This window comes from Pseudomonas sp. N-1-13, assembly GCF_057787095.1.
This window is the reverse complement of sequence record NZ_JBYNRI010000001.1, coordinates 1,159,756-1,273,676: the sequence shown is the minus strand read 5'-3', so window position 1 is coordinate 1,273,676 and position 113,921 is coordinate 1,159,756. Positions and strand designations below refer to the sequence as shown.

Below are 113,921 nucleotides of genomic sequence, written 5' to 3'. Positions count from 1 at the left end.
AATCCAGCGTTCATCCAGCGCGGTACGATAAAACCCAGGCAAAAAAAACGGCGCGCCGACCAAGCGCACCGTAAAACCGTAGAACACCCAACGAAGGTTCGGTAAGACAATCAGTCCAGCAGCGCCAGCGCCTCGGCGGTGCACTCCTGGATGCGGGCCCAGTCGCCGTTCTTGATCCACTCGGGATCAAGCATCCAGCTACCGCCCACGCACATCACGTTTTTCAACGCCATGTAGCTCTTGATATTGGCCGGGCTTACGCCGCCGGTCGGGCAGAATTTCACTTCGCCGAACGGGCCGCCCAGGGCCTTGATGGCCGCGACACCGCCGCTGACTTCCGCCGGGAACAGTTTGAAGCGGCGATAACCCAGGCCGTAGCCTTCCATGATGCCGGAGGCGTTGCTGATGCCCGGCAGCAACGGGATCGGGCTGTCGACGCTGGCTTCCAGCAGATCACGGGTGATGCCTGGGGTGACGATGAACTGCGAACCGGCAGCCTCGGCAGCGGCCAGCATATGGCGGTCCAGCACCGTACCGGCCCCGGTCACCAGTTCCGGACGTTGCTCGCGCAGCACCTGGATGGCCTTGAGGCCGTATTGGGAACGCAAGGTCACTTCCAGCGCCGTCAGGCCGCCGGCGGCCAGGGCATCGGCCAGCGGCAGGATGTCCTGCTCACGGGCGATGGTGATCACCGGCAGGATCCGCGCCTTGGCGCAGAGGCTGTCGATCAGGGTAACTTTGTCCGCCATGGAAACGGTCGGGGATGGGTTTGTCATAGCGGCTGATCCTTGGTTCATGGGCACCAGTAAATCTCTAACGTAGGTTGCAAAAACGCGCGGATCGGCATTTCGGCGACATTGTCACCGGCCACCGCAGCGTTCAGGGTGGTCAATTTCGACTGACCGGAAATCGACAGCACTTTGTGTTTCGCCGAGGCCAGCAAAGCGCGACTCATGGTCAGGCGCTGGTGCGGCACGGTGGGCGCCAGCATCGGCCAGCAGCGGCGAGCACCATTGGCATCCAAGGCTTGAGCCAGGTTCGGACTGTCGGGGAACAGCGAGGCGGTGTGCCCGTCATCGCCCATGCCCAATATCAGTACGTCGATGGGCGGCAGCTCGGCCAGCAAACGATCGGCCTGCTCGGCTGCGGCTTCCAGGTCGACGCTGGCGCTGTAGAGGCTCAGGAACTGGGCCTTCGCCGCCGCACCTTGGAGCAGGTAACGCTTGAGCAGACCGGCGTTGCTGTCAGCGTGCTCAACCGGCACCCAGCGCTCATCGGCCAGGCTCACCACCACGCTCGACCAGTCCAGCGCCTGTTTGGCCAGGCTCTGGAAAAACGCCACGGGGCTGCGACCACCGGAGACCACCAGGGTCGCCGTGCCGCGCGCCTCGATGGCCTCGCGTAATTGCTCGGCCACCTTCAACGCCAAGCCCTCGGCCAGCAGCACCGGGGTTTTGAATTCGTGGGCGCTGACGCCCTGCGGTAGTTTCACTTCAGATATCGCCATACCATGACCTCCCGTCCCGCGTGATCAGTGCAATGGAGCTCATTGGCCCCCAGGACCCGGCCGCATACGGCTTGGGCGCATCGCCGGATTTCTTCCATCCGGCAATCAACTGGTCACACCACGTCCACGCGGCTTCAATTTCATCTTTACGGACAAACAGGTTCTGATTGCCGTTCATGACTTCCAGCAACAACCGCTCGTAGGCATCGGGAATCCGCGCGCTGCGATAGGTGTCGGAAAAGTTGAGTTGCAACGGACCGCTGCGCAATTGCATGCCCTTGTCCAGGCCTTGCTCCTTGGTCATCACTCGCAAGGAAATCCCTTCGTCCGGCTGCAGGCGGATGATCAGTTTGTTGCTGATCTGCAAGCGCTGCTCGGGGGCGAAGATGTAGTGGGACGGTTCCTTGAAGTGAATGACGATCTGCGACAGTTTCTGCGGCATACGCTTGCCGGTGCGCAGGTAAAACGGAACCCCGGCCCAGCGCCAGTTGCGAATGTCGGCGCGCAGGGCCACGAAGGTTTCGGTATCGCTCTGGGTGTTGGAGTTGGGCTCTTCCAGGTAACCCGGCACCGACTTGCCCTCGCTGTGGCCGGCGATGTACTGGCCGCGCACCACCTGAGTGGTCAGGCCTTCCGGGCTGATGGGGGCCAGGGCCTTGAGCACTTTGACCTTCTCGTCACGGATGCTGTCGGCGGACAGGTCGGCCGGCGGGTCCATGGCAATCAGGCAGAGCAACTGCAACAGGTGATTCTGGATCATGTCGCGCAGTTGGCCGGCTTTGTCGAAATAGCCCCAGCGGCCTTCGATGCCGACCTTCTCGGCGACGGTGATTTCCACATGGGAAATGTAATTCTGGTTCCACTGGGTTTCGAACAGGCTGTTGGCGAACCGCAGGGCGATCAGGTTCTGGACCGTCTCTTTACCCAGGTAGTGGTCGATACGGTAGGTGCGGTTTTCCGGGAAGAACTGCGCCACGGCGTCGTTGACCTTGCGCGACGATTCCAGGTCCGAGCCGATGGGTTTTTCCAGCACGACGCGGGTGTTTTCGCACAAGCCGACCTTCGCCAGGTTCTCGCAGATCGCTCCATACACCGCCGCTGGGGTGGCAAAATAGGCAATGACTTGCTGGGCTGAACCGGCCTGCTCGGCCAGGGCGACATAGTCCTCGGCCTTGAGGAAATCCACGTGCAGATAAGTCAGGCGCCCCAGGAAGCGTTCAACCACGGTCTCGTTCAGATCCTTGTCGCCCACGTAACGGCGCAACTCCGCGGCGATGAACGCCAGGTGTTGCTGTTCGCTACCCGGCTCCCGGGCCAGGGCAATGATCCGCGTGTCCTCGTGCAACAGGTCCGCGCCATCGAGCTGATAAAGGGCAGGAAACAGCTTGCGCAAGGCCAGGTCGCCCAACGCGCCGAACAAGGCGAAGGTGCACGGTTCAACCGTAATCGAATGCATGATGTTTGTTCTTTTATCAAGTTAAGCTACAAATACCTTTTTTCAAGGCATCACTCAAGGAAAAATGTAGTAATAACCACAACATTTTTCGAAAATACCGATTCCGAGTGGTGGTACACCGGAGCCATCAGTAGGATAGGCCACCGCAAAGGGTCGTATCAAAGACCCGTCTTTCTAGGAATCTTGTATGGACCGCGTGCGAAATTTACTGGAACAGATCCAGAGTCGCCTTGAAGACCTGAACAAGGCAGAACGCAAAGTGGCCGAAGTGATCCTGCTCAACCCACAGCAGGCCACCCGCTTCAGCATCGCCGCCCTCGCCCAGGCCGCTTCGGTCAGCGAACCCACCGTCAACCGCTTCTGCCGCTCATTCGGCGTCAGCGGCTACCCGGAACTCAAGCTGCAACTGGCCCAAAGCCTGGCCAGCGGCGCCGCTTACGTCAGTCGCGCAGTGGAGGCCGATGACAACCCGGAAGCCTACACCCGGAAAATCTTTGGCAGTGCCATTGCCTCATTGGACAGCGCCTGCCAGGCCCTTGATCCCAATTTGATCAGTCGTGCCGTGGATCTGCTGATCCAGGCCCGGCAGATTCACTTCTTCGGCCTCGGCGCCTCGGCACCGGTGGCGCTGGATGCCCAACACAAGTTCTTCCGCTTCAACCTGGCGGTGACCGCCCACGCCGATGTGCTGATGCAGCGGATGATCGCGTCAGTGGCCCACACGGGCGAGCTGTTCGTGATCATTTCCTACACCGGCCGTACCCGCGAGCTGGTGGAAGTCGCGCGCATCGCCCGGGAGAACGGCGCATCGGTACTGGGGCTGACCGCCGAAGGCTCGCCCCTGGCCAAGGCCAGCACCCTGAGCCTGAATATCCCGCTGCCCGAAGACACCGACATCTACATGCCGATGACCTCGCGGATCATCCAGCTCACTGTGCTGGACGTGCTCGCCACCGGCATGACCTTGCGCCGCGGTGTGGACTTCCAGCCGCATCTGCGCAAGATCAAGGAAAGCCTCAATGCCAGCCGGTATCCGGTGGGGGATGAGTTCAACTGAACTGGCTTGGGTAATTGAGCGCCTGACAGGCCGTCATCGCGAGCAGGCTCGCTCCCACAGTGGATCTTTATTGACCGCAGATCCATTGTGGGAGCGAGCCTGCTCGCGATGGGGCCAACAGCTGCCCCCCTTGATCAAGCCCCCACCCGCGCCTGCAAACTCAAATGCGCCCGCTCCCCCGGCGCCAGGCACAGGCTGTCAGTGCCACCGCTGGCCGCTTCGACGCAGACGAACTCCGACACCTCATCCCAGCTCACCCCCAGCAAAGGCCGGGCACCGGGATGCCACACCACGGTATCGGCACTGGCGCCGGTGTCGATGCACAGCTCACGCTGCCAGGCGTGGTCTTTAAGCTGCAGTTCACCCTCATGCTGGAACACCCGCTGACAACCGCCCTCGACCCGCAAATCGCCTTCCTGCTGGCAGGCTGCACGGTTCAACTGGTCGTAGCCCAGCGCGCCTTCAAGCCCAGACAGCGCTATCTCACCCACGTCACCAATACGCCAATAGGCGTGCAGAGCCTGGCTCAATTGGCACGGCAGGCTGTCTTGATGCTCGGTGCTCAAGCGTAATTCCATGCGTTCGCCCAGATCGGCGTACAGATCGACCTGCCAGTCGCACAACTGGAGCTGCCAGTGCAGGTGCACACCGTATTCATCGCTGCGGCTGTCGAGCAGTTTCCAGTCGATCAACCGTGCCCAGCCATGGGACGGCCAGGCATTTTCGCTGGGATGACGGCCATACCACGGCCAGCACACCGGCACACCGCCGCGGATCGCACCGACTTGTGGCCACCTGGCCGCACACCACAACCAGGGTTTCTGCCCCCGCGGCTGAAAGTGCAATAGCTGCGCGCCCTGGCGACTGAACACCGCCTGGCACAGAGGATGATCGATCACCAACACATCACGTTGCTGATAGCGCTCCCACGCAAACACCGGGCGCTCGCGCAAGGATCTGAAAAAGCGTTGTAGCGGATGCTCATGCATGAGCTGCGGTCCTGGAAATCATTGAACTGGATTGATGCGACAGCTTTTTGTGGCGAGGGGATTTATCCCCGCAGGCCTGTAGGCCTCACAAAAAAAAGCGGACAGCCTTGGCCATCCGCAAATATGCGCACATAGAGAGGAGCTTATCGCAACAGCGTTAGAACACCGACTGAATTTTCAGACCGGCGACCAGCGCGTCGTCGACTTCATTCACACCACCCGGATGAGTGATGTATTGCAGGTTAGGGCGTACGGTCAGCCAGTTGGTCACGTGGAAACCGTAGTTGATTTCGTAGTTGTATTCGGTGCCACGCAATGGCGAGAACAACGGATCGTCGTAGTCGCTGACACCATTGGCCGCGTTGACCAGCTCGGCGTTTTTCTTCACATCTTCGTTGACATGGATGCGGGAAAAACCAATCCCGACGTCATCTTTAGGACGCGCATTGAACGGCCCCTTGTACACGAACATCAGCGACTGGTAGTTGTCGACGACGTTGGTTTCCTTGTCATGGAAGGTGGCGTTGGCCGCAATGTTCAGACCGCGCGATGCATCACCGTTGTGGGTGGTGAGCTGTTGCTGCACCACGAACCAGTAGCCATCCTTGCTGCTGTGGCTGCGGTACGCGTTACCGGTTGTCGCGGCATCCTGGCCATTGTCGTCTTCGCGCACGTCATCAGCCTTGGCCGTACTTTTGTAGTAACCGATACGATATTCGCCTGGCAGGCCATTGAGCTTGGGCGACCAGACCAACTCGACAGGAATGAGCGTGCCCTTGGTGCCACTGCCGCTGAGCTTGTAGCGGTTTCCGTTTTCCAGCTGCGAAGGGTTCTGGTTGTAAGCACCGATCTGCGCATAGAGTTCGGGCGTGAGGTTGTACTTGACGCGAATCGCCGCCTGCATGATCGGCCAATTGTACCAGATGCCGGTTGCCCAGTTACCCGCTTGCGAACCGCAGAACGCCAGGTTCTGGAACTCGCACGGGAAACTGTTGAAATCTTCACCGACCCCGTAATAACCGGCTTTGACATCCAGCTTACTGTCGAAATACTGCTGCTTGATCCACAACTGCGTCAGACGGGTGGTTTGCCCACGGCCCCAGACTTCCTGGGAAGAGCTGAGGGTGCCGGCACGGGGATCACCGATACGGTCGTTGGAGATGTTGCGACCGTCACGGCGAGTGAATTGAATCTTGGCCGTGGTATCACCCCAACCTGCCAGTTTCTCCAGGTCGAGGGCTACACCCAAGCCAAACTGCTGGGACCAACGCGCAGTCTTGTCATCGTTGTAACCGCCGTCGAGATTGGCCCCCATCTCACCGACGAAATCAGCCTTGATATCGATACCTTGCTCGATCAGCCTGGTCCGCTCGCCACCCCAGTCGCCCGTCATCCACTGCGAATCGGCGCTGAAAGCCTCGGCCGCGTGCGCACTACCGGCCAGCATCATCGCCGCAACAGCGGACAATTGGCAGACACGCCGGGCGTTGTTGTTCTTCTTCATCCCTACATCCTCGTCTTTATTGTTATTAACTGTTTTTATCTAACGCGGTTTACAACGATTGCGGCGAATGGTCCCCCACTCACCGCATACTCCCTGGTGGGAGAGAGCTTGTTTGGGAGCAAAGCCCCCTCCCCCATTTGTTCTTCATCGGCCTTTGAACTGCGCTACGTTTGCGGTCCGGGCATCTGTCTGCACTTGGCCGGCCACGCCCAGGCGTTCGCCGGACTTGGCGTCGAACAGCAGCACTTTCGAAGGATCGAATTGCAGCGTCAGGGTCTCCCCCACCTGCGGCGCCACGTCCGGCGCCAGGCGGCAGCAGACCTTGGTGTCGTTCAGGTTGACGAACACCAGCGTGTCCGGTCCGGTGGGTTCGGTGACCTGGACTTCGGCGCGAATGGTCGGCAAACCATTGGGCTCGTTGCCCGCCAGCATGATCTGTTCCGGGCGCAGGCCGAGGATCACTTCACGGTCTTCCAGACCCGCATCCTGCATGCCCATCGGCAGCTCACAACGAGCCTGGCCGCTGTCGAGCAAGGCCAGCAGACGGCCGTCCTTGCGTTGCAGGCGCAGGGGGATGAAGTTCATCGGTGGCGAACCGATGAAGCTCGCCACGAACAGGTTGGCCGGGTTGGTGTAGATGTCTTTCGGCGTGCCGAACTGCTGGATGATGCCGTCCTTCATCACCGCCACTTTGTCGCCCAGGGTCATGGCTTCGATCTGGTCGTGGGTGACGTAGACCGTGGTGGTCTTCAGGCGCTGGTGCATCAGTTTCATTTCGGTGCGCATCTCGACCCGCAGCTTGGCGTCGAGGTTGGACAGCGGTTCGTCGAACAGGTAGATCTTCGGCCGCCGCGCCAGCGCCCGGCCCATGGCCACGCGCTGTTGCTGGCCGCCGGAAAGCTGGCCGGGCTTGCGGTTGAGCAGGTGTTCGATCTGCAACAGCTTGGCCACGCGGGTGACTTCTTCGTCGATGGCCGGCTGGCTCATCTTGCGAATCTTCAGACCGAACTCGATGTTCTCCCGCACGCTCATGGTCGGGTACAGCGCGTAGGACTGGAACACCATGGCGATGTCGCGATCCTTCGGACTCATGCCGCTGACATCCTGGTCACCGATCATGATCGCGCCGCCGGTAATGGTTTCAAGGCCGGCGATGCAGTTCATCAGCGTCGACTTGCCGCAGCCCGAAGGGCCGACGAGGATCAGGAACTCACCGTCCTTGATCGACAACTCGATGTTCTTCAGGGTGTCCGGCAGGCCGGCACCATAGGTCTTGTTTACATTGCGAAGTTCGAGCGTTGCCATGATTACCCCTTGACTGCGCCGGCCGTCAGACCGCGCACGAAATACTTGCCTGCCACTACATAGACCAGCAGGGTCGGCAGCCCGGCGATCATCGCCGCCGCCATATCAACGTTGTATTCCTTGGCCCCGGTACTGGTGTTGACCAAGTTGTTCAGCGCCACCGTGATGGGCTGCGAATCGCCGCTGGAGAACACCACGCCAAACAGGAAGTCGTTCCAGATCTGGGTGAACTGCCAGATCAGGCAGACCATGATGATCGGGGTGGACATCGGCAGGATGATCCGCCGGAAGATGGTGAAGAAACCCGCACCGTCCAGTCGCGCCGCTTTCACCAGCGCATCGGGAATGCTCACGTAGTAGTTACGGAAAAACAGCGTGGTGAACGCCAGGCCGTAGACCACATGTATGAACACCAGCCCCGTGGTGGTACTGGCCAGGCCCATCTTGCCGAGCGTGAACGAAGCCGGCAGCAGGACGGTCTGGAACGGCAGGAAGCAGCCGAACAGCAGCAGGCCGAAGAACAACTGCGAACCGCGAAAGCGCCACATCGACAACACGTAGCCGTTCAATGCACCGATCGCGGTGGAGATCAGCACCGCCGGGACGGTGATCTTGATCGAGTTCCAGAAATACCCGTCAACCGTGGCCCAGGCCTTGACCCAGCCGATGCCGGTGACCACGGTCGGCCAGCTCAGCAGGTTGCCGGTGCTGATGTCTTCCGGGGTCTTGAAGCTGGTCAACAGCATGACTACCAGCGGCACCAGGTAAAGCAATACGGCAAGGATCAGTACCGCGTAGATCGCGATGCGACTCAGGCTGATGGAAGGTTTCGCAGCGAGACTAGTCATGACGCTTGGTCCTCAGCTCGGAGTACAGGTAAGGCACGATGATTGCGAGAATCGCACCGAGCATCAGAATCGCACTGGCCGAGCCCATGCCCATCTGGCCGCGACTGAATGTGAAGGAGTACATGAACATGGCAGGCAGGTCAGAGGAGTAACCCGGGCCGCCGGCTGTCATCGCCGCCACCAGGTCAAAGCTCTTGATCGCGATGTGCGCCAGGATCATTACGGCGCTGAAGAACACCGGACGCAGGCTCGGCAGCACCACTTTCCAGTAGATGCGCGGCATGCTCGCGCCATCGATCTGCGCAGCCCGGATGATCGATTGATCCACCCCACGCAGGCCGGCCAGGAACATCGCCATGATGAAACCCGAGGCCTGCCACACTGCGGCGATCACCAGGCAATACACCACACGGTCCGGGTCGATCAGCCAGTCCAGGCGAAAACCTTCCCAGCCCCAGTCACGCAACAATTTATCCAGGCCCATGCCCGGGTTGAGCAACCACTTCCAGGCCGTACCGGTGACGATCATCGAGAGCGCCATCGGATACAGGTAAATGGTGCGGATGAAACCTTCACGACGAATGCGCTGGTCAAGAAACACCGCCAGCAGCACGCCGATCACCAGGGTGATGCCGATGAACATGCCGCCAAAGAGCGCCAGGTTCTTGCTCGCCACCCACCAGCGGTCGTTGTCCCACAGCCGCGCGTATTGCGCCAGGCCCGCCCACTTGTAGTTCGGCAGAAAGGTCGAGGTGGTGAACGACAGAACAAACGTCCACAAGATATAACCGTAGAAGCCCACCAGAACGATGAACATGCTCGGCGCCAGCACCAGTTTTGGGAGCCAGCGCTGCAATGCATCGAACGGCGAGGCCTTGCTGAACACAGCAACAGAACTCATGGGAAGATCCAGTACTTGAGAAAAAGACTACTCGCATCCCTTGTGGGAGCGGGCTTGTGTGGGAGCTGAGCTTGCTCGCGATGAAAGCGCTACGGTCTTTCGAATGACCGCGTTATCGTTCATCGCGAGCAAGCTTTGCTCCCACAGGCTCGCTCCCACAGGGGGTCGCGGTGCTAACGGTTACTTGGCAGACTGAACCGCTGCGCCAAGCTTCTTGGCGGCGTCGGCTGGGTCGGCTTTCGGGTCGTTGATGAAGTTGGTCACCACGTCAAAGAACGCGCCCTGTACTGCCAACGTGGTCGCCATGTTGTGCGCCATGCTCGGCTGCAGGCCGCCGGACTTGGCGTCCGCCAGGAAGTCCTTGGCAGCGGTCTGGGCGCAGGAATCGAAACCGTACTTGGCCATGTCGGCCAGCATGTCGTTGCGCACCGGGATCGAACCCTTGTTGATGCTGAAGACTTTCTGGAAGTTCTCACCCAGCACGACCTTGGCGATGTCCTTCTGACCGGCCGCGGTGCCTTCGTCTTTCTGCTTGAACACCGCCAGGGAGTCGATGTTGTAGGTGAAGGCCTTGTCGGTCCCCGGGAAAGCTACGCACTCGTAGTCCTTGCCGGCGACTTTCTTCGCGGCGGTCCATTCGCTCTTGGCCCAGTCACCCATGATCTGCATGCCGGCCTTGCCGTTGATGACCTTGGCCGCTTCCAGGTTCCAGTCCTGCCCCTTGCCGTCCACGTCCATGTAGGTCGCGACTTTCTTGAGCTCGGTCAACGCCTTGACCATGTCCGGACCGGTCAGGGCTTTGTTGTCCAGATCGACCAGGGCTTTCTTGTAGCCATCGACGCCCATGACCGAGAGCACCACGGCTTCGAACACCGTGCTGTCCTGCCAAGGCTGGCCGCCGTGGGCCAGCGCAATGAAGCCTGCTGCCTTGAGCTTGTCGCCGGCGGCGTAGAATTCTTCGAGGGTGGTGGGGTTTTTGGTGATGCCGGCTTTCTTGAAGACTTCCGGGTTGATCCACAGCCAGTTGACGCGGTGGATGTTCACCGGCACGGCAACGTAGTCACCTTCGTACTTCACGGTATCGGAGACTTTCTTGTCGAGCAGGCTGTCCCACTTCTCTTCTTTGGCAACGTCTTTCAGGACGTCGGTGTCGAGCAGTCCGGTAGACGCCCACTCCTGGATGTCCGGGCCTTTGATCTGGGCCACACCCGGTGGGTTACCGGCCACGGCACGACTCTTGAGCACGGTCATGGCAGTTGAGCCGCCACCACCGGCAACAGCGCCATCCTTCCAGGTAAAGCCGTCTTTCTCTACCTGGGCCTTGAGCACATCGACCGCGGCTTTTTCGCCACCGGACGTCCACCAGTGAACGACTTCCACGCTGCCTTTGGATTCGGCGGCAAGGGCGCTGACAGGGAATGCTGCGACGGGAAGCAGGGAAGCAAGAGAAATGACAGTAGCGAGGCGAGAAATCGCATTCATCTAGAAGTACCTTTCTTGTTGTTATGCATGCAAGTCTGGTGCTTGCGCTGCATGGATTCTAAACAGGGGAAATCCCTTCGCAGGTAACGAAGGGACGCGTAAATGTCACGGCATGGTTACACAGGCGCGGGACTGGAGAGTTTCGCCAACGCCGTCGCCATGCTGGGGGCGAGGGGCAAACGCGGGATCAGCACGGCCTGCCAGGCGTGATACAGGTCCGGCTTGCCCGGCCAGATGTCGGCGCTGGGGCGGTTTTGCGGATCGAGCTCGTGGTACCAGCTGCCGTTGCAACGGTCGATGAAATGTTTGTCACAGAACTCCCAGAACCGCCGGTACCAGGCTTCGTATTGCGCCTCGTCGGTGCGTTTGAGCAAGGCACTGGCGGCGGCCGCTGCTTCGGCATGCACCCAATGCAGGCGATGGCGAACTACCGCGCGATTGTCCCAGTCCAGGGTGTAGACAAGGCCTGGGGCGCCGTCGACCTCCCAACCGTGGCGGCAGTTCTGGTCAAAAAGTTTCTGCGCATCCTGGGCCAGCCAGCCCGGGGTCAACATGCCAATCTGCACCCGTGCAGCCTCAAGGTGCAACAGCAGCCGCGCCCATTCGAAACCATGGCCGGGCGTGGTGCCGTAAGGGCGAAAACCGTCGGCGGGGTTGTCGTGGTTGTACTCGCGCAGCGGCTGCCAGTGACGATCGAAATGCTCCACCACCAGGTAGTCATTGGCGGCGGCGTGGCCGTGGATTACCCGCTCAACGATACGCAGCGCGCGGACCAGCCAGCGGGGCTCGTCCGTGGCATCGGCCAGGGCCAGGAAGGCTTCGGTGGCGTGCATGTTGCTGTTGGCGCCGCGATAGGCTTCTTCGTCGCTCCAGTCGCGGTTGAAGGACTCGCGCAGGGCGCCCTCCTCTTCGCTCCAGAAGTGCGTATCGATCACCCGCACGGCTTCATCCAGCAACGCCTGGGCGCCAGGACGTTGGGCCACCACCGCGGAACTGGCCGCCAAGGCGACAAATGCGTGCAGGTAGGCGGCCTTGCCGGTGTCGTTTTCATGGGGTTGCGCCGTGGCGAACCAGCCGCCGTGCTCGGCGTCCCGCAGAGGGCCGCTGAGGGCCTGGACACCGTGGTCCACCAGCTCGGAGAACCCCGGCAGCCCCTGGATATGGGCCATGGCGAAGCTATGGGTCATGCGTGCGGTGTTCATGGTTTCAGCCCGGGCATCGTCCGGCAGGCGACCCTGCTCGTCCAGGTTGCCAAAGCCGTCCGGCAGCTTCGAAGCCTTGGCGAACGCCAGCAGACGCAAGCCTTCGGCGGCAAGCCATTGCTGGTGGGCAGGCGCATTCAGCCAACTGCTGAAGGTCGGTTGGAAGGTGTCCATGGGAGTACCTTTTTTTGTTGTTTTGACGCAGGGAGTCTAAACAAGGGATGGCGGGTGGCAGGTAACGAAAGGGGCGAGTTATGTCACCGACTTGTGACATTACTTGGGCGATGCGCTGAAGCTGACGGCGTCATCGCGAGCAGGCTCGCTCCCACATTGGCGCCAGGGAATAAACAATTTTTGTGGTCACCACCGAGCCCTGTGGGAGCGAGCCTGCTCGCGATCAACGAGAACGCGGTCCGACTAATCCACACTGCGAGGCAACTGCAATGTCACCCGCAACCCACCCTCGCGCAGGTTCTGCAGGCTGACTTCGCCGCCATGGCTATGGGCGATGTTGCGGGCGATGCCCAGGCCCAGGCCATAGCCCTGCTGCTGCCCGGCCAGGCGAAAGTGCGGTTCGAAGACTTGCTCCAGACGTTGCTCCGGCACACCTGGCCCCTCGTCGTCGACGTGCAGGATGAACGCGGTGTCATCGTCATCGATGTGCAGGTGGGCGTTTTGCCCGTACTTCAGCGCATTGTCGATCAGGTTACCGATGCAGCGCTTGAGGGCCAGCGGCTTGCCGGGATACGGCGCCAACGCGCGGCCATCCTGGGTTACCCGGCCATTGCCGTTGGGCGCCAGGTACGGTTCGACCAGGCAATCGAGCACATGGTTGAGGTCCACCGGCTCGATGTTTTCGTGAATGTCGGTGTCCTTGACGCATTGCAACGCACCTTTGACCAATAACTCCAGCTCGTCCAGGTCGCGGCCGAACTTGGCCTGCAGGTTTTCGTCCTCCAGCAGTTCGACCCGCAAGCGCAGCCGCGTGATCGGCGTGCGCAAGTCATGGGAAATCGCGCTGAACAATTGGCTGCGTTCGGTCAGGTAACGGCTGATGCGTTCACGCATGGCATTGAATGCCCTGCCCACTTCCACCACTTCGCTGCCGCCGCCTTCAGCTACCGGTTCCACTTCGGCGCCCAGGGACATGTCGCGTGCCGCGCGGGCCAGGCGTTTGAGGGGCCGGCTCTGCCAATGCACCAGCAAACCGATGAACAGCAACAACAGGCTGCTGGTCAGCACGATAAAGCCAACCTGCTGCGTCGGCAGGCTCTGCTCTTCAAGACTGGTGTAGGGCTCTGGGAGCAGCGAAGCGATGTACAGCCATTCGCCCGGCGCCATCTGGATTTGCGTGACCAGCACCGGCGGGTTCACCGGTTCCAGGGTCAAGGCGTAGTGGGCCCAGGAGCGCGGCAATTCATCAAGCTTCAGGCCGCCGTTGAAAATCCGCAGGTCTTCGGGGCTGACAAACTTCACCGAGATGTCGGCGCTGTTGCCCAGGGATTTTCGCAGTACGTCATCCACCGCCTTGAGCACCGCCAGCTTGCGCGGCGTAACCGGCAGCACGTCCATGCCCAGGGGTTTGTCGTTGAGCGTGACGACAAACCGCGTGCCGCCCATGCTGCGCAATTGATCCAGCACCAATGGCCGGTAAGCCACCGGCAACGAGCGCAGATAGCTGACACTGGCGGTCATCGAATGGGCCAGGCTACGGGCGCTGGTGACCAGGCCTTCGAGCTGGGTGGCGCGCAGTTGCGAGACCCAGATCAGGCTGGACAAGGTCTGGGCGAACAGCACCACCAGCAGGGTCAGCAGCAGCATTCTTCCAAGCAACGAACGCGGCACCGGCACCCGGCGGGCTATTTTCTTGATCCAATCAATGACCATTGCTGGCAATCACACTGGCCGCCAGTTGATAACCACTGCCGCGCACCGTGCGGATCAACCGTGGTGGCTTGTCGGTGTCACGCAGGCGCTGGCGCAGACGACTGACCGCCATGTCGACGATTCGGTCCAGGGGCATCAACTCCCGACCGCGAGTGGCGTTGCCAATGGTGTCGCGGTCGAGGATTTCCTGGGGATGGTCAAGAAACAGCTTGAGCAAGGCGAAATCGGCGCCGGAGAGGATCACTTCTTCGCCGTCGGTGTGGAACAGTCGATGGCTGACCATGTCCAGCCGCCACTCGTCGAAGGCCAACACTTCGCCGCCGGAGCGTTCCTGGCCAAACTGCGCACGACGCAACAGCGCCTTGATGCGCGCCTGGAGTTCACGCGGACTGAAAGGTTTGCCCAGATAATCATCGGCCCCCAGCTCAAGGCCGATAACCCGGTCGGCCTCGTCGGAACTGGCCGTGAGCATGATGATTGGTACGTGGGCCTGGCGCGGGTGCTGGCGAACCCAGCGGCAAAGGCTGAAGCCGTCCTCGTCGGGCAACATCACGTCGAGGATCACCAGATCGCTGGCTGCTTCGTTAAGTGCCTGGCGAAACCCGGCGCCATCAGGGGTAGTACGTACCTGAAAACCCGCGCGACTGAGGTAAGTGTCCAGCAGTTCGCGAATCTCCTGGTCGTCGTCGACCAACAAAATCGATTTGTTCACTGAACTCACGGGGCCTCGTCCTTGTTGTTTGGGTTGGGGCGATTATGCCTGATGGATGAGGACTACAAACACACTACAAAACCCCTGTGGGAGCGAGCTTGCTCGCGATAGCGGTGTATCAGTCAACATCAATGGCGACTGACACTCCGTCATCGCGAGCAAGCTCGCTCCCACAGGGGATCACATTTCAAACTGGAGTCGATTGCTCCAACGCCACACCCGCGCCCATCAGCCCGGAATACGGCGCCGTCACCAGCCAGACTGGAATACCCTTGAAATAATCGCTCATGCAGCCCTTGTCGGCGAAGCAACGGGCGAAACCACTTTCAAGGAAAAAATCGGCGAATCGCGGGACCACCCCGCCGACGATGTATACACCGCCACGCCCACCCACCGTCAGCACATTGTTACCGGCCACCCGCCCCAGCCAGCGGCAGAATTGCTCGAGCACTTCCAGGGCAATGGGGTCTCCGGCCAGGCCGGCGGCGGTGATGGATTCGGGCGTGTCGAGCACCGGCGTATGGCCATCCACCGCGCAGATGGCGCGGTACACCCGAGGTAACCCGCTGCCGCTCAGGGCGGTTTCGGCACTGACATGACCGATCTCGTTGTAGATGTGCTGCCACAGCTGGGTTTCCCGCGGGCTGCTCATGGGCAGGTCGACATGGCCACCCTCCCCCGGCAATGCCGCAAAACGACCGCCGCCCAAATCCAGCAACGTGCCCACACCCAGCCCGGTGCCAGGACCGATCACCACCGCCGGACGCAACGGCTCCGGCGTGCCCTCGCAGACAACCCGGTATTCATCGGGACGCAAGCACGTCATGCCCAGGGCCATGGCCGAAAAGTCATTGACCAGCAGCAGCTTCTCGACCTCAAGGGTCTTGCAAAAGGCCAGATTGCTCAGGCGCCAGTGATTGTTGGTGAAGCGAAACTCATCGCCGCTGACCGGCCCCGCCACGGACAGGCAAACCGAACCGATCGAACCCGGCTTCAGGCCTACGCCGCTCAGGTAAACCTTGATGGCATCTTCGGGGCAGGCGTAATCCGCGGTCGCCAGCACCTGGATATTTTCCAGGTTGTGGTTCTTCCACAAGGCGAACCGGGCGTTGGTCCCACCGATGTCACCGACCAAAGCCAGTTTCAATTAAGCGTCTCCAGGGCAGAAGTGAAGGCGCTGGCGCCCTGCTCTGCCGAGCTGAATGCCATGCGCATGAAACCAAACAGCTCGCGACCGGTGCCAATGTTGTTGCCCAACAAGCCCTTGGCCGGTGTGCGTGCGGCGAATTCCTCGGCGTCCACCTTCAACTCCAAGGTGCCTTTGACGCCATCGACGCGGATGATATCGCCCTCCTGCACGCGGGCCAATGCGCCGCCAACGTAGGCTTCGGGGCTGACGTGGATAGCCGCCGGAATTTTCCCCGACGCGCCGGACATGCGTCCGTCCGTCACCAACGCCACTTTGAAACCGCGATCCTGCAATACGCCGAGGAACGGTGTCATCTTGTGCAGCTCCGGCATGCCATTGGAGCGCGGGCCCTGGAAGCGCATCACCGCGACAAAATCTTTCTCCAGCAGGCCGGCCTTGAACGCATCGGCCAGGTCCTGTTGATCCTGAAAGACCATGGCCGGGGCTTCGACGACCTGGTTTTCCAGGGCCACCGCCGAGACTTTCATCACGCCGCGCCCCAGGTTGCCTTCCATCACCCGCAACCCGCCCTCGGCCGAGAACGCGCGGGCCACCGGGCGCAGGATGTTTTCATCGAGGCTTTCGATCGGGCCTTCGCGCCATACCAGTTCGCCGTCTTCGAGAAACGGTTCCTGGGTGTAGCGGCTCAGGCCGTGACCCAGCACGGTGTTGACGTTTTCGTGGAGCAAGCCGGCTTCCAGCAATTCGCGGATCAGGAACGACATGCCGCCCGCCGCCTGGAAGTGGTTGATGTCGGCCTTGCCGTTCGGATAGACGTGACTCAGGGTCGGCACCACCTCGGAGAGGTCGGCCATGTCCTGCCAGGTCAGCTGGATGCCTGCGGCCATGGCAATGGCTGGCATGTGCAAGGTGTGATTGGTGGAACCGCCGGTGGCGTGCAGCGCGACAACGGAATTGACCAGCGACCGCTCGTCGACGATTTCGCCGATGGGCATGAAGTTGCCGCTCTGCTTGGTCAGGCGCGTGACCTGGAACGCCGCTTCGCGAGTCAGCGCATCACGCAACGGCGTGTTCGGATTGACGAACGAGGCACCCGGCAAGTGCAGGCCCATTACCTCCATCAACAACTGGTTGGTGTTGGCCGTGCCGTAGAAGGTGCAGGTGCCGGGGCTGTGGTAGGACTTCATCTCCGACTCCAGCAGCTCTTCGCGGGTGGCCTTGCCCTCGGCATAGCGCTGACGCACGTCGGCTTTCTGCTTGTTGGAAATGCCTGAGACCATGGGCCCGCCTGGCACGAAAATCGTCGGCAAATGACCGAAACGCAGCGCGCCCATCATCAGGCCTGGCACGATCTTGTCGCAGATGCCGAGCATCAGTGCGCCGTCGAACATGTTGTGGGACAACGCCACCGCCGTCGACAGTGCGATCACTTCGCGGCTCGGCAGGCTCAGTTCCATCCCCGCCTCACCTTGGGTCACGCCATCGCACATGGCCGGCGTGCCACCGGCAAACTGGCCGACCGAGCCGATCTCGCGCAAGGCTTTCTTGATCTGTTCCGGGAAGGTTTCGTAGGGCTGGTGGGCCGAGAGCATGTCGTTGTAGGAAGACACGATGGCGATGTTGGCGGCGTTCATCATCCGCAGGTGATGCTTGTCTTCGGTGCCGCAACCGGCCACGCCGTGGGCGAAGTTGGCGCATTGCAACTTACCGCGCATCGGACCGTCGCTGGCTGCACCGCGGATCAATGCAAGGTAAGCCTGACGCGTGGCGCGGCTGCGGGCGATAAGCCGTTCGGTGACCTCAAGTACGCGGGGATGCATGTGTAGAACTCCAGGCTAACGGGTGTGGCGACCTGATTGTCTATGCTGGTCAAAACCCCGCCACGCATTGGGCGACAGCGGATTTCTTGACCATTCGGACCAGTTGATTCAGGTCACTCGTTGTAGATAAAACAAAATATTGCCACTAAAAAGGCTTGTTTTCTATTTTTATGCGAATAATCTTGTAATTCCAACAACAAATCGACGGCGGCGCAGTTAATGACTCTTCGAATCGCAATCAATGGTTTTGGCCGCATCGGCCGCAACGTCCTCCGTGCACTGTATACCCAAGGTTATCGTCGCGACTTGCAGATCGTCGCCATCAACGACCTGGGCGACAGCGCAATCAATGCTCATCTGCTCAAGTTCGACACGGTTCACGGCACCTTCGATGCCGAGGTGCAGCACGATCACGAAAGCCTGACGGTCAATGGTGACCGTATCTCGGTCAGCGCCATCCGCAACCCGGCCGAACTGCCCTGGGCCGCCGAAAAAATCGACGTCGTGTTCGAATGCACCGGTTTGTTCACCGACCGCGCCAAGGCCGCCGCCCATATCAGCGCCGGCGCCCGCAAGGTGATCATTTCGGCCCCGGCCAAGGGTGCCGACGCCACCGTGGTGTACGGCGTGAACCACGATATTTTGCGCCAGTCCCACCAGATCATCTCCAACGCTTCGTGCACCACCAACTGCCTGGCCCCGGTGGCCCAGGTGCTGCACCGCGAACTGGGCATCGAAAGCGGCCTGATGACCACGATCCATGCCTACACCAATGATCAGAACCTGACCGACGTCTACCACAGCGACCCATACCGCGCCCGTTCGGCCACACAGAATATGATCCCGAGCAAGACCGGCGCCGCCGAGGCCGTGGGCCTGGTGCTGCCGGAACTGGCGGGCAAGCTGACCGGTATGGCCGTGCGCGTGCCGGTGATCAACGTGTCGCTGGTGGATTTGACCGTGCAGCTCAAGCGTGAAGCGTCGGCCGAAGAAGTCAACGAACTGCTGCGCCAGGCCAGCCAGCATTCGAAGATTCTCGGCTACAACACCCTGCCGCTGGTCTCCAGCGATTTCAACCACAACCCGCTGTCGTCGATCTTCGACGCCAACCACACCAAGGCCAGCGGCAAGCTGCTCAAGGTACTGGCCTGGTATGACAACGAATGGGGCTTCTCCAACCGCATGCTGGATAACTGCCTGGCGTTGTGTAACGCCGAGTAACTCACCGCGCAGCCGGTAATGTGGGAGCAAGCTTTGCTCCCACAGGTTTGCTTCCACAGGCCTGCTTCCCAGGCTTGCTCCCCACATGGAATCGGGGTGGTGAAATGAGGGCTTGACCCATCAACTAGATGATAAGCATTATCATCTAGTCAAATCGAATCGGGCCCTACCGTGAGTCAATCGCGCTTTCATCACGTCTTCCTTGCCCAGCGCACGCCACTGCTGCGCACCCTCCAGCGCATGGTCAACAACCCCAGCACCGCCGAAGACCTGCTTCAGGAAACCTACCTGCGTGTCACTCGCGCCTTGGGCGAGCGCACGGTCGAGCACCTCGAACCCTTCGTTTTCCAGACCGCCCGCAACCTGGCGCTGGACCACTTGCGTGCGCGGCGTATTCAGTCCCGGACCCTGCTGGACGACGTGCCGCAGGAAGTTGTCCACAACGTGGTCGCCCCCCAAAGCAGCGCCGAAGACGCGGCCCATGCCGAGCAGATGCTCGAACGCCTCAATCTCCGCCTGCAAGCGCTGAGCCCGCGACAGCAGCAGATTTTTATCCTCAGCCGGCTGCACGGTCACAGTTACCAGGACATCGCTAAACGGCTGGACGTGTCGCTGAGCACCGTGCAGAAGGAACTGAAGCTGATCATGGCGATCTGTGTGGGCGTGGCCGAACGCCTTGGTGGCGACTGAACCTGTAAGGATTTTCTCTAAGAGGCCGTCGCCGATTGCGCTGGCCTGCGACCCTGCTAGGCTTGGTCGCTGACGCTAAATAGCCGTGCAAAAGACACTGCGAGGAACCACCGTGACAGACAAACAACGTGCCCCTGAGCACGCTGCGGCGCAGGACACCGCCCATGCCATGGAACAGGCGCTGGACTGGCTCATTCTGCTGGATAACCCCAGCGAGGAGCAGACCCGGCAGTTCCAGGCCTGGCTGGCGGCCGATCCGCGCCATGGTCAGGCATTCAAGCGGGCCCAGGCGATCTGGAACGGCCCGCAAGTGATGCAAAGCGCCCGGCAACTCAAAGGCCGCCCCCAAGCCAGTGCACTGTCACGCTTGCGCGCCCATTGGAAACCCTTGGCCACCGCTGCCGTGCTGTTTCTGGGCCTGTTCAACTTCAGCGACCTGCCCCTGCGTCTGCAGGCCGATCACCTGACCGTGGTCGGTGAACGCCAGCGCCTGCAACTGGAGGATGGCTCCAAGGTCCTGCTCAACACCGACTCGGCCTTTTCCAGCACGTTCAACGACCAACGGCACATAGCTCGGTTGTACAAAGGCGAGGCGTTTTTCGAAGTCCCGGACACACGCACCCTGCCTCTGCAAATCGACGCCGGGCCGGTCATCGCCAGCGTCAGCAACACCACCTTCGCGGTGCGCTACCTCGATGGCGTGACGCAAGTGCAGGTGCAGCGCGGTGATGTGGATTTGCGGGCCACGCGTTATGACGCCCATGTCAGGCTGTCGGCCGGGGAAAGCATCCGCATCGGCCCCAACGGCTTCGACCGCCCTGCCCGGATGGATGCCAGCACCGATCTGGCGTGGGTCCAGGGACGACTGGTGTTCGAGAATCGACCGCTGAACCAGGTACTGGCCGAGCTGCGACGCTACTACCCTGGCTGGATCATCAACAACAACGAACAGTTGGCCCAGGTCGCAGTGACCGGCAATTATCGCCTCGACCAGCCGCTGGACGTGGTCCGTTCTCTGGCCCACATCACCTCTGCGCGCCTCCAGGAATTCCCGGCGCTGGTGATCCTGAACTAAATGAGAATTATTTTTACTCGATAGGCTTCGCTGGTTCGTCTCGTTATAGCCAATGCAATTGATTCGCATCCAGCGACATCATCTGCACCTATAACAGATGCGACACGGAGCGCTATCGATGTCCTCTCGCCTTACCCGCCGGTCCCTTGCCCCTGCGTGCACGCTGTCATTGCTGACCGCCGCCATCCTGATCGCCGGCACCGCGCCGACCGCCCTCGCCGCCACCACCGTGCAGCCGCCTGCGCGCAATCTTGGTGATTACACTTTTGCCATTGCCCAGCAACCGCTGGTCTCGGCACTGAATGCGTTCACCGCCGTCACGGGCTGGCAGGTCGGCTTGCCCGCAGAACTGGCCGAAGGCGTCGCGTCGCCTGGCGTCAACGGCTCGCTGCCAGCGGAAAAAGCCCTGGAGCGCCTGTTGGTGGGGACCAACCTGAGCTACCGCAAACTGGGCAACACCAGCATTGTTCTGCAAAAGCACAGCACCAGCAGCGTACTGAACCTGCAGCAGGTGACGATCAGCGCCACCCGCCAGGAACAGGACATCGTCAGCGTACCCAGCAGCGTCAGCGTCCACGACCGGCAGGAACTGGACCGCAACAACGTCAACACCCTCAAGGATCTGGTGCGCTATGAACCCGGCGTTTTAGTGGGTGGGGCAGGCCAGCGCGGCGGCATCAGCGGCTACAACATTCGCGGAATCGACGGCAACCGGGTGCTGACGCAGGTCGACGGTGTGGAAATTCCCGGGGGTTTCTTCAACGGCCCGTACGCCAAGATCCAGCGCAATTACGTGGACCCGGAAATCGTCAAGCGCGTGGAGATCCTCCGCGGCCCGGCCTCGGTGCTGTACGGCAGCAATGCCATCGGCGGCGCTGTCAGCTATTTCACCCTTGATCCGGACGACATCATCAAACCGGGTAACGACGTCGGCGCCCGCCTGAAGACCGGCTACAGCTCCGCCGACGAAAGCTGGCTCAAATCCGCCACCCTCGCAGGTCGCAGTGGGCCGTTCGACGGCCTGTTGCATTACAGCCAGCGCGACGGTCATGAAACCCAATCCTACGGCAATAACAACGGCACCGGCCTGGACCGCACCGCGGCCAACCCTGAGGACGTGCGCACCCACAATGTGCTGGCCAAGCTCGGCTGGAACTACAACGATGATTCGCGCCTGGGCCTGGTCTACGAGAAGTACAAGGATGACCGGGACACCGATCTGAGAAGTGCCTATGGCGGCCCCTACTCCGACGGCCAGCCGGCAATTCCTGACTTTGTATTGCCCGGCGGCATGTATCAGTGGCGCACCGGTAACGACACCATCAGCCGCGAACGCTTCGGCCTGGAGCACAGCTTCGCCCTCGACAGCCTGCTCGCCGACCACGTGAAGTGGAGCCTGAACCACCAGATCGCCAAGACCGACCAGAGCACCGCCGAGTTTTACTTCCCCATCACCCGCCAGGTGCTACGCACACGAGAGACCCTCTACGAAGAAAAACAGTGGGTTCTCGACGCCCAGTTGGACAAGGCCTTCAGCCTCGCCGACACCGATCACGCGCTGACCTACGGCACCACGATCAAGCAGCAGAAAGTCACCGGTTCGCGCAGTGGCAATGGCGTCTGTCTGGCCGTCGGCGTGGGTTGCTCAGCCGTCGGTGCCATCAGCACCCGGGACGTGCTGGAAAAAGCCAGCGACTTCCCGGACCCGACCATCAACACCTACAGCCTGTTCGCCCAGGATCAGATCCGTTGGAACCGATGGACTTTCACGCCGGCCCTGCGTTACGACTACACGCGGCTCAAGCCGCACCTGACCGAGGCATTCCTCAACACCGTGGACCCCACCAGCGGCGGTCAAGTCAGCGACAAGAACAAGACCTGGCATCGCGTCTCGCCCAAATTCGGCCTGACCTACGCCCTGAGCGACCAGTACACCTGGTACGGCCAGTACGCCGAAGGCTTCCGCACGCCAACCGCCAAGGCGCTGTATGGTCGCTTTGACAATCCCGGCGCCGGCTACAGCGTGGAACCCAACCCCGATCTGGAACCGGAAAAAAGCAAAAGCTATGAGACTGGCCTGCGGGGCCGTTTCGACTCCGGTTCGTTCGATGTGGCGGTGTTCTACAACAAGTATCGCGACTTCATCAACGAAGATGCGATCACGCCCGGGGCCGATGCGCTGACCTTCCAGAGCAACAACATCAAGCACGCCACCATCAAGGGCGCCGAGGTCAAGGGACGCCTGAACCTGGATCTGTTCGGCGCACCGCAAGGCCTGTACACCCAAGGCTCGGTGGCCTATGCCTACGGTCGCAATAACGACACAGGCGAGCCGATCAACAGCGTCAACCCGCTCACCGGCGTGTTCGGCCTGGGTTACGAGCAGGACCGGTTCGGCACGTTGCTCAACTGGACCCTGGTCAAGAAAAAAGACCGCGTCGACGACAGCAACTTCAACTCGCCCGATGGCGTCAGCAGCCAGTTCAAGACCCCGGGCTTCGGCATCCTCGACCTGACCGGTTTCTACAAGGTGACCCACGACGTCACCGTCAGCGGTGGTCTCTACAACCTCACCGACAAGAAGTACTGGCTGTGGGATGACGTGCGTGGCTACGACAGCGTTGGCGAAGCAGCGGTGCTGAGCCCCGCCAACCTCGACCGTCTGACCCAGCCCGGGCGTAATTTCGCGGTCAATCTGATCTGGGATATCTGACTCGGTTGCCAGGCAAAACAAATACCTGTGGCGAGGAGCGTCATGTGGGAGCAAGGCTTGCCCGCGATGAAGGTGATGCGGTCTTCCAGGAATCGAGGCGCCTGTTCGCGAGCAAGCTTTGCTCCCACAGCCTCTCGCCACAATGTGCTCATTCGAAGGAGTTTTTCATGACTACCCAACACCCCGTTTTACGCTCCCAACGCTTGAACCAGATCACCCACGAGCCCCACAGCAGGCTCGATGCACTGGTCAAGGCCCACGCCCCGTTCGAAACCAAGGCCAACTTCGCCCGCTTCGTCGTGGCCCAGTACCTGTTCCAATCGGAACTGGTGGCGCTGTACAACGACGCCGAACTGTCCAGCCTGATCCCCGACCTGCCGGCCCGTTGCCGGGCAGAAGCGGCCAAGGCAGATCTTGCGGACCTGGACACCGACGTCCCCGCGCCAGTAGCCGGCGCGGTAAAAAATCCGACCCAGGCCGAGGCCCTGGGTTGGCTGTTTGTCTCCGAAGGCTCCAAGCTCGGTGCTGCATTTTTGATCAAGCGCGCCGTCGGCCTGGGCCTGAGCGAAACCTTCGGCGCTCGGCACCTGGCAGAACCTGCCGGCGGTCGTGCTGAAGGCTGGAAAACCTTCATCCGCACCCTCGACGGCCTGGCCTTCACTGAACAGCAGGAAGCCGAAGCGGACAAAGGCGCGCTGGATGCCTTCAATCGGTTTACGGTGTTGCTCGAGCACGCCTATGAAGCTGAACTGGCCTGAAATTCACCACCACTGCCTGTGGGGGCGAGCCTGCTCGCGATTGCGGTGTGTCAGCCTCCAATGATGGCGCCTGGCACACAGCTATCGCGAGCAGGCTCGCTCCCACAAGGAAATGCGTAGGCCTGAAAGAAGTTCATGAACTGTCCAGCCTCGAAAACCGCCCAACTACTCTTCGCCCTGCTCGCCTACACCAGCCTGGCCATCGGCCTGGTCGCCATCGTCGTGCCCGGCCTGCCGACCACCGAGTTCATCCTGTTGGCAGCCTGGGCCGCCACCCGCAGTTCACCGCGACTGAGCGCCTGGCTGGAAAGTCACCGGCTGTTCGGGCCGATGCTGCACAACTGGCGCAACGGCAAGGTCATCCCGCGCCGGACCAAGGTCGGTGCCACCGCCAGCATGCTGTTCTGCGCCGGGCTGATGCTGGTGATGCTCGACCACGGCTGGCCGGTGTATCTGGCCTTGGCCGGCATGGTCCTGGGTAACCTGTGGATCTGGTTCCGCCCGGAACAAGTGCGGGAGCTTGCTCCCGCTGGGCCGCAAAGCGGCCCCCAACGCGATTTTGAACTATGATCGCCCTCTCGTTCCGGAGGGCTTTCGATGTCAGATCTGCTCACGTCCATGCAAGCCGCGCTTGGTTTGCCCACGACCCCGATCACCTTCACCGGCGTCGGTGCCCTGCCGTCGGCGTTCGCCGTCACGGAGCTGGCCTGCGCCAGTATTGCCGCAGCCGGCCAAGCCGCCGCCGAGCTCATCCACCAGCAAACCGGCCGTCTGCCGGCCCTGGAGGTCGACCGACGGCTGGCGTCGTTCTGGTTCTCCACCTCCCTGCGCCCCATCGGCTGGAGCGTACCGCCGATGTGGGATCCGGTAGCCGGCGACTACCCAACCACCGACGGCTGGATTCGCCTGCACACCAATGCGCCGCATCATCGCCTTGCCGCGGAAAAAGTCCTCGGCACCTGCACCGACCGCGCCGACATGGCGGCCAGGGTGGCTCGCTGGAACAAGGCCGAGCTGGAGCAGGCGGTGGTCGAGGCGGGCGGTTGCGCCGCCGAGATGCGTTCATGGCAAGCGTGGCAAACCCACCCTCAAGGCTTGGCAGTCAATGCCGAGCCGCTGGTGCACCTGAGTGAAACGACTGGAGAGCAGCGCAAGCCCTGGCTCGGCTCCGTGACCCAGCCACTGGCGGGCCTCAAGGTACTGGACCTGACCCGCGTCCTGGCAGGCCCCATCGCCAGCCGGTTCCTCGCAGGCCTGGGAGCCGACGTGCTGCGCATCGACCCACCGAGCTGGAACGAGCCCGGCGTGGTGCCGGAAGTCACCCTCGGCAAACGCTGCGCCCGCCTGGATTTGCACCGAGCTGAAGATCGCGTGGCTTTCGAGGCTCTGCTCAAGGACACCGACATCCTCCTGCATGGCTACCGCGCCGACGCCCTGGAACGTTTGGGCTACGGTGCCGAACAACGCCAGCGAATCGCCCCTGGTCTGATCGATGTCAGCCTCAACGCCTACGGCTGGAGCGGCCCCTGGCAGAACCGGCGCGGCTTCGACAGCCTGGTGCAAATGAGCAGCGGCATCGCCGAAGCCGGCATGGGCTGGAAACACACAGACAAGCCAACCCCGCTGCCGGTGCAGGCCCTGGACCACGGCACCGGATACCTGATGGCCGCCAGCGCGATTGTGTTGCTGTCCCGACGATTGATGAGCGGCCAGGGCGGCTCGGCACGCTTGTCACTGGCGCGCACGGCGAAGCTGTTGATCGAACGTGGCGCGGGGGATCCGACCTCATTGCGGGCCGAGGCCGAGGATGATCAGGGACTGGTGGTCGAACAGACGCCGTGGGGACCGGCCCATCGCCTGCAGGTGCCCTTGAAAATCACCGGAACACCACTGCAATGGACCTTGCCGGCGGCGGAGTTGGGCGCGCATCGGGCCCGGTGGTGACGACCGTCCGTTGTGGCGAGGGGATTTATGTGGGAGCAAGACTTGCTCCCACATAAATCCCTCAACGCCCCCAAAAAGCTGACCTTCGCCTCAAAGCGCCAAAAACCCACTGTACAACCCATAAGCCGCCATGCCCGCCCCGGCCATCACACAGGCAAAGACCCCCTTCTCAACGTGAGTGAACAAGGGCTGCCCCTGCTCTCGCTTGGCCTGGGCGAACAGGATCACCCCGGGCGCATACAACAGCGCCGACAACAGCAGGTATTTCACGCCACCGGCATACAACAACCACACCGCGTAGCACAGGGCAACGCCACCGATGCACAGGTCTTTCATGCGCCGAGCCGAGGCCTGTTCATAGGTTTCCCCACGGGCGCACAGCAGCACCGCATAGGCCGCCGACCACAGATACGGCACCAGAATCATCGACGAGGCGAGATAGATCAGGCTGGTGTAGGTACCGGCGGAAAACAGCGTGATCAACAAAAACAGCTGGATCATGCCATTGGTCAGCCACAGCGCATTGACCGGCGCATGGTTGGCGTTTTCCCTGGTCAGGAATGCCGGCATGGTCTTGTCCCGGGCGGTGGCGTAAAGAATTTCCGCGCACAACAACGCCCAGGACAGCAGCGCGCCGAGCAGTGACACCGCCAGTCCCACACTGATCAGCAACGCGCCCCACGGCCCGACGATATGCTCCAGGACGCCGGCCAAGGATGGGTTCTGCAACTGCGCCAGTTCAGGCTGGCTCATGACCCCCAGGGACAGCACATTCACCAGCACCAGCAACGCCAACACCCCGAGGAATCCGATCACTGTCGCACGCCCTACGTCCGCGCGTTTTTCTGCCCGCGCCGAATACACACTGGCGCCTTCGATACCGATGAACACGAACACCGTGACCAGCATCATGTGCCGCACCTGGTCCATCACACTGCCCAGGTCCGGGCTCAGTGTGCCCCAGATATCGCGGGTGAAAATCTCGGCCTCGAAGGCCACCCCGGCCATTACAACGAACATCAACAGAGGCACGATCTTGGCCACGGTGGTCACCAGGTTGATGAACGCCGCTTCTCTGATGCCCCGCAGCACCAGGAAATGCACCGCCCACAGCAGCAACGATGCACAGCCGATGGCCACCGGCGTATTGCCTTGGCCGAACACCGGGAAGAAATAGCCCAAGGTACTGAACAGCAGCACGAAGTAACCGACGTTGCCCATCCAGGCGCTGATCCAGTACCCCCAGGCGGACGAAAAACCCATGTAGTCACCGAACCCGGCCTTGGCATAGGCATACACGCCCGAGTCCAGTTCCGGCTTGCGATTGGCCAGGGTCTGGAACACAAAGGCCAGGGTCAGCATGCCGACGGCGGTAATGGCCCAGCCAATGAGCACCGCTCCGACATCCGCCCGAGCCGCCATGTTTTGCGGCAGGGAAAAGATCCCTCCACCGATCATCGACCCCACCACCAATGCGATCAGGGCGCCGAGGGGTAACTTTTCGATGGGCTGCGGCATGTTCTCTCACTATTTAAATAAGTAAATAAAGCGACATAACGTTTTTGAATAACGCCATCCACGAAAATTCCAAATACTTATGGACCGACCATTGTCCAATGGCATCAATTAAAAAGTCCATGTGGCAAGATTATTTTTGTCATGTCAGCAGCCTACAAAATAGTTGCGACTCATTGAAAATCAACTAGCGTGAATAATCCCGAGGGAAGGAAACTTTATATTCCCCTGCCGAACGCCCCATAGAGTGGGCCTTTCGCACAACTACAGACGCCTACGGACGCCGTTAACGCCTTCATTAACAATGGAATGTTGTCATGCACTGATCCAGATCAGCTATTCAACTTTCAAATCGACTTAGTCTGTTGATTCTCTTCTCCTGCGCTGGAGTCTCGCAAATGTCTGATACCCCCGCAAAACTTCGATTGGGTGCACTGGTCGCCCTGGTCGTCGGTTCGATGATCGGCGGCGGAATCTTTTCCTTGCCGCAAAATATGGCGGCCAGTGCCGATGTCGGCGCCGTGCTCATCGGCTGGGCCATTACCGCCGTCGGCATGCTGACCCTGGCTTTCGTATTCCAGACCCTGGCCAACCGTAAACCCGATCTGGACGGCGGTGTATATGCCTATGCCAAGGCCGGGTTCGGTGACTACATGGGCTTCTCGTCGGCCTGGGGTTACTGGATCAGCGCCTGGCTGGGCAACGTCGGTTACTTCGTGCTGTTGTTCAGCACCCTGGGCTACTTCTTCCCGGTGTTTGGCGAGGGTAATACCGTCGCGGCGGTGATCGGTGCATCAGTGCTGCTCTGGGCGGTGCATTGGCTGGTCCTGCGGGGCATCAGAGAAGCGGCGTTCATCAACTTGGTGACCACCATCGCCAAGGTGGTGCCGCTGTTGCTGTTCGTGCTGATCGCGGTGTTCGCCTTCAGGCTCGATATCTTCACCGCCGATATCTGGGGCTTGAAGAACCCGGACCTGGGCAGCGTGATGAATCAGGTGCGCAACATGATGCTGGTCACCGTGTGGGTGTTCATCGGCATTGAAGGGGCAAGCATATTTTCCGCCCGTGCCGAGAAACGCACAGACGTAGGCAAGGCGACCGTGATCGGTTTCATCACCGTGCTGCTGTTCCTGGTACTGGTGAACGTGCTGTCCCTGGGCATCATGACCCAGCCTGAACTTGCAAAGTTGCAGAACCCGTCCATGGCCGCCGTGCTGGAGCACGTCGTCGGCCATTGGGGCGCGGTACTGATCAGCGTCGGCCTGATCATCTCGCTGCTCGGTGCCCTGCTGTCCTGGGTGCTGCTGTGCGCCGAGATCATGTTCGCCGCGGCCAAGGACCACACCATGCCCGAGTTCCTGCGCCGGGAGAACGCCAACCACGTACCGGCCAACGCCCTGTGGCTGACCAATGCGATGGTCCAGCTGTTCCTGATCATCACTTTGTTCTCGGCCAGCACTTACCTGTCACTGATCTACCTCGCCACCTCGATGATCCTGGTGCCCTACCTGTGGTCGGCGGCTTACGCCGTGCTGTTGGCGGTACGCGGCGAGACCTACGAAAACGCCCTGGCCGACCGCCGCAAGGATCTGACCGTGGCGGCTATCGCCCTGATCTACGCGGTGTGGCTGCTGTATGCCGGCGGGATCAAATACCTGCTGCTCTCAGCCCTGCTCTACGCCCCCGGCGCGATCCTGTTCGCCAAGGCCAAGCGCGAGCTGGGCAAACCGATTTTCACCTCTGTCGAGAAGCTGATTTTCGCCGCAGTGATCGCAGGCGCCCTGGTGGCCGCCTATGGGCTCTACGACGGCTTCCTGACCTTGTAGCTGGCTGATTGTCTTAACTGGAGGATTTGTAATGACCACGGAAAAAGTGAAATACGGCGTTCATTCCGAAGCCGGTAAATTACGTAAAGTCATGGTGTGTTCCCCAGGCCTGGCCCATCAGCGGCTGACCCCGAACAACTGCGACGAGCTGCTTTTCGACGACGTGATCTGGGTCAACCAGGCCAAGCGCGATCATTTCGATTTCGTCACCAAGATGCGCGAGCGTGACATCGACGTGCTGGAAATGCACAACCTGCTGACCGACATCGTCGCCATCCCCGAAGCCCTGGACTGGATCCTGCAGCGCAAGATCACCGCCAACTCGGTGGGCCTGGGCCTGGTGAATGAAGTCGGTTCCTGGCTGCGCAGCCTGGAGCCACGCCATATCGCCGAATTCCTGATCGGCGGCGTCTCGGCCGATGACCTGCCGGACAGCTTCGGCGGCAAAACCATCCAGATGTTCCGCGACTTTCTCGGGCACTCAAGTTTCATCCTGCCGCCGCTGCCCAACACCCAGTTCACCCGCGACACCACTTGCTGGATCTACGGCGGCGTGACCCTGAACCCGATGTACTGGCCGGCACGCCGCCAGGAAACCCTGCTGGCGAGCGCCATCTACAAGTTCCACCCGGAGTTCACCCAGGCTGACTTCCAGATCTGGTACGGCGACCCGGACCAGGATCACGGCAACGCGACCCTCGAAGGCGGCGACGTGATGCCCATTGGCAACGGCGTCGTGCTGATTGGCATGGGCGAACGCTCGTCGCGCCAGGCCATCGGTCAACTGGCGCTGAACCTGTTCAAGCACAAGGCCGTGGAACGGGTGATCGTCGCCGGCTTGCCGAAATCCCGCGCCGCCATGCACCTGGACACCGTGTTCAGCTTCTGCGATCGCGACCTGGTGACGGTTTTCCCGGAAGTGGTGAGCCAGATCGTCGCCTTCTCCCTGCGCCCAGACGAGAGCAAGCCCGGCGGCATCGATATACGTCGCGAAGAAGGCAGCTTCCTCGACACCGTCGCCACGGCCCTCAAGCTGCCGGCGCTGCGGGTGGTGGAAACCGGCGGCAACAGCTTTGCCGCCGAACGCGAACAATGGGACGACGGCAATAACGTGGTGGCCCTGGAACCGGGCGTGGTGATCGGCTACGACCGCAACACCTACACCAACACCCTGCTGCGCAAGGCCGGGGTGGAAGTCATTACCATCAGCGCCAGCGAACTGGGCCGCGGCCGGGGCGGTGGTCACTGCATGACCTGCCCGATCATTCGCGACCCGATCGACTACTGACCTTTGAGCCTGGGCCGGTATTTACCCAATACCGGCCCAGGGGATAACCGAAACCCAAGGAGATCCAAATCATGGCTTTCAACATGCGCAACCGCAGCCTGCTGAGCTTGATGCACCACACCAACCGCGAACTGCACTATCTGCTGGACCTGTCCCGCGACCTCAAGCGTGCCAAGTACACCGGCACCGAACAACCGCACCTCAAGGGCAAGAACATCGCGCTGATCTTCGAGAAAACCTCGACCCGCACCCGCTGCGCCTTCGAAGTCGCGGCCCATGACCAGGGTGCCCACGTCACCTACATCGACCCGGTGTCGTCGCAGATCGGCCACAAGGAAAGCATGAAAGACACCGCCCGGGTGCTGGGACGGATGTTCGACGCCATCGAGTATCGCGGCTTCGAGCAGGAGATCGTCGAGGAGCTGGCCAAATTCGCCGGCGTGCCGGTGTTCAACGGCCTGACCGCTGAATTCCACCCCACTCAAATGATCGCCGACACCCTGACCATGCGCGAGCACAGCGACAAGCCGCTGCACGACATCAGTTACGCCTACTTGGGCGATGCCCGCTATAACATGGGCAATTCGCTGCTGATGATCGGCGCCAAACTGGGCATGGACGTACGCATCGGTGCGCCAAAGGCCCTGTGGCCGCACCAGGATTTCATCGACCAGTGCCAGGCCTTCGCCGCCGAAAGCGGCGCACGCATCACCATCACCGAGGACCCGAAGGAAGCCGTCAAGGGTGTGGACTTCATCCACACTGACATCTGGGTCTCCATGGGCGAGCCGGTGGAAGCCTGGGACGAGCGCATCGAGCAACTGCTGCCCTACCAGGTCAACGCGCAAATGATGAAGGCCTCGGGCAACCCGCGGGTGAAATTCATGCACTGCCTGCCGGCGTTCCATAACAGCGAAACCAAGGTCGGCAAGGACATCGCCGCGCGCTATCCGAACCTGGCCAATGGCGTGGAAGTGACCGAGGAGGTGTTCGAATCCCCGGCCAACATCGCCTTCGAGCAAGCAGAAAACCGCATGCATACCATCAAGGCGATCCTGGTGTCGGCGCTGGCGGATATCTAGAACCTCAGGCAACTCGCGCGTTCTGGAGCAGAACTGTGGGAGCAAGGCTTGCCCGCGATGCAGACACCTGGGTGTAGCTGATGGACCAGGCGATGCCATCGCGGGCAAGCCATGCTCCCACAGGCCAGCTCCCACAAGGGGGCCGAGTCGTCCATTATTTCTCTGTCAGAGGACAGCATTATGCGCATCGTCGTAGCCCTGGGCGGCAACGCCCTTCTGCGTCGGGGTGAACCCATGACCGCCGACAATCAACGCAGCAACATCCGCACGGCGACCGAACAGATCGCCAAAATCCACCCCGGCAACGAGCTGGTCATCGCCCACGGCAATGGCCCCCAGGTCGGCCTGTTGTCGCTGCAGGCCGCGGCCTACACCTCGGTCTCGCCGTATCCGCTGGACGTGCTCGGCGCCGAGACCGAGGGCATGATCGGTTACATCATCGAACAGGAACTGGGCAACCTGCTGGACTTCGAAGTGCCGTTCGCCACGTTGTTGACCCAGGTCGAAGTGGACGCCAACGACCCAGGCTTCCAGAACCCCACCAAGCCCATTGGCCCGGTCTACACAAAGGCTGAGGCGGAAAAACTCGCGGCTGAAAAAGGCTGGTCCATCGCCCCGGATGGTGACAAGTTCCGCCGCGTGGTCGCCAGCCCTCGCCCCAAGCGCATCTTCGAAATCCGCCCGATCAAGTGGCTGCTGGAAAAAGGCAGCATCGTGATCTGCGCTGGCGGGGGTGGTATCCCGACGATGTACGACGCCGACGGCAAGCTACGGGGCGTGGAAGCGGTGATCGACAAAGACTTGTGCTCGGCGCTGCTGGCTGAACAACTGGAAAGCGATCTGTTGGTGATTGCCACCGATGTCAACGCCGCGTTCGTCGATTTCGGCAAGCCGACCCAGAAAGCCATTGCCCAGGCCCACCCCGATGAAATGGACAAGCTGGGGTTCGCCGCCGGTTCCATGGGGCCGAAAGTCCAGGCCGCCTGCGAATTTGCCCGCAACACTGGCAAGGTCGCGGTGATCGGCTCACTCTCGGACATCGAAGCGATCGTCCAAGGCACCGCCGGCACCCGCATCAGCACGGCCCAACTTGGCATCGCTTATCGATAACAGGAAACTTGCGGGGCAGATTCACGGTCTGCCCTACACCCACGCCTTCGAAGGAGAGTCGTTTATGGCCATGTTCGAACCCGGTCACCTGCACATGGAACGCCATGCACTGAACAAGGATGATTTCAGCTATAACCTGTGCATCGACTATAAGGTCGACCAGAACAAAAAAGAGGGCACGGGCATGTCGTTCCGGGTGCATGGCACCGTTGAAGACAAGCCCGTGGACGAAGAATTTTTCCTGGCCAAGGACCAAGCCTTCGACTTCGCCCGCCATGCCACGCGCATCGCCCAGAAATACGGCCTGCCCAAGACCGCCAGCATCGGCTCGATGCACAAGTACTACGACGAGATGTTCGAAGACGTGCGCAAGCAACTGGACGTCAAGCCGGGCGACCCGATGAAGCCTGAACACCTGGAGTAACCTGGTTCAAAGCCCCCAATTCCCTGTGGGAGCGAGTCTGCTCGCGATAGCGGTGCAACAGTCAACATCAATGGGGGCTGACCCACCGCATTCGCGAGCAAGCCCGCTCCCCACAAAGGGTTATCAGCGTCCTGAATATCGGTTACATCAAACCACTGACTGGCTGGCAACCCGCTACGGCTGACCTATGCTGAAAGTAGTACCCCCGGGTATTCGTTCAAAGGTCATCGCCATGAACATTAAAACAAGAAGACGCCTCGCCATTTTTATCACCTGCACCGCCACGCTTGCGCTGTATGGCACGGCGGCCTATCGGGTCGAACAGACCAGGCAGTTGCCGCGTGAATACGCCAGTTGCAACTTCGAACGCTGCATTCCTCACACCGCGACCCTGAACGCCTTGCGCTGAGGCGTGTTCAGTCGTCCGGTTGATCGGTCTTGAGCCGGTCCCGGAATGCCTTGGGAGAGATGCCAACTCGCCGGCGAAACAACCGGGTGAAATTGGTCGGGTCGGAAAAGCCGAGCATTTCAGAGATCTCGTAGATCGTCATGCCGGTGTACGTCAGCAGCCGTTTGGCCTCCAGCAGTTGGCGCTCATGCATGATCTGCAGGGCCGGCTGCCCCGCCAGTTCCCGACAGGTGCCGTTGAGGTGCGACACGGAGATGCCCAGACGATGGGCCAGGTCTTCGACCTTGACATGCTGGCGATAGGTTTCTTCCACCAACTGAATGAACCCGTTGAGGTACTCCCGCGCGCGTTGTGGGCGCTGGGCCTGCGTACGCCGCTGCATCACCTGACGACTGACCCAGACCATGATCACGCTGACCAAGGCATGCATCAGCATTTCCCGGGCCGGCTGATGCCCACCGTATTCAGCCTGCAGGGCGCTGAACAGGCTATTGAGGTACTCGGCATCTTCCAGGGCCGGGTAGCTTTCGGCCTGGGCCAGCACGTTGACCGAATGACCCAGCTGCGCTTGCAGGTGCGTCACCAGCGGTGCGGCCAGGGTCACCACGTAACCCTGCACATCCTCGGAAAAACGGAAGCCATGCACCGACAACGGCGGCAGGATCTGCACCGCCGGCTCGTCGAGCTGTGTGCGCTGGCCTTCGATTTCCAGCTCCGCCTGGCCCTTGAAGACAAACAACAACTGACAGAGATCGGCGTGCCGATGGGGTTTGATCTCCCATTGGTGCTCTCGGCTGCGCTTGGAAATGGTTTCACAGTGCAGCAGGTCCGGGGTCGGCCAATCCTGGCTCTCGCCGTAGAGCTTGAATACCGGGATTGAAGGCAGGTCTGTTTTTTTCATCACGAGGATCGGCCTGGGTTGCGGGCGATAATCGCACCGATTGGTAGAAAGTACAGGTATCGGCTCAGTTTTCCCCTTCAATTGACAGGTCCGCAAGCGAAAAATGCAAGCACCCCAATCAACACCGACCCTGGTCAGGTGCTTCGTGCGAGTCATAACAACAATGAAAACCCTCAAGACCCAAGTTGCCATTATCGGTGCCGGCCCTTCTGGGCTGCTGCTCGGCCAGTTGTTGCACAACGCTGGAATTGACACGGTGATCCTCGAACGCCAGACCCCGGACTATGTGCTGAGCCGCATCCGCGCCGGTGTGCTGGAGCAAGGCATGGCCCAACTGCTGCGCCAGGCCGGCGTCGGCCAGCGCATGGACGCCGAGGGACTGCCCCATGACGGCTTTGAGCTGGCGCTCAACGGCCGTCGGGTGCACATCGACCTGAAGGGGCTGACTGGCGGTAAAAACGTCATGATCTACGGCCAGACTGAAGTCACCCGCGACCTGATGGCCGCCCGAGAAGCCGCCGGCGCCCGCACGCTTTATCAGGTCGGCAATGCCCAGCCCCACGACATGCAAACCGAGAGCCCCTTCGTGACCTTCGAGCACCAAGGGCAAACCTGGCGCCTGGACTGCGATTACATTGCCGGTTGTGACGGTTTCCATGGTGTGGCGCGCCAGTCGATCCCCGCGGAAAAACTCAAGGTTTTCGAGCGGGTCTACCCGTTTGGCTGGCTCGGCATCCTGGCCGACACCCCACCGGTTCACGAGGAGTTGGTCTACGCCCGTCACGAACGTGGTTTTGCCCTGTGCAGCATGCGTTCCAAGACGCGCACCCGTTATTACCTGCAAGTGCCCGCCGAGGAGCAAGTGGCCGATTGGCCGGACGAGCGCTTCTGGTCTGAACTGAAAAACCGCCTGCCAGCCGACCTGGCCCAAGCCCTGGTGACAGGTCCCTCCATCGAGAAAAGCATCGCGCCGCTGCGCAGCTTCGTGGTCGAGCCAATGCAGTATGGACGGATGTTCCTGGTGGGGGACGCGGCCCACATCGTTCCGCCCACCGGCGCCAAGGGGCTGAACCTGGCCGCCAGCGACGTCAGCACGCTGTTCAACATTCTGCTCAAGGTCTATCGCGACGGCCGTACGGACTTGCTGGAAAAGTATTCCGCCATTTGCCTGCGGCGGGTGTGGAAAGCCGAGCGTTTCTCCTGGTGGATGACGTCCATGCTGCACCGCTTCGACGACGACGCCTTCAACCAGCGCATCAGCGAAGCGGAGCTGGAATATTTCGTCGACTCCGAGGCGGGTCGAAAAACCATCGCGGAAAACTACGTCGGACTTCCTTACGAGGCTATCGAATAGCCGGCTATCGACTTAAACTGCGGGCTCAGTCCTATTCGCCCCCCAGGCGTGATGCCCGCAGGTTCTGCCTTGACTCAACTCCATACCTCCCACGCCCCACAGCCTGCCATCCGTAGTGTGCTGGTGGCCCTGATGCTGGCGATTTTTCTCGGCGCACTGGATCAAACCATCGTTGCCGTCTCGATGCCGGCCATTTCCGCCCAATTGGGTGATGTCGGCCTGCTGGCCTGGGTGATTTCCGGCTACATGGTCGCCATGACCGTGGCGGTGCCGATCTACGGCAAGCTCGGTGACCTCTACGGTCGGCGGCCGTTGATGCTGTTCGGCATGGGGCTGTTCACCCTCGCCTCACTGTTCTGCGGGCTGGCGCAAAACATGGAGCAACTGGTGCTGGCGCGCATTTTCCAGGGCATCGGCGCCGGCGGGATGATCTCGGTGAGCCAGGCGATCATCGGCGACATCGTGCCGCCCCGCGAACGTGGCCGTTATCAGGGCTATTTCAGCAGCATGTATGCGCTGGCCAGTGTGGCGGGGCCGGTATTGGGCGGCTACATGACCGAGTACCTGTCGTGGCGCTGGGTGTTCCTGATCAACCTGCCCTTGGGCCTGGGGGCCTGGCTGATTGCCCGGCGCACCCTCGTCGGGTTGCCGGTGCCGCACCGTAAGCCAATCATCGATTACCTGGGCACCGTGCTGTTGATCATCGGCCTGACCGCGCTGCTGCTGGGCATCACCGAGGTTGGCCAGGGCCACGCCTGGCACAGCAGAGAGGTACTGGGGCTGCTGGGTTGCGCCGTGGTGGCATTGTCAGTGTTCATCTGGCAGGAGCGCCGGGCTCGGGAACCGTTGTTACCGATGCACCTGTTCGTCAACCGCAACGCCGTGTTGTGCTGGTGCACGGTGTTTTTCACAAGTTTCCAGGCGATTTCCCTGACCGTGCTGGTGCCGTTGCGCTATCAGAGCGTGACCGGGGCTGGCGCCGACAGCGCAGCGTTGCACTTGTTGCCGCTGGCGATGGGGTTGCCCATAGGTGCTTATTTCGCCGGACGCCGTACCTCGATCACTGGCCACTACCAACCGATGATCCTCAGCGGCGCCCTGCTCTTCCCGTTTGCGATCCTCGGCATGGCCTTCACCCCGCCCGACGCGTTCTGGCTCAGCAGCCTGTTCATGCTGCTCAGCGGTATCGCTTCCGGCATGCAGTTCCCGACTTCGCTGGTGGGGTCGCAAAACTCGGTGCAACAGCAGGACATCGGGGTCGCCACCAGCACCACCAATCTGTTCCGCTCCCTCGGCGGCGCCGTGGGCGTGGCGCTGATGTCGGCGTTGCTGCTGGCTTTGCTGCAGGACTCAAGCGTTGCCCAACTCGCCGGTTCGTCGCCGTTGGGTGAAGGGCATTCCGGCAATGTTTTGCTGGATGGCTTGAACGCTGCCCCCGGCGAAGCACAACACGCCTTGCGTCAGCAATTGCAGACGACGTTCCGGCATTTGTTGCTGATCAGCGCCGCGGTGTCGTTGTTGGGGCTGGCGGCGGCAGTGGCGATGCCCAATCGCGTGTTGCGTGGGCGGGATGACAAGGCGCGCTAGTCAGAATGCACAAATAACCTGTGGTGGGAGATCTGTGGGAGCAAAGCTTGCTCGCGAAACAGGCGCCTCGGTTTTCTGAACGACCGCATCGCCTTCATCGCGGGCAAGCCTTGCTCCCACACAAGCCTTGCTCCCGCAGATGCTATCAAGCCGGCGCCACTACTCCCTCCAGCGGCGCCACCGCGCTCATCCCATCCTTCATCCGCTTGGCATCGCGCACGAAACAGCGCGACGCCAGGAACAGGAACACCATGGTCAGGAACAGCGCCACCGGAATCAGGAACATCGCGTCATGCAAGCCAATGGCCTTGAACGCCTCGGTCATCTGCGAGGCGCCGGTCGCGGCCATGGCCGCATGGGCAAAGTAGTCAGACAAGCCACCTACCACCACCGGCCCCATGCCTCCGCCCAACAGATACAACCCGGCAAAGAACAACGCCATCGCCGTGGCCCGCAGACGCGGTTCGACTACGTCCTGGATCGCCGTGTACACGCACGTATAAAAGGTATAGGCAAACAACCAGCCGACACTGAACACCGCAACGAACACACCAATTTCAATCCGTCCGGCATACAACGCCCAAGCGGTGGTGGCCGTGGAGATCACCAGGCTGAACGCGGCGAATAGCAGGCGTCCGTTGGGCACCCGTTGATGAATCTTGTCGGCAATCCAGCCGCCCAGGGTCAAGCCGAACAGCCCGGTCACGCCCACCATGATCCCGGTGGCAACCGCCGCGTCGTGCAGCGGCATCAGGAAATAGCGCTGTAACATGGGTACCAGGAACGAGTTGCAGGCATAGGTGGCGAAGTTGAAACACAGCCCCGCCAACACCAGCCACAGAAAAGTAGGAATCGCCAGCACCCGACGGATTGGCTTGTCGATTTTTTCCTGGGAGATCTGCACCGCTTCCGCCGCGCCGCGCTTGGGCTCCTTGATGAAAAACATGAACACCGCCAGCACCAACCCCGGCACCGCCGCGATAAAGAACGGCGCGCGCCAGCTGTCGAAGGCCTTGACCATCGCCCCGATGGTGAAGAACGCCAGCAGCAGACCGATCGGCAGGCCGAGCATGAAGATGCCCATGGCCCGCGCCCGACGGTGGGCCGGAAACAGGTCGCCGATCAGCGAGTTGGCCGCTGGCGCGTAACTGGCTTCGCCGATCCCCACGCCCATGCGTACCACCAGAAACGCCCAGAAACTGCCCACCAAGCCATTGACCGCCGTCAGCCCGCTCCAGGTCGCCAGGCCCCAGCCCATCAACTTGCTGCGCGAACCGGTATCGGCCATGCGCCCCAGCGGCAGCCCGGCGATGGCGTAAACGATGGTGAAGGCGGTGCCGATGATGCCGATCTGGAAGTCGCTGAGGCTCCACTCCATACGGATCGGCTCGATGATGATCGCCGGGATGGTGCGGTCAAAGAAGTTGAACAGGTTGGCCAGGAACAGCAGGAACAGAATGCGCCAGGCATTCGCCGCTTGGGTCGAGTTCTGCATGGGTCCGTCTCTTTATTGTTATGGGGCACGGCGAGGCATCCGAACCCGGAGTCTGCAATCTAGACAGCGGCGCGCAGGCTGTCTCCAATCATTCGCATGACTGATACCCGGCCATGGCGGGCGGCGTGTTTAGTGACTATGGTCAATTCCCTGAAGCAATTGACATCATTTTGCCTTATTTCGACTAAAGATCGCCTTCTGATGGCCGATTCAACCTATCAGGAAAGATTTTCCCGAGCGCTGCTCAGGCTGCCCCCCCTGAACGCTTGGGCCGACCTTCGCGCCGTCAAGGACGCGAGCTCCCATCCGCGATGGTTTGATGACAGTGGTCATCGAACCGACCAGTTCAGGCATATGGCGCACAATGACCTCTAAAAAAACAGCCACTGCAGTATCCGATCTTACGTTGAGCCCGGCCGCCAACGGTCCTGAAACCCCGAAGCCGCCGAGGCGCTCACGTTCCCTGTCGACTCAGCAGTATCTGTATTTCACCGAAACCAACACCGACCGCATCCTCGACAACCTCGACGGCCTGCGTGACAGCGTGTTCCCGCGCCCGCCGCACCTGGTGGACGACGAAAGCGAACGCGATCAGCAGGAGTTCCCGTCCGTATGCCTGATCGGCCTGGGTCGCTGTGGCTCCAACATCGCCCTGGACGTAGCCGAGCTGGTGTACAACGCCCGCAAGTTCTACCTCAACGAGTTCAATGCCGAAGACAAGGGCTACAGCGACAAGGGTTACAGCCCGGCGCAGTGGATCCGCAACAATTTGCGCCTGGGCACCAGCAAGGTGAGCAAGCCGGTGTTTTTGGTCGAGCCGTTGGTGATGCTCGGCGACCTGGACAAGGACATCGCCGGACGCATCCGTTTTTCGCGCAAAGGCGAAAAAAGCGGCTTTTTGCGCGACTACAGCAAAATGAAAATCATGGACCTGTCGGAAGTCCATGCCGGCGGCGCCGGTAACGCGCCGATCCTGGGCCAGTACCTGGCCAAGATCATCCTGAACAAGGACACCCAGCGTTTCTCCAGCCCCGACTGGAAAATGATCCACTCGTACCTGATCGACAGCTGCGGCATCAAGGCCAACCAGTCGCGCCTGTACTTCTCGATCTTCAGTGCCGGTGGCGGTACCGGTTCGGGCATGGCCTCGGAGTTCGGCCTGGCTCAGCAGTACTCGTACATGAACAAGACGTTCGACACCAAGCCGATGGACGAACACGACAGCAAGAGCGGTCATTCCTTCGTCTTCGAGCCGATCTTCACCAGCGGCATTTGCGTACTGCCGAATATTTCCGATCACCGCAGCGAAATGTCCGAGGCGCTGCACATCAACGCCGGACGCCTGCTGTGCAAGTACCTGTCGGAAGAATGGGATTTCTCGTACAACTTCGCCAACGAAGACAGCAGCGAAGCCAGCGTGATGGGCCGCATCCGCCCCTGGAACGCGATGATGCTGATCTCCAACGACATCATGCGCTACGCCGAAGAGAGCGATGACGGCAACATCCAGAACATCGATGTCAATGCCATGGAGAAGCACGCCAACCAGTACATCTCCCAGCAGATCTTCAACATCCTGACCGCCCAGGCGGTGACCACCGACTACGACCAGAACTACTTCCGTCGTGCCGGCATCGACATTGGCGAAACCATTCGCCTGGACGCCAACGACCTGTTCATGAGCCTGGCCGGCCCGGTGGCGATTGCCTACGCCGAGTCCGTCGTTCCGGAAACCCCAGCGCCCAGCGGCGACAAGTTCAAGGTGTTCGAGAAGGAGCCGCCGCGCCTGAACATCGACGACCTGTTCTTCCGCTCCATCGACCTGCCGCACTTCAACAAAGTCACCCAGGCCATCGAAGGCATCAGCCTGTTGCCGATCGAATCCAAGCGCTACCGCGCCTCGCTGGAGCAGTACAAGAATTCCGGCTACGACGCCGCGGCCCTGCATGACCTGCACTTCTTCAAGAACTGCTCGTCGGTGGTGTCGATCGTCTCGTTGCCCAAGGACTACAAGCTGTCCTACATGGACCTGAACCGGCTCAAGACCCACCTCAACAGCCTGTTCCCCAACACCACCCTCAAGCGTTACGCGCTGGTGATCGGTGCCTCGGCCAACCTGTCGCTGACCACCCTGATCGCCAAGAGCCCCTGCCTGTCGGATGACTTCCTGACCCTGATCGTGGCGTTCATCAAGCGCTGTTTTGCCCGCACCCCGTATCGCTTCGATGACACCCTGGACAACTCGATCCTGGACTTCATCATCAACGAAGACTTCGACGAAGAGCGCATCGACGATCTGCTCAACGAGTTCGAAAACCCGGCGAAGATCCTCGACACCAACTGGTACGCGATCAAGCCGATGTACGAGAAGAAATACCGCGAGCTGATCAGCGACAAAGACAAGTTTGTCTCGATCAATGACATCCGCCTGTCCCGCGACTGCGTGAAAAAGGCGATCAAGTATTTGCGTGAGATCTACCGTCACCGCATCGGCAAGACCAAGGTTATTTCCCTGAATAACCATACGGGCAAGACTTATTGAGGCAGGCGCAGGACCGCGTCGCGCCAATCGCGAGCAGGCTCGCTCCCACATTAATCGCGTTCTTTCTGAGAAACGCGGTTCACTGTGGGAGCGAGCCTGCTCGCGATTGGCGGCCTTACCACAACACAAAATCAACATTCAGAAACAATTAAGCAGCCCAACGGCTGCCCAATAAACTGTTCCCGTTACGTATACGTCACCCTCCGCTGTGGCGTTTCACCACGGCAGGATGCCATCACGCTACTCACCTACACACTTTTACTCCGCAGAAAATACGAACCAACTTGGTGCAGACATCAAACCGATGCCCTTTCCTGGACCATAATCCACGGTGAAACCACCACCGCCCATAGCTGCGGATCGCGTTCGAAAAAGTCCAGCGCCCGCGTTTCAGACAGCTTGGCCACCTGGTCGGCAGCCAGCCAGGCGGCGACTTTGGTACCTTCGTCCTGGGCAACGGCCTCGGCCGCGGCGATCAGATCCAGGGCCGGGTCGACCCACAATAGGGCACCCTTGGCAAAGAACGGCTCCAGCTCCTTCCAGGTGATGGATGCGGTTTCACCAAGCAGTTTGGCATAGAGGGTGCTAGGTTCTTGATTCATGGGAGCTGTCCGGAAAAGAAATCGGCGCGAATGATAACGTCGGTGGTCTGGCAGAAAAACCCGGTAGCAATTGGAGTACCGATTGGAAAGCGCAGGAAAGCCAGGGATTGCCGATTTGTCCGGACGAACCCCGCCGCCATTCTGTCTTTTTCTTTCAATTAAGCGACACCCTCAGGTTTTGCCCCCAAGCGCCAGCTTCCCTTGCCAACAATCGGCGCTCTACACTGTACCGGTACAGTTGCCGGGGGCATTTTCCGCGAGGATATCGAAGATATCTGACCCGGTTCTGCTGCTTCGGCGCCAGGACTATAAAAACTACAACAGCATGAGTGGAGCACTATGACTAAGGCTACTAAGCAGATTTCCAAACTGTTTGCCGCTATGGTTCTGGCCGGGGTTGCCAGCCATTCGTTCGCCGCCGACACCATCAAGATCGGCATCGCCGGCCCAAAGACCGGCCCCGTAGCCCAATACGGCGACATGCAATTCAGTGGCTCCAAAATGGCCATCGAGCAGATCAACGCCAAGGGCGGCGTCAACGGCAAGCAACTGGTTGCCGTTGAATACGATGACGCCTGTGATCCAAAACAAGCGGTCGCGGTGGCGAACAAAGTCGTCAACGACGGCGTCAAGTTCGTGGTCGGCCACCTGTGCTCCAGCTCCACCCAACCGGCTTCGGACATCTATGAAGACGAAGGCGTGATCATGATCACGCCAGCCGCTACCAGCCCGGACATCACCGCTCGCGGCTACAAGATGATCTTCCGCACCATCGGCCTGGACAGCGCCCAGGGCCCTGCCGCCGGTAACTACATTGCCGACCACGTCAAGCCGAAAGTCGTTGCGGTCCTGCACGACAAGCAGCAATACGGCGAAGGTATCGCCAGTGCCGTGAAAACGACCCTTGAGAAGAAAGGCGTGAAAGTCGCCGTGTTCGAAGGCGTGAACGCCGGCGACAAAGACTTCTCCTCGATGATCGCCAAGCTTAAGCAAGCCAACGTCGACTTCGTCTACTACGGCGGCTACCACCCGGAGCTGGGCCTGATCCTGCGTCAATCCCAGGAAAAAGGCCTGAACGCCAAGTTCATGGGTCCGGAAGGCGTGGGTAACGACTCGATCTCGCAGATCGCCAAGGAAGCTTCCGAAGGTTTGCTGGTGACCCTGCCGAAATCCTTCGACCAGGATCCGGCCAACATCGCCCTGGCTGACGCGTTCAAAGCCAAGAAGGAAGACCCGAGCGGTCCGTTCGTGTTCCCGTCCTACTCGGCCGTTCAAGTGATTGCCCAGGCCATCACCGAAACCAAGAGCGAAGACCCGGAAAAAGTGGCTGAAGCCATCCACGCCGGTACTTTCAAGACTCCGACCGGTGACCTGAGCTTCGACGACAAGGGCGACCTGAAGGACTTCAAGTTTGTGGTTTACCAGTGGCATTTCGGCAAACCTAAAACCGAAGCTTCGCCTCAGTAAGGCCTGGCCTGACTGACTGCCAATAAAGCCCACGGCGTGCCGTGGGCTTTGTTTTAAATGTATTGGGCCGCGCTGGCGTGATCCGCCAGTCTCCCCACCTGAAAATCTCAAAACCGTCATCAGCGGTTCGCTGGCAAACCTCGTGCTCGAAGTGGATGCAGATCCACGGGGCCGGGCGGGAAAATGACTCCACCAGTGAAATGCGTATCAGGTTTTTAGGAGCGCTGTAATGCCTGACATCTATCACTTCTTCCAACAGCTGGTTAACGGCCTGACCGTTGGCAGCACGTATGCCCTGATCGCCATCGGCTATACGATGGTTTACGGCATCATTGGAATGATCAACTTCGCCCACGGCGAGGTGTACATGATCGGCTCCTACGTGGCGTTCATCGCCATCGCCGGGCTGGCCATGATGGGACTCGACAGTGTCCCGCTGTTAATGACCGCGGCGTTCATCGCGAGCATCGTGGTGACCAGTTCCTATGGCTACAGCATCGAACGGATCGCCTACCGCCCCTTGCGCGGCAGCAACCGTCTGATCCCGCTGATTTCGGCCATCGGCATGTCGATCTTCCTGCAGAACACCGTTCTGCTGTCGCAAGACTCCAAGGACAAATCCATTCCCAACCTGATTCCGGGTAACTTTACCTTCGGACCAGGGGGGGCACAGGAAGTGCTGATTTCCTACATGCAAATCGTTGTGTTCGTGGTGACCCTGGTCGCCATGCTCGGCCTGACGCTGTTCATCTCCCGTTCCCGCCTGGGCCGCGCCTGCCGTGCCTGCGCCGAGGACATCAAGATGGCCAACCTGCTGGGCATCAACACCAACAACATCATTGCCCTGACCTTCGTCATCGGCGCGGCCCTGGCGGCCATCGCCGCCGTGCTGCTGAGCATGCAATACGGTGTGATCAACCCCAACGCCGGTTTCCTCGTGGGCCTGAAGGCCTTCACCGCCGCGGTACTGGGCGGCATCGGCAGCATCCCCGGAGCCATGCTCGGCGGGCTGGTGCTGGGCGTGGCGGAAGCCTTTGGTGCCGACATCTTCGGCGATCAATACAAGGACGTCGTGGCGTTCGGCTTGTTGGTTCTGGTGCTGCTGTTCCGGCCGACCGGCATCCTGGGCCGTCCGGAGGTTGAGAAGGTATGACTAAACATCTTAAATCGGCGCTCTTCAGCGCGCTGTTGGTCTGGGCGGTCGCGTACCCGGTACTCGGCCTGAAACTGACCATCGTGGGCATCGATCTTGAAGTGCACGGCACCAGCCCCGCCATCCTGGCGACCATCGCCGCGTGTTCGGTGCTGATGTTCCTGCGGGTGCTGTTCAGCACGCAGATCAGCGCCGCCTGGAAGGCCTCGCCCGGCCTGCCGATAGTCCCGGCCAAGGCCAGCAACTTCCTGACCCTGCCGACTACCCAGCGCTGGATCATCCTGGCCCTGATCGTCATCGCGTTGGTCTGGCCGTTTTTCGGCTCTCGCGGTGCGGTGGACATCGCCACCCTGATCCTGATCTACGTGATGCTGGGCCTGGGCCTGAACATCGTGGTAGGGCTGGCCGGTCTGCTGGACCTGGGTTACGTCGGCTTCTATGCCGTCGGCGCCTACAGCTACGCGCTGCTGTCCCATTACTTCGGCTTGAGCTTCTGGATCTGCCTGCCAATTGCCGGGATGATGGCCGCCACCTTCGGTTTCCTGCTGGGTTTCCCGGTGCTGCGCTTGCGCGGTGACTACCTGGCAATCGTGACCCTGGGTTTCGGCGAGATCATCCGTCTGTTCCTGCGCAACCTGACCGACATCACCGGCGGCCCGAACGGCATCAGCAATATCGAGAAGCCGACGTTCTTCGGCCTGACCTTCGAACGCAAAGCCGCCGAAGGTCTGCAGACCTTCCACGAGTACTTCGGACTGCCCTACAACTCGATCAACAAGGTGATTTTCCTCTACCTGGTTGCGCTGTTGCTGGCCCTGGCTGCGCTGTTCGTCATCAACCGCCTGCTGCGCATGCCTATCGGCCGTGCGTGGGAAGCGCTGCGTGAAGACGAGATCGCCTGCCGTGCCCTGGGTCTGAACCCGACCGTGATCAAGCTTTCGGCTTTCACCCTCGGTGCCGCCTTCGCCGGTTTCGCCGGTAGCTTCTTTGCTGCCCGTCAGGGCCTGGTGACGCCGGAATCCTTCACCTTCATCGAGTCGGCGATCATCCTCGCCATCGTGGTGCTGGGTGGGATGGGCTCGCAGCTGGGTGTGATCCTGGCGGCAATCGTGATGATCCTGTTGCCTGAAATGATGCGTGAATTCAGCGAATACCGCATGTTGATGTTCGGCGCCTTGATGGTGCTGATGATGATCTGGCGTCCTCAAGGTCTGCTGCCTATGCAACGCCCGCACATGGAGCTGCGCAAATGAGCCGCGAGATCCTGAAAGTCGAAAACTTGAGCATGCGCTTCGGCGGCTTGCTGGCGGTCAATGGCGTGGCCCTGACCGTGAAAGAGAAACAGGTCGTTGCATTGATCGGGCCGAACGGCGCGGGCAAGACCACCGTGTTCAACTGCCTGACCGGCTTCTATCAGCCTACCGGCGGCACCATCCTGCTGGACGGCGAGCCGATCCAGGGCCTGCCTGGTCACCACATCGCCCGCAAGGGTGTGGTGCGCACCTTCCAGAACGTGCGGCTGTTCAAGGACATGACGGCGGTCGAGAACCTGTTGATCGCCCAGCATCGTCACCTGAACACCAACTTCTTTGCCGGTCTGTTCAAGACCCCGGCGTTCCGCAAGAGCGAACGCGAGGCCATGGAGTTCGCCGAGTACTGGCTGGAGAAGGTCAATCTCAAGGAGTTCGCCAACCGTACCGCCGGCACCCTGGCCTACGGCCAGCAACGGCGCCTGGAAATCGCCCGCTGCATGATGACCCGCCCGCGGATCCTCATGCTCGACGAACCGGCCGCCGGCCTGAACCCGAAGGAAACCGAAGACCTCAAAGCGCTGATCGGCGTGCTGCGCGAGGAGCACGATGTCACCGTGTTGCTGATCGAGCACGACATGAAGCTGGTCATGAGCATTTCCGACCATATCGTCGTGATCAACCAGGGCACGCCGCTGGCCGACGGTTCGCCGGAACAGATCCGCGACAATCCTGAAGTGATCAAAGCCTACCTGGGGGAAGCGTAAATGCTGCAGTTCGAAAACGTTTCCACCTTCTATGGCAAGATCCAGGCCCTGCACAGCGTCAACGTCGAAGTCCGCCAGGGCGAAATCGTGACGCTGATCGGTGCCAACGGTGCCGGCAAATCCACCCTGCTGATGACGCTCTGCGGTTCGCCCCAGGCCCACAGTGGCAGCATCCGCTACATGGGTGAGGAACTGGTGGGCCAGGACTCTTCGCAGATCATGCGCAAGAGCATCGCCGTGGTGCCGGAGGGCCGTCGGGTATTTGCCCGACTGACCGTGGAAGAAAACCTCGCCATGGGCGGTTTTTTCACCGAAAAGGGTGATTTTCAGGAGCAGATGGACAAGGTGCTGCACCTTTTCCCCCGCCTGAAAGAACGCTTTAGCCAGCGCGGCGGCACCATGTCCGGCGGCGAACAGCAAATGCTCGCCATCGGCCGTGCGCTGATGAGCAAGCCCAAGTTGTTGCTGCTCGACGAACCGTCCCTGGGCCTGGCGCCGATCATCATCCAGCAGATCTTCGACATCATCGAACAACTGCGCAAGGATGGCGTGACGGTATTCCTGGTGGAGCAGAACGCCAACCAGGCGCTGAAAATCGCTGACCGGGCGTACGTGCTGGAGAACGGCCGCGTGGTGATGCAAGGCACGGGTGAAGCGCTGTTGACCGACCCGAAAGTACGCGAGGCGTATCTGGGCGGTTGAGTCTGTTGCTGCATGAGAAAACGGCCTTCGGGCCGTTTTTTTGCCCAGTTCTCAGGTGAATGCTGTTGTGGCGAGGGGATTTATCCCCGCTGGGCTGCGAAGCAGCCCCTAAGGCAGGCAACTCAATCTTCCTGACTCACTGTGGAGCTGGTTTTAGGACTGCTTCGCAGCCCAACGGGGCGGTGCGACGTTTCGCTAAATCCCCTCGCCACAATGGATTTCGAAACAAACAAAAAAAATCGAGAACCTGCTGTAACGCATTCCTCCACCCCCTCTCTAGTTCAACAGACCGGCGCTAACGCCGGTTCATTTCCTGAAACTGGAGAATCATCATGACTGCTTCGACCCGCACCCTGTCCGCCGCCGCCCTGGCCCTGGCACTTGGCTCTGCCTTGAGCATGACAGGCGTCTCGACTGTCCATGCCGCCGACGACACCATGGAAAAATGCTTCGGTGTCGCCCTCAAAGGCAAGAACGACTGCGCCGCCGGCGCTGGCACCACCTGTGCCGGCACCGCGAAAATGGACTATCAGGCCAACGCCTGGAAATCGGTCCCCAAGGGCACCTGCACCACCCTCAAAAGCGAAACCTCGCCCACCGGCTTCGGCCAGCTTGAAGCCTATAAAGCCAAGTCCTGATCGCACCGCCTGAGGCCTGCCGCCATGTCGAACACCGCTTCCCTCGCCTTCGATACCCGGCTACCGCCGCGGGCGGGGCTGGGGCTCAAGACCGAGCATTTTCGTGAAGTGCTCCAGACCCGACCGGATCTGGGTTTCTTCGAAGTGCACGCGGAAAACTACATGGTGGCCGGCGGGCCGTTTCATCACTTCCTGGGGCGGATACGCGAACAGTATCCGCTGTCACTGCACGGCGTCGGCCTGTCGATCGGTGGAGAGGGGCCGCTGGATGTTGCGCATTTGCAGCGCCTGGCCACACTGATCGAACGCTATCAGCCCCAGTCTTTTTCCGAACACCTGGCCTGGTCCAGCCATGGCCCGGTGTTTCTCAACGATCTGCTGCCCCTGGCCTACGATGAAACGACGCTCAGGCGCGTCTGCGAACACGTCGATCAGGTCCAGTCCAGCCTCAAATGCACACTGCTGCTGGAAAACCCGGCCACTTATCTGGCGTTCGAGGACTCGACCCTCGACGAGCCTGACTTCATCAGTGAAGTCATCCGTCGCACCGGCTGCGGACTGCTGCTGGATGTGAACAACGTCTACGTTTCGTGCATCAACCATTGCCGTGATCCCCAGGCTTACCTCGACGCACTGCCCCTGCAGGCCACCGGCGAAATTCATCTGGCCGGGTTTGCCGAAGACTCCGACAGCCTGGGCGAGCGTTTGCTGATCGATGACCACGGTGCGCCAATCGATAACGAGGTCTGGCGCTTGTATCGCACGGTACTGGCGCGGACCGGGCCAGTCGCCACGCTGATCGAGCGCGACAACCGCATCCCGGCGTTGGCAGTGCTGTTGGCCGAAGCCGGTCAGGCCGACCAACTATTAAACGCCGCCAGGGTCCAGCCATGAGCCGCTACAGCGAATTCGCCGCCGCCCTGCTCGACCCGCGCAAAGCTTGTCCGCAGGGTTTGACCTGCGCCACCGGCGCCGATCCAGAGAGCCGGTTCGCGGTGTATCGCAACAACGTGCTCAGCTCATTGATCAACGCCCTGGCCGACAACTATCCGGTGGTGGCACAACTGGTGGGCGAGGAGTTCTTCGGCGCGATGGCCGGAATGTACGCCCAGTGCGCCGCACCGCGAAGCCCAGTCATGAGTGACTACGGTGCTGACTTTGCCGGGTTCATCGAACATTTCGAACCCGCCGCCAGCGTGCCGTATCTGGCGGATGTCGCCCGACTGGAGCGCCTGCAGGTGCAAGCCTGGCACGCCGCCGACGCCCGGCCCATGGATGCAGAACAGGTCATGCAAGTGCTGTCATCGCCGGCATCCCATGATCATCTGAGGGTCGGTCTTCACCCGTCACTGCACCTGTTGCAATCGCCCTTCGCCGTGGTGGCGATCTGGGCCGCCCATCAGCAAGAGCCCGTCATGCCGGTCGACCCCTTCACGCCGCAATGCGCCCTGGTGCTGCGCAACAATCTGGACGTGGAGGTGTTTGCGATCAGTCCCAGCGCCCATGATTTCATCAAGGACCTGCTGCAAGGTTGTTTCCTGGGCGCGGCCATTGATGCTGCAACCAGGCGCGACAGCGATCTGGAACTGGAGCACACCCTGGCGCAGCTCATCAGCCATCAAGCCGTCACCCATCTGTTAGCCGAGCAGGTATTGCCATGAACGCCCTGATCACTCGCTCCATTGAATGGCTGGATAAAATCCCTCACAGCCTGATCGCCTTCGTTGGGCGCTTTTGCATCGCGGCGGTGTTCTGGAAATCCGGCCAGACCAAAATCGAAGGCCTGGCCATAGACCTGATCGACGGCACCTTCCAGCTCGGCCTGCCGCGACTGGCCGATTCGACCATTCCCCTGTTCAAAAGCGAATACGCCTTGCCGCTGTTGTCGCCAGAACTGGCAGCGCATCTGGCGGCAGCGGCCGAGCATGTGTTCCCGACCCTGATCCTGTTTGGCCTGGCGACACGCTTCTCGGCCCTGGCCCTGCTGGGCATGACCTTGACCATTCAACTGTTCGTCTACCCCGACGCCTATCCGACCCATGGCACCTGGGCGGCGGTACTGCTTTATCTGATGGCGCGCGGGCCGGGCAAGCTGTCGCTCGACCACCTGATCGCCAGGCACTACGCTCGCTGATCAAGATCGGGACTCCTGTGGGAGCGAGCCTGCTCGCGATAGCAGTGTCAGCTTCAGCACAATTGTTGCCTGACCCACCGCTATCGCGAGCAGGCTCGCTCCCACAAGGTTCGTGTGATGCCTTGCTATCGCTGAAGCCGATCCAGCGCCTCGCCACTGCGCTTGAACCAGTCGATCAGATAATCGGCCAGCACCTGGGTGCGCTTGGGCAAGCCGCCCTGGTACGGGTGCACGAGGTACATCGGCATGCGACGGGTCTGAAAATCCCTGAGTAACCAGCGCAAACGTCCGTCAGCCAATTCCTCATGCAACAGATAGGACGGCAACCGGGCGATCCCGGCGTTGGCCAGGGCGGCTTTTTTCAGCAGGCTGTAGTGATTGCTGGCGAACGGTCCCGATACCCGCACCCGCAACAATTCGTGTTGCTGGTGATAGAGCCATTCTTCGCGGCCGCTGTAATGACTGTTGAGCAGGCAACGATGTTCGACCAGGCCCTGGGGCGTCAGGGGTTCGCCGTAGTGTTCGAGGTAGGCCGGGCTGGCGCAGGTCAGCTCATGCCAGGCCAGCAGCGGACGCGCCACCAGGCGCTCATCGAGGGTAGCGTCGGAGCGGATCGCCAGGTCGAAACCATCACGGGACAGATCCCGGTAGCCATTGTTGAGTTCCAGTTCAATCTGCACGTCGGGGTAGCGCTGGGCGAACTCCGTCAGCAAACCCTCAAAGAAGGTTTCGCCCAACGACACCGGAACCGTCATACGCACCGGCCCGGAAATGTCATCCTTCAGGCGAGCCAGGGCCTGACGCGCCCTTTGCACCTGCACCAACAACGCCTGGGCCTGGGGCAATAACGCCGCCCCCGCTGCCGTGAGACTCAAGCGTCGCGTGGTGCGCTGTAGCAACACCACCGAAAACCGACTCTCCAGCAGGCTGATGCGCTTGGACAACTGGCCCTTGCTGCAGCCCAATTGCTGGGCCGCCAGGGTGAAACTACCGGCCTCGATCAACACGGCGAACGCCGCCAGGTCGTCCATTTCGCTCATCGGATTGTTTCCAATTGAAAACCAAAGGTTGCCTATTACCACGATTATCAAGAGAAAGAACCTCTCTAGACTGCAATCTCATCCAGCCCATTGAGGAACAGCTAATGAAAATCCTGTTGATCGGCGCCAGCGGCACCATCGGTTCGGCCATTGATAAAGAACTGTCGCCGCGTCACGAGATTGTCCGCATCGGCCGTCACAGCGGCGACCTGCACGTGGATATCAGTGACAGCTCTTCGATCCGTGCCCTGTTCGAGAAAACCGGTCGCTTCGATGCACTGGTCTGCGCCGCGGGCAACGTCACCTTTGCGCCCTTGGACGAGATGACGCAGGACAGCTTCGCCCTGGGTTTGAAAGACAAACTGATGGGCCAGGTCAACCTGCTGCTGATCGGCCGCGAATTCGCCAATGACGGTGCGTCCTTCACCTTCACCACTGGCGTGCTCAGCCACGATCCGATCAGAAGCGGTGCGTCGGCGGCGCTGGTCAACGGTGCCCTGGACAGTTTCGTGCGTGCCGCGGCAATCGAATTGCCCCGGGGCTTGCGGGTCAACTCGGTGAGTCCGAACGTGCTGCTCGAAGCCATGGACAACTATGCCCCGTACTTCCGTGGCTATAAGCCGGTACCAGCCGCCGATGTCGCATTGGCCTACGCCAAGAGTGTCGAAGGCCTGCAGACTGGCCAGACCTTTCACGTCGGTTGACCTCTTGTGATGCAGGATCAGTCTGCGTAACGTGGCGGCACTTGTCTGGAGACTCAATGATGCGTGCCGCCCGTTCCCTGCTGTTTGTCGCCCTCCTGCCGCTTTTCGCCGGCTGCCAGTTGCTCGACGCTCCACCCCAGAGCGTTTCCCATGCCGGCCAGATGCGCATGCAGGGCGAACTTACGGCGGCCGATGGCAAGCTGGTGTTCCAGCCCTGCCAGGAGCAGCGTCGCTACATCGTCAACGACAGCGGCGGCACCAGCGTACTGCAACAGGCCGCCAGCCTGGCCGATGATCAGGGCAGACTGTTTGCCGATGTGCGCGGCCATATCGTCACCAGCGCAGCGGCCGGTACCGACAGCCAGTTGAATCTTGAGCAGCTGTATCGCCTGGAGCGTTCGGGCAGCGCTTGCGACGACGCCGACTTCAAGCGGCTGCTCCTGCGCGCCACCGGCCATGGCCCCGAGTGGAATCTGAACGCCAGCGGCAAAGGCCTGGTGCTCGAACGTGAGGGCCAGCCGCCTCTGGCAGTGCCTTTCGTTGAAGAACAACTGGGCGATGGCCGCTTCAATCTCGGCACCGAAGCCAACGGCCAGAAGGTCGAGCTTTGGGTCACTCCCCAGCGCTGCGTCGACAGCGTGACCGGCAGCGTGCAGCACATGAGTGCCGAGCTGCGGGTCAACGGTCAGGTCCAGCGCGGATGCGCTTACTTCGGCGGTGCGCGTAACGACTGATTCGAAGTTTTTTGGCTTATAATCGCCGGCTCACGCCCTGGCGCAGTTGTGCGTCCCGCGAACCGGATCCTGTCATGTTACGAATCACCGAACTCAAGCTGCCGATCGACCATCCCGAAGAAGACCTGCGCCCAGCCATCGTGCAGCGCCTGGGCATCGCCAGCGATGACCTGCTCGACTTCACCCTGTTCAAACGCAGCTACGACGCGCGTAAGAAGTCCTCCGAACTGTGCTTCATCTACACCATCGACCTGACGGTGCGCGATGAAGCCGGCTTGCTGCGCAAGTTCGCCGATGACCGTAACGTCAACCAGGCGCCGGATGTCAGTTATAAAGTGGTGGGCCAGGCACCGGCTGACCTGAGCGAACGGCCGATCGTGGTCGGCTTCGGCCCGTGTGGGATCTTCGCCGCCATGTTGCTGGCACAGATGGGCTTCAAACCGATCATCCTCGAGCGCGGCCCCGAAGTGCGGCAGCGCACCAAGGACACCTGGGGCCTGTGGCGCAAAAGCGTGCTCAACCCCGAATCCAACGTGCAGTTCGGCGAAGGCGGTGCGGGGACGTTCTCCGACGGCAAGCTCTACAGCCAGATCAAGGATCCCAAGTTCCTGGGTCGCAAAGTCCTGCACGAATTCGTCAAGGCCGGCGCGCCGGAAGAAATCCTCTACGTCAGCAAGCCGCACATCGGTACGTTCCGTCTGACAGGCGTCGTGGAAAACATGCGTGAGCAGATTCGCGCCCTGGGCGGCGAAGTTCGCTTCCAGCAGCGGGTCACGGATGTGTTGATCGAGGACGGCCAGTTGGTCGGTGTTGAACTGGCCAGTGGCGAACGTATTCATTCAAAACATGTGATTCTGGCCCTGGGCCACAGCGCCCGGGACACGTTCCGCATGCTCCACGGCCGCGGCGTGTACATGGAAGCCAAGCCGTTCTCGGTGGGTTTCCGCATCGAACACCCGCAATCGCTGATCGACAGCGCGCGCCTGGGCAAATATGCCGGCCACCCGAAGCTTGGCGCCGCCGATTACAAACTGGTGCACCACGCCAAGAACGGTCGCTCGGTGTACAGCTTCTGCATGTGCCCGGGCGGCACCGTAGTGGCGGCCACCTCCGAGCCGAACCGCGTCGTGACCAACGGCATGAGCCAGTATTCACGTAACGAGCGCAACGCCAACTCCGGCATCGTGGTGGGCATTACGCCTGAAGTGGATTACCCGGGCGGCCCCTTGGCGGGCATCGAATTGCAGGAGCGTCTGGAATCCCACGCTTTCGTGCTCGGTGGCAGCAACTACGAAGCCCCGGCACAACTGGTGGGCGATTTCATTGCCGGCAAACCGTCTACGGCGCTGGGCAGCGTCGAGCCGTCCTACAAACCGGGAGTGTCTTTGGGCGACCTGGCCTTGGCCCTGCCCGACTTCGCCATCGAAGCCATCCGTGAAGCCCTGCCGGCGTTCGAAAAGCAGATTCGCGGCTACTCGCTGCATGACGCCGTGCTGACCGGCATTGAAACCCGCACCTCGTCGCCGCTGCGCATCACCCGCGACGAAACGTTGCAAAGCCTGAACGTCAAGGGCTTGTTCCCGGCTGGTGAAGGCGCCGGCTACGCGGGCGGGATTCTCTCGGCGGGCGTGGACGGAATCCGGATTGCCGAGGCGGTGGCGCGGGATATCCTGGGCCTCAAGGCCTGACCCCTACCCACTGCGGGAGAAGCTTTGTGGGAGCTGGGCTTGCCCGCGATGCAGGCAGCTCGGTCTATCAGGTGAACCGAGGTGATGCTATCGCGGGCAAGCCCAGCTCCCACACAAGCTCGCTGCCACAAGGAAATTCAGTGTTTTCCAGTGTTCAGATATTGGCTCGGAGCACACTTTCCGGCAGCGCCTCACCCCGCTCCACACTCGCCGCCACGGCGTCCATCAATCCACTCAGCTCATAGCCCTGGGCCTTGAGCCACGCCGGATCGTAATAGGTCGTGGCATAGCGCTCACCGCCGTCACACAAGATTGCCACGATCGAGCCCGTCTCACCTGCTTGCACCATCTGCCTGGCGGCGATCAGCGCGCCGATCAGGTTGGTGCCGCTGGATCCGCCGACCCGTCGGCCCAATCGCTGGGCCAGGTAGTGCATGGCCGCCAGCGACAGGGCATCCGGCACTTTGACCATCGCATCGATCACCTTGGGCAAAAACGACGCTTCGACCCTTGGCCGGCCGATACCTTCGATCCGCGAACCACAATCCAGGCGCAGGCTCGCATCGCCGCTGCGGTAATAGTCGAAAAACACCGAACGCTCGGCGTCGGCACACAGCACACGGGTACAGTGCTGGCGGTAGCGTACGTAACGACCCAGGGTCGCGGTGGTGCCGCCGGTGCCGGGGCTGGAAATCAGCCAGCTCGGCTCCGGATGCCGCTCGAAACGCATCTGCTGGAAGATCGATTCGGCAATGTTGTTATTGGCGCGCCAGTCCGTGGCGCGCTCGGCGTAGGTGAACTGGTCGATGAAGTGGCCGTCATGCTCACGGGCCAAACGCTCGGACTCGGCGTAGATCTGCGTAGGATCGTCCACCAGGTGACTCTGGCCACCATAGAAGGCGATCTGTGCGATTTTTTCCCGGGAGGTGGTCGCCGGCATCACCGCAATAAAGGGCAAGCCCAAAAGCCTCGCGAAGTAAGCCTCGGAAATAGCCGTCGATCCGCTTGAAGCCTCGATCACCGGGGCGCCAGGCTTGAGCCAGCCATTACACAGCGCGTAGAGAAACAGCGAGCGGGCGAGTCGATGCTTGAGGCTGCCGGTGGGGTGGCTGGACTCATCCTTGAAGTACAACTCGATACCCGGCAGCCCTGGCAGCGCCAGTGGAATCAGATGGGTGTCGGCGCTGCGCTGGAAGTCAGCCTCGATGATACGGATCGCTTCACGCGCCCACTGGCGGTGGTCATTCATGATGTCTTCTCACTGGATCAATGCGACGCGAGGAACCTGACGTACAGGCAGGCACGACTTGTCTCGGAAAAACCAGTCGCAAGCTTAGGAAAAAACCGACATCGCGCACAGGTACAGCTAAGGTCCAATATGGCCTGTCACTGCCTGACCACGCGTTGCATGCGTTGTAACGACATATAACAAAAAAGAATATAACTTTTGTTTTAACAACTAACAGTACCGGTTAGGGTGGACCATCTTTTTGATTTGATCCATGGAGAGCAACCGTGCCTCTACGTAATACTTTGACCCGTTTCCTTCAGTTGGAAGCTGCCAGCGGCCTGCTATTGATCGCCGCCGCCGTGCTGGCCCTGATACTCAATAACTCACCGCTGTCGTGGCTCTATACGGACTTTCTGGACACCCCTGTGGTGGCCCAGATCGGGGCGCTGAAAATCGCCAAACCGGCGTTGTTGTGGATCAACGACGGCCTGATGGCCATGTTCTTTCTGCTCATCGGCCTCGAAGTCAAACGTGAGGTTCTCGACGGGCAGCTGTCGAAACCCTCGCAGATCGTCTTGCCGGGTGCGGCAGCGATCGGTGGCATGGTCGTCCCCGCCCTGATCTACTGGTTCCTCAACCGCGACAATCCGGCCGCCCTCGCAGGCTGGGCGATTCCAACGGCCACCGACATCGCCTTCGCCCTTGGCGTGCTGGCCCTACTGGGCAAACGGGTACCCGTGTCGCTCAAGCTGTTTTTGATGACCCTGGCGATCATCGACGACCTGGGCGCCATTATCATCATTGCCATCTTCTACTCGGGCGCCCTGTCGACCTTGTCACTGGTATTGGCAGCCGCCTGCATCGCCGCGCTGGTGGCGATGAACCGCGCGGGAGTGGTCAAGCTCGGCCCCTACATGGTTGTCGGCCTGATTCTCTGGGTCTGCGTACTCAAGAGCGGTGTCCATGCCACCCTGGCCGGTGTGACCCTGGCGTTCTGCATTCCGCTGCGCACAAAAAATGCCGAGACCTCGCCGCTGCTGACCCTGGAACATGCCCTGCACCCCTGGGTGGCCTATGGCATCCTGCCGCTCTTCGCCTTCGCCAACGCCGGCTTGTCCCTGAGCGGCGTCACCGTCGAGAGCTTCACCCATCACGTGCCGATGGGCATCGCCATCGGCCTGTTGCTGGGCAAGACCGTCGGCGTTTTCGGCCTGACCTGGCTGGCGGTCAAGATCGGTATCGCCAGCCTGCCCGCCGGCGCCAACTGGGGGCAGATACTGGGCGTGGCAATCCTGTGCGGCATCGGCTTCACCATGAGCCTGTTCGTCGGCTCCCTGGCGTTCGCGCCCGGTACCAGTGAGTATGCCGGTATGGACCGGATGGGTATTCTCACTGGCTCGATCCTGGCGGCGTTGCTGGGTTATGCGGTGACAGCGGCGGCTAGTCGTAAGCAGACAGCATTTAAAGCCAACTAAAATTACCTGATCGGGGTGATGTTTGTTGTGTGTTTATTGGTGTGTATTGGTGTGCACATCCGTTTCTTCGGTGACGGCCACTGGCGGTTCCGCCCTTACGGCGGGTCACTTTTGAACAGCGCAAAAGTAACCAAAACGCTTCTGCCCCACCACTCGGCACCTCGCTTAGGCTCGGTGTACCCTCACTCCGGCATTGCTCCGTGGGCCCGCCGCGAAGGGCCATCCATGGCCCAGCGCGGCTATCCCGGCATCCATGCCGGGATGCCCACTCCACAATGCCTGCGTTCGGCCAGCGTGGTTAACGGGGCGTCCGAGATCAACATCCTCCGCGAGGCGGCCTGACAGCCGGCCTGATTCTTGGTGGGACCGCGTTTCTCCTGTGGGAGCGGGCTTGCTCACGAAAGCGGTATCACAGTCGATGATGATGTTGGGTGTGTTGGCCTTTTCGCGAACAAGCCCGCTCCCTCAGTGGTTCTGTGTTGGATATAAATTTGTGCTCACTGAAAGATCGAATGTGGGAGCGAGCCTGCTCGCGATGACGGCAGCCAATTCAATCGCTATGTAACTGAACTATCGCAGGGCTGAAAAGGCGGCTACACAGTTGACGAAGAGGTTGCATGTGTCGACCTCTTCGCGAGCAGGCTCGCTCCCACAGGAAAAACGCGATCATCAGAAAACCAGGCCGGCTGTCAGGCCGCCTCGCGGTGGACGTTGATCTTGGACGCCCCGTTAACCACGCTGGCTGAACGAAGGTATTGCGCAGTGGGCAACCCGGCATGGATGCCGGGTTAGCCGCGCTGGGCCATGGATGGCCCTTCGCGGCGGCCCACGGAGCAATGCCTTCGTTCAGGCACACCGAGCCTAAGCGAGGTGCCGAGTGGTGGGGCAGAAGCGTTTTGCTTACTTTTGCGCTCTTCAAAAGTGAGCCGCTGTAAGAGCGGAACCATAAGCAGCCATTACCGAAGAAACGGATATACACGCCGCGCGCCCCCCGAAACGAAGCCATAAAAAAAATCGCGCCTCCCCGTTCAGGAAAAAGCGCGATTTTCTCTTAGCGATTCCAGCTTAGTGCGATACGCGGCTCGTACCATCCACAGTGGAAATACGAACCCGCTCACCCACACGGAACACTTCGTTTTCCTGAACCTGCTGCACATAGGCGCGCATGCTGCCGTCGTCTTCACGAACGGTGATTTCCACACCCTGGGTACGGGTCAGGCCTTCTTCGGTCGCGGAGCCGATCAGGCCGCCGGCCACGGCGCCGATCACGGCAGCAACGATACTGCCACGGCCACCGCCGATGGCGCTGCCACCCACACCACCTACCACCGCACCCGCCGCGCCGCCGATCGGGGTCTTGGTGCCTTCGATCTTGACCGGACGCAAGGCTTCAATGGTCCCCATGCGAATCGTCTGCACGCGACGCGCTTCGTCACGGGAATAGGAGTCACCGGTCAGGCTCGACTGACAGCCAGTGAGCAACATCGCCATCGTGGAAAAGGAAGCAACCAGCAAAACAGACTTACGCATAGCATCAAACTCCAAAAGACAGGTATTCATTAAACTCCGCAGCTTGACGCCTGTCACGGCCTCGCCGGGATAAAATTGTTTTCATTCAGGTGGGATACAGACTCGCCCGAAAAATTCACCCAAACAGTAGCGCCAATTTCCGCTATCCGCGTCACTGGCCTGAGGATTTCTCATGGATTATTTCATCATAGCCGCTACCACCGTCGCCGGTTTGTACTTTCATTGGTGGCTGTACGTGCGGATCAAACGCTGGATGGACCGCGATCTGGCGCTGTCTTTGGCGGGGCAGGATGAGCTGAAAAAAACTTACATGCTGCAACAATTGGCCCACGCCCAGAAGCAAGGGATCAAGCGGCGCGACCTGCCGCAATGGCTTCAGGCCGCGGCGGCAGGGTATACCCAGGGCTAAGGCGCCAGACGCTCGCGGATCCAGCTCGCCTCTTGCAGGCGGTAGTTGAGGCGATCATGCAGACGGCTGGCCCGTCCCTGCCAGAATTCGATACGCTCGGGCAGCAGACGATAGCCCCCCCAATGCTCCGGGCAGTGAGGCTGGCTGTCACTGAAGCGTTGTTCGGTGGCCTTGAGCAAGTCTTCCAGCTCACCTCGACCCGCAATCACCCGGCTTTGAGGTGAAGCCCAGGCCCCGAGGCGACTGCCCAATGGCCGTACCTGATAATAGGCGTCCGACTCTTGCGCCGTGACCTTCTGCACCTTGCCTTCGATACGCACCTGACGCTCCAGCGTCGGCCAGAAAAATGTCATGGCCGCGAACGGGTTCGCGGCCAGTTGCTGACCCTTGGCGCTCTCGTAGTTGGTGAAGAACGTGAAGCCTTGGGCATCAAGCCCCTTGAGCAGCAGGATCCGGCAGTGCGGGCGCCCATCGGCATCCACGGTCGCCAAGGTCATGGCGTTGGCCTCCACCGGCGCCTGTTCGGTTTTCACCGCGTCGGCGAACCACTGGTGGAACAGCGCGAACGGCTCGGCCGGGGCCTGCGCCTCGGTCAGGCCATCGCGGGTGTAGTCGCGGCGCATATCAGCCAGCGTCTGGGTCATGGCGCGTTCCTTGTAGTTAGCCCATCACTGCTTGGATGCATCGGCAGCCGCGACTTTCTTGGCATCGGTAGCGGCTTTGGTCGGTTGCGGCTTCTTCGCCACCGGCGCTTTCTTGGCCGGGGCTTTTTTGGCAGGAGCCTTGGCGACAGCCTTCTTGGCCGGCGCTTTTTTGCTGGCAACAGCCTTGGACTTGTTAGCCGCCGGCGCGGGCGCTGGCGCCAAAGCCGCAGGTTTCACGTCCTGGACCGCCACCAACCTTACTGGTGCCGGGGCCGGCATGTTGTACTTGCTCAGCAGCGCAACCATGGTGTTTTGCGGCGTGACCAGCAGCTCGACACGACGATTCAAAGCGCGACCTTCAACGCTGTCATTGGCGGCACGGGGCGCAACCGAACCCATGCCACGCAGCATCAGGCGATCACGCTGCAAGCCGCTGAGACGGAAAATCGCCGCCACGGATTGGGCGCGTTCCTGGCTGAGCTTCAGGTTGACCGGCGCGGCGCCCGACGTGTCGGCGTGGCCGAGGATCAGCACGGCTGTTTTCGGATCAGCTTCCAGAATTTTCGCAACGCGGGTGAACGGGCCGAGGCTCACCGGCAGCAGCATGGCCGGACGATCCGGGTTGAAGGAGCCGTCCACCGGTGCGGTGACCACCAGCACGTCGTCGCGGCGTTCAAGTTCGAGCTTGCTGTCCTTGATGGCCGTGCGCAATTTTGGCTCGTAGTCGTCGAGCCAAGCCTGGGTGACTTTCGGATCCGGCATCGGCACCGTCTTGGCGGTTTCCTGATCTTTACCGCCGAATGGCCACCACCACTTGCCGTTGCTTTCAGCTTCAGCCTTGGCAACGGTAACCGGCGTCTTGACTTCAGGTTTGGCGTCGACTTTTTTGGCGACGCCGTCGGTGGCGTCATCGGAAGAAAACGGCCACCACCAGTGAGTGGCACCCTCGGCCTTGGCTTGTGGCGCGACGGCAGCCGGTTTCAGCGGCGCCGCTGACGTCGGTTCTTTGGCCGCGACCTTGTCGGAGGCGCCGAACGGCCACCAGCCACTGCCGCCCTCGGCATCATTTTGTGGGGTTTGTGCGCAACCGGTGATAGCGAAGCACAGCGCCAGAGCGAAAGATTTATTCAATGACATTGGATATCCACAAAATGATGTAAAGAAAAAACAAAGGCCATGTTCGGGCCGCATAAACAGACGGTTGGAAACTGAAAGGAACACGAGGTTCCTGTGCCCGCCGCCTTCGCTAACGTTTTATAGACAAGTGGCAAGTACCCGCGCAAGGTTCTGCGCCCGCGGATCCATCAAAACGTATGGCCCGAGGGTGTTTGTCACAAAGCCAAAAGCCACATCGTGCTCCGGGTCGGCAAAACCGATGGAGCCCCCTGCCCCAGGATGACCGAATGCCCGAGGGCCGAGACCGTAGGTCGCGTTCGGTACATCCGGCTGATCGAGCATGCAACCCAGGCCGAAACGGGTCTGGGTCAACAATGTCTTGTCCTCGCCGAAGCTGTGCTGGCGAGTCAGTTCGTCGAGCATTTCTCCCTCCAGCAGGCTGCCGTCCAGCAGGCCGGTATAAAACCCGGCCAGGCTGCGGGCGTTACCATGGCCGTTGGCCGCCGGTTGTTCCATGCGCCGCCACTCTGGCTTATTGGTGCTGGTCATGATCGAGGGCGGGTTAGTAAAGGCCCGGGTAGTCATGGCCGTGGGTTCGCGCATCGTTACTTGTAAAAGGCGCTGGGCCGCCGCATCCCCCACATTGCCTTTGCCGCGAGCGATGTGGGCCACGCGATGAAACTCTTCATCAGCCAAGCCGACGTGAAAATCCAGGCCCAACGGCTTGGCAATACGGGCCACGATGGATGCCCCCGGCCCACGACCGTCAGCCCTGCGCAGCAGTTCGCCGACCAGCCAGCCATAAGTGATCGCCGCGTAGCCGTGACCGTCTCCCGGCGTCCACCAGGGCGCTTCAGCGGCCAGAGCATCGACCATGGTCTGCCAGTTATAAAGTGCTTCGGGCGCCAGCAATTCACGTAACGCCGGCAACCCGGCCTGGTGGCAAAGCAACTGACGGAGCGTGACGGCTTGCTTGCCGGCTGCCGCGAACTCAGGCCAGTAGCGGGCGACAGGGGCGTCCAGCTGCAGCTTGCCTTCGGCCACCAGTTGCAGGGCGGTGACGGCGGTGAACGTCTTGGTGCAGGAAAACAGATTGGCGATGGTGTCGCTGTGCCAGGCTTCACTGCCATCCTTGTCGGCCGTGCCGGCCCACAGATCGATGACCGTGCGGCCACCAACCTGAATGCACAACGCCGCGCCGCGCTCCTGAGGATCGTCGAACAGCGCGGCGAAGGCTTCACGCACCGCCTCGAATTGAAGCTCATAATGGCCTTGAATCTGCACCCGCAACTCCCTTGAAACAAACACTTTTTTGAAGTGGTCTGCATTGTTTCAGCCATTGAGGTTTTTGGGAACCGCCGCAAGACGGCTGACCGGACTGACACAGCCCGTTTCGCTAAATCCCCTCGCCACAGAGACCTCCTCAGTCAAAAATCACCGGGAGGCTAGGATATCTCCCGCCGAAACGGTGGCAGGGCGTTGAGGATCGCCTTGCCGTAGCGCTGGGTCACCAGTCGGCGGTCGAGCAAGGTGATGGTGCCGCGGTCTTCTTCGGTGCGCAGCAATCGACCACAGGCCTGGACCAGTTTCAGCGAGGCGTCCGGCACGGAGATCTCCATGAACGGGTTACCACCGCGGGCCTCGATCCATTCGGCCAACGCGGCTTCCACCGGGTCGTCCGGAACCGAAAACGGGATCTTGGCGATCACCACATGCTCACAGTAGGCACCGGGCAAATCCACGCCTTCGGCAAAACTCGCCAGGCCGAACAGCACGCTGGAATCGCCGCCATCGACCCGCGCTTTGTGCTTGTTCAGGGTTTCCTGCTTGGACAGGTTGCCTTGGATGAACACTTGCTTGCGCCAGTCGCGGTCGAGGCCGTCGAACACGTCCTGCATCTGTTTGCGCGAGGAAAACAGCACCAGGGTGCCCCGCGAGCCTTCCACCAGTTCCGGCAGGTCGCGAATAATCGCCGCGGTGTGGGCGGCGGCATCCCGCGGATCAGCCTTGAGGTCCGGGACCCGCAGCACGCCGGCGTCGGCATGATGGAAGGGGCTCGGAACCACGGCGGTCACGGCTTTTTTCGGCAGGCCGGCGCGCATGCGGAAACGGTCGAACGTGCCCAGGGCGGTCAGCGTGGCGGAAGTCACCAGCGCGCCGTAGGCGACATTCCACAGGTTGCGACGCAGCATTTCCGCCGCCAGGATCGGGCTGGCATTGACCTCGATGTCGAACAGCGAGCCGCTTTCGGCCAGGGTCAACCAACGCGCCATCGGCGGGTTGTCTTCCGGGTCTTCAGTCGTGAACGCGGTCCACAACTCCCAGTTACCCTGGGAGCGGGACAGCAGACTGCCGAACAACGGGTACCACTCCTCGGCCTGGTTGCTGGCGATACCGATATTGACCTCGCCATCCATGCCTTCCTTGAGCAGGTCGGTCAGACGGGTGAACAGGTCGGTCAGGCGGGCAAAGCCTTTCTTGAGCTCGATGCCCATCTCGCGCATGTGCTCGGGTATGACGCCGCCGACAAAGCGATGGCGAGGTCGATCACGACCCTCGACGTCTTCGCCGGGCTTGAAATCCGCCACTTGTTCGCAGGCACTGAACATGAACTGCTGGTTCGTCTTGATTTCACGGGCCAGCTCGGGCACCTGCTCGATGAACTTACCCAGGTCACCCGGCAGCGGGTGTTGGGCCAACAGCTTGGTGAGGTTCTTGGCGGTGGTTTCCAGCCAGTCAGCGGTGGAGCGCAGCCGGGTGTAATGGGCGAAATGGCCGATGGCCTTGTCCGGCAGGTGGTGACCTTCGTCGAACACATAGATCGTGTCACGCGGATCCGGCAGCACCGCGCCACCGCCCAGGGCCAGGTCGGCCAGGACCATGTCGTGGTTGGTGACAATGACGTCGACCTTGCCCATGCCTTCGCGGGCCTTGTAAAAGGCGCACTGGCCGAAGTTCGGGCAATGACGGTTGGTGCACTGGCTGTGATCGGTAGTCAGGCGTGACCAGTCGGCGTCTTCCAGGGCGGTGGACCAGCTGTCGCGGTCGCCGTCCCATTTATTGCCGGCCAGTTTTTCGATCATGCTGGTAAACAGCTTCTGGCTGGCCTCATCGACTTCGATCTTGAAGCCTTCTTCCTCGAACAACTGGGCCGTGGCGGTCTGCGCCTGGCCTTCCTGGAGCAACATGTCGAGCTTGGACAGGCACATGTAGCGCCCACGGCCCTTGGCCAGGGCGAAGCTGAAATTCAGCCCGCTGTTGCGCATCAGGTCAGGCAGGTCCTTGAAAACGATCTGCTCCTGCAAGGCGATCGTGGCCGTGGCGATCACCAGGCGTTTGCCGGCGGCCTTGGCGGTGGGGATTGCCGCCAGGCTGTAGGCCACGGTCTTGCCGGTGCCGGTGCCGGCCTCCACCGCCACGACGGCAGGCTCGCCACTGCGCCGGCCTTCGTCGTCGGTGTCGATGTCACCCAGGACTTTTGCCACTTCGGCAATCATCAGGCGCTGGCCATATCGCGGCTTGAGGCTCTTGGCTTCGAGAAAACGCGAATAGGCGCCCTGGATCGTGGTTTTGAGTTCGGTGCTGATCATGAATGGTCGGGCGCTAAAAACGCTGGATAAATTTTCAGTGGTTCGGATCGGCGGCTATCATACCCCGCTAATCAATCCTGCGCAGAACGGAGTAACTCAATGACACTCTTTGCCCTCGTCTACACCCTGCATTTACTGGCGGCCCTGGTCTGGGTCGGCGGTATGTTCTTCGCCTGGATGATCCTGCGCCCCGCCGCAATCGCGGCCCTTGAGGGGCCGGCCCGGCTCAAATTATGGACAGAAGTGTTTCAGCGTTTTTTCGTTTGGGTCTGGGTCGCAGTGGTGCTTTTGCCGATCAGCGGCGTGGGCCTGATCCACATGCGCTTTGCCGGCTTCGAGACCGCGCCACGTTATGTGCAGATCATGATCGGCTTGTATGTGGTGATGACGGCGCTGTTTATCCGCATCCAGGGATTGCAATTGCCGGCCCTGCGCAAGGCCGTAGCAGCCCAGGACTGGCCGACGGGCGCGGCGGTACTGGGGAAAATCCGGCAGTTGGTGGGGATTAATCTGTTGATCGGGTTGCTGGTGGTGGCGATTGGCGCGGCGCGGCCGATGTTCTGAACTTAGCGTATCCCCTGGTGGGAGCGAGCCTGCTCGCGATAACGGTGGGTCAGTCACATCTAGGTTGACTGATACCCTGCCAACGCGAGCAGGCTCGCTCCCACAGGTCTCGAGCCCAGTCCTCTTAGAATCGCTGCACCGTCACCGCCCCCGCTGCTCCGGCTGGTCCTGGCTGGCCATCGGCACCAGGGCGACCGCTTTTGCCACCGTCGACGGTATAGACGAAGCACCCCTTGGCCTTGCCGCCAGCGCCGGGTTTACCTCCGGCTCCAGCGGCGCCGCCCGCGCCACCCTCCACCGTAACCTTGATCTGCTCATCGGGATAATCACGGGGCAGTTCGAGACGCACCTGCGCACCCGCCGCACCCGGCTGGCCATCGCTGCCATTGCTGCCGTCGGCACCGCGACCGGCTGCCCCCCACGTACAACCCGGCGCCTGGCCGTTGGCGCCGTCGAGGCCCACGTAACCTGGCGCACCGGTTCCACCGCGGGCATCCACCGACAACAATGGCGCATTCAAGGCATTGAAGCGCAGATTGAGATCACGCCCCGGTCGTGCCGCTTTGGTATAGGTTCCGGGCGCGCCCCGAGCCGTGATCTGACTGCCGTCGGCCAGTTCCCCCTCGGCAACTTTTATCTGCAGTGTCTGTTGCCCAGGCACGATGGCGATCCGTGCTTCGCGCCCCAGGTGCAGTTGGCCAATGGTCAACTCAGTGACGTTGGCAGGCACCAGCAACGTGCCGTAATCGGCCACCTCCAGCCGTTCCAGTGTCAGGGCGCTGGTGGTATTGGGCAGGCGCATCAAGGAATGGGTTTCGACCTGGATCACTTGGGCACTGGCCCAGGGGCACACGAGTGCGACAAGCAGACACAATTTACGCATGGGAAGCCTCGGCGGCGATCGGGAGGGTTTGCAGGTGGAAGATGCCGAACAGCAGCACTCGCAGGCGATCACGGCCTGAAGCCGGCCGGCCGCGCAAGCTGGCTCGAAACAACACCAGTTCCAGCAAATGGATCGCCAGCAACATCGCTGCGCCAAAATTGACCAGCAGATGCAGCGGATGAACGAACGGCATGACCAGGTTGACCAGCACCACCAGCCAGAACAGCAGGGTCAACAAGCGCCCCAGCGCCCATAACAGCTTCATACATCCCCCCGGTAAGTATTATTCTTTGCACGCACAGTAACGGCTTGCGCGCAGAATAAGCCAGAGGCCAGGGCAAATTTAATCTGACGCAAACCTCGACTCGTCGGGTCGCCCCACTGGCGACCCGACGGCTCTGGCACGCGGCTCAGCGCTGGACATGCAACTCAACCCGACGATTCTGCGCCCGCCCCTCATCGGTCTCGTTGTCAGCCACCGGCTCGCTTTCACCCTTGCCTTCACTGGTGAGCTTGTCCGGTGAAAGCCCCTGGGTAAGCAGATATTCCACCACGCTGCTTGCCCGACGCTCGGACAACCCCTGGTTGTAGGCGTCAGTGCCGACGCTGTCGGTGTGCCCCACCACGCGAATACTGGCGACATTGGCATGACTCAATTTGCTCATCAGCCCATCGAGTTGGCTTCGCGCGTCTTGAGTGAGATCGGATTTATCGAAGTCGAACAGCACCTTGCCGGCATCGTTGAGGGTGATCACTTCAGTGGCCGGTGCCTGAGGTTCAACCGGCGGAGCGCTGACCGGGTATTGCGGCAACGGGCAACCATGATGTTCAACCGGGGTATTGGCCGGCGTGTCGGGACAACGGTCACGGCGGTCGAACACGCCGTCATCGTCCTCGTCGCCATCCTGGGCGTAGCAGATCAGGCCGCCGGTCAACAGCCCCAGCGCAGCACCGCCCGCCGCCCAACCGCTGCTTTCGAGGGCCCCCAGGCCGCCGCCAACCAGACCGCCGATCAAGCTACAGACTGGCCAGGTGCGTTGATTAAGCGGTGCGCCGCCATCGCTGTGAGTGGCACAACCTGACAATAGACTGCCCGCCAGCAGTACCGGTAAGGCGGCCCTGAGTAGAACGTTCATGGTGAATGCTCCTGTGTTACCGGCCCATACCGGTCACACAGGAGTAAAGACCCGCATCCGCGACTGTACAAGCCGCGGATGACGGGGGCTTCAGCGATTTATCTTGATCTCCGTGCGGCGGTTCATGGCCCGACCATCGGCGGTGCTGTTGTCCGCCACCGGCTGGCTCTCACCGGCCCCCTCCACCGAAACGAAGCTGGAACGGGGCACGCCGCTCTCAACCAGGTATTGCACCACCGCGTTGGCCCGTTGTTCAGACAGGCGCTGGTTATAGGCATCGCTGCCGACGCTGTCGGTGTGGCCGGTGACGCGCAGTTGCGCGGTGGACGTTTCCTGTTTGAGTCGGGTTGCAATCGTGCTCAGGACCTCCTTGTCTGCCGCCGTCAGCGTGGCCTTGTCGAATTCGAAATGCACGTCACGGATCACAATGGTTTCTTCCTGGACCACCACGACTTCTTCAACCATCGGCGCCGGTGCCGGTGGCGGGCAGCCGTCGGCATCGACTTGCACGCCCTTAGGCGTGCCCGGGCATTTGTCGCGGCTGTCCGGCACGCCATCGCCATCCTCATCGCCGTCGCCATGCACCCAGCAATAAGCCGCCGCCATGGTGCCGACAAACAATGCACCACCGCCGGCCCAGGAGGTGCTTTCGATGGCGCCCAATCCAGCGCCCGTCACACCGCCAACCGCCGCGCAGGTCGGCCAATCGGTTTTCTGCAAACCTGCGCAACCAGTCAACACACCGGTCAGCAGAACCAAGGGTAACGCTGTGCGAACTATGCTCATTGGGTTTTCTCCTTGAGGGATCGGCTTTGCGCCGATTCAGGGGAGTAAAGACCCGACTCCGCATCCGCGCCAGCATCACGCTATCGCGGTTTTTGCCCCCTATTTGCCGTAGATCGATACGTTTAAGCACAAACCGCTCTAGGCCATGGGGTCCGCGCAGGCTATCGTGGCGGCTCTGACAGAGGAACTTCGATGACCGTTGCCATTTCTTCCCGTACGCCCCAGCAAGCCCTGGCTGCCGTGCTGGACCGTTATGCCCCGAAAAAACTGCTGTTGATCGGGGCCAGCAGCTTCCCTGCCCTTGAGGCGTTCCAGCAAGCGCATCCTGATACTGAAGTGGTCCACGCCGCCCCTGGCGCCCTTGCGGCGGACGTGGCGGCGCGACGTTTTGACCTGGCCCTGGCGCTTGATTGCCTGGAGCATTTGCCCAAACGTGACGGTCTGAACCTGTTGGGTGGCATCCGCAATCTCAACGCCAGCCGTATCGCCGTGCTGGCGGACCTCAATGCCTGCGGCTGGCAAGAAACTGATTTCTTTTCCCTGGCCCTGCAGGCCAGTGAGCGATTCCAGCGCGAGGAGCAGGTGCTGACCCTGTTTACCTACGATCTGCTTGAATACAAACAAGTCCCTGACTGGCTCAACTCACGCTTTTGGGCCAACCCGGAAAACTTTGGAAAATACTGGTGGTAGCCGTGAACACAAGCATGCACACAACCATTTGCCCGTGCGGCAGTGGCAACCCACTGGACGCCTGCTGCGGCCATTACCACGATGGTCACCCGGCGCCCTGCGCCGAAGCCTTGATGCGTTCGCGTTATAGTGCCTACGTGCTGGGATTGGTGGACTATCTGGTGGCCACGACCTTGCCCGCCCAGCAGGACGGCCTGGATCGCCAATCCATCAGCGAGTGGAGCGCCAAAAGCACATGGCTCGGACTGGAGGTGGAAAGCAGCGAAGTATTCGGTGGCCAACCCGAACACGCCTTTGTCACCTTCACCGCGCGCTGGCACGACGGCCAGGGGGAACACAGCCACCGCGAACAGTCATCCTTCGTACAGAACGGCGCACGCTGGTACTTCATCGACCCGACAGTGCCAGTCAAGACCGGACGCAACGACACCTGCCCGTGCGGCAGTGGGCACAAATTCAAGAAGTGCTGCGCAGGCTACTTTAATCGCTGATATCGGAATCGTCCGACACTGCTGCGCTCGCCAGCAGGCTAGACTGGGATAAACCAGAGGCACGGACATGACCCTTTCATCACATCTGCTGCGCATCACCTGCCTGCTGCTGTTCATCGGGCTCGGCAGTTGTGCGTCCTGGCGAGGTGATGAGGCCCCTGAACCGCAGGTGCATCTGACCAAGGTCGAGGTGGTACGGGCGCGGCTGGTGGAGCAGAAGTTCACGCTGCACTTTCGTGTGGACAACCCCGACGACAATGATTTGACCGTGCGCGGCATAACCTACCGCATTCATCTGGGCGACCTGTTGCTGACCGAAGGAGAGCACGAGCACTGGTTCACGGTGCGTCCCGGGCATAGCCGCTACTTCAGGGTTCCGATCCGCACCAACCTGTGGCCGCAAGTGCGCAAGCTGGTGAAAATGCTCGAAAAACCTCGCCAGCAGATCCCCTATCGCCTGGAAGGTGAGCTGGAAACCGGTTTATTCATCGCCCACTACGTGCACCTGAGGCGCAATGGCGTGATAATCGCCGCCGATTTTATTGCGGAGTAACCCCGATGACCCAGCAACCCCACGTCCATGGCCCTGACTGCAACCACGATCATGACCATCACCACGATCATGATCACGGACATGTCCATGGCCCCAACTGTGGCCACGCCCACCAGGAACCCGTGCGCAACACCCTGAAGGATGTCGGCCGCAACGACCCTTGCCCATGCGGCAATGGCAAGAAATTCAAGAAGTGCCACGGCGCTTGATGATCCGGGCGAAGATAATCTTCGCCTATTGAATCGTCCTCGCGAGCAGGCTCGCTCCCACAGGGGCCTGCGGCGAACACAAAATCTGGATTCACTACTGAGCCCTGTGGGAGCCTGCTCGCGATGGGGCGTTTGAGGCTAATCCATACCGGCTGGGGCAACCCCACACACTCGGTTTCAACCCGCCGCAAGAATCTCCTTCACGCTGACCACTGTCGCATACTCGCCATGCAAGTTGCCCAGCGACATGGCATGGACCTCGCCAGCCGAACGGGCATGGCCAAAATAGTCAGCCTTGTCGAAGGTAAAACACGCGTCTTCGGCCACCCAAGTGTCGAATCCCAGATTGCCGGCCGTACGCGCCGTGGACTCCACTGAGTTGTTCGTCGCCACGCCCACGATCACCAATTGCTCAATCCCCGCTTCCCGCAAGTCTGTCTCCAGGCGCGTGTCGCAGAACGCATCCGGCACCTGCTTTTGAACCAGCCTTTCCCCGGCTAACGGCTCGAACCGCTCCTGAACCTCCACGCCCGATTGCCCGGGCCAGAATACTGAGTCCGGCGAGCGGGACAGGTGGTGGACATGAATCACCGGCCGTGCCGATTGTCGCCAGAAATCGAGCAACTGGAGCATGCGCAGCTCCGCATCGGGGTTGTTGCGAGGGCCTAGCCTGGGGTGAAGGATGCCTTTTTGTTGATCGATAAGAATCAACGCTGCGTTTTTCTGTAACTCCATGCCGGTTTTCTCGTGTTCGGTCATTGAATTTTCCACACTTGAGCATCACCTCTTCCTACAGGCAAGCCTTTCGGCAATCAGGACGACCTCCCGCCGTCATGTGTTGTCCATCCATCACGCTGTCTTATCTGGAGCCCTCCATGATCGACCTGTATTACTGGACCACGCCCAACGGCCATAAAATCTCGTTGTTCCTTGAAGAAGCCGGCATGCCCTACAAGGTGCACCCGATCAACATCGGCCAGGCAGAGCAGTTCAAGCCCGATTTCCTGAAAATCGCCCCCAACAACCGCATTCCGGCGATCATCGACCACAAACCCGCCGATGGTGGCGAGCCGATTTCGCTGTTCGAGTCGGGCGCGATCCTGCTGTACCTGGCGGAAAAAACCGGCCAGTTCATTCCAGAGAATTTGCGCGGACGGCAAGAAGTGTTGCAGTGGCTGTTCTGGCAGATGGGCGGCCTGGGGCCGATGGCCGGGCAGAATCATCACTTCAGCCGGTTCGCCCCGGAAAAAATCCCCTACGCGATCAAACGCTATGTCGACGAAACCGCTCGTCTGTATGGTGTGCTGGATCGCCGCCTGGCGGACCGTGAATTTGTAGCGGGCAACGAGTACAGCATTGCCGACATGGCGATTTATCCCTGGACCGTTTCACACCAATGGCAAAGCCAGCGGCTGGAAGACTTCCCGAACGTGCAGCGCTGGTTCAATCGCATCAAGGAGCGCCCGGCCACTGCCAAGGCCTATGCCCTGGTAGACAAGGTCAACCCGCCCAAGCCCTGAGCCCTCCTGATACACCCAAAACCCTGCTGTGGATAAGCCTCACAGCAGGCTTTCATCGCCAAATCAACAAATAACCCCTGCCCCCGCTTGCGCGCCCTCCTCCTGCTCACTAACGTAGCGCCTTTATCGGTGTCCCCCCCTCCCGCAGGAGCTTTGCCATGGCCTCGCCAGCCTCTATTTTTCCCTTCCCCCGGCTCGGCGTTGCCGCCGCAGTGGCCAGTGTGCTCGGTCTGAGCGGTTGCCAGACCTGGAACGCCCAGGACACGGTTCCTCCGACGTCCGGCGTGCAACCGCTCAAGGGGCTGGCGCAGAACGTCTCGGTTCGACGCAATGCCATGGGCATGCCACTGATCGAGAGCAACAATTTCCATGACGCCCTGTTCAGCCTCGGCTACGTCCATGCCAGCGACCGCATCAGCCAGATGGTGACCATGCGCCTGCTGGCTCAGGGTCGTCTGGCAGAAATGTCCGGCGCCGAACGACTGGACGTCGATCGCTACATGCGTGCGGTCAACCTGAAGAAAAGCGCCGACGAGCTGTACAAAGCCTCCTCGCCGCGGCTCAAACGCTTCTTCGAAGTCTATGCCCGCGGCGTCAACGCGTACCTGTTCCGCTATCGCGACAAGTTGCCGCCGGACCTGGCCGCCAACGGCTACAAACCCGAATACTGGAAACCGCAAGATTCGGCGCTGATGTTTTGCCTGCTCAATTTCAGCCAATCGGCCAACCTGCCGGAAGAAATCGCCGCCTTGGTGCTGGCCCAGACGGTCACCCAGGACAAACTGGCCTGGCTGAGCCCCTCGTACCCGGATGAACAACTGCCGATGGCCGAGGCCGATAAGCTCCAGGGCCTGCGGCTCAGCGGTCAGGTCCCGGGCCTCAACGAAGTCAGCAAGGCCAGCGCTAAGTTGTCCGAACTGAATTTGCTGAATATTGCTTCCTCCAGCAACTGGGCCATCGCCCCGCAGCGCAGCCGCAACGGCAAGAGTCTGCTGGCCAGCGACAGCCATGGCCCATTGAGCGTGCCGTCACTGTGGGTTCCCGTGCAGATTCGTGCGCCCAAGTATCAGGCCGCCGGGGTTTCCGTGGCGGGCATCCCGATGATTCTGGCGGGGTTCAACGGCAAAGTGGCCTGGAGCATGAGCAGCGTGTTGGGCGACAACCAGGACCTGTTCCTGGAAAAAATCCGACGCCAGGGCAATGGTCTGTCCTACGAGGTCAACGGCAAATGGCAGCCGGTGATGGTCCGCAACGAGACCTACTTCATCAAAGGCCAGCGACCGATTCGCGAAGCGGTGAATGAGACCCGCCACGGCCCGCTGCTCAACAGTGTCCAGGGCTCGGCCATGGCCAACGGTCTTGGCCTGGCCTTGCAGACGCCGAGCTTTAGCGACGACAAAACCCTGGACGCGTTCTTCGACTTGTCCCGAGCGCAGAATGTCGAGAAAGCCTCCGATGCCAGCCGTGAAATCCGCGCCATCGCGGTGAACATGATCTTTGCCGACGCCAGCCACATTGGTTGGCAAGTTACCGGGCGCTATCCGAACCGCCGCGAAGGTGAAGGCCTGTTGCCATCGCCCGGTTGGGAAGGTCGCTACGATTGGGATGGCTACGCCGACCCGATGCTGCACCCCTACGATCAGGATCCGGCCCAGGGCTGGCTCGGCGCCGCCAACCAGCGAGTCATTCCCGACGGCTACGGCATGCAGTTGTCCAATTCCTGGGGCGCACCGGAGCGCGGCGAGCGTATGGCCGAGCTGGCCGGGGCCGGCAAGCACGACAGCCGCAGCCTGACTGCCATGCAATATGACCAGACCACGACCTTTGCCGCCAAGCTCAAGAAAGTCTTCGAAGCCCCGGGCATGGCCCAACCGCTCAAGCAGGCGATCGACGCGCTACCAGTGGCGGACCGGGCCAAGGCTCGCGAGGCCTATACCCGGCTAATGGCTTTCGATGGCCGGCTCAGCCCAGGCTCCGCCGACGCGGCGATTTATGAACTGTTTCTGCAGGAAAGCATGAAGCAGATCTTCCTCGACGAACTGGGTCCGGACAGCAGCCCGGCGTGGAAAGCGCTGCTCGCCAACGGTCAGTTGTCCTACTCGGCCCAGGCCGATCACTTGCTCGGTCGCGAAGACAGCCCGTTCTGGGATGACGTGCGCACACCGCAGAAGGAAGACAAATCCGTGATCCTGGCCCGCAGCCTGGCAGCGGCCATCACTGCTGGCGACAGCCAGTTGGGCGGTGACCACAAGGCTTGGCAGTGGGGCAAGCTGCATCGCTACGAATGGAAGAACAGCAGCGGCCAAATCGTCCGCGGCCCCCTGCCCGCCGGCGGCGATGCCTCCACGCTCAACAGCTCGGCATTCGTCTGGGGCGAGAGTTTCAACACCACCCAGGCGCCGGCCATGCGGTTCATCGTCGACTTCGGCCAGCCCGAGCCGTTGATGATCCAGGGCGGCACCGGCCAGTCTGGCAACCCCGCCAGCCCGAACTACGTCAATGGCATTGATCCGTGGATCAAGGGGAACTATCAGAATCTGCCATTGCAGCCGCAGAACTTTGAGCGGGCGTACGGCAAGGCGCGCTTGACCCTGGTGCCCGGTAAATAAGCTGTCCGGTGTGGCGAGGGAATTTATCCCCGCTGGGCTAAACCCCCTCGCCACATTTGTCCGCCCTGCCACCTGATCCTGCCGCACCAAACCCGATAGAACTTCTCCTCCCGCCCCCGCCTCTACCAGACAAGCCCATCTTCCCGGTGAATGCATGGATCTTGTCATTGCCCGCCCCGAAGGCCTGTACTGCCCGCCCGGAGATTTCTACATCGACCCCTGGCGTCCGGTGGAACGTTCGGTCATCACCCACGCCCACGGCGATCACGCCCGTGGTGGCAACCAACACTACCTGGCAGCGGCCCCCGGCGAAGGCATTTTGCGTTCGCGATTGGGCCAGGACATCAACCTGCAAACCCTGGCCTACGGCGAGCGCTTGCTGCACCACGGCGTGAGCTTGAGTTTTCATCCTGCCGGCCACGTGCTGGGTTCGGCCCAGGTGCGCCTGGAATATAAAGGCGAGGTCTGGGTGGCGTCCGGGGACTACAAGGTCGAACCCGACGGCACCTGCGCGCCGTTCGAACCGGTGAAGTGTCATACGTTCATTACCGAATCCACCTTCGGCCTGCCGATCTATCGCTGGCAGCCTCAAGCGCAGGTCTTCGACGAAATCAATCAGTGGTGGCGCGGCAACATTGCCGTCGGCCGGGCCAGCGTGCTGTTCTGCTATTCCTTTGGCAAAGCCCAGCGGATTCTCCACGGAATTGACGCGAGCCTGGGTCCGATCCTGGCCCACGGTGCGGTAGAACCCCTGAACCGGGTCTATCGCGAGGCCGGGATCCGTTTGCCAGCGACGATCTATGCCGGCGACATCAAAAAGAACGACCCAATCATGAACCAGGCGCTGATCATCGCTCCCCCCTCTGCCGGTGGGAGCACCTGGATGCGCCGTTTCGGTGACTACAGCGACGCCTTCGCCAGCGGCTGGATGCGCCTGCGGGGCACCCGTCGGCGACGCGGCGTGGATCGCGGCTTTGTGCTGTCCGACCACGCCGATTGGCCCGGCTTGCTCTGGGCCATCGAACAGACCGGCGCCGAGCGGGTGATGGTCACCCACGGTTCAGTGGGCGTACTGGTGCGCCATTTGTGCGAGCAAGGCCTGGATGCCCAAGGCTTCAGCACCGAATACGGTGACGATGAAGAAGACTCAGGCAGCGCCACCGACGAGGACGCGTCATGAAAGCCTTCGCCCAGTTGTATGCCGAACTGGACGCCACCACCTCCAGCAATGCCAAGCTCGCCGCCATGCAGGATTACTTCACCAAGGCCCCGCCCCAGGACGCAGCGTGGGCCGTGTATTTCCTGTCTGGAGGGCGCCCGCGACAACTGGTACCGGTCAAGACCTTGAGGGAACTGGCGGTGCAGATATCCGGGTTGTCGCTGTGGCTGTTCGAAGAAAGCTATCAAGCCGTGGGTGATCTGGCTGAAACCATCTCACTGGTCCTGCCAGAATCACCTCAGCGTTCCGACGAAGGCCTGTCGCTGTGGATCGAAGAGAAACTCCTGCCGCTGCGCGGTGAATCGCCTGAGGTGCTGGCGATGCGGTTGCCGGCGTTGTGGGCGCAACTCGACCGAGCCAGCCTGATGCTGTGCATCAAACTCATCACCGGCAGTTTCCGCGTGGGCGTGTCCAAGTTGCTGGTCACACGCGCGCTGGCGGCCATGGCCGGGCTGGACAGCAAACGGGTCGCCCAGCGGCTGGTGGGGTATACCGACCTGTCCCATCGTCCGACCGCTGCAGGCTACCTCAAGCTCATCGCTGCCGAATCCGCTGATGAGCACGCCCAGCGCGGCGGCCAGCCTTATCCGTTCTTCCTGGCTCATGCGTTATCGCAAGCGGTGGAGCAATTCGACACGACGCTGGGACCGGCCAGTGACTGGCAGGTGGAATGGAAGTGGGACGGAATCCGCGCCCAGGTGGTCAAGCGCGATGGCCATTTGTGGGTCTGGTCCCGGGGCGAAGAGCTGGTCACCGAGCGCTTCCCCGAATTGCACAGCCTGGCGCAGGCGTTGCCCGACGGCACGGTGATCGACGGCGAAATCGTGGTATGGAAAGCCGCGCCGCCATCCACCGCGGATGCCTTCGATCCGGATACGCCGCTGGAACCGAGGGTGCAGCCCTTTGCCCTGCTGCAACAACGCATCGGCCGCAAAACCCTGGGCAAGAAAGTCCTCGAAGACGCCCCCGTGGTGGTGATGGCCTACGACCTGCTGGAATGGCAAGGCGAGGACTGGCGCAGTCGTGTGCAGACCGAGCGCCGCGAACAACTGCAGACCCTGATTGCCCACTGCCGCAGCGCGGTGCTGTTGCCCTCCCCGATCATCACCGGCAAAGATTGGTTCGACCTCGCCCGGCAGCGCGAAGCGTCCCGCAGCCTCGGCGTCGAAGGCATGATGCTCAAGGCCCGCGACGCGCTGTACGGCGTTGGCCGGACCAAGGACATGGGCGTGTGGTGGAAGTGGAAAATCGACCCGTTCAGTGTCGACGCGGTACTGATCTATGCGCAACGCGGGCATGGCCGCCGCGCCAGCTTGTACAGCGACTACACCTTCGCCGTCTGGGACAACCCGCCGGGCAGCCGTGAACGAACACTGGTGCCGTTCGCCAAGGCGTATTCGGGACTGACCGATGACCAAATGCGTCAGGTCGACAGCATCGTGCGCAAGACCACCGTGGAGAAGTTCGGCCCGGTGAGCAGCGTCACGCCGACCCTGGTTTTTGAGCTGGGCTTCGAGGGCATTGCATTATCCAAGCGCCACAAGAGCGGGATCGCTGTGCGCTTCCCGCGGATGCTGCGCTGGCGCCAGGACAAAAGCGTCGAGGAGGCTGACACGCTGGCGACGCTTCAGGATCTGTTGAAAGGTTGACCGTTCTCCTCCGAACAGGGCCAGCGTCGGCCCGTGTCATGACGCCCTCCACATCAAGGCGAAAATACTTTCACCCGGTACTTCAAAACGTATGCGTCCATCCCTGCACTGGACAGGGGCATCGCGCTGGCGGCTATCAGGACCGAAAAGGGCGAGGGATGGGCAGGCAGTGCCTGCGCCCTGCAGGCTGATCCGTTGCAGACGGTCGCCCTTGTTTACCCCCAGCACGCTGCGTTCGTTGCCGCGGGCCATCGCCAGGGCATCGACCTCGAACGCGCTGTTGTCCATACGCAGAACCTGATCGAGCCAGTGCGACTGGATGAATTGCTGCGCCAAGCCTACCGGTTTGAGCTCGAAGCGATCGGGTCCTGGCAGGCGGATCATGCCTTTGAGGTGGTGCGGATCGTCAGCGGCCTGAAACCAATTGAGCACGTCGAGCAAACCATCCTGGGCTGAGTTGATCGCAACCGAGGCCCACCAGAGCGATGCGAAGTGGGTCTCCTGTTCGTAGGGGCTCACGCTTGAGCCACTGGAGATATTGGTCTGGTCCAGCAACAACGCCTTGCGTGGCCGGCCATCGGCTTGCAGGCCGACGACTTCGGCGGCCCGGCGCACGGAGTCGCGGTAGACCCGCGTGGCCAGCAGGTCGCGAATCATCCACTCGTGCCAGGCCAAGGCATCGATTTGTGCCGCCGATTCGTCGAGCATCCGCCGAGCCCAGTCGATGCCACGGTGCTGGGCGCCTCGTCGCGTAAACGGGCCGTTGACGAAACGCGAGCTGGCGGGCATGGCGATGCGCACGCCGGCCTCCCGCGCCCCCGGGTAGTCGAGCACCTGACGATACATGGCGTCGAAGAAGTGCTTGTACGTCGCATAGTCGGGATAGTTGTAATTGGGTTCGTCGGCAAACGAGAGGTAGTGCGTGCCGCTACCCAGGGCTACGGTGGCCGCCAGCCAGGCGTTCAGGCCGGCGTTGCTCTGGCTGTTGGCCTTCAGGTCGGCCTTACGCCCAGTGGCGGCCAGCAAGGTGATGTTCGTATCAATGCCACCGCGTTCCAGATAAAAACGTCTGAAGGCATCTTCGTAATGGGGGTCAGCGGCCATGATGTCGACGGCGCTGTAAAAGCTGCCCGCACGGGGCTTGAGCGCGTCGAGCGCGCTGTAGCTTGCCGGCGGTGGAAGCAGGTAGGGCAAGGCCAAGCCCAGGCGCGGCGTGGGGCCCAGCATGTCGGGGTGCAGGGCCAGCTCGGTGCGGCCGCTGTCCTGCCGCAGCGGCTGCAGGTGCTGCGGGCGCTGGGCGAACAGGTTGGCGGTGCCGTCCAGCCAGAAGGCCGCTTTGCCTCTACCTTGCAGGCGCAAGCGCCAGTCTTGATCCCTATCGCTGACGGGTAAGGCAACCTGGTCGAACTTCGGGTACTCCTGGTAGGGCTTGAGCCTCAGTTCGACTGTTTTGCCATCGCCCAGGCGCTCGGCATTCAGAGCCCTGACGCCGCCGAAATACTTGCCTGCCAAGGTCGCCTGCTCGCCACCGCGGACCTTGAAATACAACTCGACGTTGGCGGCGGTCTCGACGCTGAAGTGCACTTTCGTCGGCGCGAACAGGGCGACGGTCTTGTCGTCGTGCTCGAAGCGATAGCGCCTGAAGCTATAGCCCGGGACTTCGACACGGTAACTGGCGGCGCTGGCGGGCAATGCCCAGTCTTGTTTGCCGCTCCCTTCGCTGGCGGGAATAAAACGCTCGTCGCGCAGTTGCCCCTGGCCGTCGAGCAAGTAGATGCGTTCTTCATTAGCGTCGGTTTGCCAGGCCGGCACCCAACTGACGCGCAAGGTGTCGTCGCGCCCTGCCTGCAAATAGAGGCTGCCGTCACGCACATCGCCCCAGCGCATTGGCGCGGCCTGGGCCAGGCTGCTGAACGCCAGCGTTAATATCACGGCGATGCGTTTCATAATGTCCTTTCACCATCTAACTGAGGCGCATTGGCGCTCTGCCATCATCGCTCTATACAGTAGTCGCTGTGTAACATGCGTGAGAAAAATAGTGTGGATCGTCGATGAACGGTATTTAAAAATATGTATTCAGGTGGCGCTTTATGCGCCTCTAAAAAAACTATGGATGCCCCGCCCACTAGCAGTTTTTCTGACGCCGTAATTGCGTCATCAGGGCATTTATCACGACAAGAAAAAACCGACTTGCTCTTTTAAAGAGCAATGCTAACGTGACATCAGAGCCCACTATTTATTTAAGTGTTTTCAACCGTCCAGATCCTGCGCCAGGCCCTTCATGCAACAGTGACGGGGATACCCTCATTCAGGGAGTGGGCAGCACCCTCCCCGGGGTGCTGCCCCAATGACGTGGCGACCGGAGTGAAACCCAAGACGTGCCAATCGTACAAGCAAGGGAGCCTGACATGCGCGCAGAGCAGCGGTTTCATTCACTGGACAGTTTCAGGGGGTTGATGGCCATTTCAGTAATGCTCTATCACTTGCGCGTCAGCGGTAGTTTTACCGAATGGTTGTTATTCCGTCACGCTGAAGTATTTGTATCTTTCTTTTTTGTATTGAGTGGCTTTGTATTGACGCACGCCTATGGCAGCTCGATAACGTTCAACTTTAGAAAGTTCTTCATATCACGAACCTTCCGCTTGCTTCCCTTGCACCTCTTTATGTTGGGCGTCTTTATACTGTTAGAGTGCGGTCGATATTGGGCTGCGCAAAAAGGCATGGACTTCAACAATGCGCCATTCTCAGGAAAGTTCGCCCCTTCTGAAATCCTGCCGAATGCACTGCTGTTGCAATCCTGGACGCATTTGACTAACCCACTGTCATTCAACTATCCGTCCTGGAGCATCAGTATCGAGTATTACACCTACATGATCTTCGCCCTGATCGTGTGTATCGCTTTCGGCATCAGGACGTGGGTATGGGGGACGGTGGTGCTCGTGGCCTTGGCGCTGATGTATGCCGGTAATACCTTCTTCACCATCGAGTCGCTGCGCGGCCTCGCTTACTTTTTCACTGGCTGTCTGGCTTACGCCGTGTACCTGAGGCTCCCCCAGCCCAGCCGGGCCCAGACCTGGTTATTGAGCACGCTTGAAGTGGCGGCAGTGACAGTGGCGCTGATTTTCGTGATCAACGATTTTGCAGGCAAGCAGTTGTGGGCCAGCCCGTTGTTCGGTGTCATCGTTGTGATATTCGCCTTTGATCGTGGCGCCGTGTCGCGGCTGTTGGCGGGCCGTGGCTTCGGTTTTCTCGGCAAGTTGTCTTATTCCATCTACCTGACCCACGCGGCCGTTCTGTTTTGCGTAGTGTCGGCATTCATGGTGGCGAAGAAAATCGTTGGCGTTGACATTGCACCGGTGATCGACGGGACTCGCTACCTGGACCTCGGTAATGTACTGCTCAACAACCTCATCGCTTTGCTGGTAGCGGGATCGGTAGTCCTGGTGTCGATGTTCACCTACCGATATGTCGAAATGACCGGGCAATCCCTTGGTCGAGCGCTTAGCAGCCCACCCTCGCACAGCGGTCCGGTATTGAGACCTGATACCGAGGCCTGAAAAAACAGCAGAGTCCGCGCCATCCTGGTGCATCTTTTAAAGCCTGCTCATCCCCGCGCACCATCACGTCCCGCTGGCTGCCGCCAAAGTTTTTAAAACGCTTGTTCGGCACTCTGGTTCGGAAATTGCTACCTTTATGCCGTCATACCGTTCTCGCCTTCACCGGTAACAATACTTACGCGCCACAAGCGCTCATATTGGTTTTAGGGATTGAATAATGAAAAAAGCACTGCTGACCCTTTCTGCACTGGCGTTGTGCATGGCCGCCGGCGTCGCCACGGCCAAGGAATACAAGGAACTGCGTTTTGGTGTCGACCCGTCCTATGCCCCGTTTGAATCCAAGGCCGCCGACGGTAGCCTGGTAGGTTTCGATATCGACCTGGGCAATGCAATCTGCGAAGAATTGAAGGTCAAGTGCCGCTGGGTCGAAAGCGATTTCGACGGCATGATCCCTGGCCTGAAGGCCAATAAGTTCGACGGCGTGATCTCGTCCATGACCGTGACCCCGGCCCGGGAAAAAGTCATCGACTTCTCCAATGAACTGTTCTCCGGCCCGACCTCGTATGTGTTCAAGAAGGGTTCCGGCCTGAGCGAAGATGTCGCGTCCCTCAAAGGCAAGACCGTCGGTTACGAGCAAGGCACCATCCAGGAAACCTATGCCAAAACCGTACTGGACAAGGCTGGGGTCAAGACCCAGGCCTACCAGAACCAGGACCAGGTTTATGCCGATCTGACCTCCGGCCGCCTCGATGCGTCGATCCAGGACATGCTGCAGGCTGAACTGGGCTTCTTGAAATCGCCAAAAGGTGGTGACTATGAAGTCAGCAAACCCGTGGACAGCGAACTGCTGCCTTCCAAGACCGCCATCGGTATCAAGAAAGGTAACAAAGAGCTGAAGGCTCTTTTGGATAAAGGTATCAAAGCGTTACACGAAGACGGCAAGTACGCCGAGATCCAGAAGAAACACTTTGGCGATCTGAATCTGTACAGCGGCAAATAATGCGCAGCGCCCATCCGGCCTCGGATGGGCGCTTTTTTTCTGCCAAAGGCCTCTTCCATGTTCGAACAACTCCTACAAAATCTGGGGCTCAGCGCCTTCAGCCTGCAGGGCTTCGGCCCGCTGCTGATGCAGGGCACCTGGATGACCATCAAGCTGGCGGTCCTGTCTTTGTTACTGAGCGTTTTGCTCGGCCTGTTGGGGGCCAGCGCCAAGCTGTCCAGCGTCAAACTGCTGCGTATCCCGGCCCAGCTCTACACCACGCTGATTCGCGGCGTGCCGGACCTAGTGCTGATGCTGCTGATCTTCTACAGCCTGCAAACCTGGCTGACCTCTTTTACCGACTTCATGGAATGGGAATACATCGAGATCAACCCATTCGGCGCCGGGGTCATCACCCTGGGCTTCATTTATGGCGCGTACTTCACCGAGACCTTTCGCGGGGCGATTCTCGCGGTGCCCCGGGGTCAGGTCGAAGCCGCCACGGCGTATGGCCTCAAGCGTGGCCAGCGTTTTCGGTTCGTGGTGTTTCCGCAAATGATGCGCTTTGCCCTGCCGGGCATCGGCAATAACTGGATGGTGATGCTCAAGGCCACCGCGCTGGTGTCGATCATCGGCCTGGCCGATTTGGTCAAGGCCGCCCAGGATGCCGGCAAAAGCACCTACCAACTGTTTTACTTCCTCGTGCTCGCGGCGCTGATCTATCTGCTGATCACCAGCGCGTCCAATGTCGTGCTGCGCTGGCTTGAACGCCGTTACGCCGCCGGTGCACGGGAGGCGGTGCGATGATCGAACTTCTTCAGGAATACTGGCGACCGTTCCTCTACAGCGACGGCAATCACATCACTGGCCTGGCCATGACGATGTGGCTGCTCAGCGCCTCGCTGCTGATCGGCTTCGTGATCTCAATCCCGCTGTCCATCGCCCGGGTCTCCCCCAAAGTCTACGTACGCTGGCCAGTGCAGTTCTACACGTACCTGTTCCGCGGCACGCCGCTCTACATACAGCTATTGATCTGCTACACCGGCATCTACAGCCTCGAAGCCGTGCGCGCCCAGCCCCTGCTCGACAGCTTCTTTCGCGATGCGATGAACTGCACGATCCTGGCCTTCGCCCTGAACACCTGCGCCTACACCACGGAAATCTTCGCCGGGGCGATTCGCAGCATGAACCATGGCGAAGTCGAAGCGGCCAAGGCTTATGGCTTGACGGGCTGGAAGCTGTACGCGTACGTGATCATGCCGTCGGCGTTGCGACGTTCGCTGCCGTACTACAGCAACGAAGTCATCCTGATGTTGCACTCGACGACCGTGGCGTTCACCGCTACCGTTCCAGACGTGCTCAAAGTCGCCCGGGACGCCAACTCGGCCACCTTCCTGACCTTCCAGTCGTTCGGTATCGCCGCGTTGATCTACCTGACCGTGACCTTTGCACTGGTGGGCCTTTTCCGCCTCGCCGAACGCCGCTGGCTGGCCTTTCTCGGGCCGACTCACTAGGGCTTCTGTTCCAGGACATACACGCAAATGCGCCACCAGATTCATGACCTGCTGGCCCCACTGCCGGGGACCGCACGCAAGATCCACAGTTTTCACTTCGGCCCGGAAGAAGCCGTCGGCAAAATCTACATCCAGTCGTCCCTGCACGCTGATGAGTTGCCCGGCATGCTGGTGGCCTGGCACCTCAAGCAGCGTCTGGCCGAGCTTGAGGCATCCGGTCACCTGCGGCACGAAATCGTGCTGGTGCCCGTGGCCAACCCCATCGGCCTGGAACAAGTGCTGATGGACGTGCCGCTGGGCCGCTACGAAATGGAGAGCGGGCAGAATTTCAACCGCCGGTTCGTCGACCTCAGCGAAGAGATCGGCAACCAGATCGAAGGCCAGCTCACGGATGATCCACAGCACAACCTGATGCTGATCCGCGAACACCTGCGCGACGCCCTCGCCCGCCAGACCGCCAGCACGCAATTGCAATCCCAGCGCCTGGTTCTGCAACGGCTGGCCTGCGACGCTGACATGGTGCTGGACCTGCATTGTGATTTCGAAGCGGTCGCTCATCTCTACACCACCCCCGAAGCCTGGCCCCAGGTCGAGCCGCTGGCCCGCTACATCGGCGCCGAAGCGAGCCTGCTGGCAACGGATTCGGGCGGTCAGTCGTTCGATGAATGCTTCACCCTGCTCTGGTGGCAACTCAAGGAGCGCTTCGGCGAACAATTCGAGATTCCCCTGGGCAGTTTTTCGGTCACCGTCGAACTGCGCGGCCAGGGCGACGTCACCCACGACCTGGCGAGTCTCGACTGCCAGGCCCTGATCGAATACCTGATCCGCTTCGGTGCCATTGACGGCGAACCGATGCCCTTGCCCGATCTGCCCTACCCGGCTACGCCGCTGGCCGGCGTGGAGCCGGTGGCGACACCGGTCGGCGGCCTGCTGGTCTACAGCGCCGTGCCCGGGGAGTACCTGGAGGCGGGGCAACTGGTGGCGCAAATCATCGACCCCATCAACGACACCGTCACCCCCGTTCATTGCTGCAATGCCGGGCTGCTGTACGCCCGCTCGCTGCGTCGCATGGCCACTGCCGGCATGGTGATCGCCCATGTCGCCGGCGCCGAAGCCTACCGCAGCGGCTACCTACTTTCGCCTTGAGGATGCATGCCCCATGTACAAACTGACCATCGAAGGCCTGCATAAGAGCTATGGCGAACATCAGGTGCTCAAAGGCGTTTCGCTCAAGGCCAGGACCGGCGACGTGATCAGCCTGATCGGCGCCAGCGGCTCGGGCAAAAGTACCTTTTTGCGCTGCATCAACTTTCTGGAACAACCTAACGACGGCGCAATGAGCCTGGACGGCCAGGCGATCCGCATGATCAACGACCGCCACGGCATGCGCGTGGCCGACGAAAAGGAACTGCAGCGCCTGCGCACCCGCCTGGCCATGGTTTTCCAGCACTTCAACCTGTGGAGCCACATGAGCGTACTGGAAAACATCACCATGGCGCCGCGCCGGGTGTTGGGCGTCAGTCAGCAGGAAGCCGAAGACCGTGCCCGTCGTTATCTCGACAAGGTCGGCCTGCCGGCGCGAGTGGCCGAGCAGTACCCGGCGTTCCTCTCCGGTGGTCAGCAACAGCGCGTGGCCATCGCCCGCGCCCTGGCGATGGAGCCGGAGGTGATGCTGTTCGACGAACCCACCTCGGCCCTTGACCCGGAGTTGGTGGGAGAAGTCTTGAAGGTGATTCAGGGCCTGGCCGAAGAAGGCCGGACCATGATCATGGTGACCCACGAAATGAGCTTCGCTCGCAAGGTGTCTGATCAGGTGCTGTTTCTGCACCAGGGCCTGGTGGAAGAAGAAGGCGCGCCGGAAGACGTGCTGGGCAATCCCAAAAGCGAGCGGCTCCAGCAGTTTCTCAGTGGCAACCTGAAATAAACCCGACAAACCTGAAAGACTGCTTTTGTGGCGAGGGAGCTTACTCCCTCGCCACAAAAGCGCCCTCGCCACGATTTTCTTCATTAAACCTTTCATCCCTCACCGCGGTCACTGAAAGAGGACTTTCAGGGCGCACGCGGCGGGTATGGCGACATCCAACAACTACGCAAACCAGTGGTTCAGCGCCCGCGGCTGGAAGCCGTTCGCCTTTCAAAAACAAGTGTGGGCTGCCGTCAAACGCGGCGAATCCGGGCTGTTGCACGCCAACACCGGGGCCGGCAAGACCTACGCCGTGTGGTTCGCGGCGCTCAACCGGTTCGCCCGCTCGGCGCCACCGCCGGATAAACCCCGTAAACGCAAACCAGTGACCGAACCGCTGACAGTCCTGTGGATCACGCCGATGCGCGCGCTGGCCGCCGATACAGGCAAAGCCCTCGAGGCACCACTGGCAGAGCTGCAGATTCCATGGAGCGTCGGCCTGCGCACCGGCGACACCAGCGCCAGCGAACGCGCCCGCCAGGGTCGGCGTCTGCCCACCGCGCTGATCACCACGCCCGAAAGCCTGACCCTGATGCTCGCCCGTGCCGATGCGCAAACGGCTACCTCGACGCTGCGCATGGTCGTGGTGGATGAATGGCACGAGTTGCTCGGCAACAAACGGGGGGTGCAGTTGCAATTGGCATTGGCGCGCTTGCGGCGCTGGCATCCCCAACTCATCGTCTGGGGTGTGTCCGCCACCTTGGGTAACCAGGCCCACGCCGAACAGGTATTAATCCCGCAAGGCAATGGCATCAGCGTGCAGGGGGCCAACGGCAAGGCGCTACGGGTCGATACGCTGCTCCCCCCGGCCCTCGAACGTTTTCCGTGGGCCGGCCACATCGGCCTGAAGATGCTGCCCCAGGTCATTGCTGAAATAGACGCCAGCAGCAGTTGCCTGGTTTTCACCAACACCCGGGCGCAATCGGAAATCTGGTATCAGGCCATTCTCCAAGCCAGGCCGGACTGGGCCGGGCTGATCGCGCTGCATCACAGTTCATTGTCCCGGGAAACTCGCGACTGGGTAGAGCAGGCCCTCAAGGAAGGGCAGCTCAAGGCGGTGGTCTGCACCTCCAGCCTGGATCTGGGGGTGGACTTCTTGCCAGTCGAACGGGTCCTGCAAATTGGCTCGGCCAAAGGCGTGGCGCGGCTGATGCAACGCGCCGGGCGTTCTGGTCATGCGCCGGGGCGGACCTCGCGGGTCACGCTGGTGCCGACCCACAGCCTGGAGCTGATCGAAGCCGCCGCCGCACAAGACGCCGTGGCTCAGCGGCGCATCGAACCCCGGGAATCGCCCCATAAGCCGCTGGATGTATTGGTCCAGCATCTGGTCAGCATGGCCCTGGGCGGCGGTTTCATGCCTGACGAGCTGTTTGAGGAAGTGCGCGGCGCCTGGGCCTATCGGGACCTCAACGAAGCCGAATGGGCCTGGGCCCTGGCCTTCGTGCGCCATGGTGGGCTGTCATTGACCGCCTATCCCGACTACCGGCGGGTCGAGCCGGACGAACACGGCGTGTGGCGAGTCCCCGATGCGCGACTGGCCCGACGACATCGCATGAGCATCGGCACCATCGTCAGCGACGCCAGCCTGCAATTGAAGTTCTGGAGCAAAGGCGGTGGCGGCAAGACCTTGGGCAGCGTGGAAGAAGGCTTCATCGCTCGCTTGCGGCCTGGAGATGGTTTTCTGTTTGCCGGACGCTTGCTGGAATTGGTCCGCGTCGAAGACATGACCGCCTACGTGCGACGCAGCCAGGCCAAAAAAGCCGCCGTGCCGCGCTGGAACGGTGGGCGGATGCCGCTTTCCAGCGAGCTGGCCGGCGCCGTCGTGGCCCGTCTGAGCGAGGCCGCCACAGGCCGCTTCGAGGGCCCGGAGATGAGCACCGTGCAGCCCTTGTTATCGATTCAACAACGCTGGTCCGGTTTACCCACGCAAGAAACATTGTTGGCCGAGCGCCTCAAATCCCGCGAGGGCTGGCATCTGTTTCTGTATCCCTTTGCCGGGCGCCAGGTTCATCTGGGGTTGGCGAGCCTGCTGGCCTGGCGCGTCAGCCAACAACAGCCGGTGACGTTTTCCATCGCGGTGAACGATTACGGCCTGGAACTGCTCAGTGCCACGACACTGGACTGGACGCAGCACCTGGGGCCGGAACTCCTGAGCGTCGACAACCTGCTGGGCGATGTGCTGGCGAGCCTGAACGCCGGAGAGCTGGCGCTTCGACGCTTTCGCGAAATCGCCCGGATCGCCGGACTGGTATTTGCCGGCTATCCCGGCGCACCCAAAAGCACCCGCCAAGTCCAGGCGTCCAGCGGGTTGTTCTTTCAGGTGTTCAAGCAATACGACGCCGACAACCTCTTGCTGGCCCAGGCCGGGGAAGAAGTCCTGCGTGAAGAATTGGATATACGCCGACTGGAGCAGACCTTGGAACGCCTCAATACCTTGAAGCTCGACCTGCATGCCATTAAACGGCCCACCCCACTGGGATTCCCCTTGCTGGTGGAGCGATTCAGGGAAAGCATGAGTTCGGAGAAGCTCGCCGATCGCATCCGGCGGATGGTCAGCGAACTGGAAACGACCGCTGATCGTGGTGACGCCTGATGCCGGCGCCCTATCCCGTCAGCCTGGCCGGCGAAGAACTCTGGTTATTGCCGGAAAAAGCCCTGTACTGGCCTGCCCAGCAAACCCTGATGGTCGCCGATGTGCATTTCGGCAAGGCCGCTGCTTATCGCAGCCTAGGCCAACCGGTGCCCCATGGCACGACGGCCAGCAACATCGCCGTGCTGGACGGGCTACTGGCGAGCCTGCCATGTCGCCAACTGATCTTCCTAGGCGACTTTCTCCACGGTCCAGGTTCCCATGCCCCAGGCACCTTGAAGGCCCTTTGTAGCTGGCGTGAACGACATCAGCACCTGGCCATGACGCTGATTCGCGGCAATCACGACAAACGTGCCGGCGACCCGCCGCCAGCGCTGAACATCCGGGTCGTGCCGGAGCCTTTGTTGCTCGGACCTTTCGCCGTACAACATGAGCCCGATCCGCATCCCAGCCGCCACGTCCTGGCGGGCCATGTCCATCCCGTCTACCACCTGAGCGGCAAAGGACGGCAACGGCTGCGCCTGGCCTGCTTCCGGCTCGCCAGCGACATCAGCCTGCTACCGGCCTTTGGCGCATTCACAGGGGGTCATCGGGTCGAACAGGACAATGACTGCAGGATCTTTGTCATTGGGGATAACGAAATATGGCCCGTCAGTTGAAGCACACGTGCTTTCCACTGACGGGCCATTTTGCGATCAGGCAACAGGCGCAGGAGGCGGCTCATCCGGCAGGGTGGGTTCACCGGGTTCGCTGGGTTCGAGGGGCTGTTCGTTGGGGGTATCGGGATCAGGCTGGCCTGGAATACCGCCCGCCGCTTCGGCAGGGTGGGCCAGCAATGACCAAGCCATGACACCGATCTGATTGGGCTCAAGCTTTGCCAGTTCGGCACTGATTCGCGGATCGATCTTCATAGAGCAACTCCTGGGCGAAGGCCCGCTGCGCTGAGGCAAAAAAACGGGCAGTACACCCCATAGAGTGCCTGCCCGCCCAGGAATTCAAACTGTTCGTCAGAATCAGGTACGCGGCAGCGTTACGCCGCGCTGGCCCTGATATTTACCACCACGATCCTTGTAGGACACTTCACATTCCTCATCGGACTCAAGGAACAGCATCTGCGCCACACCCTCGTTGGCATAGATTTTTGCCGGCAAGGTCGTGGTGTTGGAGAACTCCAGGGTCACATGGCCTTCCCACTCAGGCTCCAGCGGCGTGACGTTGACGATGATGCCGCAGCGCGCGTACGTGCTTTTACCCAGGCAGATGGTCAGCACGTTGCGCGGGATACGGAAATACTCGACGGTGCGCGCCAGGGCAAATGAGTTCGGTGGAATGATGCAGACGTCGCTCTTGACGTCGACGAAGCTCTTCTCGTCGAAGTTCTTCGGGTCCACGGTCGCCGAGTTGATGTTGGTGAACACCTTGAACTCATCGGCGCAGCGCACATCGTAGCCGTAGCTGGAGACGCCGAAGGAAATCAGCCGATCGGCGCCTTCGCCACGCATCTGGCGCTCGACGAAAGGCTCGATCATGCCGTGCTCTTGCGCCATGCGGCGAATCCACTTGTCCGATTTGATGCTCATGGCGGTTTCCTGAAATAGCGAGGTGGAAAAAATACGTCCGGCATCTTACCGGGGCGCGAGGCCGGGTTCAAAGTGCGGGACGTAAATCTCGCCGATCCACCTTGATTTCCTGGTCCTGACGGCAATACCGCTGGCCGTCAGTCACCAAAACCGAGAAACCTTCGCAAAGACCATTGGCACATTCAGGAAAAAGGGTTAAGGTGACGTCACTGTGTTGCTTGTGTCACTGAGAATCTCTACACGATATGTTGAATTTCGATCCAACCATCTACAAGAATTTTTCCTGCTCTTTGCACTCAGTCTCGGCCAGGGTTCTTCCTGAGTCGCAGTTATCTTTGTTCAAGGAGTTACACCATGTCTAATCGCCAAACTGGTACCGTTAAGTGGTTCAACGATGAAAAAGGCTTCGGCTTCATCACTCCACAATCCGGTGACGACCTGTTTGTTCACTTCAAAGCAATCCAATCCGACGGCTTCAAAAGCCTGAAAGAAGGCCAACAGGTTTCTTTCATCGCTACCCGCGGTCAGAAAGGCATGCAAGCTGAAGAAGTTCAAGTTATCTAACTTGTCCTTGCTTTAGTAAAAAGCCCCGCCCTCAAAAGCGGGGCTTTTTTGTGCCTGTGTGTTTTTGCCCACGCACAAAAAAAATGTGGGAGCGAGCCTGCTCGCGATAGCGGCGTGTCAGTCAACGTTGATGTTGCTGATCCGCCGCTATCGCGAGCAGGCTCGCTCCCACACGGGTTGGTTGCTAGACCGGGATTACCAGGTCACGCCAAACCCTGCGGTGTAGCGCGTCTTGCTCAAGTCGCTGTCTTCGGTGCCTTCAATGACATCTTTCTCGGCCTTGAGGTTGAGCGAAGCCCAGTCGGTAACTTTGTAGCGCAGCCCCACCTCGGCGTCGTAGGCATATTCGGCAACACTGGACAGCGGCTTGCCGACTTCGCCATTGGTGAAGAACTCGACGCGCTTGCCAATCAGGTAGCGGTTGTAGTCCCACTTCATGGCGATGGAATAGAAGTTGTCGGTGCCACCGTCGCGGTATTCGTAATCGGTGCGGTTGAACAGCGAACCCAACGAGAAAGCACCCAGCTCGTCATCCCAGAACTGGTAGCCCGGACCGGTACCCACCACGCGCTGGCGAGCCAGCTCTTCGACTTTGTCGCGCTTGTAATTCAGGCGCCCTTGCCAGAACCATTTTTCCGTCAGGAAGCGGTCGAGGGAATACTCCAACCTCCAGTTGTCGGTGGAAACCACGTCATCCTGGAACTCACGGTTGTATTCGCCTTCGGCGGTATGCCGCCATCTGCCGTGGCGTGCCGAGGTCTTGAAATCGATGTCGTAGTCATCGGTATCGTTTTCCGCGCGCTGATAATCCAGTGCGGCGTCGATATTGCCCTTCCACACCAGATCCTCGACCACCGGTTTGGGTTTGAGGATTTGCTGGATACTGGCCAGCTCGACGGTTTTGGGTCCGTCGCCGTTGGCCAGGGTCACCTTGCCGTCCTCGGCAGCCTGCAGCGCCTTGGCTTTTTCGCCGGTGTAGGCATCCTGCTTGACCAGCAATTGCTGGTCGCTCTCAAGAGTCTTGACCTGTTTCCAGTCGATGGGAATCGCGCCGGCGTAATCGGTCTGGATCAGCAACTTGCCGCCATCGAAAACGGTGATCTTGCCGCTGAGCTTGTCGCCGTTCTTCAACCAAACGGTATCGGCAAGCAATGGCATGGAGGCGCTGGTGACAGCTAGGCATAGCAGGGTTCTAGACAACATAAGCGTATAAAGAGCTCAAGTTTGCGGTAAAAAGGCGGCATTATCCCCCGGGACGACACCTTAGCAAGGACTGACCGAAGTATTTGTAATGAGTTCATTTCTCAACCAACCTTGCGGGATTTAATCTACAAACGGCAATACGCCCTTGCCCAGGACACCTGAACGTGACTGATGCTCCCGCGGCCCCAGAGAACGCCGCCCAGATCCGCCGCACCACCCTGTACCTGACCCTGGCACAAGTGCCGGCCGGCAAGGTCGTGACCTATGGTCAGCTAGCCGAGATGGCCGGTCTGGGCCGAGCGGCGCGCTGGGTAGGGCGTACCCTCAGTCAGTTGCCGAACGACACAAAGCTGCCATGGCATCGAGTATTGGCTGCCGGCGGTCGGATCAGCCTGCCGGCCGGCAGCGCCTCAGGGGATGAACAACGCGCGCGCCTGCGCACGGAAGGGGTGAGTGTCCTGAATAATCGTGTTGATATTCAGCGCCATGGCTGGCGCCCGGTAGAGCACAGCGGTTAGAGTGCGCGCTTTGTTTTCGCAATTTTTGAGGCAGACTCCAGCCCATGCCCCGTAAAACCTGGCGCGCCGCCCTCGCCGCCTATGCCAGTCCCTCGACGCTCGTGCTGTTGCTGCTTGGCTTCGCCGCCGGCCTGCCCTACATGCTGGTGTTTTCCACGCTTTCGGTCTGGTTGCGCGAAGCTGGCGTGGCCCGCGAGACTATTGGCTACGCGAGCCTCATCGGCCTGGCCTATGCCTTTAAATGGGTCTGGTCGCCCCTGCTCGACCAATGGCGCCTGCCGCTGCTGGGCAAACTCGGCCGTCGGCGTTCATGGTTGGTGCTCTCCCAGGCCCTGGTGATCCTCGGCCTGATCGGCATGGGCTTCTGCGACCCGCAAAAGCACCTGTCATGGTTGATCGCCATCGCCGTGATCGTGGCTTTCGCGTCGGCCACCCAGGACATTGCCGTCGATGCCTATCGCCTGGAGATCGCCGACGACACCCGCCAGGCGGCCCTCGCCGCCAGCTACATGTCCGGGTACCGGATCGCGGCATTGCTGGCCACCGCGGGCGCACTGTTCTTTGCCGAAGGGTTCGGCTCCACCGGTTTCAGTTATAAGCACTCGGCCTGGGCAGGCACCTATCTATTGTTCGGCGCGCTGATGGTCCCTGCTCTGCTCACCTCGCTATTCATGCGCGAACCGCCGGTACCGCTACGCACCCAGTTGCAGGCCGGTCGCTATAGCTTCGTCCACCAGTTGGCCTCGGTGTTCGTACTCATCGTGCTGCTGGTGTCGGTACCGGCGATGTTCACCCAGCTCTATAACACCGACTTTGCCAGTGTCCTGTTCGAAGGCGTCAGCCTTCTGGACCTGCTGCTCGAAGACCGTGCCTTCCTGCGGGCCATTCTCTATATCACCCTGACAGCCCTGTGCCTTTCGGCCATGGGGCGCCGCGGGCTGGCGCCGGTGCTGACACCGGTCAACGATTTCATCCTGCGTTACCGCTGGCAGGCCCTGTTGCTGCTTGGGCTGATTGCCACCTACCGGATGTCCGACACGGTCATGGGCGTCATGGCCAACGTGTTCTACATCGACCAAGGCTTCACCAAGGACCAGATCGCCAGCGTCAGCAAGATTTTCGGGCTGATCATGACGCTCGTCGGCGCCGGCATGGGCGGCTTGTTGATCGTGCGTTTCGGTATCCTGCCGATCCTGTTTATCGGCGGCGTTGCCTCCGCCGGCACCAATATCCTGTTTTTGATGCTCGCCGACATGGGCGCCAACCTGCAGATGCTGGTTGTCACCATCTCCCTGGACAACTTCAGCTCCGGCCTGGCCACTTCGGCGTTCGTCGCCTACTTGTCGAGCCTGACCAACCTGAAGTTCTCGGCCACCCAATACGCCCTGCTCAGCTCGATCATGCTGTTGCTGCCGCGCTTGATCGGCGGTTACTCAGGGGTGATGGTGGAGAAATTCGGCTATCACGACTTCTTCCTGATCACCGCCTTGCTGGGGGTTCCGACCCTGTTACTGATTGCCTTGCACTGGTATCAGGAAAACCGCCGCCAGGGTTCAGGCTCGGCTTCGGAGCCGGAACCGACACCCACGCGACCTGCGCAAGAATCGTAGGAAACTTCCAGCAAGCGCCGGCGAAACCGGCGCTCATGCCTGGCGACCGGCCACGCGCCTGTACGCCAGGGCATCTCGCCCGTACAATGCTCCGTCACTTCTCGTCATCAGCAACCGACAACGGCCAACCATGCGCACCAGTCAATTTTTGCTCGCCACACAGAAAGAAACGCCTTCCGACGCCGTCGTGATCAGCCACCAGCTGATGCTGCGCGCCGGCATGATCCGCAAACTCGCCTCGGGCCTGTACACCTGGCTGCCGATGGGTCTGCGTGTGATGCGCAAGGTAGAAGCCATCGTTCGCGAAGAAATGAACGCCGCCGGCTCTCTGGAAGTGTTGATGCCGGGCACCCAGCCGGCCGAGCTGTGGCAGGAATCGGGGCGCTGGGAAGAGTACGGCCCTGAGTTGCTGCGCATCAAAGACCGTCACGGTCGTGACTTCTGCGCAGGCCCGACTCACGAAGAAGTGATCACCGACCTGATGCGCAACGAGTTGAGCAGCTACAAGCAACTGCCTATCAACCTGTATCAGATCCAGACCAAATTCCGTGATGAAATCCGTCCACGCTTCGGCCTGATGCGCGGCCGCGAATTCATCATGAAGGACGCCTACTCGTTCCACACCGACCTGGCCTCGCTGCAAGTCACCTACGATCGCATGCACCAGGCGTATTGCAACGTATTCACCCGCCTGGGCCTGAAATTCCGTCCGGTTGAAGCCGACAACGGTTCCATCGGTGGCGCCGGCTCCCACGAGTTCCACGTACTGGCCGAGTCCGGCGAAGACGACATCGTATTCAGCAACGGCTCCGACTACGCCGCCAACATCGAGAAAGCCGAGGCCGTGCCACGGGAAACCTCCCGCCCTGCACCGACCGAAGAACTGCGCCTGGTGGACACGCCAAACGCCAAGACCATCGCTCAACTGGTGGAAGGCTACAACCTGCCGATCGAACGCACCATCAAGACCCTGATCGTGCGCGCCGAAGAAGAAGGCAAGCTGATCGCCCTGATCATCCGCGGCGATCACGAGCTGAACGAAATCAAGGCCGGCAACCAGCCTGGCGTTGCCAGCCCCCTGGTCATGGCCACCGACGCCGAACTGCGCGACGCCATCGGCGCCGGTGCCGGCTCCCTCGGCCCGTTGAACCTGCCGCTGCCGATCATCATCGACCGCTCGGTGGAGCTGATGAGCGATTTCGCCATCGGCGCCAACATCGATGACAAGCACTACTTCGGCGTGAACTGGGAGCGCGACCTGCCGGTTCCGGCCGTGGCCGACCTGCGCAACGTTGTGGCCGGCGATCCGAGCCCGGACGGCAAAGGCGTCCTGGAAATCAAGCGCGGCATTGAAGTCGGGCACATCTTCCAGCTGGGCAACAAGTACAGCAAAGCCATGAAGTGCGAAGTGCTGGGCGAGAATGGCAAGCCGGTGACCCTGGAAATGGGCTGCTACGGCATCGGCGTATCCCGCGTGGTCGCCGCGGCCATCGAGCAGAACAACGACGAGAAAGGGATCATCTGGAGCGACGCCCTGGCGCCATTCCAGATTGCCCTGGTGCCGCTGCGCTACGAGACCGAACTGGTTCGCGAAGCCACCGACAAGCTCTACGCCGAACTGACGGCGGCCGGCTTCGAAGTGCTGCTGGACGACCGCGATAAAAAAACCAGCCCCGGCATCAAGTTCGCAGACATGGAACTGATCGGCATCCCGCATCGGATCGTCGTCAGTGACCGCAGCCTGGCCGAAGGCAACCTGGAATACAAAAGTCGCACCGAGGCCGAGCCGCAAGCGCTGCCGGTCGCTGACGTGCTGTCGTTCCTCCAGGCCCGTATCCGCCGCTGACACCAGATAGAGACGTCATGTTCAAGCGAAACACCTTAGGCCTCGGGGGCGCCGCGCTGTGCGGCGCCCTGCTGGTCAGCGGCTGTGCCAACCAAATGTCGCAACGCAGCGAGCACGAAGAGCGGGTCGAGCGCAAACTGCTCGACCATAGCCTGCATATCGAAGTGGGCGAGCCCAAAGTACTCGAACTGCCTCAACGTCGGGTGCGGATCAATGAGCAGAAGACCTTCGAAGTCACCGAATTCGAAGTCACCCGCCATTATGATCGCTATACGCCGTATCAGCCCTGGCGCGAAGTTTACGAAATTCCGCTGGGCGCGGTGGCAGTGGTGGCGGGTGTCGGCGCCAATGTGGTCAATGTGTTCGCTCTTGGCAACCTCCCAGAGAGCGCGACTCGAGACTGGATCAGCTACGGCTTCGCCGGGCTCAATCCATTCATGAACGTGCCGTCCCATGGCCGCGCCCAGCAGAACCTGGCCGGAATCGACGAAGTGCAACGCGACAAACGCGTCGAACACACGAGCCTGCCCTGGAGCGAACGCCCGGTACAGGTCAAGGCTGCCCGGCAAACCTTCGAACTGAGCACCGACCGCAATGGCGTGTTGCGTTTGAATCTGCTGGAAAGCCCGTTCGCCGAGCATGATCTGAGCCACTTCGGCAAGTTGCAGATCAGCGTGACGGACGCCCTGGACGAGGTACACACCGACTCGTCCCTGAGCATCAGCAGCACGTTGCGCGGCAAGCTGGTGGAAGCCCATGGGTTGATCTACGACGATCTGGAAGATGACGAGGTGAGCCAGTGGGTTCATCGGGTCAAGCGGCTGTCGGAGCTGGGGCTTGAAGAAGAGGCCAGCGAGCTGGAACAGAGCCTGATCGAACTGACCCGCAATGATCCGGAGTTACAGACCGAATTCCTCAAAGCCCTGACCAAGGATGGCGGGCGCCTGGTGGCGGATCCAGGAGCGAACTAGCAGCAAAACCTTGTGGCGAGGGAGCTTGCTCCCGCTGGGGCGCGCAGCGGCCCTCAAGCCTGCCACCTCGGTGTGCCAGACAAGTTGAATCAACTGTTTCTGGGGCTGCTGCGCAGCCCAGCGGGAGCAAGCTCCCTCGCCACAAGAGCCGGCAAAGCCTTCATGTAAGTGGCAGCCTCACCGCTCAAACAATTCCAACTGCTCAAACCCGCCTCGCAGATCCTCCAGCCGTACCCCTATCCCCAACAAACGCACCGGCTTGCCGCCGCGGTTGAATGCCTGGGTCAATAGCAACTGGTAACTGCCCAGATCGCGCCCTGCCCCGGCCTGCTCCAGGGTGGTCTGGGTGAAGTCATGGAATTTCACTTTGACGAACGGCTTGCCCGGTCGATAACTACTGTCGATCCGGGCGATGCGCCCACTCAGGGACTGCATCAGCTCCGGCAGTTTATCGAGGCAGCTTGTCAGATCAGGCAGATCGACGTCGTAGGTGTTTTCCACACTGATGGACTGTCTACGGCTGTCATTGTGCACCAGACGCTCATCAATCCCACGAGCCAGGCTCCAGAGGCGCTCACCGAAACTGCCGAATTCGCGCACCAGCGCCAGCTTGTCCCATTGACGCAACTGCAGGCAATCGACAATGCCGAGCCTGTTCAGTTTGTCGGCGGTCACTTTACCCACCCCATGCAGCTTGCTCACCGGAAGGGCCGAAACGAAGTCTTCGACCTGATCCGGGGTGATGACGAACAAGCCGTTGGGCTTTTTCCAATCGCTGGCGATCTTGGCCAGAAACTTGTTGGGGGCGACGCCGGCGGACACCGTGATGTGCAGTTGATTGGAAACCCGCCGACGAATGTCCTGGGCGATGCGGGTGGCACTCCCACCGAAATGGGCACTGGCGGAGACATCCAGGTAGGCCTCATCCAGGGACAGCGGCTCGATCAAGTCAGTGTAATCGCTGAAGATCGTATGAATTTCCTTCGACGCCTCCCGATAGGCGTCCATCCGCGGCTTGACGATGGTCAAGTCGGGGCAGAGCTTCAAGGCGTGCCCGGATGACATGGCCGAGCGCACACCGTAGGCCCGAGCCTCGTAGTTACAAGTCGCGATGACCCCGCGCCGGTCCGCCGAACCACCGACCGCCAGGGGTTTGCCGGCCAGCCGCGGGTCATCGCGCATCTCGATAGCGGCGTAGAAGCAGTCACAGTCGACGTGGATGATTTTGCGTTGCGTCATAAGAGAAGCGGATGTGCGACAAGTCGGGACGCCAGTATCGCACCGACAACTGTATATAGCACCAGTAGTTGAAAAGATCCTTCACTGCGGCTGGAAAAAGCCTACGTGAATTTATTTCTTCAATCGCAGCGAAGCGTCCAATAGAGCGCCAGCCCTTGCCAGGCTTGCGTCACAGCGCTGTCACAATGCCCAGGACTTAGGCTAAGCAATTGAAGCTGAACAGATTTTCCTGGCGCCAGGGTTGACAGCCAGCCGATCCTCTGTAGAATGCCGCCACACAGACGCGGGATGGAGCAGTCTGGTAGCTCGTCGGGCTCATAACCCGAAGGTCGTCGGTTCAAATCCGGCTCCCGCAACCAAACATCAAGAAAGGCTACTCGAAAGAGTGGCCTTTTTTGTGGCCGTTTGTTTTTGAGCAAGGCGCCGTGAAGAGAAGACCTGCGAACCTCGCCCAACCCCACGGCGACGCAATGCAGACTGCCTGCTTGTAGGACAATTTCCTTTTGATTTCTTGTGTTTAGCTCGGTTGGCGACGAATTGGCCGTTTATTTGACCTCACCACCTTTTAACGGTTGACACTCAGGCGTTCGCCTGTAGAATGCCGCCACACAGACGCGGGATGGAGCAGTCTGGTAGCTCGTCGGGCTCATAACCCGAAGGTCGTCGGTTCAAATCCGGCTCCCGCAACCAAACATCAAAAAAGGCTACTCGAAAGAGTGGCCTTTTTTGTGCCTGTCGAAAAAAGCTTTCATGACAAATATTTTGTAATTATTTTTTTCGGCAGGGATTGGTAACTGAGCGGGTTGCCCCCATCCTGTCGCGCATAGTTCAAGAGGTGATTGATGCGCGCTCACTCGTCTGCCCCACAAGACCCTGTTACTGCGGTACAACCGATCAAGGCCGGGCGCTTGCGCTGGCTGGAGCGTATCAGCCAGTACCGTCAGCCTATCGGCCTCGCCGTCACGCTGTTGCTGTTCGCCCTTGCATTGATTGCCTGTCGCCACCTGCTGAGCGAGCTCGATCTGTACGCTCTGCACGACTCGATCATGCAGGTGCCGCGCTCAGCCCTGCTCGGCGCAGTCGCCGCGACGGTCGTCGGATTCGTCATCTTGCTGGGCTATGAATGGTCCGCCAGCCGTTATGCCGGTGTGAAATTGCCCGCGAAAACGCTGATCCTGGGCGGATTCAGCGCTTTTGCCATCGGCAACGCCATCGGGCTCTCGTTATTGTCGGGGGGCTCGGTTCGCTACCGGCTGTATGCCCGCCATGGCCTGGGCGCGACAGATGTCGCCCACATGACCCTGTTCGCCAGCCTGTCCCTGGGCTGTGCACTGCCGCCGCTGGCAGCCCTGGCAACCCTCAGTGATCTGCCCGCCGCTTCCGCCGCCCTGCACTTGCCGGCCACCTGGCTGGGAGCGATCTGCGTGGCGGTGCTGCTGCTCACCTGTGCGCTGGCTATCGGCATCTACCGTCGGCGCCTGCCAGAACAGCCCTATCGGGACAGCCTGCTGATCAAGGCCGGGCGCCGCACCCTGCGCCTGCCGGGCCGACGCTTGACGCTCCTGCAACTGATCATCACCACGCTGGATGTCGCGGCGGCCGCCACGGTGCTGTACTTGTTGTTGCCCGAAACACCACCGTTCGGCGCATTCCTGCTGGTGTACCTGTTGGCGCTGGCAGCCGGCGTACTCAGTCATGTACCAGGCGGGGTCGGGGTGTTCGAAGCGATCCTGCTGGCGGCCTTCGCCGACAAACTGGGGGCTGCGCCTTTGGCCGCCGCCCTGCTTTTGTATCGCTTGATCTATGTCCTGCTGCCGATGCTGGTGGCCTGTGTGTTGTTGCTGATCAATGAGGCGCAACGGCTGTTCCAGGCCCGCCAGTCCCTGCGGGTAGCGTCGGGCCTGGCGGCGCCGATCCTGGCGGTGCTGGTGTTCCTCTCGGGCGTGGTGCTGCTGTTTTCCGGCGTGACCCCGGAAATCGATACTCGCCTGGAGCACATTGGTTTCCTGATCCCTCATCGGCTGGTGGACGCCTCGCACCTGGGCGCCAGCCTTGTGGGCGTGTTGTGCCTGTTGCTCGCCCAGGGTCTGCGCCGTCGCTTGTCTGCTGCCTGGATGCTGACCACCGTTTTACTGTTGGTGGGCGCCCTGCTCTCACTGCTCAAGGGCTTCGATTGGGAAGAGGCCACGCTGCTGACGCTGACGGCCAGCTTGTTGGCGGTGTTCCGGCGTTCGTTTTATCGTCCGAGTCGCCTGACCGAGTTGCCATTTTCGCCGCTGTTTCTGATTGCCAGCCTATGCGTGCTCGGCGCGTCAATCTGGCTGCTGCTGTTTGCATACCAGGACGTGCCCTACAGCCATGAACTGTGGTGGCAATTCACCCTCGATGCCGACGCACCTCGTGGTCTGCGCTCACTGCTGGGCGCGGCGGTGCTGCTGGTGGTGGTGTCCCTTACCTGGCTGCTGCGTACCGCCCGCCCGGTGATCCAGCTGCCGGCGGCAGAAGAACTGGAGCGAGCCAAAAAGATTCTCATGGCCTCTTCACAACCCGACGGCGGCCTGGCCCTGACCGGTGACAAGGCATTGCTGTTTCATCCCAACGACGAAGCATTTCTGATGTATGCCCGCCGTGGCCGCAGTCTGGTGGCATTGTACGACCCGATCGGCCCTACCCAGCAACGCGCAGAAATGATCTGGCAGTTCCGCGACCTGTGCGATATCCATCATGCGCGCCCGGTGTTCTATCAGGTTCGCGCCGAGAACCTGCCGTATTACATGGACATCGGACTGACCGCGATCAAGCTGGGTGAAGAAGCACGGGTCGACCTCAAGCATTTCGATCTCGAAGCCAAGGGCAAAGAGATGAAGGACTTGCGCTACACCTGGAACCGCGGTACCCGGGACGGCCTGTCGCTGGAGATCCACGAACCGGGCCAGGCGCCGATGGATGAGCTGAAGGTCATTTCCGACGCCTGGCTGACCGGCAAGAACGTGCGGGAAAAAGGCTTTTCACTTGGCCGCTTCAGCGATGACTACCTCAAGCATTTCCGCATCGCAGTGATTCGTTTCGAAGGCCGCCCGGTGGCGTTCGCCAATCTGCTGGAGACGCACAGCCATGAATTGGCCAGCCTCGACCTGATGCGCGCCCATCCCGACGCCCCGAAACTGACCATGGAATTCATGATGGTCGGGCTGATTCAGCATTACAAAGCCCATGACTATGCCCGCTTCAGCCTCGGAATGGTCCCCCTGTCGGGCCTGCAACCGCGACGCGGCGCACCGCTGACCCAGCGTCTGGGTTCGATGGTGTTCCGCCGTGGCGAACAGCTCTACAACTTCCAGGGCCTGCGCCGTTTCAAAGATAAATTCCAGCCTGACTGGGAACCTCGTTACATGGCCGTGCCCGCCGGACTCGATCCGCTGGTAGCTCTGGCCGATACCGCCGCCCTGATTGCAGGCGGCCTGACTGGATTGGTGAAACGCTGATGATGCAACGCTCCTGGCGATACGTAGTGGCCACCCTGTTGGTGGTGGCGGTGATTCTCGGTGGCGGTTACTGGTACTGGAACCGCCCTGCCCCGCAACCGACCCTTGAACAGCTGACGCCGGTCGACGGTGCCCCCATGACCCGGATCATTCCCGGCACCCCGCCCCGCGCCCAAGTGCTGGTGGCGGTCAACGAAGAGCAGAAACTCAGCGACACGCAATTGCTGACCCTCAGCCGCAGCGGCTCGGCGCAAATCGTCCAGGTGATCCTGCCCAAGGACTGCATGCTGCAAGGCCGTGCCCTGCAGGCCGGCCTGAAGCAGCTCCAGGGGCCAGCAACGCTGGTCAGTGGTATCGGCCCCGGAGCCGTGCTGGCCTGGCGCTGGCTGGCGGAGCAGAAGAACGACAAGGCCCAGGCCGTTTCGGTGGACCTGGCCCTGGAAAAACCCGGCTGCACCCACCTGCTGCCTAAAAGCGCGGCCCACGGCCACTGGCTGGTGGCCTGGAATGACAACCCCGACGACACCAGCGCCGGTTTCGTACGGGATCAACCGAACGCTGAAACCAGCATCAGCAACTACGACATCAACCTGCCACAGGTGCTGAACAACGAACTGCACAAGATCCTGGTAGGCACCGACCAGGGCGGCCTGAGCATTCCCGTAGTGGAAGTGCCGGCCAGCCAGGCCCGGGACACCGTGACCCTGTTTCTCTCCGGAGACGGCGGCTGGCGGGACCTGGATCGGGACGTGGCCGAAGAAATGGCCAAGATCGGTTACCCGGTCGTCGGCATCGACACCCTGCGCTACTACTGGCAGCACAAGAGTCCGGAACAAAGCGCCCAGGACCTCACCGAACTGATGCAGCACTACCGTCAGGTCTGGGGCACCAAGCGCTTCATCCTGACCGGATATTCCTTCGGCGCCGACGTACTGCCCGCAATCTACAATCGCCTTCCGGCCAGCGAACAGCAAGGGGTCGACGCAATCATCCTGCTGGCCTTCGCGCGCACCGGCAGCTTCGAGATCGAAGTCGAAGGCTGGCTCGGCAATGCCGGCACCGAAGCCGCCACGGGCCCGGAAATGGCCAAGCTGCCCGCCGACAAAGTGGTGTGCATCTACGGCGTAGAAGAAGCGGCTGAAAGTGGCTGTACCGACAAGACCGCGGTGGGCGAAGCCATCCAGCTGCCTGGTGGCCATCATTTCGACGAGAACTATCCGGCGCTGGCCAAGCGCCTGGTGGACGAAATCAACAAGCGCCAGAACAAGAACGCCGAACAGTGAACTGAGGCTGGTTTTTTGTGAACCCTGCGAACCTAATGTGGCGAGGGGATTTATCCCCGCTCAAGTGCGAAGCACTCGCACAGGTCATGAACCCAGGAAAATCCAGAGGGTTGCTTCGCAACCCAACGGGGATAAATCCCCTCGCCACAAATTGTTGTCCACTCAACCCCACGCCCACCAAAAAGCCCCCGCTGCCACAAGGCAACGGGGGCTTTTTTGTTTGGGCTGTCTCGTCCTGAATAAGGTTTACACCTTCTGACCTATCCTCAGGAGGAACCAATGGATTCAGGAAGAAGGCGTAGTCAGCGTGATTACACGCTGGGCTTTAAATTGGCGGTTGTCGATCAGGTTGAAAAGGGCGAACTGAGTTATAAAGAGGCTCAACGGCGTTATGGGATTCAGGGCCGGTCGACTGTGTTGGTATGGTTACGCAAGCATGGGCGGCAGGACTGGAGCCAAGGCGCCTCCATTCGTGCCCAGAGGAACCGACCGATGGCCGAGCCAAATTTGCCGCTGACACCAGAGCAGCGAATCAAGGAGCTGGAAGAAAAGCTGGCCCTTGCCAACCAGAAAGCCCAATTTTTTGAAGCTGTCGTTGACGTGCTGAAAAACGATTACGGTGTTTCTGTCGTAAAAAAGCGATCCGGCAAGTCCTCAGCCAAGGGCAAATCGAAGGCCTGAGTGTCACCAGGGCTTGCCAGTTTCTGGGCATCTCACGGCAGGCGTATTACAAGCGCAATCGAGCTTACGACGCGCAAACTAGCCATGCGCAAAAGGTGCTGGGATTTGTGCTGGAGGCACGCCTTGAAATGCCTCGGTTGGGCACCCGTAAGCTGCATGGGCTAATGCAAGCCGAACCTGAACTAACGCAAACGGTAGGCCGAGATCGATTGTTCGATATTCTGCGAGACCATCGACAACTGGTCCCACGCAAACGCGCTTATCACAAGACTACCGACAGTCATCATCGCTTCCGTCGACATCCGAATCGGCTCAAGCCCGGCCCTGACCAAGTCACTGCCACCGGCCCGGAACAGGTGTGGGTGGCGGATATAACCTATTTACCGACCGAGCAAAGCGTCGCTTACGTAAGTCTGGTCACTGATGCGTTCTCGCGCAAAATAGTCGGCCATCATGTGCATGAAAGCCTGCATACCGAGTCAGTCATCCGGGCGATGACGAAAGCTCTTCGACACCGAAGAACCAATCAGCCACTGGTACATCACTCCGATCGGGGCTCGCAATACTGCTCTGATCTCTACCAAAAGCTGCACGCCAAGCATGGCGTCAGGTGTTCGATGACGGATGGCTACGACTGCTACCAGAATGCCCTAGCGGAACGAGTGAATGGGATTCTGAAAACAGAATTTCTTTTACACCGTCCCAAAGACCTCGCCCAAGCCAAGCGCATGGTTGAGGAATCGATAGAAATCTATAACCGTAAGCGACCTCATTTGGCCCTGAAATACAAAACGCCCGATGCGGTGCATCGGGCGTTTTGAGACTGAAACAGGTGTAAACCTATTTCAGGACTAGACAGGCTACATTTCCACCTGGGTCCCCAGTTCAATCACCCGGTTCAGCGGCAAATTGAAAAAGCGCAAATTGCCGTTGGCGTTTTTCAGCATGAAGGCGAATAGCACTTCGCGCCAACGGGCCATGCTTTCGAGCTTGGAAGCGATGACCGTCTCGCGGCTGAGGAAATAGGTGGTGCGCATCGGGCTGAAGTCCAGCTCATCCAGATGACACAGCCTGAGCGCCTGTGGCACGTCCGGTTCGTCAGTGAAACCAAAGTGCAGGATCACCCGGAAGAAACCTTCGCCGTAGGAATCCACCTCGAAGCGCCGTTGCGGCGGCACCCGGGGGATGTCTTCGTACACCACCGTCAACAGCACCACTTGCTCGTGCAGCACCTGGTTGTGCAACAGGTTATGGAGCAGCGCGTGAGGCACGGCATCCGGGCGAGCAGTGAGGAAAACCGCCGTGCCCTTGACCCGATGGGGAGGTTCGACACGGATGCTGCTGATAAATACCGGCAACGGCAGAGCGCCTTCATCCAACCGATCTACCAACAGTTCCTTCCCGCGCTTCCACGTGGTCATCAGAATGAACAACACGATCCCCGCCAACACCGGAAATGCGCCACCCTGCAGGATTTTCGGGACATTGGCGGCAAAGAACAGGCCGTCCACCAATAGAAAACCGACCAGCAACGGCACCGTCAGCAGAGGTGGCCATTTCCACAGCAGCAACGCCACCGCCGACACCAGGATGCTGGTGATCAGCATGGTGCCGGTCACTGCCACGCCATAGGCAGAGGCCAACGCGCCGGACGACTCGAAGCCAAGCACCAGCAGGATCACGCCAACCATCAACGCCCAGTTCACCGCGCCGATGTAGATTTGCCCTTGTTCGGCGCTGGAGGTGTGCTGGATGTACATGCGCGGGATATAGCCGAGCTGGATGGCTTGGCGTGTGAGGGAAAACGCGCCGGAAATCACCGCTTGGGATGCGATCACCGTGGCGAAGGTCGAGAGCACCACCAGCGGCACCAGCGCCCAGCCTGGGGCCAACAGATAAAACGGGTTACGAGCGGCCTCCGGGTTCTCCAACAGCAAGGCGCCCTGACCGAAATAGTTGAGCACCAGTCCTGGCAACACCAGGACGAACCAGGCCCGGGCAATCGGTTTGCGGCCGAAATGCCCCATGTCCGCATACAAGGCTTCGGCGCCGGTCAAGGCCAGTACCACGGCCCCCAGGATCGCAACGCCAACCCCCGGATGCACCATGAAAAAGCGCACGCCCCAGGCCGGGTTCAACGCCTCGAGCACCTGTGGATGCTGGACAATGCCATGAATGCCCAGGCCGCCAAGGACCACGAACCACAGCACCATGACCGGCCCGAACAATTTACCGATCCGATCGGTCCCGTGTTTCTGAATCAGGAAAAGTGCCACCAGAATCACCAGCGCCATCGGCACAACCCAGTGATCCAGCCCATCAAAGGCCACTTCCAGACCCTCCACGGCCGACAATACGGAAATGGCCGGGGTGATCATGCTGTCACCGTAAAACAACGAGGCGCCAATCAGCCCGAGAATCACCAGCACCGAACGCAACCGGGGATAAGGGGTGGACGCCCGCCGGGCCAGCGCGGTCAACGACATGATGCCGCCTTCGCCCTGGTTGTCGGCGCGCAGGATAAACAACACGTATTTGATCGAGACGACCCAGACCAGCGACCAGAAGATCAGCGCCAGAATCCCGAACACTCCGTCATGGTTGACCTGCACACCATATTGACCGGAAAACACTTCCTTGATGGTGTACAAGGGACTGGTGCCGATGTCGCCATAGACCACCCCCGCGGCGGCCACCAACATTCCCACGGGCCTGGCCGCTGCATGCCCGGTACCCGACACCTGACTCTCTGCCTGCTCCATCCAACACTCCCACTACCTGATCCGCGCTGCTGGAAAGAAGCACCCTGATTGACCTTGCGCCCAGGCCACCTTACTTCCTGTTACAGACAAATGATTGACTGTAGAGATTCAGTTGCGCTGGACGGCGCGAAGCATAGCGCAGCACTCGTCGTTTTTCCCCGTATAAAGCTGGTCAAGCGCTTCCAGCACCGCTAGAATTGCGCACTTTTTGATCAGAGGCGCGTCAAGCGTCCTGTCTCCACAAGAGACGATCTCCCCTACACCGAGGTTAGACATGTCCACCACTACCGCGCCGGCCAACCCCAAGGTTGGCTTCGTATCCCTGGGTTGCCCGAAGGCTCTGGTCGACTCCGAGCGCATCCTGACCCAGCTGCGCATGGAAGGTTATGACGTCGTATCCACGTACCAGGACGCCGACGTGGTAGTGGTCAACACCTGCGGCTTCATCGATTCGGCCAAGGCCGAGTCCCTGGAAGTGATCGGCGAAGCCATCAAGGAAAACGGCAAGGTCATCGTGACCGGCTGCATGGGCGTGGAAGAAGGCAATATTCGCGACGTGCACCCCAGCGTGCTGGCCGTGACCGGTCCGCAGCAGTACGAGCAGGTCGTCAATGCCGTGCACGACGTAGTGCCGCCCCGCCAGGACCACAACCCGCTGATCGACTTGGTGCCGCCGCAAGGCATCAAGCTGACCCCGCGCCACTACGCTTACCTGAAGATTTCCGAAGGCTGCAACCACAGTTGCAGCTTCTGCATCATCCCCTCGATGCGCGGCAAACTGGTGAGCCGCCCGGTGGGTGATGTGCTCGACGAGGCCCAGCGCCTGGTCAAGGCCGGCGTCAAGGAGCTGCTGGTGATCTCCCAGGACACCAGCGCTTATGGCGTCGACGTGAAATACCGCACTGGCTTCTGGAACGGCGCGCCGGTGAAAACCCGCATGACCGAACTGTGCGAAGCCCTCAGCACCCTCGGCGTGTGGGTCCGCCTGCATTACGTCTACCCGTATCCGCATGTCGATGAACTGATCCCGCTGATGGCCGCCGGCAAGATCCTGCCGTACCTGGACATCCCGTTCCAGCACGCCAGCCCGAAAGTCCTCAAGGCCATGAAGCGCCCTGCTTTCGAAGACAAGACCCTGGCCCGCATCAAGAACTGGCGCCAGATCTGCCCGGACCTGATCATCCGCTCGACCTTCATCGTCGGCTTCCCTGGCGAAACCGAGGAGGACTTCCAGTACCTGCTGGATTGGCTGACCGAAGCCCAGCTCGACCGCGTCGGTTGCTTCCAGTATTCGCCCGTTGAAGGCGCACCGGCCAACGACCTGGACCTGGATGTGGTGCCGGACGAGGTCAAGCAGGACCGTTGGGAGCGTTTCATGGCGCACCAGCAGGCCATCAGCTCGGCGCGCCTGCAAATGCGCATCGGCCGTGAAATCGAAGTACTGGTGGATGAAGTGGACGAGCAAGGCGCCGTGGGCCGCTGCTTCTTCGACGCCCCGGAAATCGATGGCAACGTATTCATCGACAACGGCAGCAATCTCAAGCCGGGCGACAAGGTCTGGTGCAAGGTGACCGACGCTGACGAATACGATCTGTGGGCTGAACAGATCGGTTGAGCTGCTGCTTCACAGACTCAATGTGATACCTGTGGGAGCCGAGCTCCCACAGGTTCTTTCACAGGCCGAAAAATTGAAGAGCCTCGCTATCCTCACAAGATGCGAGGCTTTTTTGCAGCTATCGTATGGAGATATCCAGCACAAGGAGCAGGCGGGCATGCGTCAGCATTCGGTCATCCACACACCGAAATCCAGCGACTATCAGGAACTGACCCGGGTCTGGGAGGCCTCGGTACGCGCCACCCACGATTTTCTGCCGGACAGCTACATCGAACTGTTGAAGAACCTGGTGCTCACCCGTTACCTGGACGCGGTCATGCTCATCTGCACCCGGGACACTCGCCAGCGCATTACCGGTTTCGCCGGCGTCGCAGCCGGCAAGATCGAGATGCTTTTCATCGACCCGCAACACCGTGGCCAGGGCCTGGGCAAACAGTTGTTGCGTTATGCCATGGAGCACATGAACGCCGATCAGCTGGATGTCAACGAACAGAACCCGCAAGCCTTGGGTTTTTACCTCAAGCAAGGCTTCGAAGTGGTCGGCCGTTCGGCAAAGGACGGCATGAACCAGCCGTACCCGTTGCTGCACATGCGCTACAAACAGCCCGACCTGAAGGTCCAACGCGGCTAAAAGGCAAATGGACCCGCGATTAACCGGCGCCAGGCAGGTACAATGCCCACCCTCTTTTTGTTACGGCCCTGTCATGACTGACCCGATTCGTCTCTCCAAACGCCTCATCGAACTCGTCGGCTGTTCCCGTCGGGAGGCTGAGCTGTTCATCGAGGGCGGCTGGGTCACCGTGGACGGCGAAGTGATCGACGAACCGCAGTTCAAGGTCACTACCCAGAAAGTCGAACTCGACCCCGAGGCCAAGGCCACCGCGCCAGAGCCGATCACCCTCCTGTTGAACGCCCCGGCGGGCATGGATGCAGACACGGCGATGGCGTCCCTTGGACCACAGACCCTGAGCGAAGAACACCGCTTCGGCAAACGCCCCCTCAAGGGCCACTTTCTGCGCCTGACCGCCAGTGCCGACCTGCAGGCCAACGCCAGTGGGTTGCTGGTGTTCACCCAGGACTGGAAGATTCTGCGCAAGCTCACCGCCGACGCCGCCAAGATCGAGCAGGAGTACGTGGTGGAAGTCGAAGGCGAAATGGTCGCCCATGGCCTCAATCGCCTGAACCATGGCCTGACCTACAAAGGCAAGGAGCTGCCGGCGGTCAAGGCCAGTTGGCAGAACGAGAACCGCTTGCGCTTTGCCATGAAGAACCCGCAACCGGGGGCGATCGCGCTGTTTTGCCAGGCGGTCGGCCTCAAGGTGGTGGCCATTCGACGCATCCGCATTGGCGGTGTGTCCATCGGTAAGGTGCCCCTGGGCCAGTGGCGTTACCTGTCCACCAAAGAGAAGTTCTAGTTTCTTTTTCCGGCGCCGCACCGAGCTGCGGTGCCCACTGCCGATTGATCAGGATTGCACACATGGTTCACAACGACGTACTTCGCAGCGTGCGCTACATGCTCGACATCAGCGACAAAAAAGTCATCGAGATCATCAAGCTGGGTGGCCTGGAAGTGCCCATGGCGGATCTGGTGGGTTACCTCAAGAAAGACGAGGAAGAAGGCTTCGTGTTCTGCCCTGACGAAGTCATGGCGCATTTTCTCGACGGCCTGGTGATCTTCAAGCGCGGCAAGGACGAAAGCCGTCCACCGCAGCCAATCGAAGTGCCGGTCACCAACAACATCATCCTCAAGAAGCTGCGGGTGGCCTTCGAACTGAAGGAAGACGATATGCACGCCATCCTCAAGGCCGCGGAGTTCCCGGTATCCAAACCGGAACTGAGCGCATTGTTCCGCAAGTTCGGTCACACCAACTACCGCCCGTGCGGTGACCAGTTACTGCGCAACTTCCTCAAGGGTCTGACGCTGCGCGTTCGCGGCTGATTTCCCGCCGAACCATGACCTACAACGTCTCCCCCATCGGCTACGTCCGCTCCTGCTTCAAGGAGAAGTTCGCCATTCCCCGTCAACCGCAACTGGCCCCGGCCGCGCGCGGTGTGCTGGAGTTGGTGGCGCCATTCGATCAGGGCGATGCGGTGCAGGGCCTGGAGCAGGTCAGCCATGTCTGGCTGCTGTTCCTGTTCCACCAGGCCCTGGAAGACAAGCCACGGCTGAAAGTGCGCCCGCCGCGTCTGGGCGGCAATAAGTCCATGGGGGTGTTCGCCACTCGTGCCACCCATCGCCCCAACGGCATCGGCCAGTCGGTGGTGAAACTGGAGCGGGTCGAAGCCGGGCGCCTGTGGATCTCGGGCATCGACTTGCTGGACGGCACCCCAGTGCTGGATATCAAACCCTACGTGCCCTACGCAGACATCATCGGCTCGGCGCACAACAACATCGCCAGCGCAGCGCCTGAGCTGATTGCGGTGCGATGGGCCAGCTCTGCCCTGCATCAGGCCCGCGACCACGCCAAGCGCCTGGAAGAACCCCTGGTGGAGCTGATCGAACAGTGCCTGGCCCAAGACCCACGTCCGGCGTACCAGATTCCTACGCCCGAACGGGAATATGGTGCACAGTTCTGGGATCTGGATGTGCGTTGGCATTATCCGCAGCCCGGGGTGATCAAGGTGCTGGAAGTGATTCCGGCGAAATCGTAACCGCCAGAAACGAAAAAGCCCGCGCTGCCTTCTTCAGGTAGCGCGGGCTTTTTCATGGGTAACTGCAGACCGGGTTGCGGCTATCGCGAGCAGGCTCGCTCCCACCTTTGAACTTCAGTGGCCACAAGATTTGTGTTCCCACATATTCCATTGTGGGAGCGAGCCTGCTCGCGATGGCGATCGATCAACCACCGCATAAACCGAGGGTTACTTCTCTACAAACGCCCGCTCGATCAGGTAATCACCCGGCTCACGCATGCGCGGCGAAACAGTCAGGCCGAAACTGTTGAGCACTTCGCTGGTCTCGTCGAGCATGCTCGGGCTGCCGCACAGCATGGCGCGGTCGTCCTGCGGGTTGATCGGCGGCAGGCCGATGTCGCGAAACAGCTTGCCGCTGCGCATCAGGTCGGTCAGGCGGCCTTCGTTCTCGAACGGTTCGCGAGTAACGGTCGGGTAGTAGATCAGTTTGTCACGCAGCGCTTCGCCAAAGAATTCGTTCTGCGGCAGGTGTTCGGTAATGAACTCGCGGTAGGCCACTTCATTGACGTAACGTACGCCGTGGCACAGGATCACTTTTTCGAAACGCTCGTAGGTTTCCGGATCCTGGATCACGCTCATGAATGGCGCCAACCCGGTGCCAGTGCTGAGCAGGTACAAATGCTTGCCAGGCTTGAGATCGTCCAGCACCAGGGTGCCGGTGGGCTTCTTGCTGATGATGATCTCGTCGCCTTCCTTCAGATGCTGCAACTGGGAAGTCAACGGGCCGTCAGGCACCTTGATGCTGAAAAATTCGAGATGCTCTTCCCAGTTCGGACTGGCGATCGAGTAAGCGCGCATAAGCGGGCGGCCGTTGGGCTGCTGCAGGCCGATCATCACGAACTGACCGTTCTCGAAGCGCAGGCCCGGATCACGGGTGCACTTGAAGCTGAACAGAGTGTCGTTCCAGTGATGAACACTGAGGACACGCTCGTGGTTCATGTTGCTCATGTACGGGGACTCCTGGGAATGATGCCTGCGTCGTTAATTTGCGCAATTGCATCGCATTCTAATGGCGGCGACAATATCTGTTAAATGAATTATTAAGATAAGGGTTATCGGTTATATCGATATGCGATTTACTCTACGTCAACTTCAAGTCTTCGTCGCCGTCGCCCAGCAAGAGAGCGTGTCCCGTGCCGCGGGCCTGCTCAATCTTTCGCAGTCGGCGGCCAGCACCTCCATCACCGAACTGGAGCGCCAGTCCAGCTGCCAATTGTTCGACCGCGCCGGCAAACGCCTGAGTCTCAATGCCTTGGGCAAACAACTGCTGCCCCAGGCGGTGGCGCTGCTGGACCAATCCAAGGAGATCGAAGACCTGCTCAACGGCAAGTCCGGTTTCGGCTCACTGGCGGTCGGCGCCACCCTGACCATCGGCAATTACCTGGCGACCTTGCTGATCGGCAGTTTCATGCAGCGTCATCCGGAAAGCCAGGTGAAGCTGCATGTGCAAAACACTGCCAATATCGTGCACCAGGTTGCTCACTATGAAATTGATCTGGGTCTAATCGAAGGCGACTGCAGCCATCCGGACATCGAGGTCCAGAGCTGGGTCGAGGATGAACTGGTGGTGTTTTGCGCCCCTCAACATCCGCTGGCCAAACGCGGCCAGGCGACCATGGAGGAACTGACCCATGAGGCGTGGATTCTGCGGGAGCAAGGTTCCGGCACCCGCCTGACCTTCGACCAGGCCATGCGTCACCATCGCAGTGCGCTGAACGTACGTCTGGAACTGGAACACACCGAAGCCATCAAGCGAGCCGTGGAATCAGGCCTGGGGATTGGCTGCATTTCACGCCTGGCCCTGCGTGACGCCTTCCGGCGCGGCAGTCTCGTAGCCGTGGAAACCCCGGACATGGACCTGGCCCGGCAGTTTTATTTCATCTGGCACAAACAAAAATACCAGACGTCGGCCATGCGCGAATTCCTCGAGCTGTGCCGGGCATTCACCGCTGGCGTGCAGCGCAGCGACGAAATCGTCCTGCCCCCCATTGCCTGAGCGCCGGGGCACTAGAGCAAAATCAGGCCCCACACCAAGGCAATCATGCTCAAAGCAACGAACTGAGCGGCACTGCCCATGTCCTTGGCATTTTTCGACAACGGGTGCAGCTCCAGGGAAATGCGGTCGATGGCCGCCTCCACCGCCGAGTTGAGCAACTCCACGATCAATGCCAGCAGGCAGACCGCAATCAGTAGCGCCTGCTCGACACGGCTGACATTCAGGAAGAACGACAACGGAATCAGGATGACGTCGAGCAAGACCAACTGACGAAACGCGGCTTCACCGACGAAGGCCGCGCGCAGGCCGTCCAGAGAATAGCCGGAGGCGTTGAGGATGCGTTTCAGGCCGGTTTGGCCTTTAAAAGGCGACATAAGTGGGCAACTGATCAAAAGGGGTGGAGAAGCTAATTCAAACCCGGTCAAAAAAGCGTGAACAAAACGCTACGATTGCGGTGAAATAGACTCAAGTTGCTGCAGCAGCAAGGCCGCCTGGGTCCGGGTGCGCACATTCAGTTTACGAAAGATTGCAGTGACATGGGCCTTGATGGTGGCTTCGGACACGTTCAACTCATAGGCAATCTGCTTGTTCAGCAGGCCTTCACACACCATGGTCAACACGCGGAACTGCTGCGGAGTGAGGCTGGCCAGCCCTTCGCTGGCGGCCTTGGCTTCGTCGGACACGCTCACAGCTTCGAATGCCTGGGGAGGCCAGGACACATCGCCATCCAGGACCGCCTTGACGGCTACCTGGATCATCTCAAGGGAACTGGATTTAGGAATGAAACCACTGGCGCCGAACTCCCGGGCCTTGACCATCACCGAAGCTTCTTCCTGGGCTGAAACCATCACCACGGGAATTTGCGGGTATTGGCCGCGCAGCAAGACCAGCCCGGAAAAACCATAGGCGCCCGGCATGTTCAGATCCAGCAGCACAAGATCCCAATCGGCCTTTTCAGTCAGCCGGGCCTCCAGTTCCGCAATACTGGCCACTTCCGTGAGTCGGACATCGGGGCCCAGCCCCATGGTCACCGCCTGATGTAACGCGCTGCGAAAGAGCGGATGGTCATCGGCTATCAGGATTTCGTATGTGGCCATTTTTCAAATGATCCTGTTTTTAATGGCAGGCCCGATGCACTCACGCCTCGCCCAAGCAACTCAAGACACCGACATGCCGCGGCATCAAAGGGGTACGTTCAACGCCAACACGTAAAAACACGGCGTTTCAAACCTTGGCCGTACCCTAATCGGCGCCAAGCATGCCCAGCGAAACCGGGGTGGTCAAGCAGCACGGCCGCTACCGTGTTCAGTATGGGCCACTATTAAGCCAACACTGGCTGCGCCGTACGAATAAAGGGCTGCAACTCAGCGTGGGCCGCAGTGGACACATCCACCTCCTGCTGTCGTTTGGCACCCAGGTAATGCTGGCTGAACACATCGAAATAGGCATCCAGGGCCGAGGCAGCGTCACTGTCCCCAGCCAGTTCCAGACACAACGCCGCCACTTCGGCGGTGCACAGATGCTCGCTGCGAGTCGAGCGGCGCAAGCGGTAGCGCGACAGCCTGTCGGGCAACAGGCTCAGAATCGGCAAACGGTCGAAATACGGGCTTTTACGGAAAATCTTGCGCGCCTCGGTCCAGGTCGCATCCAGCAGAATGAACAACGGACGCTTGCCCTGATCGAGGTTGACGGTATGTGTGACCCGCGATGGTTCGACATACTCACCGGGAAACACCAGATATGGCTGCCATTGCGGGTCGTTGAGCAGCGCCAGCAGTTGTTCGTCGACGTCGGTGCGTGACCAGATGAACGCGTGATTGTCGCGCACTACGTCAGCAATCAGCCAACCCGTGTTGCTCGGCTTGAACACTTCCTTGTTGGTCATGATCAGGCAGACACCCGAACGAGCCTCGACGCTCGGACGCCAGGCGCACAGGCAATGGCTCTCGATCACCCGGCAGGCGCTGCAACGGGGCGCGCGCCAGCCACGGGCCTGAATCGGCTTGATACCTTCATCGATGCGCAGGTCGCGCAGACGGGCTACGGCGTTAGGGGCATGGTTCATCGCAGGCGACGCCGACAGGCAGGGAAAATCGACACGAACAAGACTCGGCAGGATAAAGGCCGGCAGTCTACCAGAGCGCGCAAACCTGTACCGTCCACCCGGCCTACCCTATAATTCGCCACCACTGAACGCACAGCCATGTGACCGGTCGAACCACCAGTCACTGAACCAGGAGAGTTTCATGCTGCGCCTTATCGTCCCCACCGTTGCCGTGCTACTGGCGACGTCCGTCACCGCACAGGCCGCTTCGCTGAAAGAACTCGAACTGAACA

General features: G+C 60.6%; 103 protein-coding genes and 2 tRNA genes (1 of these 105 running past the window's edge). 65 read left to right on the top strand and 40 right to left on the bottom strand.

Translation table 11 applies throughout. From position 1 onward, the window contains the following. Positions 1-110: 110 nt before the first annotated feature. The 3 genes from AC3I65_RS05855 to zwf are packed head-to-tail and all read right to left on the bottom strand — an operon-like array spanning position 111 to position 2,963. Positions 111-776: a bifunctional 4-hydroxy-2-oxoglutarate aldolase/2-dehydro-3-deoxy-phosphogluconate aldolase gene (locus AC3I65_RS05855; RefSeq protein WP_047228354.1), complete on the bottom strand. Its 666-nt coding sequence runs from the start codon at positions 774-776 to the stop codon at positions 111-113. Between the two features lie 17 nt (positions 777-793). Further along, the gene (pgl, locus tag AC3I65_RS05850) at positions 794-1,507 is read right to left on the bottom strand and encodes a 6-phosphogluconolactonase (protein ID WP_488523541.1); all 714 of its coding nucleotides are present in this window, start codon (positions 1,505-1,507) and stop codon (positions 794-796) included. Further along, positions 1,494-2,963, bottom strand: coding sequence for a glucose-6-phosphate dehydrogenase (zwf, locus tag AC3I65_RS05845; protein ID WP_047228356.1), 1,470 nt, complete (start codon positions 2,961-2,963; stop codon positions 1,494-1,496). Before zwf ends, pgl begins: the two co-directional genes overlap by 14 nt. A 196-nt stretch (positions 2,964-3,159) precedes the next feature. Between zwf and AC3I65_RS05840 the strand changes: the two genes are divergently transcribed. Further along, the gene (locus tag AC3I65_RS05840; protein WP_171061416.1) at positions 3,160-4,020 is read left to right on the top strand and encodes a MurR/RpiR family transcriptional regulator; all 861 of its coding nucleotides are present in this window, start codon (positions 3,160-3,162) and stop codon (positions 4,018-4,020) included. Between the two features lie 134 nt (positions 4,021-4,154). Here AC3I65_RS05840 and AC3I65_RS05835 read toward each other — a convergent pair whose 3' ends face one another. From AC3I65_RS05835 to edd, 11 genes are all read right to left on the bottom strand, one after another. Next, entirely contained in the window at positions 4,155-5,009 is an 855-nt protein-coding gene (locus AC3I65_RS05835; RefSeq protein ID WP_274090911.1) for a D-hexose-6-phosphate mutarotase, read from the bottom strand. A gap of 157 nt (positions 5,010-5,166) precedes the next feature. Then, entirely contained in the window at positions 5,167-6,513 is a 1,347-nt protein-coding gene (locus AC3I65_RS05830; RefSeq protein ID WP_173407306.1) for a carbohydrate porin, read from the bottom strand. 144 nt (positions 6,514-6,657) lie between these two features. Beyond that, the gene (locus tag AC3I65_RS05825) at positions 6,658-7,818 is read right to left on the bottom strand and encodes an ABC transporter ATP-binding protein (protein WP_047228359.1); all 1,161 of its coding nucleotides are present in this window, start codon (positions 7,816-7,818) and stop codon (positions 6,658-6,660) included. Between the two features lie 2 nt (positions 7,819-7,820). Beyond that, positions 7,821-8,666, bottom strand: a complete 846-nt coding sequence (locus tag AC3I65_RS05820; protein ID WP_047228360.1) for a carbohydrate ABC transporter permease — start codon at positions 8,664-8,666, stop codon at positions 7,821-7,823. Then, entirely contained in the window at positions 8,659-9,567 is a 909-nt protein-coding gene (locus AC3I65_RS05815; protein ID WP_047228361.1) for a carbohydrate ABC transporter permease, read from the bottom strand. Before AC3I65_RS05815 ends, AC3I65_RS05820 begins: the two co-directional genes overlap by 8 nt. A 180-nt stretch (positions 9,568-9,747) precedes the next feature. Beyond that, entirely contained in the window at positions 9,748-11,049 is a 1,302-nt protein-coding gene (locus AC3I65_RS05810) for an ABC transporter substrate-binding protein (RefSeq protein WP_047228362.1), read from the bottom strand. 116 nt (positions 11,050-11,165) lie between these two features. Beyond that, entirely contained in the window at positions 11,166-12,425 is a 1,260-nt protein-coding gene (locus tag AC3I65_RS05805) for a D-mannose isomerase (protein WP_488523540.1), read from the bottom strand. Between the two features lie 243 nt (positions 12,426-12,668). After that, positions 12,669-14,138, bottom strand: coding sequence for an ATP-binding protein (locus AC3I65_RS05800; RefSeq protein WP_047228364.1), 1,470 nt, complete (start codon positions 14,136-14,138; stop codon positions 12,669-12,671). Beyond that, positions 14,128-14,859 (bottom strand): response regulator, encoded by a 732-nt coding sequence (locus tag AC3I65_RS05795; protein ID WP_047228365.1) that lies wholly within the window; start codon positions 14,857-14,859, stop codon positions 14,128-14,130. Before AC3I65_RS05795 ends, AC3I65_RS05800 begins: the two co-directional genes overlap by 11 nt. A gap of 178 nt (positions 14,860-15,037) precedes the next feature. After that, the gene (locus AC3I65_RS05790) at positions 15,038-15,997 is read right to left on the bottom strand and encodes a glucokinase (protein ID WP_139050979.1); all 960 of its coding nucleotides are present in this window, start codon (positions 15,995-15,997) and stop codon (positions 15,038-15,040) included. Further along, positions 15,994-17,820 (bottom strand): phosphogluconate dehydratase, encoded by a 1,827-nt coding sequence (gene edd, locus AC3I65_RS05785; RefSeq protein WP_047228367.1) that lies wholly within the window; start codon positions 17,818-17,820, stop codon positions 15,994-15,996. Before edd ends, AC3I65_RS05790 begins: the two co-directional genes overlap by 4 nt. A 219-nt stretch (positions 17,821-18,039) precedes the next feature. Here edd and gap point away from each other — a divergent pair, with 219 nt between their 5' ends. From gap to AC3I65_RS05750, 7 genes are all read left to right on the top strand, one after another. Beyond that, positions 18,040-19,041, top strand: a complete 1,002-nt coding sequence (gene gap, locus AC3I65_RS05780) for a type I glyceraldehyde-3-phosphate dehydrogenase (RefSeq protein WP_188252317.1) — start codon at positions 18,040-18,042, stop codon at positions 19,039-19,041. Between the two features lie 171 nt (positions 19,042-19,212). Then, a complete protein-coding gene (locus tag AC3I65_RS05775) occupies positions 19,213-19,731 on the top strand; it encodes an RNA polymerase sigma factor (RefSeq protein WP_047228369.1) in 519 nt (172 codons plus the stop codon). Positions 19,732-19,900: 169 nt separating this feature from the next. Further along, positions 19,901-20,806 carry a FecR family protein gene (locus tag AC3I65_RS05770; RefSeq protein ID WP_218575611.1) on the top strand — a complete coding sequence of 302 codons (906 nt, stop codon included), beginning with the start codon at positions 19,901-19,903 and terminating at the stop codon, positions 20,804-20,806. A gap of 118 nt (positions 20,807-20,924) precedes the next feature. Further along, positions 20,925-23,519, top strand: a complete 2,595-nt coding sequence (locus AC3I65_RS05765) for a TonB-dependent receptor (RefSeq protein ID WP_488523539.1) — start codon at positions 20,925-20,927, stop codon at positions 23,517-23,519. A gap of 167 nt (positions 23,520-23,686) precedes the next feature. Continuing rightward, a complete protein-coding gene (locus AC3I65_RS05760; RefSeq protein ID WP_139050982.1) occupies positions 23,687-24,277 on the top strand; it encodes a biliverdin-producing heme oxygenase in 591 nt (196 codons plus the stop codon). A 135-nt stretch (positions 24,278-24,412) separates the two neighbouring features. After that, positions 24,413-24,847, top strand: a complete 435-nt coding sequence (locus tag AC3I65_RS05755; RefSeq protein ID WP_047228373.1) for a YbaN family protein — start codon at positions 24,413-24,415, stop codon at positions 24,845-24,847. Between the two features lie 27 nt (positions 24,848-24,874). Then, positions 24,875-26,221: a CoA transferase gene (locus AC3I65_RS05750; protein WP_076386058.1), complete on the top strand. Its 1,347-nt coding sequence runs from the start codon at positions 24,875-24,877 to the stop codon at positions 26,219-26,221. Between the two features lie 90 nt (positions 26,222-26,311). Here the strand turns inward: AC3I65_RS05750 and arcD (AC3I65_RS05745) are convergent, their stop codons facing one another. After that, entirely contained in the window at positions 26,312-27,739 is a 1,428-nt protein-coding gene (gene arcD / locus AC3I65_RS05745) for an arginine-ornithine antiporter (RefSeq protein WP_047228375.1), read from the bottom strand. A gap of 395 nt (positions 27,740-28,134) precedes the next feature. On the opposite strand from arcD (AC3I65_RS05745), the gene arcD (AC3I65_RS05740) reads away from it, so the two are divergent. The 6 genes from arcD (AC3I65_RS05740) to AC3I65_RS05715 all read left to right on the top strand — a co-directional run bounded on the left by arcD (AC3I65_RS05740) (position 28,135) and on the right by AC3I65_RS05715 (position 33,875). Then, positions 28,135-29,562 (top strand): arginine-ornithine antiporter, encoded by a 1,428-nt coding sequence (gene arcD, locus AC3I65_RS05740; RefSeq protein WP_047228376.1) that lies wholly within the window; start codon positions 28,135-28,137, stop codon positions 29,560-29,562. A 31-nt stretch (positions 29,563-29,593) separates the two neighbouring features. After that, positions 29,594-30,850, top strand: a complete 1,257-nt coding sequence (arcA, locus tag AC3I65_RS05735; RefSeq protein WP_107321619.1) for an arginine deiminase — start codon at positions 29,594-29,596, stop codon at positions 30,848-30,850. Between the two features lie 71 nt (positions 30,851-30,921). Beyond that, positions 30,922-31,932: an ornithine carbamoyltransferase gene (locus tag AC3I65_RS05730; RefSeq protein WP_047228378.1), complete on the top strand. Its 1,011-nt coding sequence runs from the start codon at positions 30,922-30,924 to the stop codon at positions 31,930-31,932. A gap of 180 nt (positions 31,933-32,112) precedes the next feature. Further along, entirely contained in the window at positions 32,113-33,042 is a 930-nt protein-coding gene (arcC, locus tag AC3I65_RS05725; protein WP_047228379.1) for a carbamate kinase, read from the top strand. A gap of 64 nt (positions 33,043-33,106) precedes the next feature. Continuing rightward, positions 33,107-33,466 (top strand): DUF5064 family protein, encoded by a 360-nt coding sequence (locus tag AC3I65_RS05720; protein WP_047228380.1) that lies wholly within the window; start codon positions 33,107-33,109, stop codon positions 33,464-33,466. A 232-nt stretch (positions 33,467-33,698) separates the two neighbouring features. Further along, positions 33,699-33,875: a hypothetical protein gene (locus tag AC3I65_RS05715; protein WP_172833804.1), complete on the top strand. Its 177-nt coding sequence runs from the start codon at positions 33,699-33,701 to the stop codon at positions 33,873-33,875. 7 nt (positions 33,876-33,882) lie between these two features. Here the strand turns inward: AC3I65_RS05715 and AC3I65_RS05710 are convergent, their stop codons facing one another. Next, positions 33,883-34,776 carry a helix-turn-helix domain-containing protein gene (locus AC3I65_RS05710; protein ID WP_047228381.1) on the bottom strand — a complete coding sequence of 298 codons (894 nt, stop codon included), beginning with the start codon at positions 34,774-34,776 and terminating at the stop codon, positions 33,883-33,885. 163 nt (positions 34,777-34,939) lie between these two features. On the opposite strand from AC3I65_RS05710, the gene pobA reads away from it, so the two are divergent. After that, on the top strand, positions 34,940-36,130 hold the full coding sequence (gene pobA / locus AC3I65_RS05705; protein ID WP_076386066.1) for a 4-hydroxybenzoate 3-monooxygenase: 1,191 nt from the start codon (positions 34,940-34,942) through the stop codon (positions 36,128-36,130). Positions 36,131-36,199: 69 nt separating this feature from the next. Continuing rightward, a complete protein-coding gene (locus AC3I65_RS05700) occupies positions 36,200-37,717 on the top strand; it encodes an MDR family MFS transporter (RefSeq protein ID WP_487777657.1) in 1,518 nt (505 codons plus the stop codon). A gap of 145 nt (positions 37,718-37,862) precedes the next feature. Here the strand turns inward: AC3I65_RS05700 and AC3I65_RS05695 are convergent, their stop codons facing one another. Continuing rightward, a complete protein-coding gene (locus AC3I65_RS05695; RefSeq protein ID WP_047228383.1) occupies positions 37,863-39,212 on the bottom strand; it encodes a spinster family MFS transporter in 1,350 nt (449 codons plus the stop codon). Positions 39,213-39,576: 364 nt separating this feature from the next. Here AC3I65_RS05695 and AC3I65_RS05690 point away from each other — a divergent pair, with 364 nt between their 5' ends. After that, complete coding sequence (locus AC3I65_RS05690; protein WP_047228435.1) at positions 39,577-41,754, top strand: hypothetical protein; 2,178 nt, start codon at positions 39,577-39,579, stop codon at positions 41,752-41,754. A 296-nt stretch (positions 41,755-42,050) separates the two neighbouring features. Here AC3I65_RS05690 and AC3I65_RS05685 read toward each other — a convergent pair whose 3' ends face one another. Further along, positions 42,051-42,356, bottom strand: coding sequence for a DUF2288 domain-containing protein (locus AC3I65_RS05685; RefSeq protein ID WP_173407312.1), 306 nt, complete (start codon positions 42,354-42,356; stop codon positions 42,051-42,053). A gap of 339 nt (positions 42,357-42,695) precedes the next feature. Between AC3I65_RS05685 and AC3I65_RS05680 the strand changes: the two genes are divergently transcribed. The 9 genes from AC3I65_RS05680 to AC3I65_RS05640 all read left to right on the top strand — a co-directional run bounded on the left by AC3I65_RS05680 (position 42,696) and on the right by AC3I65_RS05640 (position 50,467). Further along, positions 42,696-43,823 (top strand): branched-chain amino acid ABC transporter substrate-binding protein, encoded by a 1,128-nt coding sequence (locus AC3I65_RS05680; protein WP_047228385.1) that lies wholly within the window; start codon positions 42,696-42,698, stop codon positions 43,821-43,823. A gap of 229 nt (positions 43,824-44,052) precedes the next feature. Continuing rightward, positions 44,053-44,976, top strand: coding sequence for a high-affinity branched-chain amino acid ABC transporter permease LivH (livH, locus tag AC3I65_RS05675; RefSeq protein ID WP_047228386.1), 924 nt, complete (start codon positions 44,053-44,055; stop codon positions 44,974-44,976). Beyond that, positions 44,973-46,229: a high-affinity branched-chain amino acid ABC transporter permease LivM gene (locus tag AC3I65_RS05670; protein ID WP_047228387.1), complete on the top strand. Its 1,257-nt coding sequence runs from the start codon at positions 44,973-44,975 to the stop codon at positions 46,227-46,229. The genes livH and AC3I65_RS05670 overlap by 4 nt, the downstream gene beginning before the upstream one ends. Continuing rightward, positions 46,226-46,993: a high-affinity branched-chain amino acid ABC transporter ATP-binding protein LivG gene (livG, locus tag AC3I65_RS05665; protein WP_047228388.1), complete on the top strand. Its 768-nt coding sequence runs from the start codon at positions 46,226-46,228 to the stop codon at positions 46,991-46,993. Before AC3I65_RS05670 ends, livG begins: the two co-directional genes overlap by 4 nt. Then, positions 46,994-47,695 carry an ABC transporter ATP-binding protein gene (locus AC3I65_RS05660; RefSeq protein WP_047228389.1) on the top strand — a complete coding sequence of 234 codons (702 nt, stop codon included), beginning with the start codon at positions 46,994-46,996 and terminating at the stop codon, positions 47,693-47,695. It begins immediately after the preceding gene. 332 nt (positions 47,696-48,027) lie between these two features. Further along, the gene (locus AC3I65_RS05655; protein ID WP_047228390.1) at positions 48,028-48,333 is read left to right on the top strand and encodes a BufA1 family periplasmic bufferin-type metallophore; all 306 of its coding nucleotides are present in this window, start codon (positions 48,028-48,030) and stop codon (positions 48,331-48,333) included. 24 nt (positions 48,334-48,357) lie between these two features. Further along, positions 48,358-49,227, top strand: a complete 870-nt coding sequence (bufB, locus tag AC3I65_RS05650) for an MNIO family bufferin maturase (RefSeq protein ID WP_488523538.1) — start codon at positions 48,358-48,360, stop codon at positions 49,225-49,227. Beyond that, positions 49,224-49,994, top strand: coding sequence for an HvfC/BufC N-terminal domain-containing protein (locus AC3I65_RS05645; RefSeq protein WP_488523537.1), 771 nt, complete (start codon positions 49,224-49,226; stop codon positions 49,992-49,994). The genes bufB and AC3I65_RS05645 overlap by 4 nt, the downstream gene beginning before the upstream one ends. Further along, positions 49,991-50,467: a DoxX family protein gene (locus AC3I65_RS05640; protein ID WP_047228393.1), complete on the top strand. Its 477-nt coding sequence runs from the start codon at positions 49,991-49,993 to the stop codon at positions 50,465-50,467. The genes AC3I65_RS05645 and AC3I65_RS05640 overlap by 4 nt, the downstream gene beginning before the upstream one ends. A gap of 125 nt (positions 50,468-50,592) precedes the next feature. Here the strand turns inward: AC3I65_RS05640 and AC3I65_RS05635 are convergent, their stop codons facing one another. Further along, positions 50,593-51,507 (bottom strand): LysR family transcriptional regulator, encoded by a 915-nt coding sequence (locus AC3I65_RS05635; protein WP_488523536.1) that lies wholly within the window; start codon positions 51,505-51,507, stop codon positions 50,593-50,595. Positions 51,508-51,611: 104 nt separating this feature from the next. Between AC3I65_RS05635 and AC3I65_RS05630 the strand changes: the two genes are divergently transcribed. The 3 genes from AC3I65_RS05630 (at position 51,612) to AC3I65_RS05620 (ending at position 54,633) form a co-directional block, all read left to right on the top strand. Then, a complete protein-coding gene (locus AC3I65_RS05630) occupies positions 51,612-52,211 on the top strand; it encodes a short chain dehydrogenase (protein WP_173407314.1) in 600 nt (199 codons plus the stop codon). Positions 52,212-52,270: 59 nt separating this feature from the next. Further along, on the top strand, positions 52,271-52,945 hold the full coding sequence (locus AC3I65_RS05625; protein WP_488523535.1) for a COG3650 family protein: 675 nt from the start codon (positions 52,271-52,273) through the stop codon (positions 52,943-52,945). Between the two features lie 74 nt (positions 52,946-53,019). Further along, positions 53,020-54,633 carry an NAD(P)/FAD-dependent oxidoreductase gene (locus AC3I65_RS05620; RefSeq protein WP_047228396.1) on the top strand — a complete coding sequence of 538 codons (1,614 nt, stop codon included), beginning with the start codon at positions 53,020-53,022 and terminating at the stop codon, positions 54,631-54,633. A 154-nt stretch (positions 54,634-54,787) separates the two neighbouring features. Here the strand turns inward: AC3I65_RS05620 and AC3I65_RS05615 are convergent, their stop codons facing one another. Continuing rightward, on the bottom strand, positions 54,788-55,885 hold the full coding sequence (locus tag AC3I65_RS05615; protein WP_173407562.1) for a PLP-dependent cysteine synthase family protein: 1,098 nt from the start codon (positions 55,883-55,885) through the stop codon (positions 54,788-54,790). A 263-nt stretch (positions 55,886-56,148) separates the two neighbouring features. On the opposite strand from AC3I65_RS05615, the gene nhaA reads away from it, so the two are divergent. Next, complete coding sequence (gene nhaA / locus AC3I65_RS05610) at positions 56,149-57,339, top strand: Na+/H+ antiporter NhaA (RefSeq protein ID WP_047228398.1); 1,191 nt, start codon at positions 56,149-56,151, stop codon at positions 57,337-57,339. Positions 57,340-58,404: 1,065 nt separating this feature from the next. Here the strand turns inward: nhaA and AC3I65_RS05605 are convergent. Further along, a complete protein-coding gene (locus AC3I65_RS05605; RefSeq protein ID WP_047228399.1) occupies positions 58,405-58,869 on the bottom strand; it encodes an outer membrane lipoprotein in 465 nt (154 codons plus the stop codon). Positions 58,870-59,041: 172 nt separating this feature from the next. Here AC3I65_RS05605 and AC3I65_RS05600 point away from each other — a divergent pair, with 172 nt between their 5' ends. Continuing rightward, positions 59,042-59,278 (top strand): hypothetical protein, encoded by a 237-nt coding sequence (locus AC3I65_RS05600; RefSeq protein ID WP_107321608.1) that lies wholly within the window; start codon positions 59,042-59,044, stop codon positions 59,276-59,278. On the opposite strand, the gene pdxH is transcribed toward AC3I65_RS05600, so the two are convergent. The 4 genes from pdxH to dinG form a co-directional block, all read right to left on the bottom strand. Then, entirely contained in the window at positions 59,275-59,922 is a 648-nt protein-coding gene (gene pdxH / locus AC3I65_RS05595) for a pyridoxamine 5'-phosphate oxidase (RefSeq protein ID WP_047228401.1), read from the bottom strand. The genes AC3I65_RS05600 and pdxH overlap by 4 nt on opposite strands. Positions 59,923-59,946: 24 nt before the next feature. After that, a complete protein-coding gene (locus tag AC3I65_RS05590; protein ID WP_274090917.1) occupies positions 59,947-61,059 on the bottom strand; it encodes an OmpA family protein in 1,113 nt (370 codons plus the stop codon). A 117-nt stretch (positions 61,060-61,176) separates the two neighbouring features. Beyond that, positions 61,177-62,322, bottom strand: coding sequence for a serine hydrolase domain-containing protein (locus AC3I65_RS05585; RefSeq protein WP_160891707.1), 1,146 nt, complete (start codon positions 62,320-62,322; stop codon positions 61,177-61,179). Between the two features lie 161 nt (positions 62,323-62,483). Beyond that, complete coding sequence (gene dinG / locus AC3I65_RS05580) at positions 62,484-64,628, bottom strand: ATP-dependent DNA helicase DinG (protein WP_047228404.1); 2,145 nt, start codon at positions 64,626-64,628, stop codon at positions 62,484-62,486. Positions 64,629-64,727: 99 nt separating this feature from the next. Here dinG and AC3I65_RS05575 point away from each other — a divergent pair, with 99 nt between their 5' ends. After that, positions 64,728-65,192: a CopD family protein gene (locus AC3I65_RS05575; RefSeq protein ID WP_488523534.1), complete on the top strand. Its 465-nt coding sequence runs from the start codon at positions 64,728-64,730 to the stop codon at positions 65,190-65,192. A gap of 124 nt (positions 65,193-65,316) precedes the next feature. On the opposite strand, the gene AC3I65_RS05570 is transcribed toward AC3I65_RS05575, so the two are convergent. The 4 genes from AC3I65_RS05570 to AC3I65_RS05555 form a co-directional block, all read right to left on the bottom strand. Continuing rightward, the gene (locus AC3I65_RS05570) at positions 65,317-66,075 is read right to left on the bottom strand and encodes a collagen-like protein (protein ID WP_488523533.1); all 759 of its coding nucleotides are present in this window, start codon (positions 66,073-66,075) and stop codon (positions 65,317-65,319) included. After that, on the bottom strand, positions 66,068-66,340 hold the full coding sequence (locus AC3I65_RS05565) for a DUF1145 domain-containing protein (protein ID WP_047228407.1): 273 nt from the start codon (positions 66,338-66,340) through the stop codon (positions 66,068-66,070). The genes AC3I65_RS05570 and AC3I65_RS05565 overlap by 8 nt, the downstream gene beginning before the upstream one ends. Before the next feature lie 145 nt (positions 66,341-66,485). Further along, positions 66,486-67,211, bottom strand: coding sequence for a PA1041 family peptidoglycan-binding anchor lipoprotein (locus AC3I65_RS05560; RefSeq protein WP_488523532.1), 726 nt, complete (start codon positions 67,209-67,211; stop codon positions 66,486-66,488). 90 nt (positions 67,212-67,301) lie between these two features. After that, positions 67,302-67,997, bottom strand: coding sequence for a PA1041 family peptidoglycan-binding anchor lipoprotein (locus AC3I65_RS05555; RefSeq protein ID WP_047228409.1), 696 nt, complete (start codon positions 67,995-67,997; stop codon positions 67,302-67,304). Between the two features lie 192 nt (positions 67,998-68,189). On the opposite strand from AC3I65_RS05555, the gene AC3I65_RS05550 reads away from it, so the two are divergent. The 4 genes from AC3I65_RS05550 to AC3I65_RS05535 all read left to right on the top strand — a co-directional run bounded on the left by AC3I65_RS05550 (position 68,190) and on the right by AC3I65_RS05535 (position 69,940). Beyond that, positions 68,190-68,687, top strand: coding sequence for a DUF6231 family protein (locus tag AC3I65_RS05550; RefSeq protein ID WP_047228410.1), 498 nt, complete (start codon positions 68,190-68,192; stop codon positions 68,685-68,687). A 14-nt stretch (positions 68,688-68,701) separates the two neighbouring features. Then, positions 68,702-69,178 carry a YchJ family protein gene (locus AC3I65_RS05545; protein WP_047228411.1) on the top strand — a complete coding sequence of 159 codons (477 nt, stop codon included), beginning with the start codon at positions 68,702-68,704 and terminating at the stop codon, positions 69,176-69,178. Positions 69,179-69,245: 67 nt separating this feature from the next. After that, positions 69,246-69,731 (top strand): LEA/WHy family protein, encoded by a 486-nt coding sequence (locus tag AC3I65_RS05540; protein WP_488523531.1) that lies wholly within the window; start codon positions 69,246-69,248, stop codon positions 69,729-69,731. Positions 69,732-69,736: 5 nt separating this feature from the next. Continuing rightward, positions 69,737-69,940: an SEC-C metal-binding domain-containing protein gene (locus AC3I65_RS05535; RefSeq protein WP_047228413.1), complete on the top strand. Its 204-nt coding sequence runs from the start codon at positions 69,737-69,739 to the stop codon at positions 69,938-69,940. 177 nt (positions 69,941-70,117) lie between these two features. On the opposite strand, the gene AC3I65_RS05530 is transcribed toward AC3I65_RS05535, so the two are convergent. After that, positions 70,118-70,675, bottom strand: coding sequence for a cysteine hydrolase family protein (locus tag AC3I65_RS05530; RefSeq protein ID WP_487777698.1), 558 nt, complete (start codon positions 70,673-70,675; stop codon positions 70,118-70,120). A gap of 140 nt (positions 70,676-70,815) precedes the next feature. Here AC3I65_RS05530 and AC3I65_RS05525 point away from each other — a divergent pair, with 140 nt between their 5' ends. The 4 genes from AC3I65_RS05525 to AC3I65_RS05510 all read left to right on the top strand — a co-directional run bounded on the left by AC3I65_RS05525 (position 70,816) and on the right by AC3I65_RS05510 (position 76,937). Beyond that, on the top strand, positions 70,816-71,460 hold the full coding sequence (locus AC3I65_RS05525) for a glutathione binding-like protein (RefSeq protein ID WP_047228414.1): 645 nt from the start codon (positions 70,816-70,818) through the stop codon (positions 71,458-71,460). A 158-nt stretch (positions 71,461-71,618) separates the two neighbouring features. After that, positions 71,619-74,069: a penicillin acylase family protein gene (locus tag AC3I65_RS05520; RefSeq protein ID WP_488523530.1), complete on the top strand. Its 2,451-nt coding sequence runs from the start codon at positions 71,619-71,621 to the stop codon at positions 74,067-74,069. 154 nt (positions 74,070-74,223) lie between these two features. Continuing rightward, positions 74,224-75,249 carry a ligase-associated DNA damage response exonuclease gene (locus AC3I65_RS05515; protein WP_076386094.1) on the top strand — a complete coding sequence of 342 codons (1,026 nt, stop codon included), beginning with the start codon at positions 74,224-74,226 and terminating at the stop codon, positions 75,247-75,249. Beyond that, a complete protein-coding gene (locus AC3I65_RS05510; RefSeq protein ID WP_488523529.1) occupies positions 75,246-76,937 on the top strand; it encodes an ATP-dependent DNA ligase in 1,692 nt (563 codons plus the stop codon). The genes AC3I65_RS05515 and AC3I65_RS05510 overlap by 4 nt, the downstream gene beginning before the upstream one ends. A gap of 36 nt (positions 76,938-76,973) precedes the next feature. On the opposite strand, the gene AC3I65_RS05505 is transcribed toward AC3I65_RS05510, so the two are convergent. Next, the gene (locus AC3I65_RS05505; RefSeq protein WP_488523528.1) at positions 76,974-78,884 is read right to left on the bottom strand and encodes an ECF-type sigma factor family protein; all 1,911 of its coding nucleotides are present in this window, start codon (positions 78,882-78,884) and stop codon (positions 76,974-76,976) included. Positions 78,885-79,345: 461 nt separating this feature from the next. Here AC3I65_RS05505 and AC3I65_RS05500 point away from each other — a divergent pair, with 461 nt between their 5' ends. The 8 genes from AC3I65_RS05500 to pdeM all read left to right on the top strand — a co-directional run bounded on the left by AC3I65_RS05500 (position 79,346) and on the right by pdeM (position 88,199). Beyond that, complete coding sequence (locus tag AC3I65_RS05500) at positions 79,346-80,494, top strand: acyltransferase family protein (protein WP_488523527.1); 1,149 nt, start codon at positions 79,346-79,348, stop codon at positions 80,492-80,494. Positions 80,495-80,711: 217 nt separating this feature from the next. After that, positions 80,712-81,494: a transporter substrate-binding domain-containing protein gene (locus AC3I65_RS05495; protein ID WP_047228420.1), complete on the top strand. Its 783-nt coding sequence runs from the start codon at positions 80,712-80,714 to the stop codon at positions 81,492-81,494. Between the two features lie 57 nt (positions 81,495-81,551). Next, positions 81,552-82,280: an ABC transporter permease gene (locus AC3I65_RS05490; protein ID WP_047228421.1), complete on the top strand. Its 729-nt coding sequence runs from the start codon at positions 81,552-81,554 to the stop codon at positions 82,278-82,280. After that, a complete protein-coding gene (locus tag AC3I65_RS05485) occupies positions 82,277-82,987 on the top strand; it encodes an ABC transporter permease (RefSeq protein WP_047228422.1) in 711 nt (236 codons plus the stop codon). Before AC3I65_RS05490 ends, AC3I65_RS05485 begins: the two co-directional genes overlap by 4 nt. A 27-nt stretch (positions 82,988-83,014) precedes the next feature. Further along, positions 83,015-84,133, top strand: coding sequence for a succinylglutamate desuccinylase/aspartoacylase family protein (locus tag AC3I65_RS05480; RefSeq protein WP_047228423.1), 1,119 nt, complete (start codon positions 83,015-83,017; stop codon positions 84,131-84,133). A gap of 13 nt (positions 84,134-84,146) precedes the next feature. Then, complete coding sequence (locus AC3I65_RS05475; RefSeq protein WP_047228424.1) at positions 84,147-84,911, top strand: ABC transporter ATP-binding protein; 765 nt, start codon at positions 84,147-84,149, stop codon at positions 84,909-84,911. A gap of 145 nt (positions 84,912-85,056) precedes the next feature. Continuing rightward, positions 85,057-87,543, top strand: a complete 2,487-nt coding sequence (locus AC3I65_RS05470) for a ligase-associated DNA damage response DEXH box helicase (protein WP_488523526.1) — start codon at positions 85,057-85,059, stop codon at positions 87,541-87,543. Continuing rightward, positions 87,543-88,199 (top strand): ligase-associated DNA damage response endonuclease PdeM, encoded by a 657-nt coding sequence (gene pdeM, locus AC3I65_RS05465; RefSeq protein ID WP_047228426.1) that lies wholly within the window; start codon positions 87,543-87,545, stop codon positions 88,197-88,199. Before AC3I65_RS05470 ends, pdeM begins: the two co-directional genes overlap by 1 nt. Positions 88,200-88,235: 36 nt before the next feature. Here the strand turns inward: pdeM and AC3I65_RS05460 are convergent, their stop codons facing one another. Beyond that, entirely contained in the window at positions 88,236-88,451 is a 216-nt protein-coding gene (locus AC3I65_RS05460) for a hypothetical protein (RefSeq protein WP_047228427.1), read from the bottom strand. Positions 88,452-88,553: 102 nt separating this feature from the next. Beyond that, a complete protein-coding gene (dcd, locus tag AC3I65_RS05455; protein ID WP_003184751.1) occupies positions 88,554-89,120 on the bottom strand; it encodes a dCTP deaminase in 567 nt (188 codons plus the stop codon). Positions 89,121-89,474: 354 nt separating this feature from the next. On the opposite strand from dcd, the gene AC3I65_RS05450 reads away from it, so the two are divergent. Beyond that, positions 89,475-89,684, top strand: a complete 210-nt coding sequence (locus AC3I65_RS05450; protein ID WP_002554837.1) for a cold-shock protein — start codon at positions 89,475-89,477, stop codon at positions 89,682-89,684. A 195-nt stretch (positions 89,685-89,879) separates the two neighbouring features. Here the strand turns inward: AC3I65_RS05450 and AC3I65_RS05445 are convergent, their stop codons facing one another. Then, positions 89,880-90,887 (bottom strand): DUF481 domain-containing protein, encoded by a 1,008-nt coding sequence (locus AC3I65_RS05445; protein WP_047228428.1) that lies wholly within the window; start codon positions 90,885-90,887, stop codon positions 89,880-89,882. Positions 90,888-91,024: 137 nt separating this feature from the next. On the opposite strand from AC3I65_RS05445, the gene AC3I65_RS05440 reads away from it, so the two are divergent. The 4 genes from AC3I65_RS05440 to AC3I65_RS05425 all read left to right on the top strand — a co-directional run bounded on the left by AC3I65_RS05440 (position 91,025) and on the right by AC3I65_RS05425 (position 95,832). Next, positions 91,025-91,405 (top strand): MGMT family protein, encoded by a 381-nt coding sequence (locus tag AC3I65_RS05440; RefSeq protein WP_171061418.1) that lies wholly within the window; start codon positions 91,025-91,027, stop codon positions 91,403-91,405. 44 nt (positions 91,406-91,449) lie between these two features. Beyond that, entirely contained in the window at positions 91,450-93,015 is a 1,566-nt protein-coding gene (locus AC3I65_RS05435) for an AmpG family muropeptide MFS transporter (protein ID WP_139051014.1), read from the top strand. Between the two features lie 130 nt (positions 93,016-93,145). After that, entirely contained in the window at positions 93,146-94,861 is a 1,716-nt protein-coding gene (locus AC3I65_RS05430; RefSeq protein ID WP_047228431.1) for a proline--tRNA ligase, read from the top strand. Positions 94,862-94,878: 17 nt separating this feature from the next. Beyond that, complete coding sequence (locus AC3I65_RS05425) at positions 94,879-95,832, top strand: hypothetical protein (RefSeq protein WP_047228432.1); 954 nt, start codon at positions 94,879-94,881, stop codon at positions 95,830-95,832. 177 nt (positions 95,833-96,009) lie between these two features. Here the strand turns inward: AC3I65_RS05425 and dinB are convergent, their stop codons facing one another. Further along, positions 96,010-97,071, bottom strand: coding sequence for a DNA polymerase IV (gene dinB / locus AC3I65_RS05420; protein ID WP_076386106.1), 1,062 nt, complete (start codon positions 97,069-97,071; stop codon positions 96,010-96,012). 282 nt (positions 97,072-97,353) lie between these two features. Here dinB and AC3I65_RS05415 point away from each other — a divergent pair. The 5 genes from AC3I65_RS05415 (at position 97,354) to AC3I65_RS05395 (ending at position 103,341) form a co-directional block, all read left to right on the top strand. Further along, positions 97,354-97,430: transfer RNA gene (locus AC3I65_RS05415), tRNA-Met, on the top strand. A gap of 254 nt (positions 97,431-97,684) precedes the next feature. Continuing rightward, positions 97,685-97,761 (top strand) — tRNA-Met (locus AC3I65_RS05410). A gap of 152 nt (positions 97,762-97,913) precedes the next feature. Next, the gene (gene mprF / locus AC3I65_RS05405; protein ID WP_488523525.1) at positions 97,914-100,556 is read left to right on the top strand and encodes a bifunctional lysylphosphatidylglycerol flippase/synthetase MprF; all 2,643 of its coding nucleotides are present in this window, start codon (positions 97,914-97,916) and stop codon (positions 100,554-100,556) included. Next, positions 100,556-101,839 (top strand): virulence factor family protein, encoded by a 1,284-nt coding sequence (locus AC3I65_RS05400; RefSeq protein ID WP_047230038.1) that lies wholly within the window; start codon positions 100,556-100,558, stop codon positions 101,837-101,839. The genes mprF and AC3I65_RS05400 overlap by 1 nt, the downstream gene beginning before the upstream one ends. Positions 101,840-102,118: 279 nt before the next feature. Further along, positions 102,119-103,341, top strand: a protein-coding gene (locus tag AC3I65_RS05395) for an IS3 family transposase (RefSeq protein ID WP_316911973.1) whose coding sequence is annotated in 2 segments (ribosomal slippage) — positions 102,119-102,470 and positions 102,470-103,341 — 1,224 coding nt in all. Because the reading frame shifts where the segments join, the coding sequence is not laid out codon by codon here. A gap of 39 nt (positions 103,342-103,380) precedes the next feature. On the opposite strand, the gene AC3I65_RS05390 is transcribed toward AC3I65_RS05395, so the two are convergent. Continuing rightward, positions 103,381-105,222: a potassium transporter Kup gene (locus AC3I65_RS05390; RefSeq protein WP_370695188.1), complete on the bottom strand. Its 1,842-nt coding sequence runs from the start codon at positions 105,220-105,222 to the stop codon at positions 103,381-103,383. 334 nt (positions 105,223-105,556) lie between these two features. On the opposite strand from AC3I65_RS05390, the gene rimO reads away from it, so the two are divergent. The 5 genes from rimO to tsaA all read left to right on the top strand — a co-directional run bounded on the left by rimO (position 105,557) and on the right by tsaA (position 109,549). Beyond that, positions 105,557-106,897: a 30S ribosomal protein S12 methylthiotransferase RimO gene (gene rimO, locus AC3I65_RS05385; RefSeq protein WP_047230036.1), complete on the top strand. Its 1,341-nt coding sequence runs from the start codon at positions 105,557-105,559 to the stop codon at positions 106,895-106,897. A 157-nt stretch (positions 106,898-107,054) separates the two neighbouring features. Beyond that, the gene (locus AC3I65_RS05380; protein ID WP_047230035.1) at positions 107,055-107,528 is read left to right on the top strand and encodes a GNAT family N-acetyltransferase; all 474 of its coding nucleotides are present in this window, start codon (positions 107,055-107,057) and stop codon (positions 107,526-107,528) included. Positions 107,529-107,601: 73 nt separating this feature from the next. Continuing rightward, the gene (locus AC3I65_RS05375; RefSeq protein WP_488523524.1) at positions 107,602-108,312 is read left to right on the top strand and encodes an rRNA pseudouridine synthase; all 711 of its coding nucleotides are present in this window, start codon (positions 107,602-107,604) and stop codon (positions 108,310-108,312) included. 62 nt (positions 108,313-108,374) lie between these two features. After that, on the top strand, positions 108,375-108,836 hold the full coding sequence (locus tag AC3I65_RS05370; RefSeq protein WP_047230033.1) for a YehS family protein: 462 nt from the start codon (positions 108,375-108,377) through the stop codon (positions 108,834-108,836). 14 nt (positions 108,837-108,850) lie between these two features. After that, on the top strand, positions 108,851-109,549 hold the full coding sequence (gene tsaA, locus AC3I65_RS05365) for a tRNA (N6-threonylcarbamoyladenosine(37)-N6)-methyltransferase TrmO (RefSeq protein ID WP_047230032.1): 699 nt from the start codon (positions 108,851-108,853) through the stop codon (positions 109,547-109,549). 207 nt (positions 109,550-109,756) lie between these two features. Here the strand turns inward: tsaA and fpr are convergent, their stop codons facing one another. Further along, a complete protein-coding gene (gene fpr, locus AC3I65_RS05360) occupies positions 109,757-110,536 on the bottom strand; it encodes a ferredoxin-NADP reductase (RefSeq protein ID WP_003184787.1) in 780 nt (259 codons plus the stop codon). Between the two features lie 121 nt (positions 110,537-110,657). Between fpr and AC3I65_RS05355 the strand changes: the two genes are divergently transcribed. After that, on the top strand, positions 110,658-111,584 hold the full coding sequence (locus AC3I65_RS05355) for a LysR family transcriptional regulator (RefSeq protein ID WP_047230031.1): 927 nt from the start codon (positions 110,658-110,660) through the stop codon (positions 111,582-111,584). An 11-nt stretch (positions 111,585-111,595) separates the two neighbouring features. Here the strand turns inward: AC3I65_RS05355 and AC3I65_RS05350 are convergent, their stop codons facing one another. The 3 genes from AC3I65_RS05350 to AC3I65_RS05340 form a co-directional block, all read right to left on the bottom strand. Continuing rightward, entirely contained in the window at positions 111,596-111,958 is a 363-nt protein-coding gene (locus tag AC3I65_RS05350) for a diacylglycerol kinase (protein WP_047230030.1), read from the bottom strand. 69 nt (positions 111,959-112,027) lie between these two features. Further along, positions 112,028-112,681 (bottom strand): response regulator transcription factor ErdR, encoded by a 654-nt coding sequence (gene erdR, locus AC3I65_RS05345; protein ID WP_047230029.1) that lies wholly within the window; start codon positions 112,679-112,681, stop codon positions 112,028-112,030. A 224-nt stretch (positions 112,682-112,905) separates the two neighbouring features. Next, a complete protein-coding gene (locus AC3I65_RS05340) occupies positions 112,906-113,649 on the bottom strand; it encodes a tRNA-uridine aminocarboxypropyltransferase (protein WP_305467587.1) in 744 nt (247 codons plus the stop codon). A gap of 181 nt (positions 113,650-113,830) precedes the next feature. Here AC3I65_RS05340 and AC3I65_RS05335 point away from each other — a divergent pair, with 181 nt between their 5' ends. Beyond that, on the top strand, positions 113,831-113,921 hold the start of the coding sequence (locus AC3I65_RS05335; RefSeq protein WP_047230027.1) for a PA3611 family quorum-sensing-regulated virulence factor. Its footprint extends 332 nt past the window's final position; only the first 91 of its 423 coding nucleotides appear in the window; its start codon is at positions 113,831-113,833; its stop codon lies off the right edge, out of view.

What these genes read in the sequence shown, in the direction of transcription:
- AC3I65_RS05855 (WP_047228354.1), bottom strand. Translation starts at nt 776, where the DNA reads ATGACAAACCCATCCCCGACCGTTTCCATGGCGGACAAAGTTACCCTG.
- pgl (WP_488523541.1), bottom strand. Translation starts at nt 1,507, where the DNA reads ATGGCGATATCTGAAGTGAAACTACCGCAGGGCGTCAGCGCCCACGAA.
- zwf (WP_047228356.1), bottom strand. Translation starts at nt 2,963, where the DNA reads ATGCATTCGATTACGGTTGAACCGTGCACCTTCGCCTTGTTCGGCGCG.
- AC3I65_RS05835 (WP_274090911.1), bottom strand. Translation starts at nt 5,009, where the DNA reads ATGCATGAGCATCCGCTACAACGCTTTTTCAGATCCTTGCGCGAGCGC.
- AC3I65_RS05830 (WP_173407306.1), bottom strand. Translation starts at nt 6,513, where the DNA reads ATGAAGAAGAACAACAACGCCCGGCGTGTCTGCCAATTGTCCGCTGTT.
- AC3I65_RS05825 (WP_047228359.1), bottom strand. Translation starts at nt 7,818, where the DNA reads ATGGCAACGCTCGAACTTCGCAATGTAAACAAGACCTATGGTGCCGGC.
- AC3I65_RS05820 (WP_047228360.1), bottom strand. Translation starts at nt 8,666, where the DNA reads ATGACTAGTCTCGCTGCGAAACCTTCCATCAGCCTGAGTCGCATCGCG.
- AC3I65_RS05815 (WP_047228361.1), bottom strand. Translation starts at nt 9,567, where the DNA reads ATGAGTTCTGTTGCTGTGTTCAGCAAGGCCTCGCCGTTCGATGCATTG.
- AC3I65_RS05810 (WP_047228362.1), bottom strand. Translation starts at nt 11,049, where the DNA reads ATGAATGCGATTTCTCGCCTCGCTACTGTCATTTCTCTTGCTTCCCTG.
- AC3I65_RS05805 (WP_488523540.1), bottom strand. Translation starts at nt 12,425, where the DNA reads ATGGACACCTTCCAACCGACCTTCAGCAGTTGGCTGAATGCGCCTGCC.
- AC3I65_RS05800 (WP_047228364.1), bottom strand. Translation starts at nt 14,138, where the DNA reads ATGGTCATTGATTGGATCAAGAAAATAGCCCGCCGGGTGCCGGTGCCG.
- edd (WP_047228367.1), bottom strand. Translation starts at nt 17,820, where the DNA reads ATGCATCCCCGCGTACTTGAGGTCACCGAACGGCTTATCGCCCGCAGC.
- gap (WP_188252317.1), top strand. Translation starts at nt 18,040, where the DNA reads ATGACTCTTCGAATCGCAATCAATGGTTTTGGCCGCATCGGCCGCAAC.
- AC3I65_RS05770 (WP_218575611.1), top strand. Translation starts at nt 19,901, where the DNA reads ATGGAACAGGCGCTGGACTGGCTCATTCTGCTGGATAACCCCAGCGAG.
- AC3I65_RS05765 (WP_488523539.1), top strand. Translation starts at nt 20,925, where the DNA reads ATGTCCTCTCGCCTTACCCGCCGGTCCCTTGCCCCTGCGTGCACGCTG.
- AC3I65_RS05760 (WP_139050982.1), top strand. Translation starts at nt 23,687, where the DNA reads ATGACTACCCAACACCCCGTTTTACGCTCCCAACGCTTGAACCAGATC.
- AC3I65_RS05755 (WP_047228373.1), top strand. Translation starts at nt 24,413, where the DNA reads ATGAACTGTCCAGCCTCGAAAACCGCCCAACTACTCTTCGCCCTGCTC.
- AC3I65_RS05750 (WP_076386058.1), top strand. Translation starts at nt 24,875, where the DNA reads ATGTCAGATCTGCTCACGTCCATGCAAGCCGCGCTTGGTTTGCCCACG.
- arcD (WP_047228375.1), bottom strand. Translation starts at nt 27,739, where the DNA reads ATGCCGCAGCCCATCGAAAAGTTACCCCTCGGCGCCCTGATCGCATTG.
- arcD (WP_047228376.1), top strand. Translation starts at nt 28,135, where the DNA reads ATGTCTGATACCCCCGCAAAACTTCGATTGGGTGCACTGGTCGCCCTG.
- arcA (WP_107321619.1), top strand. Translation starts at nt 29,594, where the DNA reads ATGACCACGGAAAAAGTGAAATACGGCGTTCATTCCGAAGCCGGTAAA.
- AC3I65_RS05730 (WP_047228378.1), top strand. Translation starts at nt 30,922, where the DNA reads ATGGCTTTCAACATGCGCAACCGCAGCCTGCTGAGCTTGATGCACCAC.
- arcC (WP_047228379.1), top strand. Translation starts at nt 32,113, where the DNA reads ATGCGCATCGTCGTAGCCCTGGGCGGCAACGCCCTTCTGCGTCGGGGT.
- AC3I65_RS05720 (WP_047228380.1), top strand. Translation starts at nt 33,107, where the DNA reads ATGGCCATGTTCGAACCCGGTCACCTGCACATGGAACGCCATGCACTG.
- AC3I65_RS05715 (WP_172833804.1), top strand. Translation starts at nt 33,699, where the DNA reads ATGAACATTAAAACAAGAAGACGCCTCGCCATTTTTATCACCTGCACC.
- AC3I65_RS05710 (WP_047228381.1), bottom strand. Translation starts at nt 34,776, where the DNA reads ATGAAAAAAACAGACCTGCCTTCAATCCCGGTATTCAAGCTCTACGGC.
- pobA (WP_076386066.1), top strand. Translation starts at nt 34,940, where the DNA reads ATGAAAACCCTCAAGACCCAAGTTGCCATTATCGGTGCCGGCCCTTCT.
- AC3I65_RS05695 (WP_047228383.1), bottom strand. Translation starts at nt 39,212, where the DNA reads ATGCAGAACTCGACCCAAGCGGCGAATGCCTGGCGCATTCTGTTCCTG.
- AC3I65_RS05690 (WP_047228435.1), top strand. Translation starts at nt 39,577, where the DNA reads ATGACCTCTAAAAAAACAGCCACTGCAGTATCCGATCTTACGTTGAGC.
- AC3I65_RS05685 (WP_173407312.1), bottom strand. Translation starts at nt 42,356, where the DNA reads ATGAATCAAGAACCTAGCACCCTCTATGCCAAACTGCTTGGTGAAACC.
- AC3I65_RS05680 (WP_047228385.1), top strand. Translation starts at nt 42,696, where the DNA reads ATGACTAAGGCTACTAAGCAGATTTCCAAACTGTTTGCCGCTATGGTT.
- livH (WP_047228386.1), top strand. Translation starts at nt 44,053, where the DNA reads ATGCCTGACATCTATCACTTCTTCCAACAGCTGGTTAACGGCCTGACC.
- AC3I65_RS05670 (WP_047228387.1), top strand. Translation starts at nt 44,973, where the DNA reads ATGACTAAACATCTTAAATCGGCGCTCTTCAGCGCGCTGTTGGTCTGG.
- livG (WP_047228388.1), top strand. Translation starts at nt 46,226, where the DNA reads ATGAGCCGCGAGATCCTGAAAGTCGAAAACTTGAGCATGCGCTTCGGC.
- AC3I65_RS05660 (WP_047228389.1), top strand. Translation starts at nt 46,994, where the DNA reads ATGCTGCAGTTCGAAAACGTTTCCACCTTCTATGGCAAGATCCAGGCC.
- AC3I65_RS05655 (WP_047228390.1), top strand. Translation starts at nt 48,028, where the DNA reads ATGACTGCTTCGACCCGCACCCTGTCCGCCGCCGCCCTGGCCCTGGCA.
- bufB (WP_488523538.1), top strand. Translation starts at nt 48,358, where the DNA reads ATGTCGAACACCGCTTCCCTCGCCTTCGATACCCGGCTACCGCCGCGG.
- AC3I65_RS05645 (WP_488523537.1), top strand. Translation starts at nt 49,224, where the DNA reads ATGAGCCGCTACAGCGAATTCGCCGCCGCCCTGCTCGACCCGCGCAAA.
- AC3I65_RS05640 (WP_047228393.1), top strand. Translation starts at nt 49,991, where the DNA reads ATGAACGCCCTGATCACTCGCTCCATTGAATGGCTGGATAAAATCCCT.
- AC3I65_RS05635 (WP_488523536.1), bottom strand. Translation starts at nt 51,507, where the DNA reads ATGAGCGAAATGGACGACCTGGCGGCGTTCGCCGTGTTGATCGAGGCC.
- AC3I65_RS05630 (WP_173407314.1), top strand. Translation starts at nt 51,612, where the DNA reads ATGAAAATCCTGTTGATCGGCGCCAGCGGCACCATCGGTTCGGCCATT.
- AC3I65_RS05625 (WP_488523535.1), top strand. Translation starts at nt 52,271, where the DNA reads ATGCGTGCCGCCCGTTCCCTGCTGTTTGTCGCCCTCCTGCCGCTTTTC.
- AC3I65_RS05620 (WP_047228396.1), top strand. Translation starts at nt 53,020, where the DNA reads ATGTTACGAATCACCGAACTCAAGCTGCCGATCGACCATCCCGAAGAA.
- AC3I65_RS05605 (WP_047228399.1), bottom strand. Translation starts at nt 58,869, where the DNA reads ATGCGTAAGTCTGTTTTGCTGGTTGCTTCCTTTTCCACGATGGCGATG.
- AC3I65_RS05600 (WP_107321608.1), top strand. Translation starts at nt 59,042, where the DNA reads ATGGATTATTTCATCATAGCCGCTACCACCGTCGCCGGTTTGTACTTT.
- pdxH (WP_047228401.1), bottom strand. Translation starts at nt 59,922, where the DNA reads ATGACCCAGACGCTGGCTGATATGCGCCGCGACTACACCCGCGATGGC.
- AC3I65_RS05590 (WP_274090917.1), bottom strand. Translation starts at nt 61,059, where the DNA reads ATGTCATTGAATAAATCTTTCGCTCTGGCGCTGTGCTTCGCTATCACC.
- dinG (WP_047228404.1), bottom strand. Translation starts at nt 64,628, where the DNA reads ATGATCAGCACCGAACTCAAAACCACGATCCAGGGCGCCTATTCGCGT.
- AC3I65_RS05575 (WP_488523534.1), top strand. Translation starts at nt 64,728, where the DNA reads ATGACACTCTTTGCCCTCGTCTACACCCTGCATTTACTGGCGGCCCTG.
- AC3I65_RS05570 (WP_488523533.1), bottom strand. Translation starts at nt 66,075, where the DNA reads ATGCGTAAATTGTGTCTGCTTGTCGCACTCGTGTGCCCCTGGGCCAGT.
- AC3I65_RS05565 (WP_047228407.1), bottom strand. Translation starts at nt 66,340, where the DNA reads ATGAAGCTGTTATGGGCGCTGGGGCGCTTGTTGACCCTGCTGTTCTGG.
- AC3I65_RS05560 (WP_488523532.1), bottom strand. Translation starts at nt 67,211, where the DNA reads ATGAACGTTCTACTCAGGGCCGCCTTACCGGTACTGCTGGCGGGCAGT.
- AC3I65_RS05555 (WP_047228409.1), bottom strand. Translation starts at nt 67,997, where the DNA reads ATGAGCATAGTTCGCACAGCGTTACCCTTGGTTCTGCTGACCGGTGTG.
- AC3I65_RS05550 (WP_047228410.1), top strand. Translation starts at nt 68,190, where the DNA reads ATGACCGTTGCCATTTCTTCCCGTACGCCCCAGCAAGCCCTGGCTGCC.
- AC3I65_RS05545 (WP_047228411.1), top strand. Translation starts at nt 68,702, where the DNA reads ATGCACACAACCATTTGCCCGTGCGGCAGTGGCAACCCACTGGACGCC.
- AC3I65_RS05540 (WP_488523531.1), top strand. Translation starts at nt 69,246, where the DNA reads ATGACCCTTTCATCACATCTGCTGCGCATCACCTGCCTGCTGCTGTTC.
- AC3I65_RS05535 (WP_047228413.1), top strand. Translation starts at nt 69,737, where the DNA reads ATGACCCAGCAACCCCACGTCCATGGCCCTGACTGCAACCACGATCAT.
- AC3I65_RS05530 (WP_487777698.1), bottom strand. Translation starts at nt 70,675, where the DNA reads ATGGAGTTACAGAAAAACGCAGCGTTGATTCTTATCGATCAACAAAAA.
- AC3I65_RS05525 (WP_047228414.1), top strand. Translation starts at nt 70,816, where the DNA reads ATGATCGACCTGTATTACTGGACCACGCCCAACGGCCATAAAATCTCG.
- AC3I65_RS05520 (WP_488523530.1), top strand. Translation starts at nt 71,619, where the DNA reads ATGGCCTCGCCAGCCTCTATTTTTCCCTTCCCCCGGCTCGGCGTTGCC.
- AC3I65_RS05515 (WP_076386094.1), top strand. Translation starts at nt 74,224, where the DNA reads ATGGATCTTGTCATTGCCCGCCCCGAAGGCCTGTACTGCCCGCCCGGA.
- AC3I65_RS05510 (WP_488523529.1), top strand. Translation starts at nt 75,246, where the DNA reads ATGAAAGCCTTCGCCCAGTTGTATGCCGAACTGGACGCCACCACCTCC.
- AC3I65_RS05505 (WP_488523528.1), bottom strand. Translation starts at nt 78,884, where the DNA reads ATGAAACGCATCGCCGTGATATTAACGCTGGCGTTCAGCAGCCTGGCC.
- AC3I65_RS05500 (WP_488523527.1), top strand. Translation starts at nt 79,346, where the DNA reads ATGCGCGCAGAGCAGCGGTTTCATTCACTGGACAGTTTCAGGGGGTTG.
- AC3I65_RS05495 (WP_047228420.1), top strand. Translation starts at nt 80,712, where the DNA reads ATGAAAAAAGCACTGCTGACCCTTTCTGCACTGGCGTTGTGCATGGCC.
- AC3I65_RS05490 (WP_047228421.1), top strand. Translation starts at nt 81,552, where the DNA reads ATGTTCGAACAACTCCTACAAAATCTGGGGCTCAGCGCCTTCAGCCTG.
- AC3I65_RS05485 (WP_047228422.1), top strand. Translation starts at nt 82,277, where the DNA reads ATGATCGAACTTCTTCAGGAATACTGGCGACCGTTCCTCTACAGCGAC.
- AC3I65_RS05480 (WP_047228423.1), top strand. Translation starts at nt 83,015, where the DNA reads ATGCGCCACCAGATTCATGACCTGCTGGCCCCACTGCCGGGGACCGCA.
- AC3I65_RS05475 (WP_047228424.1), top strand. Translation starts at nt 84,147, where the DNA reads ATGTACAAACTGACCATCGAAGGCCTGCATAAGAGCTATGGCGAACAT.
- AC3I65_RS05470 (WP_488523526.1), top strand. Translation starts at nt 85,057, where the DNA reads ATGGCGACATCCAACAACTACGCAAACCAGTGGTTCAGCGCCCGCGGC.
- pdeM (WP_047228426.1), top strand. Translation starts at nt 87,543, where the DNA reads ATGCCGGCGCCCTATCCCGTCAGCCTGGCCGGCGAAGAACTCTGGTTA.
- AC3I65_RS05460 (WP_047228427.1), bottom strand. Translation starts at nt 88,451, where the DNA reads ATGAAGATCGATCCGCGAATCAGTGCCGAACTGGCAAAGCTTGAGCCC.
- dcd (WP_003184751.1), bottom strand. Translation starts at nt 89,120, where the DNA reads ATGAGCATCAAATCGGACAAGTGGATTCGCCGCATGGCGCAAGAGCAC.
- AC3I65_RS05450 (WP_002554837.1), top strand. Translation starts at nt 89,475, where the DNA reads ATGTCTAATCGCCAAACTGGTACCGTTAAGTGGTTCAACGATGAAAAA.
- AC3I65_RS05445 (WP_047228428.1), bottom strand. Translation starts at nt 90,887, where the DNA reads ATGTTGTCTAGAACCCTGCTATGCCTAGCTGTCACCAGCGCCTCCATG.
- AC3I65_RS05435 (WP_139051014.1), top strand. Translation starts at nt 91,450, where the DNA reads ATGCCCCGTAAAACCTGGCGCGCCGCCCTCGCCGCCTATGCCAGTCCC.
- AC3I65_RS05430 (WP_047228431.1), top strand. Translation starts at nt 93,146, where the DNA reads ATGCGCACCAGTCAATTTTTGCTCGCCACACAGAAAGAAACGCCTTCC.
- AC3I65_RS05425 (WP_047228432.1), top strand. Translation starts at nt 94,879, where the DNA reads ATGTTCAAGCGAAACACCTTAGGCCTCGGGGGCGCCGCGCTGTGCGGC.
- dinB (WP_076386106.1), bottom strand. Translation starts at nt 97,071, where the DNA reads ATGACGCAACGCAAAATCATCCACGTCGACTGTGACTGCTTCTACGCC.
- mprF (WP_488523525.1), top strand. Translation starts at nt 97,914, where the DNA reads ATGCGCGCTCACTCGTCTGCCCCACAAGACCCTGTTACTGCGGTACAA.
- AC3I65_RS05400 (WP_047230038.1), top strand. Translation starts at nt 100,556, where the DNA reads ATGATGCAACGCTCCTGGCGATACGTAGTGGCCACCCTGTTGGTGGTG.
- AC3I65_RS05390 (WP_370695188.1), bottom strand. Translation starts at nt 105,222, where the DNA reads ATGTTGGTGGCCGCCGCGGGGGTGGTCTATGGCGACATCGGCACCAGT.
- rimO (WP_047230036.1), top strand. Translation starts at nt 105,557, where the DNA reads ATGTCCACCACTACCGCGCCGGCCAACCCCAAGGTTGGCTTCGTATCC.
- AC3I65_RS05380 (WP_047230035.1), top strand. Translation starts at nt 107,055, where the DNA reads ATGCGTCAGCATTCGGTCATCCACACACCGAAATCCAGCGACTATCAG.
- AC3I65_RS05375 (WP_488523524.1), top strand. Translation starts at nt 107,602, where the DNA reads ATGACTGACCCGATTCGTCTCTCCAAACGCCTCATCGAACTCGTCGGC.
- AC3I65_RS05370 (WP_047230033.1), top strand. Translation starts at nt 108,375, where the DNA reads ATGGTTCACAACGACGTACTTCGCAGCGTGCGCTACATGCTCGACATC.
- tsaA (WP_047230032.1), top strand. Translation starts at nt 108,851, where the DNA reads ATGACCTACAACGTCTCCCCCATCGGCTACGTCCGCTCCTGCTTCAAG.
- fpr (WP_003184787.1), bottom strand. Translation starts at nt 110,536, where the DNA reads ATGAGCAACATGAACCACGAGCGTGTCCTCAGTGTTCATCACTGGAAC.
- AC3I65_RS05355 (WP_047230031.1), top strand. Translation starts at nt 110,658, where the DNA reads ATGCGATTTACTCTACGTCAACTTCAAGTCTTCGTCGCCGTCGCCCAG.
- AC3I65_RS05350 (WP_047230030.1), bottom strand. Translation starts at nt 111,958, where the DNA reads ATGTCGCCTTTTAAAGGCCAAACCGGCCTGAAACGCATCCTCAACGCC.
- erdR (WP_047230029.1), bottom strand. Translation starts at nt 112,681, where the DNA reads ATGGCCACATACGAAATCCTGATAGCCGATGACCATCCGCTCTTTCGC.
- AC3I65_RS05340 (WP_305467587.1), bottom strand. Translation starts at nt 113,649, where the DNA reads ATGAACCATGCCCCTAACGCCGTAGCCCGTCTGCGCGACCTGCGCATC.